We start from the raw sequence: 115,343 nt of genomic DNA, 5'->3' as shown, positions 1-115,343 counted from the left end.
GATTCAGGATTGCGACGATTTCATCGGCAGACAACGCTACACCCAACACCTTGGCAACACGCGATACGCGCAGCAGCACTGGCTTGCGGGCTGGTAGTTCGGCGATCTGCTCGACCACCGGGCCAGCTTCGCCGCCACAAATTTCCAGTACCAATTGCGTAGCGCGCTCAAGTGCATCACGGCACGCGCCGAAATCAACACCGCGCTCGAAGCGATGACTGGAATCGGACGAGAACCCCAAACGACGCGCCTTGCCGGCAATCACATTGGGGGCAAAGAACGCGGACTCGAGGAAGATATCGCGGGTCGCTTCGGTCACGCCGGTATCGCCGCCGCCCATGATGCCAGCCAAAGCCACCGGCTTTTTATCATCGGCAATCACCAGCATGTCGGCTTCGAGCGCGAGTTCTTTGTCGTTCAGCAGCTTGATCGTCTCGCCGGCCTTGGCATAGCGGGCCGTGATGCCGCCATCCAGTTTGGCCAGATCGAAGGCGTGCATCGGCTGGCCCTGTTCGAGCAGCACGTAGTTGGTCACATCGACGGTCGCGGAAATCGAACGGATACCGCTGCGCGCCAGACGTTGCTTCATCCAATCTGGCGTTGTGGCAGCTTGATTGATATTGCGGATCACGCGGCCGGCATAACGCGGGCAAGCATCAGTGGAACCAAGCGTTACCGAGCGTACGTCGTCGTTCTTTGGCTGCACGGCGGCAATGGCGACCGGGCTTTGCACCGTACCAGTCAAGGCAGCGACTTCACGCGCAATACCTTTGATTGATAGGCAGTCCGTGCGGTTCGGCGTGAGCTTGAGCATGAGCAGGCGATCGTCGAGCTGCAGGTAGTCACGAATCGGCGCGCCGACCGGCGCATCTGTCGGCAATACCAGCAGACCATCGACGCCATCAGGGATACCCAACTCGTCACCGGAGCAAAGCATGCCAAACGACTCAACGCCGCGCACCTTGGCTTGCTTGATCTTGAAGTCCCCCGGCAACACAGCGCCAATGCGCGCGCACGGAATGCGGATGCCCGGCTTGACGTTGGGCGCGCCGCAGACAATCTGCACCGCCTCGGCTTCGCCCACGTTCACCGAGCAAACGTTAAGGCGATCCGCATCCGGGTGCTTGGTCACGCTCAGCACTTCGGCAACAAAGACATTGGTAAAAGCAGGGGCAGCTGCTTCGTTTTCTTCGACTTCCAGCCCGGCCATCGTCAACAGATGGGCGAGTTCATCAGACGACAGCGCCGGGTTGACCCAGGCGCGCAGCCACTGTTCAGAGAATTTCATGCGATGCGCTCCGGGTTATTTGAATTGGCCGAGGAAGGACAGGTCGTTTTCGAAGAACAACCGCAAATCGTTCACGCCGTAATACAACATGGCGAAACGGTCCAAACCAATCCCGAAAGCGAAGCCCGTGTATTTTTCCGGATCGATGCCGACATTCTTGAGCACATTCGGGTGCACCATGCCGCAACCGCCGACTTCCAGCCAGCCACGAGCACCAAGCACATCGATCTCGGCAGAAGGTTCTGTGAACGGGAAGAAGGACGGGCGGAAACGGACTTGCAGATCGTCCCGCTCGAAGAAGTTGCGCAGGAAGTCCACCACCACGCTTTTCAGGTCGGCGAAGGACACGCCCTCTTCCACCCACAGACCTTCCATCTGATGGAACATCGGCGAATGGGTGGCATCGGAATCAACACGGAAAACACGCCCCGGCGCGACGATCTTGATCGGCGGTGGGTTTCCCAGCATGTAGCGCACCTGGATCGGGCTGGTGTGCGTGCGGAGTACTAACGGCTCATCACCGCCTTCAACATAGAAGGTATCCTGCATCGCCCGTGCCGGGTGATCTTGTGGAATGTTTAGTGCGGCGAAGTTGTGGAAGTCATTTTCGATTTCCGGGCCGTCGGCCACGTCGAAACCGATTGAGCGAAACAGATTCTCGATTCGCTGCTGCACCAACGTGACTGGGTGCAAACCACCAGTTGGGCGGCCACGACCGGGCAAGGTGATATCGAGCGCTTCGGCGGCAAGTTGCTTGGCGAGCTTTTCAGCTGCGAGCGCTTCGCGGCGCGCGGTGAGCGCAGCTTCAAACGCTTGCTTGGCCTGATTAACCGTGGCACCGAAGGTCTTTTTTTCCTCCGGCGGCAAGGTCCCAAGTTGTTTCAACAGCGCGGTAATTGCGCCCTCTTTGCCGGTGTAACGCGCCTTGGCGTTCTCCAGCTCTTGCGGATCGTTCGTCGCGTTCAGCGCCGCGATCCCCTCGTCGAGAATGGCTTGTACGTTGGCAACCATGTGATGGCCCGAATGGATCAAAAAGGAAAACTGCGTCGCAAACAGGCTTGAAACCAGCTTGGGGCGCACTTCTCAGCAAATAAAATCAATGAATAAAAAAGGGAGGCTGATCGCCTCCCTCTTCAAGCACATTGCCGATCAGGCAGCGAGGCTTACCTTGGCTTGCTCAACAAACTTGGCAAAAGCCGGCTTGTCGAACACGGCCAGGTCGGCCAGCACCTTGCGGTCAACTTCAATACCAGCCTTCTTCAGGCCGTTCATGAAGCGGCTGTATGCCAGGCCACACTCACGGGATGCTGCGTTGATACGAGCAATCCACAGAGTACGGAACTGACGCTTCCTTTGACGACGGTCACGATATGCATATTGACCAGCCTTCATCACCGCTTGCTTGGCTATGCGGTATACGTTCTTACGACGACCGCGGTAGCCCTTGGCAAGGGCGAGAACTTTCTTATGACGAGCGCGGGCGGTTACACCACGTTTAACGCGAGGCATGTTTCTTCTCCTTTAGTTACGCGTAGGGCAACATCGCACGTACGTGGCCCATATTGGTCGGATCGACCATGCTGGTGCCGCGCAGTTGGCGCTTGTTCTTGGTGGTTTTCTTGGTCAGGATGTGACGCTTGAACGCGTGACCGCGCTTAACGCCACCAGAGCCGAGCACCTTGAAACGCTTGGCGGCGCCGCTCTTGGTTTTCATCTTGGGCATTTAAATGCTCCTATCGATGTTAGCTTCGGCGACAGGCGCCCCTTGGGGTTTCCTCAGGGACTTAGGGGCCTGGCACCACGTATTGCGACAACCGGCACCAGAAAATTCTCTGGCACCTTGGCGGAGGCTGTCGCCACTCCACTATTCTTGACTGCTACCGCCGATTACTTCTTTTTCGGCGCCAGCATCATGATCATCTGCCGGCCTTCCAGCTTCGGGAACTGCTCAACGATCGCGACCTCGGCCAAATCAGCCTCGACACGCTTCAATTGGGCCATGCCGATTTCCTGGTGGGCCATTTCACGACCGCGGAAGCGCAGCGTGATCTTGGCCTTGTCGCCTTCCTCAAGAAAGCGGGTCAGGTTACGCAGCTTGACCTGATAGTCGTTTTCGTCGGTACCCGGACGGAATTTGACTTCCTTGACCTGGATCTGCTTCTGCTTGAGCTTGGCGGCATGTTCTTTTTTCGATTTCTCGTATTTGAACTTGCCGTAGTCCATCAGGCGGCATACCGGCGGCTGGGCCGTCGGGGCGATTTCAACCAGATCGACGTCGGCCTCTTCGGCCTTCGCAATCGCGTCATACAGGCTGACAATACCCAGTTGTTCGCCGTCTACACCTTGCAGACGCACTTCGCGCGCGGTGATTTCACCATTGATGCGCGGCTCTTTATCCAAAGCAGCTATTGTTTTTCTCCAAGTCGTTAAAACAAAAACCGTGCGTCGGTCGGGGTTCAGATCACCGGAAATTCGCTTTGCAGACGTTCAATGAACGCTGCAATGCTGACTTGTCCGAGATCTTCACCACTGCGGCTACGCACGGCCACCAAGCCTGCTTCCTTTTCCTTGTCGCCCACGATGAGCTGAAAGGGAACGCGTTGCAAGCTATGTTCGCGGATTTTATAGGTTATTTTCTCGTTTCTCAAGTCGGACTCGACTCTGAAGCCAGTCGCCTTGAGTTCACGCGTGACCGATTCAGCATATTCGCGCTGCGCTTCGGAGATATTCAGCACCACCGCTTGCGTTGGCGCGAGCCAAGCCGGGAACGCACCGGAGAAGTTTTCGATCAGGATGCCAAGAAAGCGCTCCATCGACCCCACGATCGCACGATGCAACATCACGGGGCGCTGGCGCGTATTGTCTTCCGCCACATATTCGGGGCCGAGGCGCTCCGGCAGCACGAAGTCGAGCTGCAGCGTACCGCACTGCCAGGAACGACCAATTGCATCCTTGATGTGGTACTCGATCTTGGGGCCATAGAAAGCGCCTTCGCCTGGCAGCTCTTCCCATTCAACCCCGCAAGCGCGCAACGCTTCACGCAGGCCTGCCTCGGCACGATCCCACACTTCATCGCTACCAGCACGCTTATCAGGGCGCAGTGCCAACTTGATCGCGACGTGCTCGAAGCCAAAGTCGTCATACACGCTCATTGCCAGCGCGTGGAAAACCTTGGCCTCTTCGATGAACTGGCCTTCGGTACAGAAAATATGCGCATCATCTTGCGTGAAGCCACGCACCCGCATCAGACCGTGCAGCGAACCACCCGGCTCGTTGCGGTGACAAGCGCCGAACTCGGCCATGCGTAGCGGCAAATCGCGATAGGAGCGCAGATCGCTATTGAAAATCTGCACATGCCCAGGGCAGTTCATCGGTTTAACTGCGTAAGTGCGCTTTTCGGACTCCGTGACGAACATATTGTCTTGATAGTTCTCCCAGTGGCCGGATTTCTCCCACAGGCTACGATCCATCATCATCGGCGTACGCACTTCCTGATAGCCCGACTTGACCAAACGGCGACGCATGTATTGCTCGACCGCCTGCCACAGCGCCCAACCCTTGGGATGCCAGAACACCATACCCGGCGCCTCTTCCTGCATATGGAAGAGATCCAAGGCGCGACCGATCTTGCGGTGATCCCGCTTTTCGGCTTCTTCAAGCCGGTGCAGATAGGCGTCGAGATCTTCCTTCTTCGTCCACGCCGTGCCGTAGATACGCGTCAGCATTTCGTTCTTCGAATCGCCGCGCCAATAGGCACCGGCCACCTTCATCAACTTGAACACTTTCAGCTTGCCCGTGGACGGCACGTGCGGGCCGCGGCACAAGTCAGTGAAATCGCCTTCGCGATACAAGCTCAGCACCTCACCCTGAGGAATGCTCTCGATGATTTCCGCCTTGTAGGCCTCGCCAATGCTCTTGAAGTAGGCAACGGCTTCATCGCGCGGCAATTCGTAACGCTCAACCGGAATATCTTTCTTCGACAGTTCGAGCATTTTCTTCTCGATGGCTGCGAGGTCTTCTGGTGTAAACGGGCGCTTGTAGCTGAAATCGTAGAAAAAGCCGTCATCGATGACCGGACCGATAGTGACTTGCGCATCCGGGAACAACTCCTTGACCGCATAGGCGAGCAAGTGGGCTGTCGAATGGCGGATGACGTCGAGACCGTCGGCATCGCGATCAGTGATGATGGCCAGCTGCACATCGCGGTCGATCAGGTAGCTGGTATCGACCAGCTGTCCGTCCACCTTGCCGGCAAGCGCGGCACGGGCAAGACCGGCACCAATGCTGGCTGCGACATCAGCGACGCGCAGCGGGGCATCAAATTGGCGTTGGGAACCATCAGGAAGCGTGATCGTGGGCATATCGTCCACCTAAGTCCGGTTGTACAGCGTTTGAGATTCGGCGCCCGCACAGGGCAAAAAAAAAGTGCGGACAAGCCGCACTTTTTTAACATCAAGCTCTGGTTGTTGACCAGCGCACGGCTACCCGGGGTTAACTTTGGGTAGTGGTGCTAGTTCGAAACATGAGCTTGATTCCTTTTACTAAATTCGCGTTGGTAGGCACGATTGGACTCGAACCAACGACCCCCACCATGTCAAGGTGGTGCTCTAACCAGCTGAGCTACGTGCCTAACGAAGAAGGCGAACTATAGCGGGATCGGTCTGGAGCTGCAAGCCCCCAATCGACAAATTCCGCACAAATTTCGCCGAATTACAGTCAAATACCCGGCTTCCGCCAAAAGTAACGCCAGACGAATCCGGGCCATGCCATGACGGCAAACAGCGCCAGCGTCGTTGCGTAGAACTGCCAATGCTGTGAATGGACTTCCGAGATACGTCCTTCCAGCAATCGGGCAACGAGGCCGAGCAGCAAGTAGTAAACCACCCATTCCAGCAATCGCCAGCCAAAGTGCTTTTCGGCCAAGTTAATGCCGAAAAGCAACCGGGATGAGATAAAAGGCATATTGGCGGCCAGCGCCGCCAATATGCAGATTAAAACGACTTCTAGCATGACCTTTACAGCGGCAGCAGCGAGTACTGCACTGCTTCGGCCAGCTTCGCCAGCAACCAGTTCGGTGCAAGCCCCATACCCAACAACAACAGGCAATTGAGCGACAACACGATACGGGCATCGGCTGCGGCGACAATCGGCGTGTTATCGGTGGGCTCGTCGAAGTACATGACCTTGACGACACGCAGGTAGTAAAACGCGCCGACCAGCGACATGGCGACCGCCACGACAGCCAGCCACACCATACCCAGATTCACGATTGCCTTGAGCACCGCCAGCTTGGCAAAGAAGCCAACGAAGACCGGGATACCGGCCATCGAGAACATCACCAGCAACATCATGCCGGCGAACCACGGGCTGCGCTTGGCCAAGCCCTTGAAGTCAGCAATCTGGTCACCCTCGAAGCCTTCACGCGACAGCAGCATCACTAAGCCGAAGCCAGCTGCTGCTGTCAGCACATAAGTGAAGGCGTAGAAGAATGCAGCGGAGTAGCCAATCGGGTTGGCGACCAGAATGCCCAGCAACAGGAAGCCCATGTGCGAGATTGTCGAGTACGCAAACATCCGCTTGATATTGGTCTGCGCAATCGCGGTCAGGTTACCGATCACCAGCGACAGCACCGCCAGCACGACCAGCATGCCACGCCAGTCGAAGGCGAAACCTTCCAGACCTTGGGCAAGGATGCGGATGATGAAGGCAAACGCAGCCAACTTCGGTGCAGAGCCGATCAATTGCGCGATCAGCGTCGGCGAGCCTTCGTAGACGTCCGGCACCCACATATGGAACGGCACAGCGCCGACCTTGAAGCCGATACCGGTCACGATAAACACGAGGCCAAATACGGTCAGCAGGCGGTTGGCTTCGCCACTAACGATCTTGTGTGCGATGACGGTCACATCCAGCGACTGCGTGGCGCCATAAACCATCGACATGCCATAGAGCAGCATCCCGGAAGCCAGCGCACCCAGCACGAAGTACTTCATCGCCGCTTCAGTGGCCTGCACCGACTCGCGGCGCAATGCAACCAGCGCGTAGAGCGACAGCGACAGCAATTCCAGCCCGACATATAGCGACAGGAAATTGACTGCTGAACTCATCACCATCATGCCGAGCAGCGCAAACAGCGTGAGCGTGAACAGCTCGCCACGGAATAGACCACGCGCCGCCGCGTAACCACGGCCGTAGATCAACACCAGCGCGACACCAAGAACGATGCCCAGCTTGGAGATGCTCGCAATCGGGTCCGCAACGAACATCTTGTTGAAGGCGAGTTGCGGCTGAGTAGCGTAATTGGTCACCAGCAGGTAAGCGGTAACGGCCAGCGCGGCCAAGGTCAGCACATAGGTGATGTGCCGCTTGGCGTTACTGACAAAAAGATCGATCAACAGGATTGCGCAGGCCGCACACAGCAGGAAGATTTCCGGCGTGGCGAACGAGGCATTCAGACTGGTCCAGGTCATGCTCCAAACCCTTTATTTTCAGTATTTCTTAGTGCAGTTTCGATTGCGAAACATGCCAGATCAGGTCGTTGACCGACACGTGCATCACGTCGGTAAACAGCTTCGGATACAGACCCATGCCCAGCACCGTGACGGCCAGCACAGCCAACACAAGGAACTCGCGCTTGTTCACATCCGTCAGTTCCGCCACGTGTTCGTTGGCGACATCGCCAAAGATCACGCGCTTGTACATCCACAGCGTATAGGCCGCGCCGAAAATCAGCGTGGTGGCGCCAGCAACGGCATACCAGAAATTCACTTGCACTGCGCCCAGGATGACCGAGAACTCACCCACAAAACCGGACGTGCCCGGCAAGCCAGAATTGGCCATCGCGAACAGCATGAGGAAGGAGGCGAAGATCGGCATCTTGTTGGCGACACCACCGTAATCGGCGATCTTGCGACTGTGCACACGGTCATACATCACACCGATGCAGAAGAACATCGCGGCGGAAACGAAACCGTGCGAAATCATCTGGATCAGTGCGCCTTCGACCGCGAACGAATTCATCTGTGTGCCGCCGGCGAACATGAAGAAGCCCAGCGTGACGAAACCCATGTGCGAGATCGACGAATACGCCACCAGCTTCTTCATATCGGTCTGCACCAGTGCAACCAGACCGATATAGACGACTGCGATCAGCGAGAGCAGCACGAACACCCATGCGTATTGGCGGCAGGCATCCGGCACGATCGGCAATGCAAACCGCAGGAAACCGTATGCACCGAGCTTCAGCGTAATTGCCGCCAGCACCATCGAACCACCTGTCGGCGCTTCAACGTGGGCATCCGGCAACCAGGTGTGGACCGGCCACATCGGCACCTTCACCGCAAAGGCGAAGAAGAATGCAACCAGAATCAGCGTCTGCGCCGTCATGCCCAGCGGCAAGCGGGCAAAGTCAGCAATCGCGAAGCTGCCATCGGCCTGGTAATACAGGTAGATAAAGGCAACCAGCGTGAGCAGCGAGCCCAGCAGGGTATAGAGGAAGAACTTGATCGATGCGTAGACGCGATTCGGGCCGCCCCAGATACCGATGATCAGGTACATCGGGATCAGCATGGCTTCGAAGAAGCAATAGAACAGGATCGCGTCCTGCGCGATGAACGCGCCATTGATCAGGCCGGACATGATCAGGAACGCAGCCATGTACTGGCCAACGCGCTGCTCAATCACCTGCCAGCCGGCCAGCACCACCATCAGCGTGGTGAAGCTGTTCAACAACACGAACCACATTGAGATGCCGTCGACACCCAAGTGATAGTTGATGTTGTAGCTCTCGATCCATGGCTTCAGCTCAACGAACTGCATGCCGCCGTTGAGCATATCGAAACCGGTATAGAGCGGAATCGTGACCAGAAAGCCCGCCAGCGCGCCGATCAGCGAGAGCCAGCGTGCAACATTCGCCCGCTTGTCCCCACCGGTAGCGAGCACCACGAGGCCAGCCAGAATCGGCAGCCAGATCGCGAGGCTCAGAAGTTTACCCGTCATAGTCTTACCTACTTGTTATTTCATCAATCCGATTACGAGCGCGGAGCGGATTACAGCGAATGCAGAATCCGGAACACCCACCACGACACCAGCACCAGCGCGCCGATGATCATCGCGAATGCATAGTGATAGATGTAGCCAGTCTGCAAACGACGCACGACGCTGGAGAAGAAGCCCACCACCTTGGCCGAACCGTTGACCAGCAGACCGTCAATCATCAACACATCGCCCACCTTCCACAACACGGTGCCAAGCGCACGGCCAAAGGCGGCGAAACCGTTGATGTAGATGTGATCCATGTAGTACTTGTTTTCGAGCAGCGTGTTGATCGGGCCGGTCTTGGCCTGAATCGCAGCCGGAATATCCGGGCGCTTCATATAGAAGAACCATGCGACAACCACACCGGCCAACGCCAGCCAGAACGGCGCATGGGTAAACGAACCCACACCCATTGCTGCGGCGTTGCGGAATTCTTCCTTCAGATGCTCCATGCCGGGGTGCAACTCGGCATTGACGAAGATCACGCCATCGAAGAAGTGGCCGTACAGCATCGAGGCAATACCAAACGCACCGATGAAGACGGACGGAATGGCCAGCAGCACCAGCGGCAAGGTCACCACCCACGGGCTTTCATGCGGCTTGTCGTTCGGGCCGAGGCCATGGTGGTGATCGGCAGAGACCTCTTCGTCTGCATGATCATCGTGATGCTGATGCGCATCGTGATTCAGCATCCATTGTTCCTTGCCGTGGAACACACGGAAGTACAGGCGGAATGAGTAGAACGCAGTGACGAATACGCCAGCCAAAACCGCGAAGTAGGCAAATCCGGCACCCGGCAGGTGCGACTCATGCACAGCTTCGATGATCGAATCTTTCGAATAGAAGCCCGACAGGAACGGTGTGCCGATCAGCGCCAAGGAGCCAATCAACGACGTGATCCAGGTAATCGGCATGTATTTGCGCAGGCCGCCCATGTTGCGGATGTCCTGATCATGGTGCATGCCAATGATCACGGAACCAGCAGCAAGGAACAGCAGTGCCTTGAAGAATGCGTGCGTCATCAAATGGAACACGGCCACGGAGTAAGCCGATGCGCCCAGTGCCACTGTCATGTAGCCCAGCTGCGACAACGTCGAGTACGCCACGATGCGCTTGATATCATTCTGGATCACGCCAAGGAAACCCATGAACAATGCGGTGATCGCGCCAATCACCATTACAAAGTTCAGTGCGGTATCGGACAGCTCGAACAGCGGGCTCATGCGAGCAACCATGAAGATACCGGCGGTCACCATTGTTGCGGCGTGAATCAGCGCGGAAATTGGGGTCGGGCCTTCCATCGAGTCCGGCAGCCACACGTGCAGCGGGAACTGTGCCGACTTACCCATCGCGCCGATGAACAGCAGAATGCAAGTCACGGACATCAACGACCAGGTGGCACTCGGGAACAGGTTGATGGTGGCATCTTTCAGCGCCGGCGCCTTGGCGAACACTTCGGCGTAATCGAGCGTGCCGAAATAAGCGAGTACCAAACCGATGCCAAGCAGAAAGCCGAAGTCGCCCACGCGGTTGACCAGGAACGCCTTCAGGTTGGCGAAGGTCGCCGTCGGGCGCTTGAACCAGAAGCCGATCAGCAGGTAGGAAACCAGACCGACCGCTTCCCAGCCGAAGAACAGCTGGACGAAGTTATTGGCCATCACCAACATCAGCATCGAGAAGGTGAACAGCGAGATATAGCTGAAGAACCGCTGATAGCCTGGGTCTTCCTGCATGTAGCCGATGGTGTAGATGTGCACCATCAGCGACACGAAGGTCACCACGCACATCATCATCGCGGTCAGCTTGTCGACCAGGAAGCCGACGTTCAGATCAACGCCGTTGATGGTCATCCACGTGTAGACAGTGCCGTTGAAGTTCGCGCCGCCGTCAACCAGCGTCTTGAGCACGTAGGCCGACAAGGCGAATGCAACCGCCACACCGGCAATCGTCACCGTATGCGCGGCACGACGACCGATCGCCCAGCCAAACAGGCCGGCCACCAGCGCGCCAAACAAAGGCGCAAGCGGAATCAGCAAGTAAATTGTTTTCATATCCATGGGTAAGCCCTGTTTTTAATCTTGCCGGCGGCCCGGTCAGCCCTTGAGAGAGTCAAGGTCTTCGACGTTGATCGAGCGCAGGTTGCGGAACAGCACCACCAGAATCGCCAAGCCAATGGCGGATTCAGCGGCCGCCACGGTCAGGATGAAGAACACGAAGATCTGGCCGGATGCGTCACCCAGGAACTGCGAAAACGCGATGAAGTTGATGTTGACCGCCAAGAGCATCAATTCGATTGCCATCAGCAACACGATGAGATTCTTGCGGTTCATGAAGATGCCGAATACGGAGATCGCAAACAGGATCGCCGCCAGCACCAGGTAATGAGTCAGTGTGAGCATTGTCTCCCCTGCCCCTTATGCTTGTTGTTCGCCGTCATCCGCTTTGGGCGGCTCGACGGAGGGACGGGCTTCGACCGGAACAGAGACGATGCGCAGACGGTCGTCGCGCTTCACCTTGATCTGGACAGCCGGGTTGATGTACTTGGTGTTCTTGCGCTTGCGCAAGGTGAGCGCAATCGCGGCGATCATACCAACCAGCAAGATCACGGCCGCCAACTGGAACGGCAGGAAGTACTGGGTGTAAATCAACTCACCCAACACCTTGGCGTTGTTGTAGCCCGGTGCCGGATCAGGCAGTTTCGCGCCATCGATCGCAGCAGCACGGTGCATCAGCACCATCACCATTTCCACTGCCATGATCGCAGCGACCGTGCCGGCCACTGGCACGTACTGCCAGAAGCCCTTGCGCAGCTCTTCGAAATTGATGTCGAGCATCATCACTACGAAGATGAACAGCACCATGACTGCGCCGACGTAGATGACCACCAGCGACACGGCCAGGAACTCGGCCTTGATCAGCATCCACAGCACTGCACCGGTAAAGAACGACAGCACAAGGTACAAGGCAGCGTGCACCGGGTTCTTGGACGCGATCACGCCAAACGCGGCAGCAATCAGGACGATCGAAAAGATAAAGAAAATAGCTTCGGTCATGACTGATCCCTGTTAGCGGTACTTGGCGTCCGCAGCCTTGTTGGCTGCGATTTCGCTTTCGTACTTGTCGCCGATCGCGAGCAGCATCGGCTTGGTGTAATACAGATCGCCGCGCTTTTCGCCGTGGTATTCGAGGATATGCGTTTCAACGATCGCATCCACCGGACAGGCTTCTTCGCAGAAACCGCAGAAAATGCACTTGGTCAGGTCGATGTCGTAACGCGAAGTGCGGCGGGTACCGTCATCACGCGTTTCAGATTCGATCGTGATCGCCAGCGCCGGACAAACCGCCTCGCACAGCTTGCAGGCGATGCAGCGTTCTTCGCCGTTGGCGTAGCGACGCTGTGCATGCAGACCACGGAAACGCGGGCTGTACGGGGTTTTCTCTTCCGGGAACTGGACGGTGATCTTGCGCTGGAAGAAGTGTCGCCCAGTGAGCATCAGCCCCTTGACGAGCTCGACCAGCAGGAAGGTCTTGAAGAAATGATTGATTTTTTCCATGTCTATTCTCCTCGCCCTACTTCCACAGCGTCAGCGGGGTTTGCATCCAGGCACCAACCAATACGATCCACACCAAGGTGACCGGGATAAAGATTTTCCAACCCAGGCGCATCAGCTGGTCATAACGGTAACGCGGGAATGTTGCGCGGAACCACAAGAAGCAGAACAACAGGAAGGCGACTTTCAGCACCCACCACAGGAAGCTCGCGTGGCCGAGGAACGGCACGCTGGCCGGGAACGGGCTGAGCCAGCCGCCAAGGAACATGACCGACGCCATGGCGGAGATCAGGATCATGTTGGCGTATTCAGCCAGGAAGAACAGCGCGAAGCCCATGCCCGAGTATTCGATCATGTGGCCGGCGACGATTTCCGACTCGCCTTCAGTCACATCGAACGGGGCGCGGTTGGTTTCGGCGATACCCGAGATGAAATAGACCACGAACAGCGGCAGCAGCGGCAACCAGTTCCAGGAGAAGACCGAACCGCCGGCCATGCCATGACCCTGCTGGTTGACGATGTCGGTGAGGTTCAGCGAACCGGACACCATGATCACGCCAATCAGCGCGAAACCCATCGCCAGTTCGTATGAGATCACCTGTGCCGCAGCGCGCATTGCACCGAGAAACGCGTACTTCGAGTTGGACGCCCAACCGGCGAGAATCACGCCGTAAACGCCCATCGAAGTAATCGCCATCACGTACAGCAGACCGACGTTCACATCTGCCAGCACGAAGCCCGGATAGAACGGCACAACCGCCCAAGCGGCCAATGCTGGCATCAGCACCATGACCGGGGCCAGGAAGAACAAACCCTTGCTGGCAGCAGTCGGCGCGATGATTTCCTTCAGCAGCAACTTCACGCCGTCGGCGATCGGTTGCAGCAGACCGAACGGGCCGACCCGGTTCGGGCCGATCCGGATCTGCATGTAGCCGATTACCTTGCGCTCAGCGAGCGTGAGGTAAGCCACGGCGCCAAAGATCGGCGCAACGATGCAAACGATCTTGAGCAGGGTCCAGATAAAGAAGGCCAAGGTTTCGTTGAGGCCAAGCGTGGTGTGAAAGAATTCCATGCTTTTCCCCTTATGCCTTGGTAACCGTGATCACACCGGCACCCAGATTGCGGGTAGCAGGCGATGCCAGCGGCACACGCAGGACCTGATCGGCGAGCTTCTTGTCTTCCACCGCAACCAGTAGCGCCTCGCCACCTTGGCTCACACGCACTTGATCACCAGCGGCAACGCCCAGCGATGCCAGGGTGGCTGCATTTGCACGCAATTGACCAGCGACTTGCGCATCGGCAGTTGCTTGCAAGCTGGTAGCACGGCGGGTGATGGCATCCACCTGATACGCCGGCACTTCGGCCAGACGAACCAGACCGGAAGCAGCTTGCGCCTTGACGGTGACAGCCGCAGCGGGTGCGTTATCCAGCTTGCCATCGATACCGGCAGCCAGGATTTCATCGCGGATTTCTTCCGAACTGTTGTAGTGGAAGTTTTCCAGACCCAGCAGGTTGCCGAGCACACGGAACACCTTCCACGCCGGACGGGTTTCGCCGAGCGGGCGCACCACGCCATTGAAGCTTTGCGGCAGGCCTTCCATGTTGACGAAGGTGCCGGAGGTTTCGGAGAACGGCGAAACCGGCAGGATCACGTCGGCGTAATCAAATGCGCACGACTGGAACGGCGACATCACCACGACCATTTCGGCCTTTTCCAGCGCGGCGACTGCTTCGGCACCGTTAGCGGTATCGAAATCAGCTTCAGCATTGAGCAGCACGTAGGCTTTCTTCGGCTGGGCAAACACGTTGCCGGCACCTTGGAAGCCCAGCAGTTGCGCGCCAACGCTATTGGCCGCGTCCGACAGCACACCCAGCTTCGCACCAACAACTTCAGCCAGCGCAGCAGTAGCTGCGTAAAGCTCGGAAGCACGGGCGTTTTGCATAGCGAGGTTGCCGAGCAACACTGAAGTGCTTTCCTTGCCGATCAACGATTCAGCAACTTGCTTCGCGGCGGCCGTCACTTCAACGCCAACCAGATCGATATTCGCGGGAGCAGTGGCACCCTTCAACTCGACGGCAGCCTTCAGTACAGCCAGCACGCCTTCCACCAGTTGATCCGGGCGAGTAACGACTTCTCCAGCCAGCTTGGTGAGCAGATCGTCACCGTGCGAATTGACGATGGAGAGCGCAAGACCACGTTTGACGCCCTGACGCAGACGTTGTGCGATCAGTGGCTGATCCTTGCGCAGCGTAGAACCAACAACCAGCACGGCATTGTTTTGCGCGAGATCGGCAATCGACTGCCCCAGCCACTGCACACCCTTGGTGGCAACCGGATCGGTTACACGCAGGCGGGACTCGACGTTGTGCACGCCAACACCGGCGAGCAGCTTCTTGAACAGGAACAGCTCTTCCAGGGTAGCAGCTTGATTCGCCACGCCAGCGACGCTATCCGCGCCGTGATCAGCGACAACCGACTTCAGGCCATTGGCGACATATTCGAGCGCGGTTTGCCAGTCAGCTTCTTGCCACACGCCGCCCTGCTTGATCAGCGGCTTGGTCAGACGCTCATCCGAGTTCAGCGCTTCGTAGCTGAAGCGATCGCGATCGGACAGCCAGCATTCGTTGATGGCTTCGTTTTCCAGCGGCAGCACGCGCTTGATCTTGTGATCCTTCACTTGCACGACGAGGTTGGAACCCAAGCCATCGTGTGCAGCGACGCTCTTGCGACGGGACAGCTCCCACGTGCGGGCGCTGTAGCGGAACGGCTTGCTGGTAAGCGCGCCGACCGGGCACAAATCGATGATGTTGCCGGAAATTTCTGAGTTCACCGTTTTGCCAATGAAAGGCAATACTTCGGTGAATTCGCCACGGCCACCCATGCCCAGCTCCTGGAAGCCGGCGATTTCTTCGGTGAAGCGCACGCAGCGGCTGCAGTGGATGCAGCGCGTCATGTCAGTGGAGACGAGCGGGCCCAAGTCCTTGTTCACGACCACGCGCTTTTCTTCCTGATAGCGCGAGCCGGATTGACCATAGCCAACCGCCAAGTCCTGCAGGTTGCACTCGCCGCCCTGATCGCAAATCGGGCAATCGAGCGGGTGATTAATGAGCAGAAACTCCATCACGCCCTTCTGGGCCTTCACGGCCATATCAGAGTGCGTGTAGACCTTCATGCCGTCGGTCACGGGCGTGGCACAGGCGGGCAGCGGCTTGGGCGCTTTCTCGACCTGGACCAGGCACATGCGGCAGTTGGCGGCGATCGACAGTTTCTTGTGGTAGCAGAAATGCGGGATGTGCACGCCGACGGAGTTCGCCGCGTCCATCACCGTGCTACCGCCCGGCACTGTCAAAGTCTTACCGTCGATTTCAATTTCCAGCATGATCGACTCGATTCAATGGCAAATTTTTAAACCGACCCAAATCAGAAGCCCGGAACCAGGCAGGATTTGTGTTGGATGTGGTGTTCGAATTCAGCGCGGAAGTGCTTGAGCATCCCTTGCACCGGCATCACGGCAGCGTCGCCCAGCGCACAAATGGTGCGACCTGCGATGTTGCCGCCAACGGACAGCAGGAGGTCCAGATCTTCCGGACGGCCCAGACCGTGTTCGATGCGGTGCACCACGCGATACAGCCAGCCAGTGCCTTCGCGGCACGGCGTACATTGGCCGCAGGATTCTTCGTGGTAGAAGTAGCTCAGACGCTCAAGCGCTTTGACCATGCAGACGGATTCGTCCATGACGATCACCGCGCCAGAACCGAGCATCGAGCCGGCCTTGGCGATGGAGTCATAGTCCATCGTGCATTGCATCATGATATCGGCCGGCAAAACCGGGGCAGACGAGCCCCCCGGAATGACGGCTTTCAGCTTCTTGCCATCACGCATGCCGCCGCACATTTCCAGCAACTCGCTGAACGGCAGGCCGAGCGGAACCTCGTAGTTGCCCGGGCGGTTCACATGGCCGGATACCGAGAACAGCTTGGTGCCACCGTTGTTCGGCTTGCCCAGTTCCAGAAACTTCTGGCCGCCCTCACGAATGATGTACGGCACCGATGCGAATGTTTCGGTGTTGTTGATGGTGGTCGGCTTGCCATACAGGCCATAGCTCGCCGGGAACGGCGGCTTGAAGCGCGGCTGGCCTTTCTTGCCTTCCAGCGATTCGAGCAACGCGGTTTCTTCGCCGCAGATATAAGCGCCGTAACCGTGATGACCGTGCAACTGGAAGCAGAAATCGGAACCGAGAATCTTGTCGCCAAGGAAACCGGCCGCACGCGCTTCTTCCAGTGCTTCTTCAAAGCGTTCATAGGCTTCGAACACTTCACCGTGGATGTAGTTGTAACCAACGGTGATGCCCATGGCGTAGCCGCCGATGATCATGCCTTCGATCAGCGCGTGCGGGTTGTTGACCATGATATCGAGGTCTTTGAAGGTGCCCGGCTCGCCTTCGTCCGTGTTGCAGACGAGGTATTTCTGCCCCGGAAAACTACGCGGCATGAAGGACCACTTCAGGCCGGTCGGGAAACCCGCACCACCGCGACCACGCAGGCTGGACGCCTTCATCTCGGCGATGATTTCGTCTTGGGTGATCTTGTTTTCAATGATTTTCTTGAGCGCCGCATAACCGCCGCGCTTCACATATGCATCGAGTTTCCAGCTGTTCGGATCGTCAAAATCAACGCCTTCGAACACGACGCCTTTTACATACACGGTCATCTTATTCGAGCTCCGCCAGTTTCTTGTCGAGCGCCTCAGGCGTCATGTGATTGCACATGGTGTGGTTGTTCACCAGCATCACCGGCGCATAACCGCAAGCGCCCATGCACTCGCCCTCCTTCAGCGTGAACTTGCCATCAGCTGTGGTTTCGCCGATGTCGATGCCGAGCTTTTGCTTCAGATAATCAGCCGCCTGATAACCGCCGGACAAAGCACAGGGCAAGTTGGTGCAGACGGTCAGCTTGTATTTGCCGACCGGCTTCATGTCATACATGTTGTAGAAGCTGGCGACTTCATAAGCGGCGACCGGCGGAATACGAACATAGTCAGCGACGTATTCGATCAACTCGTTGGTCAGGTGACGCTTTTCAGTCTGCGCGATACGCAGCGCGCCCATGATGGCGGAACGGCGTTGATCTGCCGGGTACTTCGCCAGTTCGCGGTCAATTTGCGCCAGCGACTCTGGCGTCAACAGATTGTTCGCACTCATCAGCGGTCAATCTCCCCAAATACAATATCTTGCGTGCCGATGATCGCGACCACGTCGGAGATCATGTGACCACGCGCCATTTCGTCCAGCGATGCGAGGTGCGCAAAGCCAGGGGCGCGAATCTTCAGGCGGTATGGTTTGTTGGCGCCGTCGGATACCATGTAAATGCCGAACTCGCCCTTCGGATGCTCAACGGCCGCGTAGGCCTCGCCTTCCGGCACGTGCATGCCTTCGGTGAAGAGCTTGAAGTGGTGAATCAGCTCTTCCATGTTCGACTTCATGTCGACACGCGATGGCGGTGCCACCTTGTGGTTGTCGACGATGACCGGGCCCCGGTTTGCTTTCAGCCACTGCACACACTGCTTGATGATGCGGTTGGACTGGCGCATTTCTTCCACGCGGACCAAGTAACGGTCATAGCAGTCCCCGTTCTTGCCCACCGGAATGTCGAAATCCATTTTTTCGTAGACTTCGTACGGCTGCTTCTTGCGCAGATCCCAAGCGATGCCGGAGCCACGCAGCATCGCGCCGGTCAGGCCAAGATTCATGGCGCGTTCCGGCGTCAGTACGCCGATGCCGACGGTACGCTGCTTCCAGATCCGGTTGTCGGTGAGCAAGGTTTCATACTCGTCGACATAGGTCGGGAAGCGGTTGGTGAAGTCTTCGATGAAGTCGAGCAGCGAACCTTCGCGGTTCGAATTCATCTTCTTGATCGCGGCGGCGTTGTGTACCTTGGACGCCTTGTATTGCGGCATCACATCCGGCAGATCGCGGTAGACGCCACCCGGCCGATAGTAAGCCGCATGCATACGCGCGCCCGAAACCGCTTCATAGCAGTCCATCAGGTCTTCGCGCTCGCGGAAGGCGTACAGGAAGATGGTCATGGCGCCGCAATCGAGGCCGTGCGCACCGATCCACATCAAGTGGTTCAGGATGCGGGTGATCTCGTCGAACATCACGCGGATGTATTGGGCACGGACCGGGACCTCGATGCCGACCAGCTTCTCTATCGCCATGCAGTACGCGTGCTCGTTGGACATCATCGACACGTAGTCGAGACGATCCATATATGGCAGCGACTGGATATAGGTCTTGGATTCAGCCAGCTTTTCGGTGGCGCGATGCAGCAGGCCGATGTGCGGGTCGGCGCGTTCGACGACTTCGCCGTCGAGTTCGAGCACGAGGCGCAATACGCCGTGCGCAGCCGGGTGCTGCGGACCGAAGTTAAGCGTGTAGTTACGGATTTCAGACGCCACCGTAATTCTCCTCGCGAATGATGCGCGGGGTGATTTCGCGCGGTTCGATGGTGACGGGCTGGTAGATCACGCGCCCTTGCTCGGCGTCGTAACGCATTTCGACGTAGCCGGAGAGCGGGAAATCCTTGCGGAACGGATGACCGACAAAACCGTAGTCGGTGAGGATGCGACGCAGATCCGGATGACCTTCATAGACGAGACCATAGAGGTCGAACGCTTCGCGCTCGAACCAGTTCACGCCAGACCAGACATCAACCACAGAGGCGATGACCGGGAAATCATCATCCAGCGCGAACACGCGCACGCGAACACGCCAGTTATGCGCGTACGACAGCAAATGGTAGACCGACGCAAAGCGTTGGCCTTCCCAGATGCCGTCTTTGTAGGTGCTGTAATCGACGCCAGCGACATCTACACAGGCTTCGAAACGAAGTTCAGCATGATCACGCAGCGTCTTGGCCGCTTCCAGCCAGTTTGCAGCGCCAATCTCGATGGTGACTTCATCCAGATCAGTCTTGAGGCTAACGAGCTTGTCGCCAAATACGGCGTTCAAACTGTCGATCAGAGTATTGAGCTTAGCCATACCGTCCTCACGCCTGACGAGCCAAGAAACCGGCCCGTGCAATGGTGTTGGTACGCTTGATCTTGTTTTGCAGCTGGATCAGACCGTAGAGCAGCGCCTCAGCTGTCGGCGGGCAACCCGGCACATAAACATCGACCGGCACGATGCGATCACAACCGCGCACAACAGAATATGAATAGTGGTAATAGCCGCCACCGTTGGCACAGGAGCCCATCGAGAGCACCCAGCGTGGCTCGGGCATCTGGTCATAGACCTTGCGCAAGGCTGGTGCCATCTTGTTGCACAGGGTGCCAGCAACAATCATCAAGTCAGACTGACGGGGGGACGGGCGAAATACGATGCCGAAACGGTCGAGGTCATAGCGCGCCGCGCCGGCGTGCATCATCTCGACCGCACAACAGGCGAGACCGAAGGTCATCGGCCACAGCGAGCCGGTACGGGTCCAGTTGACGACCGTATCGACGGTAGTCGTAATGAAACCCTTGTTTTCCAGAGTTTGTGCATTCATCTCGTTTACTCCCACTCCAACGCGCCCTTCATCCACTCGTAGATGAAGCCAACAACCAGGACGGCCAGGAAAATCATCATGGAGAAGAAACCGAAAGAACCGATTTCCTTGAGCACCAAGGCCCATGGCACGAGGAAGGCGACTTCGAGATCGAACAGAATGAAGAGAATGGCGACGAGGTAATAGCGCACGTCGAACTGCATGCGCGCATCTTCGAACGCCTCAAAGCCGCACTCATAGGGCGAGAGCTTGGCCGGATCCGGCTTGTTGGTTCCCAGCACCATGCTGACCGCCTTACCAAGCGCCATCGGCAAAACACCGACCACCGAGGCAATGACGATAAACAGCAAGATGGGGAAATAGTTCTGCAACATCGTGAATCCCCGGTAACAATCAAAAAGAAAATAGTTCTGTTTTTTATTATTTTTGCACGCCGGTGACGCACACCGGCCGCTACAGAGATGGTGCCGACAGTGAGACTCGAACTCACACAGCCGCAGCCACTACCCCCTCAAGATAGCGTGTCTACCAATTTCACCATGTCGGCTTGTTCTGGACTGCCCGAGAAATTATTCGGGGATCTTGTTCTGCACCGGAGAGGCCGGCTGCTGCTGGACAGCGCTTGCTACAGGCGCCTTGACACCGCTCATCACGCCGAGCGAGCTGCCCTTGGAGGGCACGATCATCAAGGTCAGCCCAAGGCAGGACACAAAGAATACGGAGGCGGCAACTGCCGTGCTGCGGCTCAGAAAGTTAGCCGAGCCAGAGGATCCGAAGAGACTACCTGCGGAGCCGCTACCGAAAGCAGCGCCCATGTCAGCACCTTTACCGTGCTGCATCAGGACCAGAATGATCACCGACAGCGCGGAAAGCACGTTAATGACAAGAATAAGGGTTTTCAGGAATTCCATTTTTTTCTCTATAAATTCGGCGCGAATTCTAGCGCCGTAACACTGGTTTTGGCAATGTCAGCGGGCATGCCGACAGATATTCAGGAACTCGGTTGCAGAGAGCGCAGCACCACCGACCAATACGCCGTCGACCCCATCGGTCGCCAGCACTGTCGCGGCATTATCGGCCTTCACGCTACCGCCATACAGCACCCTTGTACGCGCATCGAGTGTCTGCTTGATGAAATCATGCATTTCAGCAATTTGATCCGGTGTCGCCACGATACCGGTTCCAACCGCCCAAGCCGGCTCATAGGCAACCGTATACAGGCTCGTCGGCACGCCGGCGAGCACTTGCAATTCTTCGGAAATGATTTCGCGTGCGACGCCCTTCTGACGCTGTTCGAGCGTCTCGCCGACGCAATAGACCGGCAATAAACCGCCATCCAATGCAGCATTGACCTTGCGCGCAGCCATTTCGCTGGTTTCGTTGAAATAACGTCGCCGCTCGGAATGGCCGATGATCACCATTTCACAACCCACATCGGCCAGCATGGCTGGCGAGACTTCACCGGTGTACGCACCAATATGGAACTCGCAAACATCTTGAGCGCCAAGCTGCACAGGCGTATCCGCCAGTAGTGACTTCGCCAAGGCAAGGTATGGGAACGGGACGCACACGCCGACGTTGGCCCCCAGCTCGGCGCGAACCAGCTCTGGCAACACAGTGCGAATCTGCCCGACGCTGCCGTGCATCTTCCAGTTGCCGATCACGAGTTGTCGTGCCATTCCATTCCGCCCGCTTTGGAAAACACAAAATTCTATTCCCGCACCGCAGCAGCGTCAAACCAGCTTACATCTTTGTCGCCGCACTGCGACGCTCTCTCAGCCGATCCCGCACCGCTGATCACTCCTAATACGGACTTGCGATGGACTTGTAATATTTCAGAAACATGAAGTCGCTAGCATCCGTCCCCATACCGTATCTACCAACGCTCGCACCGGCCACTACGGTGCTGATCTACCTAGGAGCTTCACCATGTCGTATGGACGCAAATTGCTCGTTTCCCTCGGCGTTGCCGCGGGCTTGTTTACCGCAAACGTGTTCGCAGCCGACATCACCGGCGCTGGCGCAACCTTCCCGTATCCGCTGTATGCCAAGTGGGCCGAACAATACAAGGCCAAGACCCAGACCGGTCTGAACTACCAATCGATCGGCTCCGGCGGCGGCATCAAGCAAATCCAGGCCAAGACGGTTGATTTCGGCGCTTCCGACAAGCCGTTGTCCGCAGCTGAACTGGATAAATCCGGTCTGGCGCAGTTCCCGACCGTGATGGGCGGCGTGGTTCCGGTCGCCAATCTGGATGTCGTCAAGGGTGGTGAGCTGAAGCTGTCCCCTGCTGTCCTGGCTGAAATCTTCCTGGGCAAGATCAAGAAGTGGAATGAAGAACCGCTGCAAAAGCTGAACCCTGGCATCAAGCTGCCGGATCAGGCGATCACCGTTGTGCACCGCGCCGACGGCTCTGGCACCACCTGGATTTTCACCAACTACCTCTCCAAGGTCTCCGGCGAATGGAAGGAAAAGGTTGGTAACGACGCATCCGTGTCCTGGCCGGTTGGCGTAGGCGGCAAGGGTAACGAAGGCGTGGCCCAATACGTTCAGCGCATCAAGGGCTCCATCGGCTATGTCGAATACGCATATGCCAAGCAAAACAAGATGGATTACACCCAACTGCAGAACAAGGCCGGCAATTTCGTAGAGCCGACTGAAAACACCTTCAAGGCCGCTGCTGCCAATGCTGACTGGAAGGGCACACCGGGCTTCGCCGTGGTGCTGACCGACCAAGCCGGCAAGGATGCATGGCCAATCACTGGCGCGACTTTCATCCTCGTCTACAAGAAGCAAGACAAGCCGGAAACCGGCCGCGAAGTGCTGAAGTACTTCGACTGGGCGTACAAGGATGGCGACAAGACCGCGCTGGATCTGGACTACGTGCCGCTGCCGGATGCCGTGAAGAACGAAGTGCGTGCTTCGTGGAAGCAAATCACTGGCGCAGACAACGCACCGGTTCTGAAGTAATCGCGGTCCGGCATCCAGCTGTCATACAATCGGATGTCTAAACCGGAACAACCAACAGGAGCCCTCGTGGCTCCTGTTGGTTTGCAAATCAGCCCCAGCAATAATAAGCGGCGCAATTCGGCGTCCTCGTCTCCCGGTCTTTCGGCGGAGCATTTAATGGCATCCCATGCAGCGCGACTCAAACAACAACAGCGACAAGATTGGCTGTTCCGCGGCGCAACCCGTTTCTTTGCATTCCTGGTGTTGGCGATCCTCGTCGGCATCATCATTTCCCTGATCATCGGCGCATGGCCGTCAATCAAGCAGTTCGGCTTCGGCTTCGTGCTTGGCGACCAGTGGAACCCGGTGACACACGTGTTCGGTGGGCGCAACTCCATCATCGGCACGCTGCTGTCGTCTTTCATTGCCTTGCTGATCGCCGTGCCGGTCAGCTTCGGCATTGCCATCTTCCTCACCGAACTCGCCCCGGTCTGGCTACGCCGTCCCTTCGGCATTGCCATCGAGCTACTGGCTGGTGTGCCGTCGATCATTTACGGCATGTGGGGCCTCTTCGTCTTCGCCCCGTGGTTTGCCGATAACGTCCAGCCGTGGTTGCAAAATCACACCCAGGGCATCCCGCTGCTCGGGCCGATGTTCGATGGCCCGCCGATGGGCATCGGCATGCTGACCTCCGGCCTGATCCTGTCGATCATGATCATTCCGTACATCTCTTCGGTGATGCGCGACGTGTTTGAAGTCGTGCCGGCCATGCTGAAGGAATCGGCCTACGGCCTCGGCTGCACGACTTGGGAAGTGGTGTGGAACGTGGTGCTGCCCTTCACCAAGAACGGCGTCGTTGGCGGTGTGATGCTCGGCTTGGGCCGTGCGCTTGGTGAAACCATGGCAATCACCTTCGTCATCGGTAACTCGCACAGCACCATTCACTCGCTGTTCGATCCGGGCACGTCGATCGCCGCCACGCTGGCCAACGAGTTCACCGAGGCCAGCGACGACCTGCACGTGGCCTCGCTGATCTATCTGGGCCTGCTGCTGTTCGTCATCACCTTCATCGTGCTCGTGCTCTCGAAAATCCTGCTGCTGCGCCTGCAAAAAGGCGAAGGCGCGAATTCCTGACCCGGCCTGACCACGGAGAACCAATAACAATGAACCGTTACGCGCGCCGCCGCTTCATCAATGTACTCAGCATCGGCCTCTCCATCGCTGCCATGCTGTTCGGCTTGGTCTGGCTGATGTGGATCCTCTTTACCCTGTTCAAGAACGGCTTTGGCGGCCTCACGCTGAGCCTGTTTACCGAAACCACACCGGCTCCGGGCAGCAAGGGCGGCTTGTCGAACGCCATCATCGGCAGCATCCAGATGGCTGCCGTCGGCACCGCCATCGGCACACCGATCGGCATTCTGGCCGGCACCTATTTGGCTGAATTCGGCCAGCGCGGCTGGCTGGCACCGGCAACCCGTTTCATCAACGATATCCAGCTCGCCGCGCCCTCCATCGTGATCGGTCTGTTCATTTACGAGTTGTATGTCACGCGCACCAACCACTTCTCCGGGATTGCCGGGTCGCTGGCACTCGCGCTGCTGGTCATCCCGGTGGTCGTGCGCACGACGGAGAACATGCTGAAACTGGTGCCGAACAGCATGCGCGAAGCCGCGTATGCACTCGGCGCACCGCAATGGAAGATGACGCTGTTCATCACCTTGCGCTCAGCCCAGGCCGGCGTACTCACCGGCATCTTGCTGGCCGTCGCGCGCATTGCCGGCGAAACCGCCCCGCTGCTGTTCACCGCGCTCAACAACCAGTTCTACTCGAACATGAATCAGCCGATGGCCAACCTGCCAGTGGTGATCTTCCAGTTCGCGATGGCACCGTACGAAGACTGGCACACGCTGGCTTGGGCCGGCTCCTTGCTGATCGGCCTGTTCGTACTTGGCTTGAACGTCGTTGCCCGCATCCTGGTTCGCCCTTCGAGCCAACACTGACCCGAATAAACAGGACTCTGCCCCCCCATGAGCCAACCCGTGAACCAAAACGCCAAGCTGGTCGTCAAGAACCTTAATTTCTATTACGGCAATTTCCACGCGCTGAAGAACATCAACCTCGACATCCTCGAAGGCAAGGTCACCGCCTTCATCGGGCCGTCCGGCTGCGGCAAATCGACACTGTTGCGCACCTTCAACCGCATGTATGACCTCTACCCCAAGCTGCGCGCCGAGGGCGAGATCATCCTCAACGGCAAGAACATCCTCAATGCCGGCATCGACCTGAACATGCTGCGCGCCAAAGTCGGCATGGTGTTTCAGAAGCCGACGCCGTTCCCGATGTCGATCTACGACAACATCGCCTTTGGCGTGAATCTGTACGAAACGCTGCCGAAGTCCGAAATGGACGACCGCGTGGAATGGGCACTGCAAAAAGCTGCGCTGTGGAACGAAGTGAAGGACAAGCTCAAGCAATCGGGCTTGGGCCTCTCTGGCGGTCAGCAACAACGGTTGTGTATTGCCCGTGCCGTCTCGGTCAAGCCGGAAATCCTGCTGCTGGATGAACCGACCTCCGCGCTCGACCCGATCTCGACCGCCCACGTCGAAGAACTGGTGCACGAGTTGAAGCGTGACTACACCATCGCCATCGTCACCCACAACATGCAGCAGGCTGCGCGGGTGTCCGACTTCACCGCCTACATGTATCTGGGCGAGCTGATCGAAGTGGGCGAGACCGACAGCATCTTCACCACGCCGAAGCAAAAAGCGACGGAAGACTACATCACCGGCAAGTTCGGCTGATCCAGACTCCTCGCAATCACGGCTTGCCGAGCTAATCTACTCGGCAAGCCTGCCCCCTCCCCTCTCCAGACCCCATCGGCGCCAACCTCGGCGTTGCTTGATCCCCCTCCCCGCACAAGCCCGGCCTCAAGCGCTCTCGCACTCGGCCAGCAGCAGCCTTCCTACATGAGCCGCAAGCCGCTTCCGCGCCATCCGGCTGCAAAAATGACGCGTACATAACCTTACATTTCATTGTTTGATGATGAGAACCAATCCCAATAGCATTTGCGAAAAATTCTCATTCATATCAAAACAAAACCACAGAAGCAGTCGAATCAAACCTGAGAGAGCAAACAATGAAAACACAACGTACTTCGCGTGCCTTGCTGGCGGCAATGGCGCTTTCCAGCAGCAGCCTGGCGCTGGCCGATACCTCGCAGCAATTGCTGGAACAAAAAATCGACAATATGGCGCAAGAGCTGCAACTGCTGAAATCGCAATTACAGGAACTCAAAGCGCAGAATACGACACTGGTCAATCAGCAAGCAGAGCAAAAACAGCAGGTCGCGCAACAACAAACGCAACTGCAAGCAGTACAAGATACCCAAACCCAAATCGCAGCCAAACCCAGTGCACTGGCAAATCTGGATATCTGGGGCTATGGCGAGCTGTACTACAACCATCCGACCAAGCATTCCGATAAAACGCAGGCCGATCTGGCACGCGCCGTCTTTGGTTTCGGCTATCAATTCAATGACCGTACCCGCTTCAATTCGGAATTCGAAATCGAACATGCCGTCACCTCATCAAGCGATGTGGGCGAATTCGAAGTCGAGCAGTTTTACGTCGATCACAAGTTGACCGATTGGGCTTCGCTGCAAGCCGGCCTGTTCCTGATTCCATCCGGCCTGTTGAACGAGTCGCACGAACCGACGCATTATTACGGCGTACAACGCAATTTCGTTGAAACACTGATCATCCCAAGCACATGGCGTGAAGGTGGCCTGGCGCTGCATGGCAATACCGACAACGGTTTCAACTGGAATGCCGGCCTTACGACCGGGCTGGATCTGTCCAAGTGGAATTTCACGCCGCAAAAAGCGCCATACACCACGGCGCTTGAATTACAGACCAGCGCGATTGCACCGATGCAAGCCACCCACCAGGAAATGGCTTTCGCCAACGCGCAGCATCTGTCTCAATACGTTTCGGTGAATTACTCAGGTATCCCCAGCCTGTTGATCGGCGGCTCGATCTTTACTGGCGGCGTGGTGCGCAATCAAACCAATATCCCGGATAACGAACGCGTTCTGCTATGGGAAGCGCACGGCCGTTGGAATCCGGGGAAATGGGATATCTCGGCCCTTTATGCGCATGGTTCGTTCTCACACACCGCAGATGCCAATGCACAATTCCCCGGCTCGCCCAACCCCTTGCCAGCTGAGTTTTATGGCTATTACCTGCAAGCCGCCTACAACGCCTGGCAAAATGGCGATTATCGTCTGAGCCCATTTGTGCGGGCAGAGCACTACGATATGGGCGCCAAGTACGAAGGCATTCCGGCCGGAACCAGCACTACGCCGGCACAACCCTTGCCGGGTCTGGATTTCTTGCCGCAAACGCATGACACGGTTTACACCATCGGGGCCAACTTCTATTTGAATCCGAATGTGGTGCTGAAGGCGGATTACCAGAACTTCCGCATCAACAAAGACTTCTCGCGCTTTGATTTGGGCTTGGGCGTGGAATTCTGATTACGCAGTCATTGCATCGTGGACGGGTGGCGAAGTAAGCCGCCCTTTCTGCTTTCCTGAATTGATTGAATACGGATTGAATACGGACACTCACCCATGCGTTACCACTCGATTCCTGCAGTCGTGATTTGTGCAGCTGCTGCTGCATCGGCCGGTTTGGTCGTCACGCAGGTATACGCGGCAGATTACCTATCCATCGCCGATGCGAAAAAACTGATGTTCGCCGATGCCACCGAATTCGCCCCCTATCCGCTGCACATGAGCGCCGATCAGCAAAAAGCCATTGAAGCCAAGGCCGGTGGGCCGCTGCGGCCGGCCGGCTGGGTGGTGTGGCAGGCAAAGAAGGGTGATACGGTGCTCGGCTACGTAGTAACCGATGCGGTACTGGGCAAGTTCGAATTGATCAGCTACGCCGTCGCCTTGAATACCGATGCCACCATCCGCAGCGTCGAGATCCTCGCCTATCGCGAAAGCCACGGCTTTGAAGTACGCAATCAGGCTTGGCGCAACCAGTTTGTCGGCAAGAGCGCCAAAGCGCCGCTACGTATCGGCGACGACATCGCCAACATCAGCGGCGCCACTTTGTCCTGCACCCATCTCACCGACGGTGTGCGACGCATCGCCACGTGGGCACAGCTGGCCTTGGTGCACGCTTGAGTCCTCGGGCCATCGAATGACCTCGCACTTCCGACGCGCGCAGCCCTGGCTTGGCACGCTGGTCGAAATCAGCATGCATTGCGCCGACGCACAACTCGCCCAGCAAGCCAGCGAGGCCGCATTTGCATGCATCGCCGATGTGCATCGGCTGATGAGCTTTCACGACCCGGCCAGCGATTTGAGCCGGCTCAATCAAGCTGCGCCTAACCAAACCGTGCTGCTCGATCCGCGTACCTGCCACGTACTGCAAGCCGCCCAGACCCTGGCGATTGAATCGGCTGCGGCTTTCAACCCGGCGCTGGCGCACCGATTGGTTGCCAGTGGCCAACTGCCACATCCGACGCTTAACCCGCCACCTCACGTTGGCAAGCGAACGGTGGAACAGCATGTCGTTTGGCCGTTGCTGGATTTTTTCGGGAACCACGTCAGCAAGCGCCAGTTCGCGTGGCTCGATCTGGGCGGTATTGCCAAGGGCTACGCGGTAGATCTCGCCATTGAAGCGCTTGGCCAATACCCGCTGGAACAAGCTTGCGTGAACGCCGGTGGGGATTTGCGCCACATCGGCCAAGGGCCGCTGCCGATCCATTTGCGCCACCCGGGTAATCCGGCCCGGCTGACCGAGACCTACCCGTTGGATAACGCCGCCTTGGCGTCATCGGCCAGCAACGGCTTGACCCCAGCAGACCAGCAGCACGCCCCGACGCTGTTGCAAGGTCAGAGCGGTATGCCATTGCGGCGCAATTGCGGTGTCACCATCGTCGCGCCGAGCTGCATGCATGCGGATGCCCTCACCAAGATCGTGTTGTCATCAGAAAATCCTGAGCATCCGATGCTGGCTCGCTATCATGCGCGGGTCGCCGCTTTTCACGCCCCCTCCCCGTCATGAACAAAGCTCCGAAACGTCCATCCCATCTATTGCCGACCATCCGCATCGGCGACAAGCGCAGACGCCTGATTTACGCATTGTTTGCCATCTTGTTGATCAGTGGCTCGGTCTGGCTTTATCTGCATTTCTTTGCGGGTGCCGAGATGGCGTTCACGCCCAGCCCGCTCCTCCCCTGGAGCATGAAAGTCCACGGAGCAGCAGCATTGTTGCTGACCTATTTCGCCGGCTCGCTGTTGTACAGCCATATTCTGCATGCGTGGCATATCCGGCGAAATCGCTGGAGCGGCAGCGTGATCGCTGTCAGCTGTTCACTGCTGGCGCTAACGGGCTATGGCCTTTATTACTTCGATGGCGAGCAATTACGGCAATCAACCGAATGGCTGCATTGGATGGTGGGCGGTATCGCACTACCGGTTTTGTATTGGCACATCCGCATGGGCCGGCGGCGCAAATCGCAAAACGGCAGCATTTAGGCATTACGCGTAAGCTGAATCGAGAGCCACCAGTCCGGATGCCCCATGCTTTCTTTGCTGCGCCACCTGAAACAACTACTTGCTTGGCTCGACCTGACCGCCTTCACGCTGGCCATGATGCTGCTGGCGCGGTTGCCAATGGCGTGGCTCGGGGGCTGGTATCCGCACCTGTTTCACGTCTGGTGCCGCTGTTTCGTGCGGGCACTTGGCGTCGATCTGCATCTGCATCAGCACAACACCAAACCGCTGCCCGAACATTACATCCTGATCGCCAATCACCCCTCGGCCTTTGAAGACGTCGGCATCCCGGCCTTGTTTCCGGTATCGAGCCTTGCGAAAGAAGAAGTGCGCGATTGGTGGTTCGTCGGCCGCATCGCTGTCGCCGCCGGCACCTTGTTCGTGCAACGAGCCAGCAAAGGCTCTCGCCAAGAGGCCTTGCACGCCATGATCGATAGCGTGCAGGCCGGCAAGAATATCGCCCTGTACCCGGAAGGCGGCTGCAAAGGTCGACGACTGTGGGAGAAGTTTCTCTATGGCGCTTTCACGGTCTCGCTGGAAACCGGCGTGCCCATCGTGCCGGTGTTTCTGCATTACGAAGCGCAAGAGGCATTCGAATGGGGGCAGGGCGAGACGTTATTGCAGAAAATCCGCACCATCATGACCGCCCCGAATCACACCGCGAATTACCACGTGTTCGATCCGCTGAACCCGGCAGACTTCGCGGATCGCGAAAGTTATTCGGCGCATGCGTACCAGTTGTTCTTGGGCTGGCAGGCGCGGTTTCTTGAGTAACCGCACCCTCCCCCCAATCAAATCACCTGATCAAACCACCCGCGTCAGCACCGGCTCACCCGCAAACCACGCCTTTAGATTGGCAAAGGTCAAATCCCCCATGGCCTTGCGGGTTTCGTGCGTTGCGCTGCCGATATGGGGCAACAGCACGACGTTGTCCATGCTGAACAAGGCTTCCGGCACTTTGGGTTCGTCTTCGAACACATCCAGACCAGCACCGCCCAATTCACCGGTTTGCAAGGCAGCGACCAGCGCCGCTTCGTCCATCACCGAGCCACGTGCGATGTTGATCACGAAACCGGTCGGGCCGAGCGCCTTCAGGATGCGCGCATCGACGGTGTGGCGGGTTTCATCACCACCGGGCAGCGCGAGCACAAGGTAATCGGCATCGCGGGCCAGCGCCTCCAGATCGGCATAGAACGGATAAGCAAGATCGTCCTTCTGGCGCGGGCCGTGGTAAGCAATGCGCATGCCGAATGCTTCAGCCCGTTTCGCGACGGCACGGCCGATGCCGCCCATGCCCACGATGCCGCACAGCTTGCCGGCCGGCGATACGCCGAGGGGAAACGTCCCTTTCGTCCAGCGCCCGGCACGCACGTAGCGATCGGCTTCACAGATACGGTGTGATACCGCCAGCAGCAGCGCCATCGCACAGTCGGCCACGCCTTCGCACAGCACGTCCGGCGTGTTGGTCACGACGACGCCTTGTGCCTTGGCAGCAGCGATATCGATAGCGTCATAACCGACACCGAAATTCGTGATGATTTCGAGCTTGGGTAAAGCGGCCATCAGTGCCGCGTCCACCCCCATGAAGCTGGTTGTGACAATGCCACGCGCTGTTGCCGCATGCTCACGCAAGAAGGCGGCCCGATCCGGTGCGAGCCAGAGTTTGAGCGCGTTGAAGTCTCGCTCCACCGCATCCATCAGTGAGGGCAACAATGGGCTGGTGACGATCACATCAGGTTTGGACACGGGGAGCCTCCTTGCAAATCAGGCGATTGTCGCATCGGCACGACGGTGATTGGAACGGGCCAGCACCACCGTCAGCACCACGCCACCAGCGGCAGCAAGCGAAGCCACAAGGAAAATCGCCGGATAGCCGTAACCGCCAATGATCACGCCCGCCACCGGACCGGTGATGCCAAGTGCCACATCGAGGAACAAGCCATACGCCCCGAGCGCGGAGCCACGGCTTGAGGCCGGCACCAAGCCGACTGCTTCGACACCCAGCGCCGGGAATACCAGCGAAAAACCGCAGCCAGTCAGTGCCGCGCCCAGCAATGCCAACGACGGTGATACCGCGAACCATAGCAGCAGCAAACCGATGCATTCGATGGCGAATGAAATCAGCGCCACGCGGAAGCCACCATAGCTGCTGATCGAGTGGGCGAAGAGCAGCCGTACGCCGACGAAACATGCGCCAAACAGCGTGAGCGTCAGCGCGGCATTCGGCCAATGGCGGCTGGCGTAAAAGAGCGTGATGAAGGTGGCGAGCACACCGAAGCCGATCGACCCCAGCGCCAAACCTGCGCCGTAGGGGAGCACCCGGCCCAGCACGTTGCGGAATGGCAGGCGCTCGCCGTGGATAATTTCCGTCGCGGGTTTAGACGATGCCAGCACGAAACCCAGAACCCCCAGCGCAACCACGCTGGCGCCAATCGCGCCGAAACCGAAAGCGCCCGCCAAGCCGACACCCAGCGGTGCTCCAAGCCCCAGCGCGCCATAAGTCGCAACGCCATTCCACGAAATCACCTTGGCCGTGTGCTGCGCACCAACGCGGCCGATGCCCCAAGTAATGGCGCCGGTGCCCACGCAGCTTTCACCAAAGCCGAGCACGGCGCGGCTGGCAAGCACGGCGACAAGGCTTAGCCAGGGTTTAGCGGTAAACAAAGCCGCCAGTAGCAGGAACGCCCCGCTCACACCACAGGCAATCAGCCCATACACCACCGTGCGCTTGGGGCCGATGGTATCCGCCATCCGGCCGGCATGCGGGCGGCTCAACAGTGTGGCGACGTATTGCAGACTGATCGCCAGACCGGCGACCACCGAGCCGTAGCCCAGGTCGGTATGCACGTAGGGCGGCAGTACGGCGAGCGGAATGCCGATGCTGAGATAACACAGGAAAGTGAAGAGAACGACCGAGACGATCTGCAAAGTGGGGGCGTGTTGCGACCCAACGGTTGTGTCAGCATTGCTGGCAAGGGGATCAGACATGGAAGGACACCTTAGTGCGCAGGCAGAATGGCGAATGCCATGGCCCACGCTAACCGGCGAGTTTGCGCCGATTTAAACGGCAACGTCATCGGGCATAAAAACAATTCCATTTGAAATCAAATTACGCTAATGCACTGACTTTGATAGGGATCTGGCTGCAAACCATCGCATGCGTCATCACCGGTTCAAGCGGTACGGATATAATCTGCTGTCCCCGCTTTCACCCAGGCAGTCATGGCTTTATTCCGCAAGAAGAACGTCGCCAACGCGTCGACCCGCAATGCGCTGCCCGCACCGATCGCCAATGTGCTGCGTGAATCGTGGTGGTTGCTGCTGGTCGCGGTGGTGCTTTATCTGGTGCTGGCGCTCGCCACTTACCATCAGGCCGATCCGGGCTGGTCGCATAGCGCCACACAGGCCGAGATCAAGAATCGCGGCGGCTGGCTTGGCGCTTGGGTCGCCGATATTTTCCTGTCGCTGTTCGGACTATCCGCCTGGTGGTGGGTGCCTTTCTGCTTTGGCGCCATCTTGTGGGGCTACCGGCGTATCGACCGGGTGAACACGGAATCGAGCCGGCCGGTGATCTTTCTCGCCTGCCTGGGTTTCACGCTGATTCTGCTATCGAGCTGCAGCCTGGAAATGCTGCGCATGCACTCGATGAAATTCGATCTGCCCGGACTGCCCGGCGGTTATCTGGGTGCGGCGCTAGGCGGTTGGTTGTTCCGCACGCTTGGCTTTGCCGGTGCGACACTCACGCTGATTGCCGCATTCGCCATCGGTTTTTCCCTGTTCACGACCATTTCGTGGCTGGACGTGATGGAAAAGCTCGGCACCTTCCTCGAATGGATCTACACCACCGTCAGCGAGCGCTGGCAAGCATCGCAAGATCGCAAGATCGGTCGACAAGCGGCCGTGGCACGCGAAGAGCGTGTGACGGAGGAAAAGAAGCGTCAGGAAGACAAAGCCCCGATCAAGATCGAAGCGCAGCAGCTCGAAGTACCAGTGGCTGCCGCAGTCGAGCGCAAGCTGGAAAAAGAAAAGAAGGCGCAGGAAAAACTGCAGATCGAGGCCGAACGCCAAGCGGCTCAGCCGATGCTGTTCGAACTGGATGATTTGCCGCCCGTCCGCCCGCAGCCCGTTGCACACAAGGGCGGTAATGATGCGCTGCCGCCAATCTCCTTGCTGGCGCCAGCACCGGTCTCACAAGAGACCATCAGCCACGAAACGCTGGAATTCACCTCTCGCCTGATCGAACGCAAGCTGGCGGATTTCAACGTCGAAGTGAAGGTGATCGCCGCCTACCCAGGCCCGGTGATCACGCGCTACGAGATCGAACCTGCGGTTGGGGTCAAGGGTAGTCAGATCGTCAACCTGATGAAGGATCTGGCGCGCGCACTGGGTCTGATCTCGATCCGCGTGGTCGAGACGATTCCCGGCAAGACCTGCATGGGCCTTGAACTGCCCAATCCGAGCCGGCAAACGATTCGCCTCTCCGAGATCATCTCCTCTGAACCCTATCACCATATGAGTTCGAAGCTGACGATGGCGCTGGGCAAGGACATTACCGGCAAGCCCATCGTCACCGATCTTGCCAAAGCGCCACACCTGCTGGTGGCCGGCACGACCGGCTCGGGTAAATCGGTTGGCGTGAACGCGATGATCCTGTCACTGCTCTATAAAGCGACGCCGGATGAAGTGCGCTTCATCATGGTCGACCCGAAGATGCTGGAGTTGTCCGTCTACGACGGCATTCCACATCTACTGGCTCCGGTCGTCACCGACATGAAGCTTGCCGCCAATGCACTCAACTGGTGCGTGGCGGAGATGGAAAAACGCTATCGGCTGATGAGCGCCATGGGCGTGCGTAACCTTGCTGGCTACAACCAGAAAGTGAAAGACGCTGAGAAGGCCGGCCAGAAGCTCACTAATCCGTTCACGCTCACGCCGGATAATCCCGAGCCGCTGGAGCACCTGCCCTTTATTGTCGTCGTGGTGGATGAATTCGCTGACCTGATGATGGTGGCGGGCAAGAAGATCGAAGAGTTGATCGCCCGCTTGGCACAGAAGGCCCGTGCGGCCGGCATTCACTTGATCCTCGCCACGCAACGACCATCGGTGGATGTGATCACCGGCTTGATCAAAGCCAACATCCCGACCCGTATCGCCTTCCAGGTCTCGTCGAAAGTCGATAGCCGCACCATCCTCGACCAGATGGGCGCAGAAGCGCTGCTGGGCCAGGGCGATATGCTGTATCTGCCGCCAGGCACGGGCTACCCGCAACGTGTGCACGGTGCGTTCTGCGCAGATGATGAAGTGCACAAAGTGGTCGAATACCTGAAGCAGACCGGCGAGCCGGATTACATCGACGGCATCCTCAATGGCGGCTTCGAGGCCGAGGCTGCAGGCGGCGGTGGCGCACCGTGGGAAGGTGGCGGTAGCGAAGGCAGTGAGTCAGATCCGCTGTACGATGAGGCGGTCTCCTTCGTGGTCAAGACCCGCAAGGCATCGATTTCGTCGGTACAGCGGCAACTGCGGATCGGCTACAATCGCGCCGCCCGGCTGATCGAGCAAATGGAACAAGCCGGGCTGGTGAGCCCGATGGAAACCAACGGCAACCGGACGGTGCTGGCACCGGCCGGGGAATAGGCTCTGAACAGCGCCTCGATCAGCACCCGTTTTCGTGTGTGATTTACAACGACACAATGCAAACACACTTGAAATCGGGCGGGTTAACGTGATATAAATCGCCTTTTTCCGAAGTCAGGATTTTTTATCATGGCACGAGTATGTAAGGTCACCGGCAAGCGTCCGATGTCCGGGAACAATGTTTCCCACGCCAACAACAAGACCAAGCGTCGTTTCCTCCCGAATCTGCAATCCCGCCGTTTCTGGGTTGAAAGCGAAAACCGTTGGGTGCGCCTGCGCGTTTCCAACGCTGCACTGCGTACCATCGACAAGGTCGGCATCGAAGTCGTCCTGGCCGATCTGCGCGCCCGCGGCGAACTGTAATAGGTACATGAATCATGCGTGAAAAGATCAAACTCGAATCATCCGCTGGTACTGGTCACTTCTACACCACGACCAAGAACAAGCGCACCATGCCGGAAAAACTGGAGATCAAGAAATTTGATCCGGTTGTCCGCAAGCACGTGATGTACAAAGAAACCAAGCTCAAGTAAGCCGTTTCCTGCCGGTACCGCATACTCGAGAACCCCGCTCAACCGAGCGGGGTTTTTGGTTTTTGGGCCTTGCCTTCGGTGTGAGGTGTGAGGTGTGAGGTGTGAGGTGTGAGGTGTGAGGTGTGAGGTGTGAGGTGTGAGCAGTAGCATGCCCTACCGGCCAGCAATCAGTCTTGCGGCAGCTGCCAGACCTCAACCAGCGTTTCGCGCAGCATCGCAATCAACGGGTCTTCTTCGCGATCAGCCGAGTAGATGAATTGCAGCGGCGCGGAATCCACCGTTTCGCCATTACGCCACAATGCAATCGAGCCATCCGCAGCAAAGCGTTGCGCGGTACGTTCAGCCAGCAACGCCACACCGACCCCCGCCTTCACCAGTTCCACCAATACCGCTTCCTCATCGAACTCCCCCACTCTGCGCGGGGCGATGTTCTGCATGCGCCAGACTTCCTGCGTGATGCCGGAGAGGCTGGTGAATTGCGATAAGCCCAACCAAGGCGTTCTACCTAATTCGCGCCAATCCGCATCGACCAATTCCTGGCGATTGGCGGGCAAAGCGACGCAAAAACGGATTTCCGCCAGCGGCAGCGAATTGACGTTCTGGTAGGGGTTGCGGCCGAGATAGAAACCGCCATCCAGCGTCTTCTTGCGGACTTCATTCAGCACATGCCCGGAAATATGATGCGCGGTCTGCACCGTCAGCAGCGGATAGCGGCTACGCAAACAGGCCAGCCACGGCCCGATCTTCAGCCGCGCCGGCACACCAATCGTGCCGATCCGTACCTTGCCCTTGGGCTGATCCGCCAGCGCCTTGGCCCGATGCAACATGCCGCGCGATAGCCCCAGCATTTGCTCGGCATCCGGCAGCAGCGTCTTGCCGGCTTCGGTCAGCTGCACACCACCGGGATAACGCTCGAACAACGGCGTACCCAGTTCCTCTTCCAGCGCCTTGATCTGCGCCGTGACCGCCGGTTGCGACAAATGTAGCAACTCGGCCGCCTGCGTCAGATGGCCCTGCTGGGCGACCGCGACAAAAGTACGTAATTGATAAAGTTCCATGGAAAAACCCTAAAGCCGTCTAAGGATTATCCCTTAAAGCACCGTGATAGTGCAGCCAAGTCCGTATGGGGCATGTAGTCGGAAAATACAGATTTCATATGGACCGGTAAGCGCGGTGCAACGCAGCATCAAAAATGCTGATTCGTCGCATCAATAATTCCAATTGGATAGAAGAAAGCAAGCGCTCATACAGTGGGCAGCAATTCGGTCTACAAACCGGATATTCACACTGGGCGGATGATCCGATTCGTAACTCGGCTTGGCATCGCAAGCACCAGAAACGGGCACGCTGCACTGGCGTCGCCTATATACCGGTAGCACCGTTTAATCGCTGAGGAGCAAAGCATGGATGAAGCACTGATCCAGCGTGTACAAAACAATCCGAAATTCGCGGAACTGGTACACAAGAAAACAACGCTGTCGTGGTGGCTGTCGATCGTCATGCTCGTGATTTACTACGGGTTCATTCTGATGATCGCCTTCTCGCCCAAGACACTGGGCATTCCGCTGTCGGCCGGCAGCGTCACTACCATCGGCATCCCCATTGGCATTCTCGTGATCTTGTCCGCCTTCGTGCTGACCGGCATTTACGTGCGCCGCGCCAACACCGAGTTCGACCAGCTGACGAAGGAACTCGTCGAGGAGTCCCGCCAATGATCCGTACCCTCCACACCCGCCTCGGCCTGACCGCCGCCGGCCTCCTCGCCAGCATGCCAACCTGGGCATCCGGCGCAATCGAAGGCGCAGTCCAGAAGCAAGCCGTCAACTGGCACGCCATCGTCATGTTCATCATCTTCGTCGCCTTCACGCTTGGCATCACTTACTGGGCGGCGCAGCGTACCCGCTCGGCCAAGGACTTCTACGCGGCCGGCGGCGGCATTACCGGCTTTCAGAACGGGCTGGCCATCGCCGGCGACTATATGTCCGCCGCATCGTTCCTCGGCATTTCCGCGCTGGTATTCGATAAGGGCTACGACGGCCTGATCTACTCGATCGGCTTTCTGGTCGGCTGGCCGATCATCACCTTCCTGGTGGCAGAACGCCTGCGCAACCTAGGCAAGTTCACCTTTGCCGACGTGGCCTCGTATCGTTTGGCCCAAACCCCGCTGCGCACTTTTGCCGCCACCGGCACGCTGTTCACCGTGGCGCTCTACCTGATTGCGCAGATGGTCGGTGCCGGCAAACTGATCCAGTTGCTGTTCGGACTGAACTACACCACCGCAGTCGTGCTGGTCGGCGTATTGATGGTGATCTACGTGACCTTCGGCGGCATGCTGGCGACCACGTGGGTGCAGATCATCAAAGCCGTCTTGCTGCTGTGTGGCGCGACCTTCATGGCGATCATGGTGCTGGCTCACGTCGGCTTCAACGTTGAAAGCATGTTCGCCAGCGCGGTTGAAGTGAAACAAGCCGGTGCGCATGCCCTGGCCGCCAAGGCCGCTGTTGCATCCGAAGCCGCCGCCAAGGCCGTCGCTGCGAATGCGGCCGATGCCTCCGAGATCGTCGCCAAAGCCAAGACGCTGGGCGAGGATGCAGTCAAGGCCGGCAAAGCCAATATCATGGCGCCGGGTGGCTTGGTGTCGAACCCGATTGATGCGATCTCGCTCGGCTTGGCGCTGATGTTCGGCACCGCTGGCCTGCCGCACATCCTGATGCGCTTCTTCACCGTGAAGGACGCCAAGGAAGCGCGTAAATCGGTGTTCTTTGCCACCGGCTTCATCGGCTACTTCTACATCCTGACTTTCATCATCGGCTTCGGCGCGATCATGCTGGTATCGACCAATCCAGAGTTCAAGGATGCAACCGGCAAGCTGATTGGCGGCTCGAACATGGCGGCGGTTCACCTCGCCAATGCGGTTGGCGGCGAGTATTTCTTCGGCTTCATCTCGGCCGTTGCCTTCGCCACCATTCTGGCTGTGGTATCCGGTCTGACCCTGTCTGGCGCATCGGCGGTCTCGCACGATCTGTATGCCAACGTGTTTGCCCGCGGCCGTGCTGATGAAGCGCATGAAATCCGCGTATCGAAGTACGCCACGGTGGGCCTTGGCATCGTTGCCATCCTCTTGGGCATCCTGTTCGAGAAGCAGAACATCGCCTTCATGGTCGGTCTGGCGTTCTCGATTGCTGCGTCGGCCAACTTCCCGGTGCTGTTCCTGTCGATGTTCTGGAAAGGCCTGACCACACGCGGCGCAGTCATCGGCGGCACGATCGGCCTGATCTCTGCTGTCGGCCTGATCATCATCGGCCCGCCGGTATGGGAAGCCACGCTGGGCCACCCGAAGGGCAGCGCGCCGTTTGCCTACAGCAACCCGGCCATCTTCTCGATGACGCTGGCGTTTGTCTTCACTTGGCTGTTTTCGGTGCTGGACAAGAGCCCGCGCGCTGAGCAAGAAAAGGCGTTGTTCCTGCCACAGTTCATTCGTTCGATGACGGGGATTGGTGCAGAAGGCGCAAGCAAGCACTAATTCATCTCTGCACTAAGTGACCAGTAGCTTGTCCATCAACGCCCCGCTCCACAGCGGGGCGTTGTGTTTTACGCCAGACTAAAACCGTTGCCGCCACGAGTTCGCTATGTCCCACTTGTTCGACTTCAAACACCCGCCCTTCGATAACCTCACCGAGACCGAATGCGCCCGCGTCGAAGCGGCCATCGATCTGGTCTACTTCCCGGCTGGCAGCGTCATCCTGGCCCAAAGCCATCCGGTGGATTCGCTCTATGTGGTGATGAAGGGCAAGGTCGGTGAATACGAAGGGCAAGATTGCTCGGCCGTTTACGCCGCCAACGACAGCTTTGATGCCCGCGCCCTCGTCACCGGCCTCATCCAGGTGGAAAACCGCGCCATTGAAGACACGCTGGCGTGGCAGATTCCCCGCGAGCTGGTGCTCGAACTCACCCAAAGCAATCTGCTGTTCGCCGCCTTCTTTTATCAAAACGTGGCACAAAAATTGTCGGTACTGGCGCATCGGCCAATGCAGCGCGAGCTGCGGCCGGCGCTCATGTCCAAGGTCAGCCAAACCTATCTCACCCCGCCGCTCTGGCTCACCGACCAAAGCACCGTGCTCGATGCCGCCCGCCTGATGCGCGAACACCATGCCAATACCGTGTTGCTCCGCGGCCCGCACGGCCCGGGCATCTTTACCCAGAGCAATCTGCGCGATGTCGTCATCGACGGCCGCAATCCAGCCGACACGCCACTGGCCGATTACGCACAGCACGCGTTGATTACCGTTGACGAGGACGATTACGTCTTCGAGGCCATGCTGGTGATGGCCCGCCACACCATCCAGCGCGTGCTGGTGAAACGTGGCGATGAAATCATCGGCCTGCTGGAGCAGGTCAACCTGCTGTCCTACCTCTCCAACAACTCGCAGATCGTCGCCGCGCAAATCGAACGCGCCTGCAGTATCGACGAACTCAAAGGCGCATCGGATAGCATGCGGCGGCTGGTGGATTTGCTCAGCGGCAGTGGTGTGAAGGTCACGCTGATCGCCGGGCTGGTCAGCGAACTACACCGCCAATTGCTGGCCCGGCTGTTTGCGCTATTGGCACCCGCTGACATGCTCAACCACGTCTGCCTGCTGGCGCTGGGTTCGGAAGGCCGCGGCGAGCAAATCCAGCCCACCGATCAAGACAACGCGCTGATCATCGCCGATGGTTATTCCCACCCCGATCTCGCTGATGTCTGCCAGCGCTTCAATGATGCCTTGGTGGAACTCGGCTACCCACGCTGCCCCGGCGGCATCATGGTGCAAAACCTGTTCTGGCGTCGCAGCGAAACCGGCTTCAAACAAGCGATCAACGATTGGATCGATACAGCCAACGGCGCGAACGTGATGCACCTCGCCATCTGGCTCGATGCCCGCCCGGTTGCCGGCCAAACTGCCCTGCTGGAAAACCTGCGCAGCCATCTGAACCGCTATCTGTCTGGCAATGCTGCCTACTGCAGCCGCTTCGCCTTCCCGATTGAACAGTTCGAGATCCAGCCCAGCCTGTTCTCGCAACTGCTTGGCAGCGGCGATAGCAACATCGACCTGAAGAAAGCGGGCATCTTCCCCATCGTGCATGGGGTGCGCAGCCTGGCCTTGGAGCACCACGTCAGCGAAACCAACACCTATCGCCGAATCGAAGTCCTCGCGCAACGCACACACTTGTCAGCCACCGTGGCACAAGACCTGGCCGAATCGCTGGCCTTTCTGCAGGGTTTGTATCTCCGGTTCGGCCTGCAGGCACGGCAACGCGGCGAGGCGGTCGTCTACCTGATCGCCCCGGAGCAACTCACCACGCTGGAGCGGGATTTGCTCAAGGACACGCTCAAGGTGGTCAAGCAATTCCGGGCACTGATCCGCCAGCGTTACCACTTACAGGTGCTGTGACCATGCTCGGCGCATTTTTTCGCACCTTGGGGTTTGCGACGCGGCGACGCCAGCGCAGGCAACGGCAACTCGCCGATCCGGCCTACGCTTTCCTGCTTGAGCCGTACGATGGCGATGAGGCTGTCTGCATCGATTGCGAAACCACCAGCCTTGACCCGACGCGGGCCGAGATCCTGTCCATCGCCGCCATCCCGCTCAAAGGCCACCGGTTGTGCACCAGCGAACGCCTGCAGATCACCGTGCGCCCGCAAGGCGACATCGACCCGGCCACAGTGCCGATTCATGGCTTGCGGGCGCAGGATGTGGCGAATGGCTTGCCAATCGACGTGGCACTGGAACAGCTACTGCACTTCATCGGCAACCGGCCGCTGGTCGGCTATTACCTGGAGTTCGATCTCGCGGTACTCAACCGATACCTGCGACCCATGCTGGGCATCGGGCTGCCCAATCGGCGCATCGAGGTCTCGGCGTTGTATTACGACCGCTATGTTTCCGCCTACCGACCGGATGTCGATCTCTCGCTCTCAGCCATCTGCGCCACGCTCGGCCTGCCGGAATTACCCCGTCATGACCCGCTGTGCGATGCGCTGATGGCAGGGCTGATTTACCTGAAATTGCAGCGCCGCCACGCGCCCCACCCAGCAACATTTTGAAACATCAGCGTAACTGATCCCCGGCATCAAAAATCGCGATTAGATTTTGCTTTCTGCCGGCGTTAGATTGGCGCACGACTTTGCGCTGCCGCCGCTTCACCGATGCGGCAGTCGATACCCATCGGGCCCTCTCGGCCCTGCCATCGCAAGAAGGAACTCCCATGAGCTCAATCGATTCCGTCCTGAAGGAAAACCGCCTGTTTCCGCCGTCCGACGACTTCCGTACCAAGGCCAATGTCTCCGGTCTGGAAGGCTACAACGCGCTGTGCGACAAGGCGAACAGCGATTACGAAGGCTTCTGGGCCGAACTCGCCCGCGAGCTGGTCAGCTGGAAAAAACCGTTCACCAAGACGCTGAACGACAGCAACGCGCCGTCCTACAAGTGGTTCGAAGATGGCGAGCTGAACGTCTCCTACAACTGTCTGGATCGTCACCTCGAAGCGCGCGGCAACAAGGTTGCGATCATTTTCGAAGCCGACGATGGCGCCGTCACCAAAGTCACCTATCGCGATCTGTACCAGCGTGTCTGCCAGTTCGCCAACGGCCTGAAGGGCCTCGGCGTCACCAAGGGCGACCGTGTGGTCATCTACATGCCGCACGGCATCGAAGCCATCGTGGCCATGCAAGCCACTGCCCGTATCGGCGCGATCCACTCGGTGGTGTTCGGCGGTTTCTCCGCTGGCGCACTGCGCGACCGTATCTCGGATGCACAAGCCAAGATCGTCATCACCGCCAACGAATCCGTACGTGGCGGCAAGGCCGTTCCGCTCAAGTCCGTCACTGACGAAGCACTGGGTCTGGGCGGCTGCGAATCCATCGAAAAAGTCATCGTTTACCCGCGCACGCTGAACAAGTGCGAACACTGGAATGAAGAACGCAACATCTGGTGGAGCGCCCTGATCAAGGGCCAGCCGACCGATTGCGAACCGGAATGGGTCGATGCGGAACACCCGCTGTTCATCCTTTACACCTCGGGTTCCACCGGCAAGCCGAAGGGCATCCAGCACTCCACCGGCGGCTACCTGCTCGGCACGCAAGTGACCATGAAGTGGGTATTCGATTACAAGGAAAACGACGTGTTCTGGTGCACGGCCGATGTGGGCTGGATCACCGGCCACAGCTACGTGACCTACGGCCCGCTGGGCATTGGCGCGACGCAAGTCGTGTTCGAAGGCGTGCCGACCTACCCGGATGCCGGCCGTTTCTGGTCGATGATCGAAAAGCATGGCGTCACCACCTTCTACACCGCACCGACCGCGATCCGCTCCTTGATCAAGCTCGGCGGCGATCTGCCGAAGAAGTACGACCTCTCCAGCCTGCGCCTGTTGGGCACGGTGGGTGAGCCGATCAATCCTGAAGCCTGGATCTGGTATCACGAAGTGGTTGGCGGCGGCCGTTGCCCGATCGTCGATACCTGGTGGCAGACCGAAACCGGCGCCAACATGATCGCCCCGCTGCCGGGTGCCGTGGCGACCAAGCCGGGCTCTTGCACGCTGCCGATTCCGGGCATCATCGCCGACATCGTGGACGAAGCCGGCGCACCGGTCGAACCGGGCAAGGGTGGCTTCCTCGTCATCAAGAAGCCGTGGCCTGCCATGGTTCGCACCATCTGGAATGACCCGGAGCGCTTCAAGAAGACCTACTTCCCGGAAGAGTTCAACGGCAAGCTGTATCTGGCTGGCGACTCGGCCCACTTCGACGAGAACGGCTACATCTGGATCATGGGCCGCATCGACGACGTGCTGAACGTCTCCGGTCACCGCCTGGGCACGATGGAAATCGAATCCGCCCTCGTCGCCAACCCGCTGGTGGCCGAATCTGCCGTCGTCGGCAAGCCGCACGAAATCAAGGGTGAATCGGTTGTCGCGTTTGTCGTCCTGAAGGGCAACCGTCCGGAAGGCGAAGAAGCGAAGAAGATCGCCAAGGAACTGCGCGAATGGGTTGCCCACGAAATCGGCAAGATCGCCCAGCCGGATGAAATCCGCTTCGGCGACAACCTGCCCAAGACCCGCTCCGGCAAGATCATGCGCCGCCTGCTGCGCGACATCGCCAAGGGTCAGGAGATCACCCAGGACGTCTCAACGCTGGAAAATCCGGCGATCCTGGAACAACTGCGCCACAGCGCCCTGTAAAGAACCACGTTCAGTCGGCAATCCACCGCCGACGCACGCAACTGTTTCACGGCAGCACTTATGCCCCACCGTTCGCGGTGGGGCATCTTTTTGTGCAGTAATAAACAGCAACGTTGTTGGTTTACTCGCCTCGCCTTTGACGCCGGCCGGACAAAGTTATATTTTTGTATAACTTTTACTTGGAGTCGTCCGACATGCCTACGGCAACACTGCGTCGCTCGGGTGGATCGCTGATCATGGTGATCCCTCCTCTCTTCGCCGAACAGAACCACTTGACCGCCGGGGCCAGCGTGAGTGTTCAAGTGGTCGGCGACACCCTCACCGTTCAGCCACTGCGCCGCCGGCGTTATGACGTGGCTGCGTTACTGGCTGAAACGCCGGAGGAATTCATGGGCGGACCGGAATGGGATCAGGCGCCGCCGGCCGGTCAGGAGGTGTGGTAAGTGTTCGACCCCGGCGACATCATTCACCTCGACTTCGATCCTGCGGCAGGCAAGGAAATGAAAGGCCCGCATTTCGGGCTGGTTCTATCCATCCGGGCGTTCAATAACAGCGGCCTGGCGATCGTTTGTCCGATCACGCAAGGTGCGCAAGATAACGCCAGATCAGGCGGTTTCGCGGTATCGCTCATGGGCTGCGGCACCGAAACCCAAGGCATCATCCTGAGCCATCAAGCCAAGACCTTGGACTGGCGTGCACGGCGAGCGAAGAAACGCGAACAGGCACCAGACTATGTTTTGCAAGATGTGCTGGATCGATACCGTTCAATTTTTCCAGAATGACCGGATCGCTGGCATAGCTTCGTAGCACGCTGCAGTGGGTCGCTAGCGATTCACTCCACCTTGCCACTACTAAAACAATCCGCCTGCCAAGCCAGCAAACCACCCCAATCCCCGGCTGACGCGCCAACCCGTTGCCGCATCGCCTCGCTTTGCGACATCCCCGGCGCCAGCTTTTGCCGGCAACGGTCGACCACTTCTCGCGCATCCAGCTCTTTCGCGAACGGTTCCAGCTCATCCAGCAGGCTCCCTGCGGCCTCGATGAAGGTACGGCGGCTGCCGGTCCACGGATCGACCATTTCACCGACAAGGCCATAGCGGCACGCCTGAAAACGGTTGTAGGCATACGCATCGTAGACCTGTGGCTGCTCGTTGCGCCGGTACAGCATCCGTGCACATAGCAGCTGCACGAGGCCGCCCAGATCAGCCGCAATCTCGACAGTCAACGGCGTATCGAAGATGCGGAATTCGATGGTGCCGAATTCCGGCTTGGGCCGGACATCCCAATAGAAATCCTTGATGCTGCCGACCACCCCGGCATCGATCAGGCGATTGATATAGCCCTCCGCTTCCGCCCAGTCGCCAAAGGCCGGCATGCGCCCGGCATAAGGAAAGGGGGTCAGCACGTGCAGCCGCGAGCAGGCAAAGCCGGTGTCCTCGCCATCCTGATACGGCGATGCGGCCGCTAGTGCGATCAGCAGCGGCACCCAAGGGGACACGGCGCGGATCAGCTGAATGGCGGTATCACCGTCCCCAATGCCGATATGGACGTGCATGCCGAAGATGGTGAATTTCTTGCTCAGATAGCCGTATTTCTCGCCCAAAGCCAGATAGCGATCCTTGGGAAAGAAATCCTGATCCTGCCAGCGCTGGAAGGCATGCGTGCCGCCACCGGCAATGCGTACGCCGCACTCATCGGCCAGATTGCACAGATAGGTGCGCATGGCGGTCACTTCGTCGTACAGGCTGTGCCAGCGCGGGTGCACGGCGCTGTTGAACTCGATCATGCCTTGGGTGATTTCGGGGCAGAACACGTAGCGCTGATCCTGTCGCACCCGCATCGCGTCGAGCAGATTGAGCGCCGCCGGGGTCAGCAGGTGAGATTGCGGATCGAGCAGCATCAACTCCAGCTCGACCCCCATCGTTAATACGCCGCTTGAATGGAATGATGGTAAGGCCATGGTGCAACTCCCACGCTTTCATCATTTGGGTAAACAACTTAACGCCGAGCTCAGTCTCATGACGAGGTAAAATTGCCCTTTCGCCGATCACCGGTCAGAGGCCTTTATGTTCGTCGAGTTTCCCGATTCCCCGTACAAGCTGTTCCAGCCCTTCCCGCCCGCCGGCGATCAGCCAACCGCCATCAATTCGCTGGTGGACGGTCTGGAAGACGGTCTGCGATATCAGACGCTGCTGGGCGTAACCGGCTCGGGCAAGACCTTCACCATGGCCAACGTGATCGCCCGCACCGGCCGGCCCGCCATCGTGCTGGCGCCGAACAAGACGCTGGCGGCGCAGTTGTATTCCGAATTCCGCGAGTTCTTCCCGCAAAACGCGGTCGAGTATTTCGTCTCCTACTACGACTACTACCAACCCGAAGCGTATGTGCCGAGCCGCGATCTCTTCATCGAGAAGGATTCGAACATCAACGAGCACATCGAGCAGATGCGCTTGTCGGCCACCAAGGCGATGCTGGAGCGGCCCGATTGCATCATCGTGGCGACCGTCTCGGCGATCTACGGTATCGGTGATCCGTCCGAGTACCACAAGATGATCCTGCATCTGCGGGAAGGCGAAAAACATGGCCAGCGCGAGATCATCAAGCGCCTGACCACGATGCAATACGACCGCAACGAGCTGGATTTCGCCCGCGGCACCTTCCGCGTGCGCGGCGACGTCATCGACGTGTTCCCGGCAGAAAGCGCCGAGCTGGCGTTGCGCATCGACATGTTCGATGACGAAGTCGAAAAACTCAGCCTGTTCGATCCGCTCACCGGCCACGTCAAGAACCGCGTCGGCCGCTTTACCGTGTTCCCGTCCAGCCACTATGTAACGCCACGCGAAACCGTGCTGCGGGCGGTCGAGACCATCAAGGAAGAGCTGCGCGACCGGCTGGCGTTCTACTACAAGGAACAGAAACTGGTAGAAGCACAGCGGCTGGAACAGCGCACACGCTTCGATCTGGAAATGCTCAACGAGCTGGGTTTCTGCAAAGGCATCGAAAACTACTCGCGCCACTTCTCCGGCAAAAAAGCCGGCGAAGCACCACCGACATTGATCGACTACTTGCCGCAAGGCAGCCTGATGTTCCTGGACGAATCACACGTGATGATCGGTCAGGTCGGCGCGATGTATAAGGGCGACCGCTCGCGCAAAGAAAACCTGGTCGATTACGGCTTCCGCCTGCCGTCGGCGCTGGATAACCGCCCGCTCAAGTTCGAGGAATTCGAGCGGATGATGCCGCAGACGGTGTTCGTTTCTGCCACCCCGGCCGAATACGAATCCACGCATCAAGGGCAAGTCGTCGAGCAAGTAGTCCGCCCGACCGGCCTCGTTGATCCGGTGGTGATCATTCGCCCGGTCGGCACGCAGGTGGACGACCTGCTGTCCGAAATCAACAAACGCGTCGCGGTCGGCGAGCGGGTGCTGGTCACCACATTGACCAAACGCATGTCCGAACAGCTGACCGAATATCTGGCCGAGCACGGCGTGAAAGTGCGTTATCTGCACTCGGATATCGATACGGTCGAGCGCGTGGAAATCCTGCGCGATCTGCGGCTAGGTGTGTTCGACGTGCTGATCGGCATCAACTTGCTGCGTGAGGGGCTGGATATCCCGGAGGTCTCGCTGGTGGCCATTCTGGATGCGGACAAAGAAGGCTTCCTGCGCTCATCCCGCTCCCTGATCCAGACCATCGGCCGCGCGGCGCGGAACCTGAACGGCACAGCGATCCTGTACGCAGACCGGATCACCAACTCGATGGAAATCGCCATCTCTGAAACCGAACGCCGGCGCAAGAAGCAGACCACCTTCAACGCCGAACACGGCATCGAACCCAAGTCGGTGGTGAAACGGATCAAGGACATCATCGATGGCGTCTACAGCGCCGAAGATGCCGCTGCCGCCCGCATCGAAGCCAAGCGCCAGCGCATCGTGGAAGACATGGACGAGAAGACGCTGGCGAAGGAACTGAAGCGGATCGAGAAGGAAATGATGGACGCCGCCAAGAACCTGGAATTCGAGCACGCTGCCAACCTGCGTGATGAACTCAAGACGTTACGGGAGCGGGCGTTCGGGCATCAGTAATTGCGGCGCTTCATGGATGCGGGATGGGTTAGGCATCGCTCAGCGGCACAACCTAACCCAGCCGCGCATCGCCAGGTTATTTTTTATCCACGATGTAATAGGTAATTCCGTCCCGGACGACCTTGGTGGCCGCTGGGCCACCAGTCGACGACGCCCCCACTGGTGCAGCTAGTGGAGCGGCAAAAGCACCGCCAGGTACACCAATGACATTTCCCTGCAGTTGGGCTGGGGCAACAACGGGCGCTGCATAGGCAACGACGCCTTCCGGGATGGAAGGTGCAGCGACCTTGGATGGGTCTACGACAACCCGGGTGCCGAATTCGTCGGTAATCACCGTCACGCCTGGAGCAGTCCCCACCGGTCCAGTTTCAACAATGGGGGCTGCAACGGCCACGGGTAAAGGCTTTGATTCGCTCATTTCGATAACTCCAGATGAAGTGAAAAAGCCAAACAACTTTGTTCTTTGTATATTTTGAAGTCAACATATAGACAGCATCTGCAGACGAGCGGCATGATCACGTTCGCTGTAACAATTCATTCGCCCATCGCCCGACGACCGGCAAATCCGAATCAGACAAAGCAGGAAACGGTGATGAAGAACCAACCGTGTTCCTTCAGTCCGAACACGTGCAAACCACAGGTTCGATTCGGACAAAAATAAGCTGCTTTCCAACAAAAATCGCCTCGGCCTTGGCATTGACATTTCATCCCCGGACCCCGTAAATCGCGCTCAGTCAGTCACCCGCATCCACAAGACGGACCCCTGATTGCGCCCGGCCAAGGTCTGGCGCGCCGCATATCCAATACCCATTACAGCGGCACTCAATCCAACCTTAGAAGGAAGATGAAATGTCTATGCTCCATCGCTACAGCATGGCGGCGTTGCCCATGGCGCTGTCCGCCGTGTTCGCATACGCGGCCTATCCGGCCTGGCAGGCCGATACGTATTACACCGCCGGCACGATCGTGTCCTATCAAGGCCACGACTACAAAGCCCTGGTCAATCAGACCGACTACGCCAGCTCCGGCTGGAACCCGACCACGGCTAGCCTGTGGGCCGATCTGGGTGTGAGCGCTGGTGGCGCCACCCCGACACCGACCCCGACACCAGTCCCGGTGACCGCTACCCCGGCCCCGACGCCGAAGCCAGTCACCCCGACACCGACCCCGGTTCCGGTCACTGCAACGCCGACCCCGGTTACTGCCACCCCGACCCCGTCCGGCACCTGCTATGCAGCTTGGGATTCGACCAAGGCTAACTACAACGGCGGCGACAAAGTCACCCTGAACGGCGTCAACTACGTCGCCAACTGGTGGACCAACGCCAACCCGGCCACCAACAGCGGCCCGAGCGGCTCCGGCAAAGACTGGACCGTGCTGGGTAACTGTGGCGCGACCCCGACTCCGGTACCTGTCACTGCAACGCCGGCCCCGACACCGAAGCCCGTCACCCCGACACCGACACCAGTCCCGGTGACTGCCACCCCGGTTCCAGTGACGGCGACGCCAGTACCTGTTACCGCCACACCGACGCCGAAGCCAGTCACCCCGACGCCGACGCCGGCCACACCGACCCCGACACCCATTCCGGTGACTGCCACTCCGGTTCCGGCTACGCCGACTCCGACGCCAGCCACCCCGACACCGACGCCCTCCACCGGTAGCAAGCAAGTCGGCTCGTACTTCGCACAGTGGGGCATCTATGACCGCGCCTACTTCGTGAAGAACATCGAGACCAGTGGTGCAGCTGCCAACCTGACCTACTTGAACTACGCGTTCGGTAACGTCTACAAGCAAGCCGATGGCACCTACAAGTGCCAGGAAGGCATCACCAAGCTGGAACCGGGTTCGACCAACCCGAACGATCCGGCTGCCGGCACCGGCGGTGATGCCTGGGCTGACTATCAAATGGGCTTCACCGCCGATCAATCGGTCGACGGCGTAGCCGATGACTGGGGCACCGATGGTCAGAAAACGTATCTGAAGGGCAGCTTCAACCAGCTCAAGAAGCTGAAAGCCAAGCACCCGAACCTGAAGGTCGTCATCTCGCTGGGCGGCTGGACCTGGTCGAAGTACTTCTCGGCCGGCACCGCCACCGATGCACTGCGCAAGGCGCTGGTTGCTTCCTGCGTTGACGTCTACATCAAGGGCAACGTGCCGTTCGATGCAGGTTCCAACTCGGGTGGTCCGGGTGTACTGGCCGGCGTGTTCGACGGTATCGATATCGACTGGGAATACCCGGGCATCCAGGGTAACGGCTACAACACCGTGTCGGCTGCCGATAAGCAGAACTACACGCTGTTCATGCAGGAACTGCGCAGCCAGCTTGACGCCTATGGGGCCACCAACGGCAAGCATTACCTGCTGACCGCTGCCATCGGCTCCGGTGTCGACAAGATCGACATGACCGAACCGGGCAAGTACGCGCAGTACATGGACTGGGTCAACCTGATGTCGTACGACTTCCACGGCGCGTGGGAAACCGGCACGACCATCGGCGCAGGCACGGTGACGGACTTCCAGTCCAACCTGTACAAAGACCCGGCCAGCCCGAACGTCTCTGGCGGCGGTGTGAGCGCCAGCTACAACATCAGCGATGCCGTAAGCCATCTGACCTCGCTGGGCATGCCCGCCAGCAAGATCACCGTGGGTATTCCGTTCTACGGTCGCGGTTGGAGTGGCGTTGCCGCCGGCCCGAACGGTGATGGCCTGTATCAGGCCGCACCGCAGGCTGGTCCTTGCACCGGCACCGGTTGCGAAGCGGGTTACGAGGACTACCGCAATCTGGTGACTCGAGCTGGCAACACGTACTACCACCCGGTCACCAAGCAACTGTGGAAGTTCGGCGGCGGCGTGTTCTATAGCTACGACGATCCGACCGTGATCCAGACCAAGATCGACTACACCAAGGCACAAGGCCTGAACGGCTTGTTCAGCTGGTCGCTCGATGGTGACGACGTGAACGCCACGTTGACCAAGGCCTTGGCCAAGGTGAACCAGTAATCCGTCAGGCGTTGATGGAAGTGGTGTGCGGCGACTAAGTTGCCGCACACGAAAAAGCCCCGGCCATCAACCGGGGCTTTTTCATGCCTTGCTTCATTCGTCGCTATCGTGGCCCATGACTGCGTCGAGGATAAGGTCGACGTCCGCAATGCTGACCTCGCTCCACAGATCGCCCCCGACCTCCTTCACATTCGGCCCCACTTCGCACAAACCCATGCAGGGCAAGCGCATCAGCTGAATATCCAGCCCGCGCTCGGCAATCGCAGCTTCGAACGCATCCGCCAAGGCTTCGCTGCCACGCACGGCACAGGAAGGTTTGCCGGATTCAAAGCGACGGTTGATGCAGATGGCGAGGCGTTTCATGTTGCCAGCGCTCGCCGTCTGGCCTGATTGACGACGCCATGCTTGGCCAAGGCCCAGCGAATCGGCGGGGTGATGGCCTTGACGCTCTTGGCAATGAGCATCTGCTCCAGAAATCTGGGCGCCGGTCGGCCCAGCATGGTTTGGGCCCAGTCAGGCAACAGACCGAAACCGGACTGAATGAATAACTGGTTGAGCGGAACGGGCGGCATGTCGGCCAATATCCGGATGACCTCTTGCGTGCGATCCGACGACGACAAATGCGCGCGCTGCGTATTCAGGTACTCATCAATCGCTTGCCGACTTCTCGGTACATCCGTCGCACCCAGCTTGAGCGCGATCAGGGCGATTTCATCGAAATATTGATCTTGTTCGCGGATCGAGAGTTGCGGGTCGACGTACTTCATATAAGCGTTCAAAAAACTGCTGGCCTCCGTTACATGCACCCAGGTCAGCAAATCCGGATCATCGGCGGAATAAGCCTGGCCATCCGGCGCAATGCCCTTGACCCGCTCATGCACACGCCGGACATGCGCGATCGCCTCTTCAGCCAGCTGCGTGCTGCCATAGGTGGTACAGGCAATGAAGAACGACGTTCTACCCAGCCGGCCTTTCAAATCCTGCCGGAAATTCGAGTGATCCCACACGCCAGCCAACGCGCGTTGATGCAAAGTCTGCAGCATGAGCGCGGAGACGCCGCCGATCATCATTGCAGTGAAATCCTGATGCACCCGCCAGCACATTGAATCCGGCCCAAACAAGCCGGGATCGCCGGCAGGCGTGGAGAAATCGACCGGCGGCGTGCCATTGCGGGTGATGCTGCGAACGCGATTGAAGATGAAGCGGCTTAACACGATGGCGCTGACCTTATGCGGGAAGAAGTAACGCTGGAAATCATGCGAAGCGACAGCGGCATGAATGCCCTGCCACAGTTCGATTTTGCGACCTTTTGGGGTGGCAGTGTGAGCGTTGCGCTGAATTGAGCCGGGTGGATCGCAAAACAAAACAGCCGCTCAATGAGCGGCTGTTTTGTTTGAACCAATTGAACCCAGAAGCAGATCAGGCGCGCTTCTTGAATTCCATGGTGCGGGTGTCGATTTCGATCTTGTCGCCGATTTCGATGAAGGCAGCAACCGGCAGCTCGAAGGTGGAACCCTTCAGCTTGCCCGGCTTCATGACCTTGCCCGAGGTATCGCCACGGACGGCCGGCTCGGTATATTCGATTTCGCGAACGATGGTGTTCGGCAGTTCAACCGAGATCGCCTTGCCTTCGTAGAAGGTGACTTCACAGATATCTTCCATGCCGTCGACGATGAAGTTGACTGCGTCGCCGACGTTCTCGGCTTCAACTTCGTACTGGTTGAATTCGACATCCATGAACACGAACATCGGATCGGCGAAGTAGGAGTAGGTGCACTCCTTCTTGTCGAGAACGACCACGTCGAACTTTTCATCGGCCTTGAAGACGGATTCGGAAGCGGAGCCGGACAGCAGGCTCTTCATCTTCATCTTGACCACGGCCGAGTTACGGCCGGACTTGTTGTATTCAGCTTTCTGAACGACGAGCGGTTGGCCGTCGACCAGAATCACGTTGCCGGAGCGGACTTCTTGTGCGGTTTTCATTCGAAAAAATTCCTGATGCAGCAGGGCTTGGAAAAAATAACTCGCTATTTTAACAGGCTATTTACGAAACTGACCAGATTGCCGGCCAGATTGCCGAGCGAGTCAAGATAGTCGGCCCAGGTTTCGGCGTGATGTCGCCAGCGTGGCAGGTCGGCAGCGAAGGCTTGCCAGGCATCGCCAACGGGCTGTTCGCGATTCCAGGCGTGCATCAAATCCCGGCAAGCATGCCCATCAGCAGCCCCGAGCAGATAGCGATCGAGGAAGGCATCGAGCTTGGCGAGGTGCGCGTCTTCCTCTTGCCGGTAGATGTGCCAGACCAACGGTTTGCCTGCCCACTGCGCCCGCACGAAGCTGTCTTCGCCGCGCACGAAATTGACATCGCAACTCCACAGCAGGCGGTCGTACTCCTCTTGCGAAATGAACGGCAGCACCTGCAGCGTCAATGCGCCACGCGTGGCGGTTTGGCCCGCTGTGAGCGTTACGCCAAACCACGCAGAAACCTGTGGCAAGACACGGCCTTCCGGCAGATAGCAGATGACGGGGGCACGACTGGCGGCCCAGGCATCGAACAGGCTGGCAACCGCAGCGTTTTCGTAGGCAAACAACGAGATGCGAATCGCGTTGTCAGGGAGAGCCTTAAGCGATGGGCTTAAACGCGCCAGCCATCGCCGGGCGTCATCCGCCGACCATGCAGCGCGTGCCTCACGCATCGACCGCTCCGCCAGCACGCCCCCGGTTTTGGCGCTGAACCCGGGGAAATAGAAATACTTGGTCAAGCCACCGGCTTGCGGGCTGGCGAGGCTGTGGCAACCTTCCACCCAAGATTCGGCGGATAGATATTCCAGATTGATCCACGCCGGGGCGATTGCTCGCGCCCGCATGGCGGTCAGCGCAGCCGGTGGCAGCTCACAGGCAAATGCTTCGATCACCACGTCGCCAATGGCATCGATCGCCGGCTCGGCCGACCAATGTCGTATTTCCACCCCGGCCACGGTTTGGCGATCCAGCGCGGGATCAAGCGCTGGACAGATATGGGCAAAGCTCGCCAGATCGTCCACCCACAAGCGCATGTGCTGCCCGTATTCGGCGACCAACTGTCGCGCCAGCCGCCAGCACACGCCGATGTCGCCGTAGTTGTCGACCACCCGGCAGAAGAGATCCCAATCGCGGCCTTGCTTCACAGCGCCCACAGCCGCTTTACTCACGACGCCTTGTACTTGTTCATCAAGCGCACGTAATGCGCCGCCGAGTAATTGAAATGCGCCAGTTCTTCTTCGGTCAGTGCGCGGACCTCCTTCACCGGGCGGCCTAGATAGAGGTGGCCGGATTTAAGCACCTTGCCCGGCGGCACCAGCGAACCGGCCCCGATCATCACACGGTCTTCGATCACCGCCCGATCCAGCACGATGGTGCCCATGCCCACCAGCACTTCATTGCCAATGGTGCAGCCATGCAACATCACGCCGTGGCCGATGGTGACACGCTCGCCAATAATCAATGGCGCGCCATGCGGGTCTTCCGGCCGCTTATGGCTCACATGCAGCACACTCAAATCCTGAATATTGGAATCGCGGCCGATATGGATATGGTTGACGTCACCACGCGCCACCGCGCCTGGCCAGAACGACACGTTCTCACCCAAAACCACTTCACCAATCACCTGCGCGGATTCGTGCACCCACGCGCCTTCTCCGAGTTGCGGCACAATGCCGTCAAACTTACCGATTGCCATGTTGTTCGTTCCTTGATTGCTTGAAATTGCCGAGCTTGCGCGCATCTTTCCAGATTGGAACCTGCTTACGCTCTGTCGCGAGCGGCCCTTGGCGGGGTGAAGAGCAGCGCAGAAACCGGAATGTATATGCGATACATGAGGATTTCGAGCAGCGCATGAGCCCCGCCAAGGGCTGCGCAGCAAGCGCGTAAGCAGGTTTATCGCCCCGATTCTACCCGAGACCCATCATGACCCAGACCAACCAAACCCCGAACCCACTGCTCGATCTAGCTACCCTGCCCCGCTACGACGCCATCCGCCCCGAGCACGTGAACCCGGCGCTGGATGTGTTGCTGGAAGAGGCCCGCAAGGCTGTCGCAGCGGCAGAAGTGATTGAAAACCCGACCTGGGACACTTTCGTCGCCCCATCCGAAGATGTCATGGAGCGCCTGGGCCGCGCCTGGGGTGCAGTCGCGCATCTGGAATCGGTCGTCAACACGCCGGAATTGCGCGAGGTGTACAACGCCAATATCGCGCGCATTTCCAATTTCTATTCCGAGCTGGGCCAGAACGAAAACCTCTACGCCCGCTGGAAGCTGCTCGCTGCCAGCCCCGATTTCGCCAGCTACAACCAGACACGCAAGACCATCGTCGAACACGCGATCCGCGACTTCAAACTCTCCGGCGCTGAATTGCCGGATGACCAGAAAGAACGCTTCATGCAGATCGAAGAGCGTTCGTCCGAACTGACCACCAAATTTGCCCAGAACGTGCTCGACGCCACCGACGCCTTCGCGCTCTACGTGGCAGACGAAAACGAGCTGCGAGGCCTGCCAGCCGACTGGAAATCCGCCGCACGCTCTGCAGCCCAAGCGGACCAGCAAACTGGCTGGAAAGTCACGCTCAAGATGCCGAGCTATCTGCCGGTGATGCAGTTCGCCCTCAGCCGCTCGCTGCGCGAAGAGCTGTACCGCAACTACGTGACCCGCGCCTCCGAATTCGGCCCGACCGAGCGTGACAACACCCCGCTGATCGCTGAAATCCACGCGCTACGCCAGGAAGGCGCGCAGCTACTGGGCTTCGGCAACTTCAGCGAAGAATCGCTCGCCACCAAGATGGCGGAAAGCACCACCCAGGTGCTGGGCTTCCTGCGCGATCTGGCCCAACGCGCCAAACCGTATATGCAAGCCGACCGTGCCGAAATGGAAATCTGGGCCAAGGCCAATCTGGGTTACGAGACGTTGGAAGCATGGGACTTGGCCTTCGTCTCCGAGCGCATCCGCGAAGAAAAGTACTCGTTCAGCGAGCAAGAAGTGAAGCAATACTTCACCGAGCCGACCGTGCTGTCTGGCCTGTTCCACGTGGTCGAAACGTTGTACGGCCTGCAATTCGTACCGGCCGAAGCCCCGGTCTGGCACAAGGACGTGCGCTTCTACCGCCTGCAGAACAAGAATGGCAGCGAAGTCGGCGGCCTCTATCTCGACCTGCACGCACGGGAAGGCAAGCAAGGCGGCGCGTGGATGAACGACGTGCGCGGCCGCCGCAAGCTGGCCGATGGCCGTGTCCAGACGCCCGTCGCATTGATCGTCTGCAACTTCGCCCAAGGTGTCGATGGCAAGCCGGCGCTGCTGTCGCACGATGACGTGATCACGACCTTCCACGAAATGGGCCATGCGCTGCATCACCTGCTGACCGAAGTGGACGAGCTGTCCGTCTCGGGTATTTCCGGTGTGGAGTGGGATGCGGTCGAGCTGCCAAGCCAGTTCATGGAGAACTTCTGCTGGGAATGGCAAGTGCTCCCCAAGCTCACGCACCATGTCGACAGCGGCAAGCCGTTGCCGCGTGAACTATTCGACAAGATGCTCGCCGCCAAGAACTTCCAATCCGGCTCCATCATGCAACGCCAGCTTTACTTCTCGATCTTCGATATGGAGCTGCACGGCAAGACTGCTGCCACTGATCCCAAGGCGCAAGCCGAAGCGATCCAGCGCGAGCTCGGCATTCCGCTGCCGCCGGCCTATAACCGCTTCCCGCAAAGCTTTAGCCACATCTTCGCAGGTGGTTATGCTGCCGGGTATTACAGCTACAAGTGGGCCGAAGTGCTCAGCGCGGATGCTTATGCTGCCTTCGAGGAAGAAGCCGAGGAAACCGGCAACGTGGTCGACCCGGCCGTCGGTGCGCGCTTCCGCGCCGAAATCCTCGCCCGTGGCGGCAGCCGGCCAGCGCTGGAATCGTTCAAGGCCTTCCGTGGTCGTGCACCGGAGATCGATGCCTTGCTGCGGCATAACGGCCTGGCTGGCTAAACGGCACTCAAGGCAAACGGCAACGCAAAACGGGCGCATCAAGCGCCCGTTTTTCTTGTAGGAGCGAGCTTGCTCGCGATGACAAAGGTGAATTAGTCGCCGGTGCTATCGCGAGCAAGCTCGCTCCTACAAAAGGAATACCGCTTCACCAAACGATACCTACCCTTTGACGTACCGCGCCACCCACAACCGATGCACCAGCAGCGCCGCAATACCGAACGCCGCCATCACCAGCGCAAGCGGCCTGGCGCTGCCATCCTGCCATGCGCCCATGATCACGCCGGCAACCGATGCCAAGGTGAATTGCAGGCACCCCATCATTGCCGATGCCGTCCCCGCCTTGGCGGACTGATGCACCAAAGCACCCGCCGACGCATTCGGGCTGATGAAGCCCAGACTGGCCAGATAGGCAAAGAACCCCAGCAGCAGGAAAGCCAGCGGCGGCTGGCCGAGCATGGTCACGGCAACCAGCCACAGTCCCGCCAGCATCGGCACCCAGACCGCGCGATGCAGCAAGCCGGCCAGCGAGCTGTTCCCGCGCAGCAAGCGTGCATTGATTTGCGCAGCAGCGATCAGCCCGAAGGCATTCGTGGCAAACACCCAGCCATAATGCTGCGGCGCAACGCCATAGAGCTCGATCAACACGAACGGCGAGCCAGCGATATAGGTAAACATGCCGCCTTGGACCAGCCCGGCCGTCAGCGTGTTGGCGATAAACTGCCGGTCATATAGCAGCGCAACATAGTCCCGTAACACCGAACCGATCCGCAGCGGCGGACTGAGCGCCGCATCACGCGTTTCATCCAGCCCACGCCAAATGCCAAGCAGGCAAGCGACGCCGAACACCGCGTGCACAGCGAAAATCATCCGCCAGCTCGCTACCTGCAGCAGCCAGCCCCCCAACTGCGGCGCCAGAATCGGCGCCAGGCCCATCACCAGCATCAGCATCGAAAACATCCGCGCCGCTTGCTGCGGCTCATAGCGATCCCGCACCACTGCGCGCGCAATCACCATCCCGGCGCAGCCACCCAGGCCCTGGATGAAGCGCCAGATCGTCAACGCCTCGACGGTCCCGGCCGTCGCGCAACCAATGGCAGCGGCGACAAATAACGCCAAACCGAAATACATCGGCGGCTTGCGGCCAAAGCGATCCGAGAGCGGCCCATAAAACAACTGGCCGATGGTGATGCCGAGGAAAAACGCAGCGAGCGTCAATTGCACCGCACCGTGCCCCGCTGCCAATTCCCGTGCGATGGCAGGGAAGCTAGGCAAGTACATGTCGATGGAAAGCGGGGCGATGGCGGTAAGGGCGCCGAGGATGAAGACCCAGCCGACGGAGGGGCTGGGGCGAGCGGCAGAAGAAATATTCATCGCCGTATCTTACATCAGTCAATCAAGCGGATATGCCCCGGCCCAATGTCTGAAACGATCGCGAACAGCACTACGCATGTATGCCAGACGACTCACTGCGCAAGCATTTGCGGCAGCTCACCACGAGAAAGCCATTTACATGGGAATCGCATGGCAAACGTGTTTATCCTGACTTCATGCGATATTTAAGGCATTTCTTATTTTAATTTGCTTACAACAATGACAGCTGGCAGACTGCCGCCAGCGCATGATCCATGCCAGACAAATACAAATCGGCTGATGACCTCAACCGACGATGACCCATAGCAAGGTGAGCAAATGAACGAAAGGCTTCAACAACTACGCAATCTGGTTCTGGCTGGAAGCATGGCAGTCACCGTGTTGTTATCTGCATGCGGTGGCGGCGGTGGTGGTGGCGATACAACGACGGCTACGCAGGTTACGGCGCTCCCCACGACCAAGCTCTACATCACCGAAGTTGCCAATAACTACTACACCAACTCGGTGTCCTGGTTTGAGGTCTGGAACAACACGGGTGCAGACATCGACTTGGCCAACTATTCGGTGCGCAGCCATTACGTTACCGTGGGCACCACTTCGACCGGCACGACCACGTTCAGCCTGCCGCACGTTACCGTCCACAGTGGCGGCTATATGGTGATCGGCGGCAAGGCCAACAGCGACTTGCAGAACTCTGCTTCCATCATCTATCTGGTCGATGGCAGCAATAACATTCCGTACTGGACCAACGCGCAGGGCTTCGTCGAGTTGCTGAACAGCAGCGGGCAAACTGTCGACTTTGTGCGCTTCGGTAGCGATACCACAGCGCCTACGACTGCGGGCGGCTGGACCGGTGCGAACGTGGCAGGCTTCCCCTCCCCGGCGACCAATGCCGATCCAACAGGCAATACTTTCTACAACTACAACACCTCCATCGTGCGGCTGGCATCCAGCTTCCAGCAAACGCACACTGCTGCCGATTGGTCGCAATCCAACTTCGCCACACCGGGCGGCCCGAACGATGTAGCACCGGGTGCGGTCGACAGTGACGGTGATGGCATTCCGGATTCGGCAAAGGTATCGGGCGGTACGTTCGGCGGCCTGGATCTGTATTCGATGGGTGCACGTAAAGGCCAGAAAGACCTGTTCATTCAGGTGGATTACCTGAACAGCGCCGATCCGGGCGTCAATCCGCGCAGCGAGGCGCTCGCCAACGTGGTGCAGGCATTCAAGGCGCATAACATTGCGGTGCACTTCGATGCCGGCAATCTGTTCTCGTCCAGCCTCAACCCCGCTCTGTACAACCTGAGCGGTAACGTGAGTAATCAACGCACGTTCCAGCAGTGCACCCAATTGGATAGCAGCAGCGCGTTGACGACCGGTTGCAGCAGCGTTTATGCCGTAAAGACGCCGACATTCGATGTACGCCGCAAACCGATCTTCCGTTACATGCTGATGGCGTACAGCCAGCAAGCTAATGGCTCGGCAGGCTCGTCCGGCATTGCGGAAATCGCCGGTAACGACTTCCAGGTCACGCTGGGCAACTGGGGTTTGAATACCGCCAACAGCAACGCCACCAACCAGCTGATCAACTATCAGGCGGCCACCATCATGCATGAGCTGGGGCACACCCTCGGCCTGTTGCACGGCGGGGATGAAAACACCAACTACAAGCCGAACTACTACAGCATCATGAATTACCTGTATCAGCTGCGCGGCTTGCCCAACCCGACCAGTACCGAGGTCAACGAACGCTACTACCTGTGGCAGAACGATTACCTCGGCAAAGCGGTTCCCGGCTATCCGGCGGCCAACACCTATCCGAACTGCGCCGTGACCAACGGCCCATGCACCAGTACGTTCAAGCTGGACTATTCGAACGGGAGCGGCAGCACGCTGGACGAAAACAACGTCAACGAGAACCTGATCATCGGCCGCGGTACGGCGACCGGGGTATTTGGCGACTGGAATCTGAACGGTGTTGCCACCACGAGCTTTGCGTGGGACATCAACAACGACGGGGTCAAATCGGTACTCCACGACTACAACGACTGGGCCAATCTGGCCGTGAACACCAGCCGTTACTTCTGGAGCAACAATACCGGCGAGACCCAGACTGCCAAGGTTGCCAATCAGCCCCACGACCTGATCGTCAACTTCCGTCGTCAGACGATTCAGGAAGATGCCCCGCCAGCCAGCTTCTTCCAGCATATTCGCCGGGTGAACAACGAGCGTTAATGTCGATCTCAACAAGGGATCACGGAAAGGAGCAACACATGGTTCGCGCTTTGACTGGTTTGCTGGCACCGTTTCTGGTGGCTTCGATGACGGCCGCTGCCGCATCGGCGGACACCCCGCTACGAATCGAGGGTGTCGGGCAGACGCCGCTCAATGGACGGGTCAAGCAGCTCAAGGTGGATCGCGATCATGTATTGCGCTTTCAGCTGGGCGAGCAAGCCGTTCAGGTCGCACCTTGGCCGGCCGGCTTGCCGGATCGGCTGAGCAAGCAGCAAGTGACCGTGTCGGCCAGTTTCAATCCGGCCGGCCCGGTCACGCGGCTTTCGCTGCAAGGCGCGAAAGAGACGCAGCCTTGGCTGTACCTGGTCGCCAGCGGCCCGTTCGGCAGCCAACTTGTGCCGGGTTGGCAACTGCGTCGCTCGGGCGATGCCGGCTTTAGCGTGGTTGATCAAGACGAGCGTGCAACGCCAGTCGCTGCAGGTGAAAAGCGATCGTTACGGGATTCGTCGGGCGCATGCTGGCAATTCAACTTGCTGCATGTCGACATCCCTGCTGACCAGAGCAGTGCCAGCGAACGCGAACCGCGTGCGGACTGGTATCTGCGCAAAGTGCCGCGCTGCTGATTCAGCTGATTGAGCAACGCCCCACGTGAAAACACCCGCTGCAAGGCGGGTGTTTTTTTATGTGCGGGCCGATGACTGCGGCGATTTCACAGCGCTCGCCATTGCCCATCGATCAAGCCCTCGATCGGCTTGTATTGCGTCTTGTAGGCCATCTTGCGGCACTCGCCGATCCAATAACCGAGATACAGATACGGCAAGCCAAGCTGCTTGGCCAAACCGATTTGCCACAGGATATTGAATACCCCAAAGCTCGCACCTTCGACTTCCGGCTCGTAAAAGGTGTAGACCGACGACAAGCCATCGTCGAGCTGGTCGATCAGGCTGACCATGCGCACGATGCCGTTCTCGCGGAACTCGGCCATGAAACTGGCGACGTTGCTCTTGAGGATGAAGCTCTCGTATTGCTCGCGCCCGTCCTGATCCATGCCGCCGCCGGAGTGACGCACCGCTTGGTAGCGTTGATAGAGCTGGAAATGCGCGTCGTCGTAATTGAGCGCCAGCAAACGCGTTTTCAGCACCCCATGGCGCTTTTGCACCCGACGCTGCGTGCGGTTGGGCTCAAAGGCATCCACAGGGATGCGCACCGGCACGCAGGCCTGGCAGGCATCGCAATGCGGCCGGTACACAAACTGGCCGCTGCGCCGAAAGCCAAGCTGCACCAGTTGGCTGTAGGTGCGCGTATCGATCAGTTCGGACGGTACGGCAACTTGCGAGCGGGCCAGTTCGTCGGGCAGATAGCTGCACGGGTAAGGCGCCGTAGCGTAGAACTGCAAAGGGATTGCATGGCCACGCGGATTCATCGTCTGTGTCACCTGTTTCGATAATCATATCGCCACGGGCCGGGCAGATGCGGTTCAGCCGCCAGCTGGTCCAGTCGCGCCATGAAGCTATCTCGCGGAATTTCCACCGCGCCGAATCGGGCCAGATGGTCGGTATGCATCTGGCAGTCGATCAGCCCGAAACCCTGTGCCTGCAGCCAGCGCACCAAGTGCACGAAAGCAATCTTGGAGGCATCGGCCACACGGGCGAACATGGATTCACCGTAGAACATTTTGCCAATGGCTACGCCATACAAACCGCCTGCGAGTTGACCATCGATCCAGCATTCGATCGAGTGGGCGTAACCAGCGCGGTGCAAGGCCGCGTAACCGGCAATCATCTCATCCGAAATCCACGTCGCCGCCACATCGCCACGCGGCGCAGCGCAGCCGTGCATCACCGCTTCGAAGGCGGTATCGAACTTCACTTCGTAAGGACGGTTGCGGATCACTTTCGCTAGTGAACGGGGTATGCGTAGATCGGCGGGGGTCAGTGTCATGCGTGGATTCGGGCTCCACCACAGGATGGGCTCGCCCGGCATGAACCAGGGGAAGATGCCGCGGCGATAAGCGGCGAGCAGCCGCTCAGGCGACAAATCACCGCCGGCGGCCAGCAGGCCGTTCGGCTCCGCCAGCGCGTGCGACAACGGCGGAAACGCCGCTGTGCCTTCAAGCCACGCAATCATGCTTGGCGCGATTTACTTTTTGGTGAGTTTGCAGTCGGCACACAGACCATACAGATACATTTCGTGATCCTGGATCTCGAAACCGTGTTCCGCGGCAATCGCGTCTTGGCGCTGTTCGATTTCCGGATCGTAAAACTCTTCAACCTTGCCGCATTTCACGCACACGAGGTGATCGTGATGGCTGCCCTGGTTCAGTTCGAACACGGCCTTGCCGGATTCAAAATGGTGGCGCGACAGCAACCCGGCTTGCTCGAACTGCGTCAGCACGCGGTAGACGGTAGCCAGGCCGACATCGGTATGTTCAGCCAGCAACAGCCGGTAAACATCCTCGGCGGTCATGTGCCTTTGGGTGCTGGTTTCGAACAGATTCAGGATTCTCAGGCGGGGACCGGTGGCTTTCAGGCCAATGTCCTTGAGGTCGGATGCTTTGCTCATGTCGCGTCTCTCGTGTGGTGCCGGTATGATAGCGGCTCCCGTCGCCGACACCAAACGAACAACCGCATGTATATCCGACTGATCGCCCCCCTCCTCGCCGCGATTGCGCTTTCCGCATGCAGCTGGCTGACCCCCTACAAACTCGATATTCCACAGGGCAACGAGGTAACGGCCGATCAGGTCGAACAACTCAAAGCCGGCATGAGCCGCTCGCAAGTGCGCTTCGTGCTGGGCACGCCGCTGCTGGAAGACCCGTTTCACGCCAACCGCTGGGATTACATCTATTCCGATGCCCGCAGCGGCAAGCTGAAAGAGAAGAAAACCTTCACGGTCTTCTTTGAGGGCGATAAGGCGGTTCGCTGGCAAGGCGAAACACTGCCGGCCCGCAAGAAGATCGATGCAGCAGAATTCGATCTGAACGCCAGCGCGCCGGCCGCCGCACCGACAGCCGTCCCGACCGCAGCCCAGCCAGCCGCATCAAGCCCAGCTGCGGTAGAAACCCGCCCGCTGACCGAATAACCCGACCGAAGCCGTAGCCATGACTATCAAGATTGCCATCGCCGGCAGTAACGGCCGCATGGGCCGCATGCTGATCGAAGCGACGTTGAACTCGCCGGATTGCCAGCTGCATGCTGCGCTCGATCGCTCAAGCAGCGAAGTGCTCGGCCACGATGCGGGCGCCTTCTTGGGCAGATCCAGCGGCGTGGATGTCACCGATCGCCTCGATGCCTTGGCCGGCGCCGACGTACTGATCGACTTCACCCGCCCCGAGGGCACGCTGGCACACGTCGCCAAGTGCCGCGAACTAGGTGTGAACATGATCATCGGCACCACCGGTTTCGACGAAGCCGGCAGCGCCGCGATTGAAGCCGCCAGCCGCGACATCGCCATCGTCCACGCCTACAACATGAGCGTGGGCGTGAATCTGCTGGTGAAATTGCTCGAAGTCGCCGCGAAAACACTTGCCACTGGTTACGACATCGAAATCCTGGAAATGCATCACCGGATGAAGGTCGACGCACCATCCGGCACCGCGCTGATGCTGGGCAAGGTGGTGGCCGATGCGATCGGGCGTGATCTGAAAGACTGCGCCGTCTATGCCCGTGAAGGCATCACCGGTGAGCGAGACCCATCGTCGATTGGTTTTGCCGCATTGCGTGGTGGTGACGTGATTGGCGATCACACCGTCATGTTCGCCGGCATGGGTGAACGGATCGAGATCAGCCACAAGGCCAGCAACCGCAACATCTACGCATCCGGTTCGCTGCGTGCCGCCGCTTTCCTGGCCGGCCGCAAAAATGGCTTCTTCGATATGCAGGATGTGCTCGGGCTCCGTTAACCCCGGCCACTGTCCCCCCAAGACAAAAGCACCGTGATGGTGCTTTTTGTCTTGTGGCCGCCGTCATTCCCTTGTAAAAATCCGCATTTCCGCTTTCCAAGGGCAGCCTCATGTCACGTCGAGACCGTTATCACCCGCTATCCATTGGCCTGCACTGGCTGATCTTCATCTTGTTCGCCGTTGCGTTGATCGCGATCGAGCTGAAGGGCAACTTCCCCAAGGGCACGCCACAACGCAGCCAGCTCATGCAACTGCATATGCTGGCTGGCCAACTGGTGCTCATTTTTGCGCTGGTGCGGGTCGCGGCACGCTGGCGCCTTGCAGCGCCCAAGATGTTTGGCAGTGGCTGGCAAATCGGCGCCGCCCATCTCGTGCATTTTCTGCTGTATGTGCTGATGTTTGCCTTGCCGCTGACCGCCATCGGTTTCATTCAGGCTGGTGGCGGTAGCGTGAGCTTCTTTGGCGCGGCGCTGCCGCAGTTGCTGTCGCCGGACCCGGCGCTCAAACCCACGCTCAAAGCCATCCATGAGTTCCTGGGCAACGCGGTGTATTTCGTGGTTGGTCTGCATGTTTTGGCGGCACTGTTCCACCACTTCATCATGAAGGACGACACGCTGCGCCGCATGCGCTGATACCGCACACGAATCGTCACTGCAATCCGTCACTACAAATAGAAAGGGGCGCCCGATATGGGCGCCCCTTTTGTCTTCGAGCAGGTTCAAACATTTGCGAACCACTTGCCGGAGCCCTTAACGGACCCATGATGCGGGTATTGATAATCCCGTCCGGAATGCACAGCGATACTGCCTAGGAGAAAAGAACGATCACCTTCATTCAACAATGTCGGCCGGTCCGCAACTCGTCGACACTTCAACGCTAGCACCAGCAGCAGCGCCGCGCTAGGCGTTACTGCCTGACACAAAACCTGACGACCAGGCCCACTGGAAGTTATATCCCCCCAGCCAGCCGGTCACGTCGACCACCTCCCCGATGAAATACAGTCCTGGCGCGGCTTTGGCCATCATCGTCTTCGAATCCAGCGCTTGCGTATCGACACCGCCCTTGGTCACCTCGGCTTTTTTATAGCCTGCTGAACCCGACGGGCGGAGCGGCCAGCGGTGCATTCTTTCCGCCAATTGCTGCACCTGCTTGGGCGAAAGTTGCTTGAGCGGCTTGGCGGTGATATCCGGCGCGAGCCAGGCATCGATGAATCGCCGTGGCAACAACTCAACCAATACATTGCCGACGTGCGCATCGCGGTTGGCACTGGCAAAGAACTCATCCAGATCAACATCCGGCGCCAGATCTAGCACGATCTCACCACCCGGCTGCCAGAAGCTGGAAATCTGCAAAATCGCCGGGCCGGACAAACCACGATGGGTCACCAGACTCGCCTCACGGAATGCCGTCTTACCCATGCGGGCCACGGTGTCTTCCAGAGCGACACCGGAAATTTCCGCCAACAGGCTCTCCGGCGGCAATTGCAACGGCACCAATGCCGGCACGGTTTCCACGATATCGAGGCCGAATTGGCGAGCAATGTCATAACCGATACCCGTTGCGCCAATTTGCGGAATCGACAGCCCACCGGTCGCCACGATCAGCGCCTCGGCCCGCCAGTTTTCTTCCGGCGTGATGACTTCGAATTGCTCACCGCGCCGCACTTCGGTGATCTTTGTGCTCATCCGCCACGTCACGCCGCCGCGGTCGCACTCGGCCTTGAGCATCTCGATGATTGCGCCTGAATGCTGATCACAGAACAACTGGCCGAGCGTTTTTTCATGCCAGGTCAGCCCGTAGGATTCGACCAGCTGGATGAAGTCATGCTGGGTATATTGCCGCAGCGCCGATTTGCAAAAGTGCGGATTCTGCGAGAGATAACACTCCGGCCGCACGTTCAAATTGGTGAAGTTGCAACGCCCACCGCCCGAGATGCGGATTTTCTCGGCCAGCTTGTCAGCATGATCGATCAGTACCACGCGCCTGCCGCGCAATCCGGCCGTTGCCGCCGCCATCATTCCGGCAGCGCCCGCGCCCAGCACGATTACATCGCACGTTTTCCAGTCCACCGCTGCCTCCTACAAAGCGCAACATTGTACTGGCATACACCTGCCGTACACTGCAGGTTTCATCCGCACATCATTGATCATGCGCTTGATTCTGCTCTGCTTCGGCTTTGTCGCCACGCTCGCCTATGCCGACGGCATCGTGCTCGCCAGCAACGGCGACACTTCCCCGTCATTCACGGCTCTGCAAACGGTCAGCGAAGGCCAAAGCATGCAATTGACGGCTGGCAGCTGTCTGGCCATTGCCGATCTGCGGCGCGGCAAGTTCTATCGCTGGACCGGGCCATGCGAGACCACACTCGCCGCACTAACTTGCAGCACCCGCCTGCTGCCACTCCCCGATCCGCTGCGCACCGCCTTGCAACACCTGCCGAAAACGTTCGCGACCATCACCAGCTTCGACGACACCCTGCCCAGCCGAACGATCTCGCCGCAACTGGCCAAAGCAAGCCAGCAAGCCAGCCAGTTCCGCAAACAGTACGGCAACGACAGCATCCTGCCGCTGCTGTATCTGCTCGATGCACAAGTCAGCGCCAAGGATGGCCTGGGCCTGCAAGACACGCTCAATGCACTGGCGCTAGCCATGCCGGACAACAAGCAAATCGGCGCTTTGCTGGCGCACGTGCGCCGGCTCGGATTGGTCGTTGGCACGCCAGCCTCCGGCCCACAGGTTGAAGTCCACCCGCTGGAGATGCGATGACCCGCCTGATCCGCCGCGCCAGCCCGGAAGGCCGGGTGAAATCAGGTCGTACCGCCGTGGTAAATCCGGAAGACGTATTGACATTCTGGTTCGGCCCGCCGCCGCTCGCCACACGGCCAGTCTGGTTTCAGCGTGACGACGCCTTCGATGCCACGATCCGCCGCCGCTTTCTCACCACGCTAGAGGCCGCCGGGCGTGGCGAATGTGCGCACTGGGCACAATCCGCGCATGGCGCACTGGCGTTGGTCATCGTGCTCGACCAGTTCCCGCGCAATCTGTATCGCGGCGAGGCAAATGCATTCGCCTTTGATGCACAAGCACGCGAAGTCGCCAACACAGCCATCGCCGCCAACCACCCCACCAAACTCACTCCGCTGGAACAACTGTTCCTTTACTTGCCGTTCGAGCATTCGGAGCAGCTGGCGGACCAAGAACGCGCCGTGGCGCTGATGGCCCACTGGCAGGATAACGCCGACTTGGCGGGCTTTTATCACTATGCCGTCATGCACCGTGCCGTGATCAGCCGGTTTGGCCGCTTCCCGCATCGCAACGCCGCACTCGGGCGAGCCAGCACGGACGAAGAGCGCGCTTATCTGGCAGAACCCGGCGCTGGCTTTTAAGTCACGATTTTCAAGTCGGTTTCATTACTACACCCGTACTCCATATCCCCGATTCAGGGTCATCCGCGCCAGGAATACAATTCCACATCCCCACACGCGCAGGCTTAGCCATGATCCAAGTGATTGCTTCCGACCTTGACGGCACGCTGCTCGACGCCAACCACACCGTCGATGCCTTTACCGCCCAAACGCTGCAGCAACTCGAGGCCAACGGGCAGCGCTTCGTCATCGCTACCGGTCGCCACTATCAAGATGTGCGCGGCATCCGGGATGTACTTGGCATTCGCGCCTACCTCATCACCTCGAACGGGGCCCGCGTGCATGACCCCGACAACAATCCGATCCATGCTGAAAACGTCGAGCCCGAATTCGTGCGCGCCCTGTGCCAGCCTGAATTCTCGTCCGGCACACGCCTGAATCTGTATCTCGACGACGACTGGCTGATCGATGCCGAAGACGAACGCCTGGCCAGCCTGCATCAGGATTCCGGCTTCATGTATCACGTGGCCGACCTGACCCGGCACTCCGGCGAAGGGGTTGCCAAGGTGCTGTACGTTGGCGACCACGAACACCTCCTCCTCCTGGAAGACAAAATCCGCGAGCGCTTCGGCGACGAGCTGTATGTGACTTTCTCGATGCCGGATTGCCTGGAAATCATGGCGCCGACCGTCTCCAAAGGCCACGCGCTGACGGTCGTGCTGGGTGAGCTGCGCGTGCCACACGAAGACTGCGTCGCATTCGGCGACGGCCTCAACGACAAGGAGCTGCTGCAAACCGCCGGCCAGCCCTTCCTGATGGGTAACGCCAACCCGAAACTGGTGGCGCAATTGCCGGGGGTGCCGCAAATCGGCACCAATGACGAAGCGGCCGTCGCCCACCACCTGCGCCAGCTGCTGCTATAACGACCCACTGCGACCCACTGCCAGCGGCCGTTTATCGCATCACGCGGAAATTCCCGCTGGCAACGCGTCTAACGAGAACCAGAATCGAAGCTGCATTTTTGTGGGAGAAACAACCATGAGCATGACCTGGAACAGCTTGCTGCTTGGCTCGGTGCTGATTGCCGCCATGGCGGGCGCATCGGCATCCGGTGGTGGCGCTGGCGGCATCAAGGTGCAAGGAAGCGACAACACCTCGCAAAGCGTTCAACGCAAGATCGATGCCAAGCAATGGGATGACGCGCTCGAGATCCTGGCCAAGGCGCGCGCCAAAGAACCGAACAATGCCGACTGGTGGAACTGGACTGGCTACGCCGAACGCCAACGCGGCCATCTGCCCGAAGCGTTCGACGCCTATCGCGAAGCCCTAAGGCTCAACCCCAGAAGCTTGGGCGCACACGAATATCTGGGCGAAGCCTATCTGCAGAACAACCAGCCCGACGAGGCGAACAAACAATTGGCCGAGCTGCAGCGCCTATGCGGCAGTTGCGAGCAATTCAACGAGTTGTCCGAAGCCATCCTGCTGTACAAGACCAAACATCCTTGATCGGACCTTGCGGTGATTGGATGTGCACATAAAAAAACGGCGGGATAACCCGCCGTTTTTTTTATGTCGACCGACGACCGAACAACCAGACCAAACGCAGCGTCAAACGCGATAACGCCGGATCGCATCCTGCAACTGCTGTGCAATCTGGCGCAGTTGCTCGGCTGAATTCGCCGTGCGCGATGCGTTGGCATTGCTCTCTTCACTCATTTGCGCCACGCGCTCGATCTGCTGGGCAATGCTGTTGCTGGCCCCGCTTTGCTCACGCATGGCCCCGGAAATCTCGCTGACCTGTTGCACCACGCTATCCGTGCCGCTGCGAATCTGTGCGATTGCGCTGCTGGCCTGTTGCGCCTGCGTCACCCCGTCGTTCACCAGATCGACCGCCTGTTGCATTGCGGCGACCGTCTCGTTCGCGCCGGACTGGATCGCGCCGATCGTGCCGGCGATTTCCTGCGTCGAAAGCGACGTCCGCTCTGCCAGCTTGCGCACTTCATCCGCCACCACCGCAAAACCACGGCCGGATTCGCCGGCGCGGGCCGCTTCAATGGCGGCATTCAATGCCAGCAGATTGGTCTGATCGGCAATCTCCTTGATCACACCCATCACGGTGTTGATGCTGACCGTGCGCTCTTTCAGGCTTTCGATCTGCGTGGCGGCTTGCTGCACCGTCTGCGCGATGCCGGTGATCTTGCCGATGGTGCCCTCGATCACCGTGCCACCGCTGACCGCTTGCTTGCCGGCATGGCGGGCCGATTCATCGGCTTCGCTGGAACGATCCGCCACGTGGGTCACGCTCACCGTCATTTCTTCTACGGCGGCGGCCATGCTGGCGGTCGATTCGCTTACCTTGCGCGATGCGGAAGACATATGCGATGACGCATCCGCCAAGTCATGCGCCGAGCGGCCAAGGCCATCGCCAACCTGATGCAATTGACGGAAGCTCTGCTGCATCGTATCGAGCAAGCGGTTGAACGCCGTCAACGTCTGGTTGACTTCATCCTCGCCACGGGCCGGCAGCCGGCGGGTGAAATCGTAATCGTTGGAGAGATTCACGACGAAATCGCGCAATTGGCCAAGCGGGCCAATGGCGCTCCTGACGATCAGGGTGCCGATCAGGAACAAACCAATCGCGGCGACCAGCGAGATCACAATGCCTACGGTCTGGCCGGTGTTGATCGCAGAAAATACCGTGTTACGCGCCGTCTCACCCAATTTGAGGTTGTATTCATCCATCTTGATGAGCGCCGCAATGGCCGCATCCGCTTGCGGAGCAACCTTGGCAGCAATCGCCGCTTGCGCATCGCCGTAATTGCCATCCTTGGAAAACTTGATGATCTCCGGCAGCAATGCGATGTATTTGCCGACTTCTTCGCGCGCCAGCTTCAAATCAGCCTGATCGGTCGCATCGGCAACATACTTGCTTTGATAAAGGTCGAATAACTGGTTGATTTCAGAGTGCAATTGATTCAAATGCGCTTCGGTTTTGTCCTTCTCGGCCATATCGCTTTGCAACATGTGCTGATACACCAGCACACGCGATTGCATGAACCGGACTTGCACCTTATCAACCGTTTGCACCGAGGGCACCGCACCGTCGAGCATATCGCTCGAATTCACCCGGATTTTCGCCAGCAACAACCCGGATACCAAGGCGATCAGCACGACGGCGCCTACACCCAGCCCACACAACAAATACAAACGCGTTGCTATCTTCACGACCTGCATTCCTCGTTATTGTTTGAATCAAAACCAATTCATGCCACTGTAACAGAGCAGGTGAGACCATCCCATTTCAACCGGGCGTGCCAGACAAATTTCCAACACTATGGTTGGGAAAGTGCCACTGCATATGGACTATGCATCTGAATACAACACATTGGCGCAATAAGCATCAGATATTGGATGGGACGATACGAATCAGCCCACAAAACAAAACGGCGAGGAATCCCGCCGTTTTGTTTACTTCTCGTCACCGGAAATCCATTTGCCAATCTCAAGGATTGGCAGACTCGGGGGCGCCCACCAGGGATACAAAACCATTGCGCGTCTGGTCGAAGTCGTACAATGCGCCTTGTTGAATATCGAAATACCAGCCAATCAATGCGAGACTGCCGGCATCGACCCGCTCGGCAATAAAGGGAAAGGTCATCAGATTGTCGAGGGAAACTATGATTGATGCCATTTCACAGGCACGGACCTGATGATCCAGCGATTTGTGCGCCAATTCGCGCAACACATGCTCGCGAGCCGGCTGGGCGATACGCACCCAATTGCCAACGAAATTGGCTTCCGTCTTGGGCTCGTAGCCACGCATCAACCCGCGGATACCGCCGCATCCGGAATGGCCCAGCACGATGATCTGCTGCACCTCCAGATCGCACACCGCGTATTCGATCGCCGCCGATACGCCGTGATGGGAGCCATCACGCTCGAACGGCGGCACGAGGTTCGCCACGTTACGCACCACGAACAGATCACCCGGATCGCAATCAGTCAGCAAGGCCGGATCGACACGCGAATCCGAACAGCCGATCACCAGCGTGGTGGGGTTCTGACCCGCTTTGAGCGAGTTGAACAGCGCGTTGTGTGCGCCAAAGTATTTATGCTGAAAGCGGCGAAAGCCGCCAATGAATTTCTCGACATCGTGCACTCTGTATTCCTCTTCCTTAGTGCAAACCGCCATGCAACCTATCCCGGCCGGGCTTATGAGCCCGTCATTGTACCCGGTTTACCGCCTCGTCCGCTGCTGGGAAAATCGAGCAGCCAGATTGACCAAAGATCTGCCGAATCGTACTGATTGAACTATTTTCAAGCCAAAACCATCAACAACCGAAAGCAACAACAAAAAATCCAGGGGAAGCAACCACATGAGCAAGGAACGTTTTTTACCACTGCTACGCGAGCTGGCACGTTGCTATCAGTCGTTTGAAACCGCATCTGGCCGGCATATCCGCGCACTGGGCCTGACGCCACCGCAATTTGACATCATCGCCACGCTGGGCAATACCCCCGGCATGAGCTGCGGCGAACTGGGAGAGAAAACGCTGATCACCAAAGGAACGTTGACCGGGGTGCTCGATCGGCTGGAGGCACGCAAACTGCTGGTGCGCGAAGTCAACAACGCTGATCGTCGCAGCATGATCGTCCGCCTCACGCCGGCTGGTGAAGCCTTGTTCGATGAGGTGTTCCCGGCGCATCTGGCCTATATGCGAGCGCATTTCGCACCGCTGGACGACGCCGCACTGCTCGCCATGCAGACCCAGTTGCAACACCTGCGCAAAGCGTTTGAAACCGTCCCCAACCTCTGATTCATTTTTTTTGAACCTTTTGAACGGATTATTTCGCTTTCTGCACACACAAGAGCCTTTTAATATCGCATCAATCATTCAGTTAGCCTGAACAGGCACACCTGAAAACCGGAGTTCTCATGCAACGCTACAGTTCTGCCCAGATCGCCCTGCATTGGCTGATTGCCCTGTTGATCTTCTCCGCCTTCGGTCTTGCCTGGTACTTCGGCAGCGTCGAAATCACCTCGCCGGCCACCTTCAAACTGAAAGGCTCGCTGATCGTGTGGCACAAGTGGGTCGGCATTACCGTACTGGCGCTGGTCCTCATTCGCCTCGTCCTGCGAGTGGTCCGCGGTGCACCGGCGGCGCTGCCGAACCAACCGGCATGGCAGGTGAAAGCCGCCGAAGCCACGCACTACCTGCTGTACGCGCTGATGGTTGCCCTGCCCGTCATCGGCTGGCTGCTGACCTCCGCCAAAGGCTACCCGGTGGTGCTGTTCAAACTGGTGCAACTGCCGGATCTGGTTGGCAAAGACGAGGCCCTGGGCAAGACGCTGCAAGACGTGCACGAGTTTGCCGCCTACACGTTGCTCGCCTTGGTGGCCCTGCATGCTGCGGCTGCGATCAAACACCATTTCATCGACCGCGATGACACGCTCAAACGGATGCTGCCATCGAGTTCCAGCCGCAAAAACGGGCTGTAAAAAGGAGAACCACAAGCATGAAACGCTTCAGCTTCAACTCATTGGCACTGGCGAGCCTGATCGCCGCCGCCAGCCTCTCGGCCAACGCAGCGACCCTGAACGCCGGCAAGAGCCAGCTGGGTTTCTCGTTCAAGCAGATGGGCGTCCCGACCGAAGGCCGCTTCAAGGCATTTACCGCCAACGTCGATTTCGACGCCGCCAAGCCCGATGCCACCAAGGCTGAATTCACGGTCGATCTGGCCAGTATCGATGTCGGCAGCAGCGATGGCAACAACGCGGTCAAGGGCAAGGACTTCTTCAATACCGCCAGCGGCCCGAAAGCCACGTTCACCGCCAAATCGGTGAAGGCGCTGGGCGGCGGCAAGTTTGAAGCCCGCGGCCCCTTGACGATGAAGGGGGTCACCCGCGACATCGTCTCGACATTCACCGCCAAGACCGCTGGCGCGGAAACCACGCTGGAAGGCACCTTCCCGCTGCAGCGCCTGCAATTCAAGATCGGTGAAGGCGCGTGGGATGACACCGACGCGATCGCTGATCTGGTTACCGTGAAATACAAGTTCGTTCTCAACGGCAAGTAATTGCCGACTACCCCTCGTCGACTGCAACACCATCTGCATCTGGAGAAAACTGACATGAAGAAACTGCTTGCTGCTGCGCTTGTCGCGGCTTTCGCTTCCGCCGCCTACGCCGCCCCGGTGACCTACGCGGTTGATCCGTCCCACACTTACTCGACATTCGCCGTCAATCACTTCGGTTTCTCGACCGTGACTGGCCGTTTCGACAAGACCAGCGGCACCGTGACGCTGGATCTGGAAAAGAAGACCGGCGCAGCCGACATCGCCATCGAAACCGCCAGCCTCGACAGCGGCTGGCCGGCACGCGACAAACACTTGAAGTCCGCCGACTTCCTCGATGTCGAGAAATTCCCGGCCATGACTTTCAAGTCGGACAAGTTCAAGTTCGACGGCGACAAGCTGGTGTCGGTCGATGGCAACCTAACCCTGCATGGCATCACCAAGCCGGTGACGCTGACCGTGACCAACTTCAAGTGCGTTGATTCGCACCCGATGATGAAGAAGCCGTGGTGCGGCGCTGATGCTACCGCCACCATCAAGCGTAGCGACTTCGGCGTTGCGGCTTTCGTACCGGCCGTTGGCGACGATCTGAAGCTGACGCTCGAAATCGAAGCCGGCAAGCAATAAGCCTGTTTCACCGCAGCGCTGCTGCAACAAAAAGCCCGCATCTCGATGCGGGCTTTTTGTTGCCATTCGTTTGGCCGGGTTCTGATTGGCGAGGTTCACGCCGGATACTTGGCAGCGATTTTCCGCACCGTGGTTGAGTTGCGCACCGTCAGCGGCATGCCGATGGTTTTCTCCAGCAACGGCCCGGAAAACATCGAATCGCTAAAACGATCTCGGCACAGCCAATAAATTTCGGTCCCCTCGAACTGAAACTCGTCCACCGGCGAACCGAACGCCGCCAGCTTCTGCTGTGCCTGTGCGCTCACCGGCGCAGCAGCGAAGCCGATATACAGCCCCGCCTGCTCCGGCAATTCACCGAAGGCGGACTGGCGGGCAACGATCGCGGCCAGCGCCGCCGCCGAGCGCACGAATGTCGCCACCTCGAAACCCAATGCCTGCTTCAACCCGGCTTCGATTTGCAGCGCCAGCCCGTCGTTCGGTTCGGCATCGAAGATCACGTTGCCGCTGGCGATGAACGTCTCCACATTCGCGAAGCCCATCGCTTCGAAAATCTGCCGCAAGCGTTCCATCTTGACCGTGCGCCCGCCCACGTTGATGGCGCGGAGAAATGCAATCTGTCGTGACATGACTACCCCTGAAAGTACTCAAGACATGCAACACCAAGTATCAGCGGGCGGAAGCCGCCATCCAATCCCCGATGCTGCGATCAGCAGCGAGCTTGTCCAGCCACCATTTGAGCGCCCGGCCGCTGCCGCTGGTGCGCCAGGCGGCATACATGTGCGGAGCGGGGCGGGTTTCCTGTACCACCTTCTGTACCAGTCGACCATCCGCCAGATACGGCGCAGCAGCTGCACGGGGCAAATAGCCGCAGCCAAGTCCGGCCAGTTGCGCGGACAGCTTGGCCTCCAGACTGGGCACGGTCAGCGTCGATTGGCCCGCCAGAATGCCCACAGTCCGCGGCAACAGCGCACGGGCCGAATCGGCGATGGCAATCGAGCGATGCTCCCGAATCAGCGTCGGAGACAAAGGTTCCGGCTGCGTGGCGAGCGGATGATGCGGCGCCATCGCAAAAACGAAAGCCGCTTCCCCCAGCAACAAGGTGGCGTAGCCGCCCCCCGCCGGCCCATCCATCGCCGCGCCGATCACCAGATCCGCCCGGTTCTCGGTCAGGGCATCCCACACGCCTGCCAGCGCCTCGCGTGAGAAGCGCAAGCGTGTACCGGAATCGAGCGCATCGAACTCGGCCACCATCGGCCACAGCAAATCGAACGGCAGCAGCACGTCCAGCACGATGCGCAACTCGGTTTCCCAACCGGTGGCGACGCGCTTCACGCGGCATTCAATGTCGTTCGCCGCACGCAGCAATACCCTGCCCTCCTCCAGCAAAGCTTCGCCGGCTTCGGTCAATTTGGCGCGATGGCCGCTGCGATCAAATAGCTGCACATCGAGGTCGTCCTCCAGTTTCTTGACGGTGTAGGTAACAGCCGACGGTACGCGATGCGTCTCCTCCGCCGCGGCGGCGAAGCTGCCTTTGCGGGCAATGGCATCGATGATCTGCAAGGCTTCCAGGCTCAAACGCAGCATGGCAACTCCCCCTATGGAACAAGCCAGGAACAAGCTAGAAACAATCAAAGAAACGATCAGGAAATATGAACGATTAGCGCGAATTTCTCCGCTATCCATGCCTTGAAGTCAAGCCTAGTATCGCTCTCATCCATCAACGAATTCGAAAGGAGCCACGTTATGCTAACCCTTCGCAAAGCCCAAGAACGCGGCCATGCCAACCACGGCTGGCTGGACTCCTGGCACAGCTTCTCGTTTGCCGGCTATTACGACCCGGCACACGTCCATTTCGGTGCGCTGCGCGTGATCAACGAAGATCGCGTCGCCCCCGGCATGGGCTTTGGCACGCATCCGCACCGCGACATGGAAATCATCAGCTACATCCTTGAAGGCGCGGTACAGCATCGGGACAACATGGGCAATGGCTCGGTGATCCGGCCGGGCAGTGTGCAACGGATGAGCGCCGGCACGGGCGTGCAGCACTCCGAATTCAACCCGTCGAACACGGAAGAGGCGCACTTCCTGCAAATCTGGCTGATGCCGAATGTAGAAGGCGTGCCGCCCTCGTATGAGGAAAAAGAGTTTTCCGACGCCGAAAAACGCGGCGCCTTGCGGCTGGTGGTCTCGCCCGATGGCGCGGCTGGATCGGTGAAAATCCATCAGGATGCGCGGCTGCATGCTGGCCTGTTCGATGGCGAAGAAGCACTCACCTGGCCGATCCCGGCCGGCCGCAAGGTCTATCTGCATGTGGCACGTGGCACCATCCAGGCCAATGGCCTCGCACTGACCACCGGCGATGCGCTGATGCTGGACAAAGAAAGCGCGCTGCAACTGGCACAGGGCCGTAACGCCGAAGTGCTGGTGTTTGATTTGGCATAAACGCAGCGCACAGGATGCCGGGCTGGTGCCTGGCATCCTGTCCCCGCTGTGCTCCTGCACGTAAAAAAGCCGCTTATCAGCCGAATTATTTTTTTACATTCAAGCACTTGACGTAACAGGTGATTTTCCGGGTAAATCACTCCTCGGTGACAGCTCGCTGACACCGGATAAAAACATATATATCTGGAGGAGTACCCAATGAAGATGCCGATGTTCCGTCGCGGACACGGGAAGCTGGCGCTCGCCGTCATTCCTGCCGCACTCGCCGCCCAATTCGCCCTCGCATCAAGCTACCCGACCTGGCAAGCCGACACCTACTACACCACTGGCACCATCGTTTATTACAACGGCCACGACTACAAAGCGCTGGTCAATCAGACTGACTACGCCAGCTCCGGCTGGAACCCGACGACGGCCAGCTTGTGGGCCGATCTGGGTGCCGATACCAGCGCCACCCCGGCACCGACCGCCGCACCGACTCCCAAGCCGACCGCTACGCCGACGCCGGTTCCCGTCACGGCGACCCCGACGCCCAAGCCAGTCACCCCGACACCTGTTGCTGCAACGCCTACCCCGGTGCCGGTCACCGCAACGCCGACGCCATCCGGCACCTGCTATGCCGCTTGGGATTCGACCAAGGCTAACTACAACCAGGGCGACAAGGTCACCCTGAATGGCGTCAACTACGTCGCCAACTGGTGGACCAGCGCCAACCCGGCCACCAACAGCGGCCCGTCCGGCTCCGGCAAGGACTGGACCGTGATCGGCACATGTGGCGGCACCACGGCAACGCCAGTGCCAACAGCAACCCCGACACCGAAGCCGACCGCAACACCCACACCGGCCCCGACTACCGTACCGACCGCAACCCCGGTGCCGACGGCCACACCAGTCCCGACCGCTACACCGACCCCGTCACCGTCGTCGGTCACCACCACCGGCACCATCAACTTCCACCTGCTGCTGGGCGCTGGCGCTGCGCAAGATAGCCTGACGCTGGATGGCGACAATTACACCGATCTGATCATGTCCAACATGGTGGCCGGCGTGATGTATGGCCATCTGATCCAGGAATACTATCCGGGCATGCAATTCAACAAGGATTATCTGTATGGATCGATCCTGGGCCAATTGCTGCAGGAAAACATTGCCACTGGCGACTATAAGTCCAGCACCAATCTGATCGACCCTTCCACGGATCAGCAAGCGGTCATGGGCGCCGGGCAAGGCGGCCCGTATCAAATCAACAATTACGCCGCGGATATGGTGTCCGGCAGCTATACGCCGGGCGGGCATTCGCTGATCAACTATATCGCGCTGCAAAAGAATATCGGCTACACCATGGCCGATGCCGGATCGCAATATACGAAGGTCACGCCGCCATCGTTCAACAATAAATACTACGGGCCGATGTTGACCGGGTATTTCCATTACAACGACTTTGTAGCGCTGATCGTGACCGGTAAAGGCACCGGCGGCTGGACCACACCGTGGCAACCGGCTTATGACAACGCCTTGGTCAACTTCAAGGGTCTGCCGAACAACTTCCTGGATGTGCTGCTGAACGTGGCATACAACCAGGGGTACTACGGCACGTTGATGTCGAGCTACAGCACGCTCGCCTCGACGGCAACAGCCTCGACAGTGGCAACGGTCAACGCCTATAGCTCGGTGTGGGGCAAGACCGATACCTATGCCCAATATCCGTACCAGGTGCACTACTACCTGGATCAGATCTACGGCAATCCGATCCCGACCACGAGCGCGACCACCTTTGTCACGCCGCCGAATCACGTGGCATTCAGCATGGTGACCTTGGCGAATGTGTTCCAGAACGTGTTCGGCACGCTGTCCTACGTCAATAGCAGCACGACTTCCGCGACGTATATTTCCGCAGCGCAATCCCAGGCGGCATTTAGTGCAGCCTTGGCGACGCATGGCGTATCGGCCACTGCCACGCTGGATTTGAGCAATGCGGCAAATCGTGCGCAAATCTTCGGTATTCTGGAGACGGCAATCGGCAATCTGGAAACGAATCTGGGCATGCAATTCAACGCAACAACCAATTCGCAGCTTTAATTCGCATTGATATCACACGTAACACGTTAAAAAGCGCTGACCTCGGTCAGCGCTTTTTTTCGCCTGCATGGTGTCATGATGACCTCAACGATGCGGGCCCAGTTCCTCCTGCCAATCCTGCGACACCCAATCGGACCAACGCGCCAGATCGGATTTGGCCGCTTGCTGATCGCTCAACGGATAGACCGGCCACTGCACCATCGGCAAAGGATGGGCGGACCATTGCGCAATCGGCGCTTCGCGCCAGACGGTGGATTTACGCATGGATGCCAGGGCGGACAGGGTGGCCAACATCGGGCCGAGCCGGGAAAGGATGCCGATCATGATTCACCTCGCTTGTAGTCGTGAAAGTACAGGCCATCGACACTCGTGATGCCGGGGTCCTGTTGTCACTGCAGCAAGAGGCATGCCATCAACCAGAAAGGCAAATAAATCAATAAAAACAATGCATTGAGTGAAAATCAGCGCCATACAGGCGCTGATGACTTGTCGCGATCTTGATCCGGCAGCGTGCATCCCCAGCAAATGATGCACTGCAACAGCGCAATCAAAGCGTCTTGACCACCCACTTCAAGCCTTCGTCCTCGGGATGGGTCTGGATGGTAAAACCAAGGTATTTCATGAACGCCAACATGGTCTTGTTGCTGGCCAGCACCTCGCCTTCAACCGTGGTGAGGTGCTTGTCGCGAGCGGCATTGAACAACGCCTCCATCAGCCGCGCCCCCAAGCCTTTGCCCTGCCACTGATCACTGATCACGATGGCGAATTCGCAGCTGGAGTAATCCGGATTCACCACGAAGCGCGCCACAGCCACGATGATCTCGCCGCCGCCCGACTCCACCGTCGCCACCAACGCGATTTCGCGGGCGTAATCGATCTGGGTGAAGCGTGCCAGCATCACCTGTGGCAGCGTCTTGAGCGTGTTCATGTAGCGGTTGTAGCGCGTCTCTTCCGACAAGCCATTCACGAACTTGACGATCAGTTCGGCGTCTTCCGGGCGGATCGGCCGCACGGTCATCGGCATGCCGTTCTTGAGCTGCGTGACCTGCACCAGATGCGAGGGATACGGGTGGATCGCCATGTGCTGATAACGGCGTTGCCCTTCTGGCGGTTGCGCCAGCAGCACGCGCGCATCGACGGCAACCACGCCGGTATCGCTGGCAATCAACGGGTTGATGTCGAGCTGCTGGATTTGCGGCAGCTCGCACACCATTTCGGATACGCGCAGCAACACGGCCTTGATCGCCTCCACATCAACGGCCGGCTGGTTGCGGAAATTACCCAGCATCTTCTTGACCCGCGTGCGGCGGATCAAGTGTTCGGCCAGCACCTCGTTCAGCGGCGGCAGGGCAACGGCGATGTCGTTGAACACTTCGACCGCGATGCCGCCCGCGCCGAAAGTGATCGCCGGGCCAAAGGCGCGGTCGGTCGCCACGCCCACCATCAATTCGCGGCCGAATTTGCGGTTGTGCATCGGTTGCACCGTCAGCCCGCGCATCTTGTCGCCGAAGCGGTCATGCGCACGCGCCAGCATCTTGCTGGCTTCAGAGGCAACCTGCACGATGCTGGTGAGATTGAGCGCCACGCCATCGACGTCGGTCTTGTGGGTGAGCCCTTCGACATCGAGCTTGAGCACCACCGGCAAGCCCATGCCCATGGCGATATTGACTGCGTCGTCGGCGCTGGCAGCACGCATGGTCAACGTGACGGGGATATGGAAGGCACGCAGCAGCGCCTTGGATTCGATTTCATCCAGCACCATGCGCCCGCTTGAAAGGGCGGTATCGATGACCATCCGCGCCGTGTCCAGGTCCGGCGCTTCCCATTCGCCCAGCGGCCCCGGCGTCTGCAGTAGCAACTGTTGGTTGTATTGCCATGCGGCAAGCGCATAAAACACTTCGACGCCATGCTCTGGCGCTGAGAAAACCGCGCAGGCGTCCTTGGAGAGCAGACGGCGCGACGCATCGACCTTCTTGCCGCCAATCCACGCCAGCAACACTGGCTTATCGCTGGTCTTGCGCAGCGCGATCATTGCCTCGGCCGTTGCCATGTGGTCGGTGCCGGCTTGCGGAGTGAAAACGACCAGGACGCCATCGATGTTCGGATCGGCGAGAGCAGCTTCGGTCGCGGCGCGGAAGCGCTCCGGCGGCGCATTGCCGAGAATATCGATCGGATTGCAGTGGCTGGATTGGGGCGGCAGAACAGCGTCGAGTTTCGCGACGGTTTCCGGGGCGAGCTTGGGCAACTCGATATGCAAGTCACGCGCTCGGTCCACCGCCATCAAACCCGCGCCGATGCCGTTGGTGATCACCGCAAGCCGGCGGCCCTTGGTGCGATAACTGCCATTGAGCACGCGTGCAGCGGTAAAGAGCTGATTGATCGAGTCGAGCCGCAGCACGCCAGCGCGGCGCAATGCGGAATCGAATACGTCGTCACGGCCGATCAGACGTTCCGAGTGGGTGCGGCCCAGCTTCACATCTTCATCGTAACGGCCAACCTTGAGCACCATCACCGGCTTGGAGCGCGCAGCCGCCCGCAGCGCAGACATCAGTGTGCGGGCGTCGTGCACGTCTTCGATGTAGAGCAGGATGCTGCGGGTTTTCGGGTCTTCGACGAGGTAATCGAGCGTTTCGCCGACGTCGACATCGGTCGCACTGCCCAGCGAGATGACGGAGGAAAAACCGACATCGTGCGATTCGGCCCAATCCAGAATCGCCGAGGTCACGGCGGAGGACTGAGAGAGCAGCGCCAGGCTGCCCGGCTTGATCTTGCCCTGGTAATTGCCGGCGGAGAACTTGCTCGCCGCACGCGCCATGCCAAAAACGCTCGGGCCGAGAATACGCACGCCATACTGGCGGGCGCGGGCGTGAATCTTGTCGAGCAAGCGTTTGGATGCGGCATCCGTGCCAACGAAATCGCACGACATGATGACCGCAGCACGGATGCCCGCCTTGCCGCACTCATCGATCAAACCCGGCAAGGTGCGAGCCGGCGTGGTGATGATGGCCAGATCAACCGGCGCCTTGATCTTGGCGACCGTCTTGAACGCCGGCACGCCTAGTACCGCGCTGCGCTTGAGGTTCACCGGATAGAGCTTGCTGGTGCCGCCGCCAAAGCCGGCCTCAACCAGATTGGCAAACACCGTCGTGCCCACTGTGCCCGGCGTTTCGGACGCGCCGATCACGGCCACGGTCTTCGGGTCGAACAAGGGGGTGAGATAGTGTTTTTTCATCGCCGGCGAATATCAGAATTTGCTGTTTATGATAACGGGCAAGTATCGCAATCATTTAACGATAATGCACTGCACAATGTCACTGGGATGAGTATTGACGGGCGATGCCGTGGCCGCAATGGCACAATCCCGACGATTCACAATCCGCAGGATGCGATCCGTGCCCTATCTGGCATTCATTACCGTAGTCTGGGCGTTGTCGTTCAGCCTGATCGGCAACTATCTGGCCGGTCACGTCGATAGCGATTTCGCCGTGCTGGCCCGCGTGGCATTGGCTGGGCTGGTATTTCTGCCGCTGACCCGTTTGCGTGGCATCGCGCCGCAACGCATCGTCGGCACCATGACGGCCGGCGCCCTGCAGTTCGGCATCACCTACTTGCTGCTCTACCGCTCGTTCGCCTTCCTGACCGTGCCGGAAGTGCTGCTGTTCACCATTTTCACGCCGATCTATATCACCCTGATCGACGATGCCTTCAATCGCCGCTTCACCCCCAGCGCGTTTGCCGCCGCCTTGCTGGCTGTCGTCGGTTCGCTGGTGATCCGTTACGACAACCTGAGCGCGCATTACCTCACCGGCTTTTTGATGTTGCAGCTTGCCAACCTCACCTTTGCCGCCGGCCAGATCGGCTACAAGTATTTGCTCCGCCGCTATCCAACCGACTTGCCCGCACGAGCGAGCTTTGGCTGGTTCTTTGCCGGCGCCTTGCTGGTCGCCCTGCCCTCGTATTTGATCTTCGGCAACCCGGCCAAACTGCCCGCCACCGATGTGCAATGGGCCGTGCTGGCCTTTCTCGGCCTGATCTCGTCGGCGCTGGGTTTCTTCTGGTGGAACAAGGGCGCGACGTTGGTGGATGCCGGCACGCTGGGGGCGATGAACAATATGCATATCCCGGTCGGCATTGCGCTCAACCTCCTGATCTGGAACCGGCATGCCGACATCCCGCGCTTATTGATCGGTGGTGCGATCATCGCCACTGCGGTATGGCTGAACCGGCGCTGGCGGCGCGCAACCGTAGAACTCTAAGAACCTGCTCACGATCTTTTGAAAAGTCGGTTCAGCCAATGCGGCGCAATACCCTTTCGCGTGCGAATCTTTGATTCGCCCAGCTATAGGGATTGCACCCTACGAAATCATGGGCGGTAGCGCACAACTGCTGCGGTTTTATCTCGCGATGGTTGCGCCGCGGGTTTTCGTCCCCTTTCGCTAAGCGCCGAGGGAGTGTCGCGAGACCTTAGGCTCGCGACCGACCGAGGGTAGCCTGGAGGGCCGCCCAGCGGGGGTCGCCTTTGGAGTGGAGAGGGCTTTGGCGAGACAAAGTCCTTTCCCCGGCCGCGGGACGGATTCCCGCTGTAATGCCTTTACTCGCGCCGCAGGCGCATAACTGAAAGATCGTGAACGGCTTTCTAAGCAATCATCCTTGCGCTTTCATCTTGCCTCCGTACACTGACCATGCCAAATGCATGATCAACCGCTTGGGAAATGCGTCGATGAAACTCGCAACCGTCTGCAGCGCCATCCTGTTCTACCCCTTGTGCTTGTCCGCTGCCTGGGCGCAGGAGCCCCCCAGCGAAGCCGAGCTGCAAACCGAATACCGGCATTTCGCCATCACTTACCCGGCGCAGCAACGCCAGTACAAGATCAGCCATATCCTGCTGGCCAACGGCCGGGACAGCTTCAAAGCGCTGGAAAAACTGCGCAGTGGCCGCTCGTTCGCCAGCGTGGCACAAGAAATGTCACGCGATGAAAAGACCAAATCCCAAGGCGGTGATGTGGGCTGGCTCTATCCGCGTCAGATGACGTGGGAACTATCCACGGCGCTGCCGCTGATTCCCAAGGGCCAAGTCAGCGAACGGGCCGTGAAAGCACCAGATGGCTGGCATGTGATCCGGGTCGACGACGTGGCCGATGGCGTACCGCCGCCGTATGAAAAAGCCCGCCCAGGCTTGTTGCGAATCTTCAACGACACGCTGGCCACCATCGATGCCAAGCACAGCCAGCCGGACGCACTCGGCAATACCTTGGCCGCCCTGGTGATCGGTCCAGCGCAGGCCAAACGGCTGCTCGATGCCGGCGCCAACCCCAATGCCATGAATAGCGACGGCGTCTCCCCCTTGGTCATCGCCTGCATGAGCGGCGACTTCGAATTGATCGATATGCTCTTGAAAGCCGGTGCCAATCCGACGCTCAGAAAAGAAAAGGGCCTGAACGCCTGGTACGAATGCCTGCGCACCCGGCCGGATACCGACAAGATCGTGGCGGCACTGATCAAGGCCGGCAAATTCGACGAGCCGGATGGCTTCGGCCTCTACCCGATCCATATCGCAGCACTACACGACAATGTGGTCGCCGTGCGGGCCTTGGTGCGCGCCGGCGTCAACTTCGAACAGCGCGACCCCAATCACAAGACCCCGCTGATGTCCGCGGCCAGTGCCAACGCCCCCGCAACCGCCAAGCTCCTGCTCCAGCTGGGCGCCGATCCGCTCGCGACGAATGACGATCCGAAAATCCCACGCACCGCTTTTTCCTATGCGCAGCTCGGCACGCCCAACAGCCCGGTCTACAGCACGGCGACCGAAGAATTGCTGCACGCCGCAACGTTCGAAGCGGCCCGCAAGAAGACCAAGAAACAGCTCGATGTCTTCGTGGTGCAGGACGACAAACGCATCCATGTTGATGGCAGCCCGATCGTTCTCAAGCGCAAGCCGTTCAGCTTTGAATTCACGCTGACCAACACGGACTCGGTGCTCGTCCATGCCACGCTCGACGATGCATTCATCCGCGCACTGAGCACAGACCCGATACATAGCTCTCTGGGTTCGGGCGGCACCTTCGAGGCTGAGCCCAATGATCACTCGACGCACGATCTGTTTCTGCAGCCCGACGATCGCGGCAACCAGGTCTGGTGGGCCAACAAGGACGGTACGCGCTTCGATAGCTCGCGGCGCAAGGATGGCAAGCTGATCGCCACCCGCCAGATCGCTACCTTCACCGACCTCGGCCCCACGCCGCATACCATGACCCCGGTCGCGCAAAGCACCCTGCCCTCGCTGTATCTCGCCTTCGGCATCGGCGAATCGATCGGCTTTCCGGAAGAAGCCATCGTGCAAGCAACGACCACCGAGCTGCGGTTTTCTGAATGACGGCAGCGTTTGATTTATAATTCCGCCCGTTTCGACCCACCTGTTCCGAATTCATAATTTACAGCCAAGGAAGACGCGTCATGGACGTCAGCAAGATCCCCGCCGGCAAGAACCTGCCGCAAGATTTCAACGTGATCATCGAAATCCCGGCCAATGCCCCGCCGGTGAAATACGAATTCGACAAGGAAGCCGGCTGCATCATCGTCGACCGCTTCGTTGGCACCTCGATGTCCTACCCGATGAACTACGGCTTCGTGCCGCACACCCTGTCGCTGGATGGCGATCCGGTGGATGTGCTGGTGCACACCCCCTTCCCGCTCGGCCCCGGCATGGTCATCAAGTGCCGCGCCATCGGCGTGCTGGGCATGGAAGACGAAGCTGGCCAGGATGCCAAAGTGATCGCCGTACCGGTCGAGAAAGTGTGTGCGATGTACGCCCACATCCAGAAGCTGGAAGACCTGCCGGAACTGCTGCTCGCGCAAGTGAAGCACTACTTCGAGCACTACAAGGATCTGGAAAAGGGCAAGTGGGTGAAGGTCACCGGCTGGGGCGACAAAGCCGCTGCCGAAGCCGAGATCGTTGCCAGCTACGAGCGCGCGCAGCAGAAGTAAGCGCGTGGTTCATGCGGTAAGAAAAGCCAGCCTTTGGGCTGGCTTTTTTATGCGCGATCGCATGGGGAGAGCGAGACTAACCCGTAGCCCGGACGGCTTGCCGGCCGGGGCTTGCGTTGATCCTTGCCACCCCGGCCGGCACCCAGCCAAAGCGACGTTGGCGATAGAACACAACCCCTGTGAGGAACATTGACGCACCACAATGCCACGGGCATTATCCGTCGGTTTGCTTTCAATAAAATTTCAAAATCAGGTACCAGCCTGCCAGATGTCGCCATCCGAGCTGGAGCCAAGACCTGATACACCTGTGGCGCCAGGCGCAGCCGTAACGGCAGGCTCGCTGCGATCAACTGAAATGGAATACGCACTGACAATGAAAACGCGACAACTCGGCCGAACCACGCTTGCAGCGCTTGGCGCAAGCGTCCTTCTAAGCAGCGGGGCTTATCTGGTCTTGGGCAATGTAGCACCGGAGGCGATGGCCGCCGGAACGCCCACACCGACCCCCACGCCAGCGCCAGCCCCCCTGTCAGGTGCGGCCTTGATGTCGATTCTCAGCATCGTGCTTGATGATCAACCGACTCCGGCCCCTACGCCGGCTCCAGCGCCTACGTCGACACCGGCTCCAACGCCGACTCCTACACTGACTCCTACACCGACTCCTACACCGACTCCTACACCGACTCCTACACCGACTCCTACACCGACTCCTACACCTACGCCAACACCGACTCCTGCGCCAACGCCAGCCCCAACGTCGACACCCGCACCAACTCCGACACCGACACCGACACCGACACCAATTCCGGCTCCATCGGGCGTTTTCATCAGTGAAGTTGCCAATAACTATTACGTCCAATCGGCATCCTGGTTTGAGATCTGGAACAACTCCGGCGCGGCGATTGACCTGGCCAACTACTCGGTACGCAGTCACTACTTCAACACGGTTTCCAAGTTGACTGGCGTTACGACCTTTAGCCTGCCGCACACTACCGTCCCGAGTGGCGGCTATATGGTGATCGGCGGCAAAGCCAACAGCGACCTGCTGAATTCCGCCTCCACCCTCTACCTGATCGATGGCAGCAGTAACATTCCGTTCTGGACCAACACACAAGGCTTTGTCGAATTGCTGAGTAGCGGACAAACCGTTGATTTCGTACGTTTTGGCTCCGACACCGTCGCGCCGATCACTGCCGGCGCATGGACGGGCGCGAACGTCGCCGGCTTCCCTGTTGTCACGACCAAACCCGATCCGACCAGCAGCATCACCTTCTACAACTACAACACCTCCATCGTGCGGCTGGCGTCCAGCTTCCAGCAAACGCACACGGCCGCCGATTGGTCGCCATCCAGCTTCACCACGCCGGGCGGCCCGAACGATGTGGCGCCGGGCGCGGTCGATAGCGATGGCGACGGCATTCCCGATTCGGCCAAGGCAGCAGGTGGCACGTTCGCTGGTCTGGACCTGTATTCGATGGGTGCCCGCCAGGGGCAGAAAGACCTGTTCATTCAGGTCGATTACATGAACAGCACCGATCCGGGCATCACCCCCCGTAGCGAAGCGCTCGCCAACGTGGTGCAGGCCTTCAAGTCGCACAACATCGCCGTGCACTTCGATACTGGCAATCTGTTCTCGGGCAGCTTTAACCCGGCGCTGTACAACCTGAGCGGTAGCGTGAGCAATCAGCGACCATTCACCGCCTGCTCCCAACTGCTTAACAGCTCCTCCCCGTATTTCGGGCCCGGCTGCATCAGTGTTTACGCGGTGAAGACCCCGACGTTTGATGTGCGTCGCAAACCGTTCTTCCGCTACATGCTGATGGCGAGCAGCCAGCAGGCAAACGGCTTGGCCGGGTCTTCCGGCATTGCGGAAATCGCCGGCAACGACTTTGAGGTCTCGCTGGGGAAATGGGGCTTGAGCACCAACAACAGCAACGCCACCAACCAGCTGATCAATTATCAGGCAGCCACCATCATGCACGAGCTAGGACACACGCTCGGCCTGCGGCATGGCGGCGATGAAGACGCCAACTACAAGCCGAACTACTACAGCATCATGAACTACCTGTATCAGCTGGATGGGCTGCCCAATCCGGTCAGCGGCGAGGTCAACGAACGCTACTACCTGTGGCAAAACGATTACCTTGGCAAGGCGGTACCAGGCTACCCGACGGCTGGCACGTTCCCAAGCTGCGCCGTAACCAACGGCCCATGCTCGAATACATTCAAACTCGATTACTCGAATGGCAGTGGCAGCACGCTGGACGAAAACAACCTCGACGAGAACCAGATCATCGGTCGCGGCACAGCAGCCGGGGTATTTGGGGACTGGAATCTGAACAGCAGCGCGAACTATGGATACGCTTACGACGTTATCAATGGCGCGAATCAGTCCCCGTCGATCCCGTTAGGCGTGCTGCACGACTACAACGACTGGGCAAACCTGATCCTGAACACCAGCCGCTATTACTACAGCAACAATACTGGTGCTAGCCAAACCCCAACACAGGTCAGTCAGCCCTATGATCCAATCGTCAATTTCAGCCGTCCGACGATTCAGGAAGATGCACCGCCGGCCAGCTTCTTCAACCGCATTCTGCGTGTGAATAGCGGAAGCTGATTCCCCCTGTACGCGGGGGTCAGATGAAACGAAGCCCAATGCTTACCACGAACCATTCGTGGCAGTCGTTGGGCTTTGTTGCGATTAGCGCCGAGACTGCCTATTCCCGATCGGGCGTTGCTTGCTCTTCCAGCCTTTTGGTAGGGTTTAGCCGCTGCCCCCCTCTGCATCGTAACCGCATCGCCTACGCGCCAATCCAACGGCGCCCAACCACTCATCCTCCACCGTAAGCCCTGTCTTATTCCGGCAATGCGCGATTGCTACGCTTCGCCCCAAGCTTTCAGGAGAATCGTGCGATGAGCTTGCCGCTGGAGCTGAGCAATACCGTTTTCGCCAAAACAGCCAAGGGCCAGGAAGAAGTGGATTTGCGCAACCACGGCTTGTCGCCGCGGCTGCGCCGCGTTTTGATCCTGATCGATGGCGCTCGCACGATTTATATGCTGACCACCATGCTGGCCGGGCTGGAACTCGCGCCCATGCTGCGCGAGTTATCACTTGGCGGTTTCATCACGGCCAATGGCCCCGACCTGGCGGCGGCCTTTGCCATCAGCGCCAAGCCGATGCAGCCCCCGGTGCCGCAAGCAACACGCGACCCCATCATCGTCGAGCCCGCCCTTGCTCCGCAGGCAATCGATCCGGTACGGCTTGAACAGGTGAAACGCCTGATGAGCGACAGCGCACGGGAATTCCTTGGCTTGATGGCCAGCAGCCTGGTGGCGGATATCGATGCCGCAGCCGATTCAGTCCGCCTGAAGGCCGTGGTCGGCCGCTGGAACATGGCGCTACGTGAGTCGCGCAAGGCCGCGCCGTACGCCGATGAATACATGACGGCGGTCAAGACTTTGATCCATCTTTGAAGCAACGCGGCAATACGGGTTACCGCTATACTTGGCGGTCTTACAATAAGGAGACCGCCTGATGCTTGCCCGCTTTCGACCGCTATTCATCTCCCTCTGTGCTGTCACGTTGCTCGCGCCGGCAACGGTGTTCGCCGCCAAAGCCAAGACAGTTACGGCAGATGCGTTTCCGCCAGCAGTGCTGTGGAAAGTCGAAAAGCCAGGCGTGAAGCCGTCCTACCTGTTTGGCACCGCCCATGTCACCGATCCCGCCGTCACGGCACTGAGCGAGCCGGTACAGACCGTCTTCGACAACGCGGACCATATCGCCACCGAGATTCGCATCGACTTCAACATGATGATGACGATGGCGAAGAACATGCTGATGCCGGAAGGGCAGAATCTGGCCGATCTGATCGGTGCCGAGCATTACCAGAAACTGCTGCCGGAACTGGATGCGCGGGGCTATCCGGAAACCGCCGCCAAACGTCTTAAGCCTTGGGCAGCCTCTATGCAATTGATGGTGCCCAAGCACCAGGGCGGCGAGCTGCCGCTCGACATGCTGCTGGCCAAGATGTCCATCGAAAATGAAAAAGACTATGTCGGGCTGGAAACGATCGAGGAGCAAATCGCCGTCTTTGCAGACATCCCGCAGGACAAGCAGATCGTACTGCTGAACAGCCTGATCGACGGGCAGGACAAGCTGGAGGGCTATTACAAGAAGCTGATCGCCCTCTATATCAAGCGCGATCTGGACGGCATGATGCAATTCGCCGATCAACAGGAAGAAGTCGATTTCCCCAAGGCCGACCGCGCTTACTTTGACAACTGGAGCAAGACCACGCTGATTGGCAATCGCAATGTGCGCATGGCGGAACGCATGCAAACGCTGCTCTCCCAAGGCAATAGCTTTATCGCCGTCGGCGCAGCGCACTTGCCCGGCAAGAACGGGCTGGTGGCCTTGCTGAAAGCGCAGGGATACACGCTCACCCCGATTTACGATCACAAGAAATAAGTGGATGTTGGCAGGTCATTGATGACCCGCCCCATCCAATTCGTAAAACGAGCCGGCGTTGCCGGCTCGTTTGCATGGTTCAGGAGAATATTCATGCAGCACCGCCTTTTACCCGGCACCGATCTCACCGTCTCGTCGATCTGCCTTGGCACGATGACCTTCGGCGAACAGAACAGCGAAAGCGACGCCCACCAGCAACTGGATGCCGCCACCGCAGCCGGCATCAATTTCATTGATAGCGCCGAGATGTATCCCGTGCCGGGCAAGGGCGAAACGCAGGGCCGCACGGAGGAGTTCGTCGGGTCGTGGCTGGCGAAGCAGGCGCGCGATAAAGTGGTGCTCGCCACCAAGGTGGCCGGGCCGAATCGCGGCATGGCGTGGATACGCGGCGGCCCGCAATTCACCGCGGAGCAGATCGTCGCCGCCTGCGATGCCAGCCTGGCCCGCCTGAAAACCGACTACATCGACTTGTACCAAGTGCATTGGCCAGCCCGCGCAGTGCCAATGTTCGGCCAGAGCCTATACAACCCGGCCGACGAAAAACCCGACACCCCGAGCATCCACGAGCAACTCGAAGCGCTGACTCGCCTCGTGACGGCCGGCAAGGTGCGCTACCTCGGCATCAGCAATGAAACTGCCTGGGGCGTGGCCGAATGGGGCCATGCGGCCGATGCGAATGGCCTGCCACGCGTGAAGACGATTCAGAACGTCTACAACCTGATCAACCGCAGTTTCGAATCCGGCTTGGTGGAAGCCTGCCACCGCGAGCAAGTCTCGCTGCTGGTTTACAGCCCCCTCGCCTTCGGCCTGCTCTCGGCCAAATATGCCGACAACCCGGCTGCCGATGGCCGCATGACGCGCTTCCCGCAGTTCGGTGTGCGTTATCGCAAACCATTCGTGGATGAGGCCATCGCCGCCTACGCCAAGCTCGCCCGTGAACATGGTCTGACTCCGACCCAGCTGGCGCTGGCCTTTGTGCGTAGCCGCTGGTTCGTCGCCAGTACGATCATCGGCGCGACCACGCTAGCGCAACTGACGGAGAACATCGGCAGCAGTGAAGTGAACATTACACCCGAGCTGGAAGCGGGCATTGAGACGCTGTATCGGCAATACCAGAGCCCCGCGCTGTAATTCTTCGGTCATCCCCTGCGCTACCCAGCGGCAACGCATTGAGTTGCCATTTTTTTATCCCATTGTCTTGCCGCAAAACAATATTTCCATAATTATGGAAATATGGAAAACAAAACCGCCACCACTTTGCTTGCCGCACTCGCCCAGGAAACAAGGCTTGCCGTTTACCGCCTGCTGGTCACCGCCGGGCCGGAAGGCATGCAAACCGGCAAGATCGGCGAGGCGCTCGAACTTGCACCGGCCACGCTCTCCTTCCACCTGAAGGAACTGACCCGCGCCGGGCTGATCGTGGATCGCAAGGAAAGCCGCTACATCTACTACGCCGCCCGCTACGACACGATGAATGCGCTGATCGATTTCCTGACCGAGAACTGCTGCGGTGGTGAGCCATGCATGCCCGTAAAAATCGGCAGTGATACTTGCTGCTGAACCTAATCCCTTCAGGAATCCACGATGAGCAAAACCTACAACGTTCTTTTCCTCTGCACCGCCAATTCCGCCCGGAGCGTGATGTCCGAAGGCCTGCTGAATGTGCTCGGCAACGAGCGCTTTCATGCCTATAGCGCCGGCAGCCACCCTAGTGGTCGCGTCAATCCATTCGCCATCGAGTTGCTCGACAAGATCGGCTATGACACCAGCAAGCTGTATTCAAAATCCTGGGACGAGTTCGAAACGCCAGATGCGCCCAAGATGGATCTGGTGATTACCGTATGTGACAACGCCAAGGGCGAAACCTGCCCGATCTGGCCAGGCCATCCAATCACCGCGCATTGGGGCTACGAAGACCCGCATGGCAACACTGATGAAGAAAAGCGTGCCTCGTTCGGCAAAATTTTCTTGCAGATCAAGCGGCGCGTGGAACTGTTGGTAAGCCTGCCGGACGACAAGATCGAACATCTGACCAGCATCCGAGCCATTGGCGAGAGCAAGGTCGACTGATGCCGCCGCGTCTTATTGTTCGGCAGCTGCTTGCCGAGGCGCTTGGCACACTGCTGCTGCTCGCCATCGTGGTCGGCTCCGGCATCATGGCGGAGCGGCTGGCCAACGGGAACGTGGCGGTGGCATTGCTCGCCAACGCACTGGCTACCGGTGGCGGCTTGATCGTGCTGATCCAGATCTTCGGGCCGGTTTCCGGCGCGCACTTCAATCCGGCGGTATCGCTGGTGATGCGGCTGGCGGGCAAGCTCGGCAATGCCTCGTTCTTCGCTTATATCGTCGCGCAGGTAATCGGTGCGATTGCGGGGGTGTGGCTGGCCCACGCCATGTTCGGCGAGCCGATCTGGCAACTATCGACCAAGCTGCGTGCCGGGCCGGCTCAGGACTTGTCTGAGTTTGTCGCCACCTTCGGGCTGGTGCTGACGATCTTTGGCGGCGTGCGTTTTGTGCCAGAGAAAGTCGCTCAGCTGGTCGCGGCTTATATTGTCGCGGCTTACTGGTTTACCGCTTCGACCTCGTTCGCCAACCCGGCGGTGACGCTGGCGCGCAGTCTGTCGAACACCTTCGCCGGCATCGCACCACAGAACGTCGCTCCTTTTGTGCTGGCGCAATTGGCGGGTGCACTGGCGGCATGGTGGACAGCGAAGCTGTTGTTCCCCAAGCCGGAAACTGTCTGAGAGACAGTGGTTCTTGGCCGTAAAAAAGCCCGCGTCTGAAAACGCGGGCTTTTTCATATGCGTGCGACTTAGCTTATTCAGTGGCCGCCTCAGCAGTAACCACCTGAGCAATCGCCGCCGCCCATTCGCTGGCAATGTTGGCATCGACATGCTCGACCATCACTCGCACGACCGGCTCGGTGCCGGACGGGCGCAACAACACGCGGCCGTTGCTGCCCATGGCTTTCTCCGCCTCAGTCACCTTGGCTTTAATGGTCGGCGAACCGTTGCAGTCGAACCCCTTGCTGATGCGCACGTTCTTGAGCACTTGCGTAGACAGCGCCAGATCCTCACACAAACCAGTGAGCGACTTGCCCTGCTCGATCACCGCTTCCAGCACTTGCAGTGCGGAAATGATGCCATCGCCAGTCGAATGCCGATCCAGGCACAGCAAGTGGCCAGAGCCCTCACCGCCCAGCAGCCAGCCGTTGTCGATCAGCTTTTCCAATACATAGCGGTCGCCGACTTTGGCGCGCAGGAAGTCGATACCACGTGCTTTCAGGCCGTTCTCGACCCCAAGATTGGTCATCAGCGTACCGACGACACCACCGCCCAAGGTGCCGCGCTCGGCACGGAAGCAGGCAACCACGTAAAGCAGCATGTCGCCATCGATCACGCTGCCGTCGCTATCGACCATGATCAGACGGTCGCCATCGCCATCCAGCGCGATGCCGTAGTCCGCGCCTTCGGCCAGCACGGCCTTGCGGATCGTCTCGACATGAGTCGCGCCGACCTCTTCGTTGATGTTGAAGCCGTTCGGCTTGTCGCCAATGGTGATGACCTCGGCCCCCAGCTCATGAAACACGTGTGGGGCCACTTGATAGGTTGCACCATGCGCGCAATCGATCACCAGCTTGAGGCCTCGCAGGTCGAAATCATTCGGGAAAGTGGATTTGCAGAATTCGATGTAACGGCCGGGGGCATCGTTGATACGCCAAGCTTTGCCGAGCTGCTTGGAACCGACACAAGGCTGGGCTTCGTCGATGGCGGCTTCGATCGCCAGCTCGACGTCGTCCGGCAGCTTCTTGCCACCGGCACCGAAGAATTTGATGCCGTTGTCGTAGTACGGGTTGTGCGATGCGGAGATCACCACCCCGGCAGACAGGCGCAGCGCACGGGTCAGATACGCCACGCCCGGCGTAGGCAGCGGGCCGGTGAGATGGACATCGACACCGGCGGCATTGAAACCCGCCTGCAGCGCAGCTTCGAGCAGATAGCCAGAAACGCGAGTGTCTTTGCCGATCAACACGGCGGCATGTTCACCATTCTGGCGTTTGGCAGCAGCCAGCACGCGACCGGCGGCATAACCGAGTTTCATCGCGAAATCGGGAGTAATCGGGTATTCGCCAACGAGGCCACGCACGCCATCCGTGCCGAAGTACTTGCGAGTCATGATTGCCTTGGAAAAGTTTGGAAAAATGAGGGGCAGAACGTGCCAATGAATGGGGCACCAGCCGATTGCGGCTATTGTAAGGCGCTTAACACCTTAAAGGCATCCACGGTTTCCTTTACATCATGTACACGGACAATCGCGGCCCCCGCCTGCGCCGCCAGCATGGCCGCGGCAATGCTGGCGGAGAGGCGTTCGTCGACCGGCCGGCCCGTGATGTCGCCCAGCATGCGCTTTCTGGAAACCCCGATCAGCTGCGGGCATTCCAGATCACGGATCATTTGCGGCAAAGCCTTGAACAGCGCGGCATTGTGCGCGAGATTCTTGCCGAAGCCAAAGCCCGGATCGAGCACGATGCGATCACGCGAAATGCCTGCCGCAAGGGCTGCGTCGCGCCGGGCAGCAAGATAGGCTCCGACCTCAGTCACCACATCGTCGTAATGCGGATCGGCCTGCATCGTTTGCGGCTGCCCTTGCATATGCATCAGGCAGACGGCGGCATCGTATCCGGCCAGCAATTTGAGTGCGCCCTCGCCTTCCAGCGCGGCAATATCGTTGACGAGATCAACGCCCGCATCCAGTGCAGCGCGCATCACGGCAGGTTTGCGGGTATCGATCGACAGCGGCACCTGCAAGGTATGCAACGCATGCAACACGGGAATCACGCGGCGGATTTCTTCGTCTTCCGGCACATAGGCCGCGCCAGGGCGGGTGGACTCGCCACCAATATCGAGCAGATCAGCCCCGTCGGCAACCAGCTGTCTGGCGTGTTCAATCGCACGCTCGGTCGAGTCATAACGCCCGCCATCGGAGAATGAATCGGGCGTGACATTGACAATACCCATCACGAGCGGACGCTCAAGCGCGAGCTGAAAGCGGCCACATTGCAAGATCGGCATGAGAACTCCGGGCGAGAAAAAGGCGGCCGAAGCCGCCTTTGGGGACAGATGAAACGATCAGCCTTCGGTAGCCGGCTTCGTCGTCGGGGTGATGGCATCGCCGCTCGACTTGTCGCCGGAAGCAGTCGGCGCCTTCGGTGCCGGCGGATACTTGGGCGGACGTGGTTCACGGCCTTCCATGATATCCAGCACTTGCTCACGATCGACGGTTTCCCACTCCATCAGCGCAGCCGTCATCACCTCAACCTTGCTGCGGTTCTCTTCGAGCAACTTCACGGCAACTGCGTACTGCTCGTCGAGAATGCGGCGGATTTCGGCATCAACCTGCTGCATGGTCGCTTCGGACAAATTCTTGTGTGTGGTGACCGAGCGACCAAGGAAGACCTCGCCTTCGTTCTCGCCGTAAACCATCGGGCCAAGCTTCTCGCTCATGCCATAACGCGTGACCATATCGCGCGCCATGCTGGTTGCACGTTCGAAGTCGTTCGATGCGCCAGTGGAAATGCGATTGACGAACAAGTCTTCCGCTACACGACCGCCAAACATGATGGCGATGTTGTTCAGCATCTGATCCTTGTAGAGCGAAATCTTGTCGCGTTCCGGCAATTGCCAAGTCAGGCCCAGCGCACGACCGCGCGGCATGATGGTGACCTTGTGAACCGGGTCAGTACCCTTGAGCAACTCGGCGACGACTGCGTGACCCGACTCGTGATAAGCCGTGGCTCTGCGCTCATCTTCGGTCATGACCATGCTCCGGCGTTCCGGGCCCATGTAAATCTTGTCTTTCGCCGACTCGAAGTCATCCATGTCGACCAGACGCTTGTTGCGGCGGGCAGCGAACAACGCAGCTTCGTTCACGAGGTTGGCGAGATCGGCGCCAGACATGCCAGGCGTGCCGCGCGCAAGAATTGCCGGCTCCACATCATTGGCAATCGGCACTTTCTTCATGTGCACACCAAGAATCTGCTCACGGCCACGGATATCCGGCAGCGGTACGACCACTTGGCGGTCGAAACGGCCCGGGCGCAGCAACGCTGGGTCGAGTACGTCCGGACGGTTGGTCGCGGCAATGACGATGATGCCCGAATTGCCTTCGAAGCCATCCATCTCGACCAGCATCTGGTTGAGAGTCTGTTCGCGCTCGTCGTTACCACCACCAAGACCGGCGCCACGTTGACGGCCGACTGCGTCGATTTCATCGATGAAGATGATGCATGGCGCGTTCTTCTTGGCGTTCTCGAACATATCGCGAACACGCGCAGCGCCAACGCCGACGAACATTTCCACAAAATCGGAACCGGAGATCGAGAAGAACGGTACTTTGGCTTCGCCGGCAATGGCCTTAGCCAGCAGCGTCTTACCAGTACCCGGCGAGCCGACCATCAAGATGCCGCGTGGCATGCGGCCACCCAGGCTCTGGTATTTGGAGGGGTCACGCAGGTAATCGACGATCTCGGTGACTTCATCCTTGGCTTCGTCACAACCTGCGACGTCGGCGAAGGTGACCACGTTGTTGCTGTCATCCAGCATCTTGGCGCGCGATTTGCCGAACGAGAATGCCCCGCCCTTGCCACCGCCTTGCATCTGCCGCATGAAGAAAATCCATACGCCGATCAGGAGCAGCATCGGGAACCAGCTGATCAGGATTTCCTTGAGGTACGACGGCGATTCCGGCGGTTTGACCGTGAAATTGACGTTGTGCTTGATCAGCGTATCGACCATGCGGAAGTCGAACGGCGCGAGCGTGGTGAATTCGCTCTTGTCGGTCCGCTTGCCGCGAATCATCTGGCCGGAGAACAGATTGCCTTCCATCTCGATGGACGCGATCTTGTCCGCTTCCACATCGGCCATGAATTGCGAATAGGCGACGCGGTTAGTGGTTTCGGTGGGTTGACTGAACTGGCGGAAAACCGTCATCAGCACCAGACCGATGATGAGCCAAATCGCGATATTCTTGCCGAGATTGTTCACGGCCTACTCCTTGCGGCGCATTGCTGCGCACGGACACAAACGTGCGGAAGATTTTACTCCGCTCAAGACTTCTTATGCTTACCCAATAAGTACATTTCGGTACTGCGGTCTCGCGATGCCTTGGGCTTGCGGGAAAGAACCTGGGTGAAGTTCTCGCGCATCGCGGCCATATATTCGTTATAACCGGAACCCTGAAACACCTTGACCAGAAAATCCCCGCCCGGTTTCAAATGTTCGCGGGCAAATTCAAGCGCCAACTCACACAAATAGAAACTGCGGGCCTGATCAGTCACGGCATTACCGCTGATGTTGGGGGCCATATCGCAAATCACAAGGTCTACTTTTCGACCATTCAGCAAACTCGTGTATTGGGCGAGCACTTCGTCTTCGCGAAAATCGCCTTGAATGAAGTCGACTCCGGGAATAAACGGCATTTCGAGGATATCGAGCGCAAACACACGTCCGCTGCCACCAACGATCTGCGCCGCGACCTGCGACCAACTGCCCGGCGCAGCGCCCAGATCGGCGACCCACATGCCGGGCTTGATCAGCCGGTCTTTTTCGTTGATTTCGAGCAATTTGTACGCAGCGCGAGCGCGAAAACCATCTTTTTGCGCCTGGTGAACATAGTGATCGTTCACATGTTCCTGCAGCCATGCGTTGCTGCTCTTCGTACGGGCCATGTAAAATGCCTGTTTATTCAAGGGATTTTGAAAAATGGAACTCACGCCAGACCAGCGCCGCCACCTGAAAAGCTTGGCACATCACCTGAATCCGGTGGTGATGATCGGCAACAACGGCCTGACTGACGCGGTGATCCGTGAAATCGCGGTTAATCTGGACGCGCACGAACTGATCAAGATTCGCGTATTGGGCGACGACCGAGCCCTGCGCGAGGAATACCTGCAAAAAATCTGCTCGGAACTGGGCGCCCTGCCGGTACAACACATCGGCAAACTGCTGCTGATCTACCGCGCCACCAATGGCGACAAACCAAAGATCGTATTGCCGAAGGCCAAGAAGCCCAAGGCTGCATAAACACCGCTCAGTCCATCAAACCGAGCGAAGCACAAAGGGGCGATTCATCGCCCCTTTTGTTTGGCCGCTCATTTTGAACGGCCTGCTTACACAGCTACTTGCCTTCACCACGCCAGATATAGATCACGGCCATTACGCTCTGCACCAGATAAATCAGTGCCGAAATCGTGCGCCATTGCTCCAGTCCACCGCCAAATAATCCAGTCGCTGCATTCGAGATACCGGGCTTGATGCCGGAAATGATCGGGAACACGGCAAACTGATTGATCAGCGTACACGTCAGCATCCCGATCAGCAGCCAGAGCTTCGCACCCTGAAAAGCGCGCAGGCCATCGACATAGAGCCAGTACACAAACAGATAAACCCCGGCGACGATGCCGACCCAACCGATGGCGTGAAACAGCTTGCCCACCACCATGCCCGCCGCGCCGTTATCCAGCGACTTGAACAGCACTGGCGCGACCAGCAAGCCGATGATCCACATGCCGCCGATCCACAGCGCAGTCAGGATGTTTTTGAATCCCACGCCCATCTATCGGTTTCCGTAATCTGGTCTGCGTTGATCAGAGGTATTTCACGTCGAGCACTTCGTACTCGCGCACGCCACCAGGGGCTTGTACCTCGGCCACTTCACCGGCGTACTTGCCGATCAAGGCACGGGCAATCGGGCTCGATACCGAAATCTTGCCATCCTTGAGGTTGGCTTCATCGTCGCCGACGATCTGATAGGTCACCTGGCTACCCGCTTCGAGGTCTTCCAGATCGATGGTCGCGCCAAACACGATGCGGCCTTCGGCAGTGGACTCGAGATCCTTCGGATCAATGATCTGGGCGTTGGAAAGCTTGCCTTCGAGATCGGCGATGCGGCCTTCGACAAAGCCTTGCTTTTCCTTGGCGGCGTCATACTCGGCGTTTTCCGACAGATCGCCATGCGAGCGCGCTTCGGCGATCGCGGCAATCACGGCCGGGCGGTCAACGCTTTTCAAGCGTTGCAGCTCGGCCTTCAGTTTTTCCGCACCGACAGCGGTCAGCGGGATCTTCATCATGCTCTTCTCCATCAGGCCGCTCGCTGCGACCCTGCAAAGGGCCAAGACACGCTTGACCCAACTCATCAGTTTCTCGTTGCACAAAAGCACAGCCGCCGTCCCAAAGGACGGCGGCTGACTGGTTGCTAACTTATCAGGCTTTCAACAGCTGGTGCAAGCCCTGCACATCGTAAACGCGCATTTCGCCCAACTCACGGATACCGATGCAAGCCGCGCGAGCACCTGCAATCGTCGTGTAGATCGGCAAACGGGCCTTGAGCGCTTCATGGCGGATCGAGTAGCTATCCTGAATCGCCTGGCGACGCTCGTCGACGGTGTTGAAGATCATGGCGATTTCGCCGTTCTTGACCATGTCGACGATATGCGGACGACCTTCCGTCACCTTATTCACCGGTGTGACTGCGACGCCAGCTGCAGCAATCGCTGCGGCCGTGCCCTTGGTGGCGATCAGCTTGAAGCCCAGACCCGCCAGGATGCGTGCGCATTCGATCGCAGCCGGCTTATCGCCCTCACGCACCGAGATGAACACGTTGCCGTGCTGCGGCAGCACGATGCTGGCGGCCAGCTGCGACTTCACGAACGCTTCGGCGAAGGTATCGCCCACACCCATGACTTCACCGGTGGACTTCATTTCCGGCCCAAGGATGGTGTCAACGCCCGGGAACTTGGCGAACGGGAATACCGCTTCTTTCACCGAGTAGTACGGCGGGATGATTTCCTTGGTCGCGCCCTGGCTTTGCAACGATTGGCCCGCCATGCAACGGGCAGCAATCTTGGCAAGCGAGTGACCGGTCGCCTTGGAGACATACGGCACCGTGCGCGATGCACGCGGGTTCACTTCCAGCACGAACACCGTGGCCTTTTCGCCTTGACCTTGAATCGCGAACTGCACGTTCATCAAACCGATCACGTTCAGCGCCTTGGCCATCGCGACGGTCTGGCGGCGCAGCTCGTCCTGCAATTCCTTGCTCAGGCTATATGGTGGCAGCGAGCAGGCCGAATCGCCCGAGTGCACGCCGGCTTGTTCGATGTGCTCCATGATGCCGCCGATCAGCACGTCTTCGCCGTCGGAAATCGCATCGACGTCGACTTCGATCGCGTCGTTCAGGAAGCGATCGAGCAGCACCGGGCTGTCATTCGACACTTTCACCGCTTCACGCATGTAGCGGGTCAGGTCATCTTCGGAATGCACGATCTGCATCGCACGTCCGCCCAACACGTAGGACGGGCGGACGACCAGCGGATAACCCAGATTGGCCGCCAATGCGATGGCATCCTTCTCGGTGCGCGCGGTCGCGTTCGGCGGCTGACGCAGGCCGAGGTCTTGCAGCAGCTTCTGGAAGCGCTCGCGATCTTCGGCCGCATCGATCATGTCCGGCGAGGTACCGATGATCGGCACGCCATTGGCCTCGAGCGCACGCGCCAGCTTCAGCGGCGTCTGGCCGCCGTACTGCACGATCACGCCATGCGGTTTCTCGACGGCGACGATTTCCAGCACGTCTTCCAGCGTCAGCGGTTCGAAGTAGAGGCGGTCGGATGTGTCGTAATCGGTCGAGACGGTTTCCGGGTTGCAGTTGACCATGATGGTCTCGTACCCGTCTTCGCTCAGTGCCAGCGCTGCGTGTACGCAGCAGTAGTCGAACTCGATGCCTTGGCCGATCCGGTTCGGGCCACCACCCAACACCATGATCTTCTTCTTGTCGGTCGGCTGCGCTTCGCACTCTTCCTCATAGGTCGAGTACATGTAAGCGGTGTCGGTCGAGAACTCGGCCGCGCAGGTATCGACGCGCTTGTAGACCGGGCGGACACCGAAAGCGTGACGGGCCTTGCGTACCGCATTTTGATCGGTCCCCAACAGCGTACCCAGGCGACGGTCGGAGAAGCCCTTGCGCTTGAGGCGACGGAACTCGGCCTTGTCGAGGCTTTCAACGCCGCGGCCGCGCAGGCCATTTTCCAGTTGCACGATCTCTTCGATCTGCGCCAGGAACCACGGGTCGATCTTGGAGAGATTGAACACTTCGTCCAGCGACAGCCCGATACGGAAGGCATCCGCCACGAACCAGAGGCGATCCGGACCCGGCGCGGCCAGCTCGGATTCGATGGCTTGGCGGTCGGTGGTCATTTCGTCGAAACCGGACATGCCGGTTTCCAGACCACGCAGCGCTTTTTGCAGCGATTCTTGCAGCGTGCGACCAATCGCCATCACCTCACCGACCGACTTCATCTGTGTGGTGAGCTTGTTGTTGGCTTGAGGGAATTTCTCGAAGGCGAAACGCGGCACCTTGGTGACGACGTAATCGATGGACGGCTCGAACGACGCCGGGGTCTTGCCGCCGGTGATTTCGTTCTTGAGTTCGTCCAGCGTGAAGCCGACGGCCAGCTTGGCGGCGATCTTGGCGATCGGGAAACCGGTTGCCTTGGAGGCCAGCGCGGACGAACGCGATACACGCGGGTTCATCTCGATGACGATCATGCGGCCGTCATCCGGATTGACCGAGAACTGGACGTTGGAGCCACCGGTATCGACACCGATCTCACGCAGCACCGCCAGACTGGCGTTACGCATGATCTGGTATTCCTTGTCGGTAAGCGTCTGCGCCGGCGCAACGGTGATCGAATCGCCAGTATGCACGCCCATCGGATCAAGGTTTTCGATCGAGCAGACGATGATGCAGTTGTCGGCGCGGTCGCGCACGACTTCCATTTCATACTCTTTCCAGCCGAGCAGCGATTCTTCGATCAGCAGCTCTTTGGTTGGCGAGAGATCGAGACCACGGGTACAGATCTCGATGAATTCCTGGATGTTGTAGGCGATACCGCCGCCCGAACCACCCATGGTGAAGGACGGGCGGATGATGGCCGGGAAGCCGACATTGGTTTGCGCCGCAATCGCTTCTTCCAGCGAATGGGCGATGACCGAACGGGCGGAGCCGAGGCCGATCTTGTCCATCGCAGCTTTGAACTTCTGGCGATCTTCCGCTTTGTCGATCGCCTCCGGCGTAGCGCCGATCAGCTCGACCTTGTATTTGTCGAGCACGCCGTTGCGCCACAGATCGAGCGCGCAATTGAGCGCGGTCTGGCCGCCCATGGTTGGCAGGATCGCATCAGGGCGTTCCTTGTCGATGATCTTCTCGACCACTTGCCAGGTAATCGGCTCGATGTAGGTCACATCGGCCATGTTCGGGTCGGTCATGATCGTGGCCGGATTGCTGTTGACCAGGATGACCTTGTAACCCTCTTCACGCAGCGCCTTGCAGGCCTGAGCGCCGGAGTAATCGAATTCGCACGCCTGGCCGATGACGATCGGGCCGGCGCCGATGATGAGGATGCTCTTGATGTCTGTACGTTTTGGCATTTGTGTACCTGTGAGGGGTGAGGTGAGAGGGGTGAGGCGTAACCCCGTCACCACATCCACATCGCCCTTCGTTGATTCAATCTGAAAACCCGGCAAGGCACCGCTATCGCGGTTTTACACCTCACCCCTACCTCCTCACACTTCACCGCGCAGAGCGCTCGGCCATCATGGCGATGAACTTGTCGAAGAGATACGCCACGTCGTGCGGGCCGGGGCTGGCTTCGGGGTGCCCTTGGAAGCTGTAGGCCGGCTTGTCAGTCAGCGCGATGCCTTGCACGGTGCCATCGAACAGGCTGCGGTGCGTGATACGCACATTGGCCGGCAGGCTGGATTCATCGACCTGGAAGCCGTGGTTCTGGCTGGTGATCATCACGTGCTTGCTGTCGAGGTCTTGCACCGGATGGTTGGCGCCGTGGTGGCCGAACTTCATCTTGCTGGTCTTGCCACCGACCGCGAGGCCAAGCAGCTGGTGACCCAGACAGATGCCGAACAGCGGGATGTCGGTCTTGAGGAAGTCGCGGATCGCGTCGATGGCGTAATCGCACGGTTCCGGATCGCCAGGGCCGTTGGAGAGGAAGATGCCATCCGGCTTCATGGCCAGCACTTCTGCGGCGGAGGTTTGTGCCGGCACGACCGTCAATTGGCAGCCACGCTCAGCCAGCATGCGCAGGATGTTCTGCTTCACACCAAAGTCGTAGGCAACCACGTGATAGTGCGGATCGGACTGCACGGTGTAGCCGACGCCGAGCTTCCACTCAGCAGTCGTCCACTCGTACTTCTCCTTGGCGGTCACGACCTTGGCGAGGTCTTGGCCGGCCATCGAACCGAAGGACTTGGCTTTCTCCACGGCCGCCGCCGCATCGATATTGTCGCCGCTGACGATGCAGCCGGGCTGGGCGCCCTTCTCGCGCAGGATGCGGGTGAGCTTGCGGGTATCGATATCGGCAATCGCCACCACGCCATGGCTCTTGAGGTAATCACCCAGGCTCATGTTGGCGCGGAAGTTGGAATGCAGGAGTGGCAGATCGCGGATGATCAGGCCAGAGGCGAAGACTGCGCGGGATTCTGCGTCTTCCGGGTTGACCCCGTAATTGCCGATGTGCGGATAGGTGAGGGTAACGATCTGTTTGTTGTACGAGGGATCGGTGAGGATTTCCTGGTAACCGGTGATCGAAGTATTGAAAACGACTTCGCCGATGGTTTCACCATCAGCACCGATGGAAATACCATGGAACAACGTGCCGTCGGCGAGTGCGAGCAAGGCAGGGGTAGACACTGGGCGGCTCCTGGAATGAGGATTTTTGGGGCCGCACACGTAGAAAAACGGGACAGGTGGCCCCATCCCGTTTCGTGTGCAAAATTTGCGGAATACTACCGGAAAAGCCCTTTTCTTTCAAGGCTGAACACGTAGACCGCACGCATTGACTGTCAATGAAACAGCCTATTTCGCCTGCCAATCCAGTAACTTACGCTCGATTGCGGCCCCTACCGACAATTGTGGGTGTGACGGTTCGATGTGTTCGCGTTTTTCCCGCGCCGACACATTGCGCTGTGCCATTTCAATGGCAGCCACCCAGTTTTTCTCACGCTGCAAGGCGTGGTAAAGCGCTTCACCGTAATAGGTAAAATCGTTCTCGTCAGCACATCCGAACGAGGTGTGCTTGGCATCCGCGGCCGTGGCAATCAGCACATTCGGCCCGGCCAGCGGCGCAACATAGCCGCCGGAATAGCAGGCCGAAACGATGATGATCTGCCAGCGAATCCCGGCATCCTGCAAAGCCTGCTTCAACCATTGCGGTGTGATCGGATCGAGTTCGAGCGGCGCGTCGTCCAGCAGGAAGTCATGGTTCTTGCCGCCATGCGAGGTGAGATACAACACCAGCACGTCTTCTTCCCGATTCATCTGCTGCCCCATGCGCAGCAGCGCTGCGTTGAGACTGGTGCGCGAGGCAATCGGGATTTCACCGGTCACGCTATCGTGATTGGCCAGCACGATGGAATGACCACTGGTGCCAAAGCGCTGGTGGAACAAGGCATCGAACGAGCGCGCCTCGCGCAGAAACACTTCCTGCTCGGCATCGCCCGCCAGCGTGATCGAAAACACCTCCGGCTTGCCACGCTTGCCCGGCAGGATCGCATCGAGCGCATCGTTCAGCACACCGGGCTCGCCATAGATGGATTCCTCGTAGGCCAGCTTGGGCGGCGGCGGCGGTGGATCTTGCAAAGTGGAAAAATCAGGTCGCCACAGGTGATTCGCATAGGGGAAGAGCGCCCGCTCGGCAAACAGCAAGCAGACGACCAGCAGCGCCAAGGCCACGATCCGCCAGCGCGGCCACCCAATCCCCCGCCCGGCTGCGGCGCCTAGAGCAAGACCAAACCAGACCGGAACGGCAAACCACACCGCAACACCAAATCGATGCGCCCACTTGGCGGACGCCCACTCTTGCACAGCCAGCCACGCCCCGTAGTACAACAATGACAGCAGCGCGCCAGCAGCAAAGTACAACCCGCACAGCAGCCAGCCGCAGTCGCTATCCGGGCGACGATCCCCCCACTGCCCGATCACGAACAGCAGCATGCCGACAAATCCCCAGCCAGGGATATTCTGCGGCATGAAGATCTCACCCTCGCCAAAGGCAAAGCCGACGGCGATATCGGTCAGCAACGCGATCAGGACAACGACGAGCAGCGGCCAGCGTGGGGGTACGCCCCCGCGCGGTACGCGGCGGAAAACCAGCGCCTGGAACGCAGATGTGAACGGGTTGACGAGCGCGTGGGTGGGCATGGTTCGTCGGGCGGTATGTGTGGGGTTGCGCTCAAAGAAGACGTTCGATATCGGCGCCGATATCCGCCGGCGTCGCGGTCGGCGCAAAACGCTTCACGACCTGGCCATTGCGATCGATCAGGAACTTGGTGAAGTTCCACTTGATCGCCTCGGTGCCCAGAATCCCCGGCTCTTCTTTTTTCAGGAAACGATACAGCGGCGCGGCATTGCCGCCATTGACATCGATCTTGGCGAACAAGGGGAAATCCACGTTGAACTTGCTCTGGCAAAAGGTTTCGATCTCCGCCTCGCTGCCCGGCTCTTGCGAGCCGAACTGGTTGCACGGAAAACCCAACACCGCAAAACCCCGCCCGCGCAAACGCGCATACAGGGATTGCAACCCTTCATATTGCGGCGTGAAACCGCACTGGCTCGCAACATTGACGACCAGCAAAACCTGCCCTTCAAAATCCTTGAGCGGTTTTTGCGCGCCGTGGATATCGGTGACAGTGAAGTCGTAGAGGTTAGCCATGGGTTGTGCTCCAGATAGATGGTGTGAAACGCGGGATAGGCGGAAAATACCCGGTTCATGCCACAAGTAGTAGCTTTCAGAGTAGACCTTGGGCTCTGTTGACGTAGGTTTTGCGGTCGCGCGATGCCGAATTTTGCGGTCAATCAAGGCGTAAGGCGCGCCGCATAACCGGCTATGTCAGCGACTTACAACACAGAGTGACCGCAAAAGTCGGCTTCGCCCAAAGGGTTTGCCCGGCTTTGGGCCTCTTGCGGTGTTGAAAGCCACTTGCGTAATTCATTACGCTGCGTGTCTTTCGCCTGGCAATAGGCCCAAAGCCGGGCAAACGCGATCCACAAAACCTACGTCAACAGAGCCTAAACATGCTGTTCAACCCCTCCCGCGATCAAGCACGACACTTTTTCATCGGCAGTTGGCGCAAATACCAAGCGGGTGCGCCGCTGGAAGACATCGAGAAAATGACCGTCGGCGTGCTCGCCCGCCACCCGGAATACCACGGGTATTTATCCGAGGACTACCTCGATCGCGACTGGCCGCCGGAGCATGGCGAGACCAACCCCTTCCTGCACATCAGCATGCATCTGGCTATCGAGGAACAACTCTCTATCGATCAGCCGGCAGGCGTAAAAGCGCTATTCGGCCAGCTGTGCGCCGCAACCGGCGACGAACACAAGGCGCTGCATGAAATGATGGAAGGACTGGGGGAGATGATCTGGCAGGCGCAACGCCACGGCCATGCGCCCAGCCCGGCGACGTATCTGGATGTGCTGCGGGAGCGGTTGAAGAAACTGGGCGGGTAAATACCGCTTTGCCAGTCAAGCGCGGTGCACGCCATTGGGCTGATGGGGCTTGTATATGCAAAGCAGCACTAGCCTGCGCACGACAACCCCAACCCTGATTCGCCAGATTCGATCAGGCAGCCCTATGGGCCATCACCATTTGACATCCGCAAATTTGAGAACAAAGTACGCAAGTAACGTAATTGTCGAAATACCACCGGAAAATTTGCCAACCATTGAAATTTGCAGCCTCTCCTTGGACAAGAAGGCAAAACCTTTGCGCAGCGGTATTTTTCTGTCCCAATCTATTGGCATCTCCAGCATGGCGAGCAAACCCAAGGCAGACGACAGCAACAGAAGAAACACAATATTGCGATCAATCATATACGCCACAGACGCAAAGAGCAGCACCAGAGCCAGGATATACAAACCCTTTCTCATTTCAATGACCCCAAAAATCCAGACAATTCAACAATGGCAGTATCAAATCGATCCGCCATCAACAAGCCCATATTACGTCGATCATCAAATAGCCGTGCATTTTACTGCACGGCTACCAATTACCCAACCATTAACTTAAGAGCTGAAGTAATTGTAAGCGAGTGTACCAATGCCGTAACCAATGCCAAAGGCCCAAACCAGCGGACCTAAAGAGCCAGTGTCTGCCAGGGCGACAAGAGCCGGGGTCGTCCAAGGAATACCGCCAGAGACATCATTCACTTCTTCCATTGTCAAATCTTTCAAAGCACACCTCCAGTTAGTGAATATGGTTTGACGCACCATAAAAAGCGTACATCGGCTCACCCAATGTTCGTACGAAACAATCCTGCGTGAATTGTCGAGCTGCATTTGCACTGCAACGCCAATCCTGATGGACGGATTCCCCAAGCCCAGCGCTTTAACCAGTTCGAGTTTGCACACACCTTCCAGCCGAAGCCTGGCTCACTCGTCTTCATGGATAAAACGTGTTATTTCATCGGCAACTTCTTTCGGCCCTACCCCTGCAGGGATAAACAAAACATAAACCGAAGCAATTTGAACCAACCGGGAAAGCAAAAACATACTATTCTGCGCATTGATGGTAGAGCCGATATTTGGCGCATAGATATGTGGCATCAGCGCTCTAATTGCCACTTCACCCACACACCTCCCCCACTCCAGCGCGGCGGTTCCCGATGGCCGATGAAGCAGGATCAGCCGTTTCGGCGCGTATTCCGGGCCACCAATATGTGGGGCTTCCCAAAAGTATTTATCTACAAAGCTGCTGACGCGCGGCAGAATGCTGCTATCAAACCCCAATCTGCCACATGCATCGTCAGTCAGTTTTATTCTCGTATAACCACGATGCACGACCAATTCACCTGTCTCGTCCTGTTGGGGCGATGGCGAGATTCGGCATATATCATCTGCAATCAGGTGCCACCCCTGATTGGCCAGCGCAGCACTTGTTGTTGATTTTCCAGCACCACAATTGCCGACGATGACAGTCACACCATCGTTCTTTGGGGATACCAAACCTGCACCATGAATCGGCAACTCTCCACGCTGATGAATCAATGCCCCCATAGGAGCGCTCATCAACATGCACTGCAGATCTTGCTCGCTGATATCCGGCGCAATCTCAAAATCAATTTGGCGCCCGCCACTGACCAGGAATTTTGCAATACCGCCCGCGTGATTCAGATAGACATTCCCGTTTTCAATCGCCATCCAATGGACATCCCCGGTAACGCTTTCCGGTGTTTGGCACATAGCCAGTCGCGCCGACGGAACAAGAGCAATATCGTCAATCGGCACATGCAGATTAGAAATGCAGATATTCATTCAATACCCCAGTCGTTCAATACCAGTCAAATAATTGCAACGCAGCATGAGTGGGGATTATTACATCGTCATGACCCATTCTTGGCAAAAACAAGACAGAGACAAATCAAGCACCTGGAAATTGTTGGATATCACGGCAGCATTAATGATTGCTGATATATGATTGCCGATATCCCCATTGACGGACAGAAGGCGCGTGTGCAATGCGTTATTTGGCATTACATCTACGGAGAGAACATCTAGACATATTTCTTTCAAATGCCGGTTAGCGTCAACATCACCATATCCTGATATTCAGGAGACTCATGCAATGAGTGAGGTACAACGCCATGTATTGACAATACAATCCAGCAACAAGGAATTGCTTGTGCAATCAAGCTGTCATGATTCATCGATAGAGTGCCGTCCTTACAAATTAATTTCACATGACAAGTTCGCGCAACCAGCGGTTTCTTGCGGCAAATTGCGGCACATTTCGATTTAAAACAGCCCAATCAATTTTGATGCAGCCTGTTTTGGCACTTCCTGGCATCCAGGCTAGAAGTCCAGATAATCAGAGACAACCGAGTGAAGCATAACCTGTACCGTCGTACCGCCCTTGAAGCGCGTCAAACGCCGTGGCTTGGCAAGATCGTTCTGGTTCGGCCGGTTTCATTTACGTTTCTTACCGCATTTGGAACTGCTGTAGGACTGGTGGTAATTGCTTTTCTTTTTTGGGGCACTTACACATCACGAGCAACGGTGAATGGCCAACTGATTCCAGATGCAGGGGTAATCAAGGTCTATGCCCCACAACCCGGCATTGTGCTGGAGAAACATATCCAGGAAGGACAGCCGGTCAAGCAAGGGGAATTACTTTATGTGCTATCGAGCGAGCGTCAAAGCAGCACACAAGGCAACACCCAAGCTGCCATTAGCGGTCAAGTCGAGAAGCGGCAGCAATCTTTGCGTGAAGAACTGGAAAAAACCGCATCCATTCAACAAGAAGACCACAACGCCCTGGTAAAGAAAATAACAGCGCTTGAATCGGAATTACTTAAGCTCGAAAGCCAGATCGAAGTTCAAAACAGCAGAATGAAACTTGCTGAAGATGCGGTCGCCCGCTACAAAGATCTGCTTACTCACGACTATATTTCGAAAGATCAATTACAACAAAAGCAGGAAGACTTTCTGGATCAACGCAATCGGCTTCAAGGCCTTGAGCGAGATCACATCAATGTGGGCCGTGATCTGGCGGCCGCACAAAATGATTTACTTAGCCTCCCCCTCAAGCAGCAAAACCAGCTGGCACAAATCAAGCGGAATCTGGCGAGTGCCGGTCAGGAGTTGACAGAGAGCGAGGCCAAGCGAGGCTTGTTGATTACCGCTCCCGGCCCCGGAATCGCTACGGCAGTGGTCGCAGAACCTGGTCAGGCGGTCGACACGACAAAACCGCTAGTCAGCGTCGTCCCGAAGGGCGCCAAACTACTGGCAAATCTATATGCACCGAGCAGAACGATTGGTTTCATCAAAGCGGGGGACCGCGTCCTGTTGCGCTTTCAAGCCTATCCGTACCAGAAATTTGGGCATGCGCTTGGCACCGTTGTATCTGTTTCCAGGACGGCCGTCCCTGCGAAGGAATTAAACGATGCCGCGACGCTAACCATGAACGGAACAACCGGAAGCAACGAACCGCTGTATTCCATCACGGTTAATCTGGCGCACCAATTCATCAATGCGTACGGAAAACCGCAGCCGCTTCAGGCCGGCATGCTACTGGATGCAGATGTTTTGCTTGATACAAGACGCCTTTACGAGTGGGTTTTGGAACCGCTGTACAGTCTGTCTGGAAAAGTTTGATCAAATAAAGAATATGCTAAATGTCATATCTCGAACGGATTTCTTTTGGCCTTAACAGAAAGCTCCCCATCATTCTTCAGACCGAATCCGCCGAGTGTGGTCTTTCATGCTTGGGAATGATTTCCGGATTTCATGGCCATCATAGCGATCTGGCCTCCCTTCGACGGAAATTCACGATCTCCCTCAAAGGCGCGACATTAGCCCACCTGATTACCATCGCCGATCAGATGGGACTTGGCGCACGACCAGTCAAGCTGGAACTGGAAGAGCTGGACCAGTTAAGACTCCCTTGTATTTTACATTGGAACTTCAACCACTTTGTCGTATTGAAAAAAGTCAGCGCGGAATCCATCACGGTCCATGACCCGGCGTTTGGATTGCGAAAACTTCAATTGCATGAAGTATCTACCGCATTTACCGGAGTGGCATTGGAGCTATGGCCTAATTCCGGATTCCAGTCACAGGAAAAAAAATCGCCCGTCAAGCTGCGGGATATGACCGGAAAGATAAGCGGCATCTGGAAATCATTTTCCCAGATCATGTTGCTTGCCATCTCTCTGGAAGTATTTTCGCTGGTCAGCCCCTTCTTCATGCAATGGGTCATTGATAATGTCATCGTATCGGCAGATATCGACTTGCTTACCACCTTGGCACTCGGGTTTGGCATTCTGATGTTGTTGCAACAGGCAATCAGCGCAATTCGCTCATGGGTTTTGATGTACATGGGAACCACGCTGAACATTCAATGGCGTGCCAATGTGTTCACGCACTTGATGCGGCTGCCCGTGCAACACTTCGAGAAGCGGCATCTGGGGGATATCGTGTCCCGCTTTGGCTCGATCGATGAAATTCAACGGACCCTGACCACCTCTTTTCTCGCGGCCATCATCGACGGCCTTATGACGCTAGTTACGCTCGTCATGATGTTCATTTATAGCCCATTACTGGCATGGATCGTATCTGGCGCAATGGTTTTATATGCTTTCGGACGTTGGGCATGGTATCGCCCGTTGCGTAATGCGACAGGAGAGCAAATCATCCATGCCGCAAAACAGCAAAGCCATTTCATGGAAACGGTACGCGGCATAAAGGCAATCAAGTTATTTCAACGCCAGGATGAACGGCGCTCAACCTGGCTCACGCTGGTTATCGACCAGATCAATGCAGACTTGCGCATGCAAAAGCTGACGATACTTTACTCAATCATGAATGGCGTGATTTTTGGCCTGGAGAACATCGTTATCGTTTGGCTAGGCGCAAAAATGGTGATGGACGGCAATTTCACCGTTGGCATATTGATGGCGTTCAATTCGTACAAAGGCCAGTTCGAAAATCGCGTCAGCTCGCTGATTGATAAATTTTTCGAGGTCAGGATGCTCCAGCTGCATGGTGAGCGGCTGGCCGATATTGTACTGACTGATCCAGAAGAATCGCTGGGCTATCGGCTGGTATCAGATGACGCGAAGCTCGATCCATCCATTGAAGCAATCGGTCTGCGTTTTCAATATGCTGAAAATGAGCCCTATATACTTAATCGGGTCAATTTCAAGATTGCTGCAGGTGAATCGGTGGCCATCGTAGGGCCGTCCGGTTGCGGCAAAACCACGTTGATCAATGTCATGCTTGGAATCCTCCCCCCCACCAAGGGCGATATATTGATCGGAGGGGTGAGCATCAAGAAACTGGGGCTGGCGAGCTTTCGGAGCATGGTCGGCACCGTCATGCAAGATGACGTGCTATTTGCCGGTTCGATCTCGGACAATATCAGTTTCTTTGACCCGAAGGCGGACCAGCAATGGATTGAAGAATGCGCGCAAATGGCCTCTATTGCAGCCGATATTTCCAGCATGCCCATGGGATACAACTCATTGGTGGGCGATATGGGCACCGTATTGTCGGGCGGGCAGAAACAACGGGTTCTTCTGGCCAGAGCATTATATAAACGCCCTAAAATACTCTTTCTGGACGAGGCCACCAGTCATCTGGATATTTCTTGTGAACATCAGGTGAATTCTGCGGTGAAATCCCTCAATATGACCAGAGTGATTATCGCCCATCGTCCGGAAACCATCGCCTCGGCAAATCGGGTTATTACGCTGTTTGGCGGGAGAATCATATCCGACGTGATGCTGCCGAACGCCTTGACCGCAGCGGATGACAAGCCGGAAGTTGTGCTGGAATGAATCTACTCCTGCAATGTCTATTCGTGTTTTCAATGACCTCCGTACTGTCGTCGGCGAACGCAGCCAGAATTGACGATCCGTTGTCCACTGAAGATCTGACCCTTCCCCCACGGGAAAAAGTAATCGCATTACTGGATTCCATTCAGGACCCGTGCGCCAGCAAATCAGTCGCATTGCAATTGAATCTGCTGGACGCCATCGAAGGCGCACTTTGTCACAATCACGCCACCAAACAGGCCTGGGCAAATGTGAAGTATGAAGCTGCACAACTCGGGATTAAGGAAGCCGCTTACCTGCCCACGATTAATGCCACCTATGCGGTAACCAGGGAAAACATCAACACGCAATACGAAGGATTTCCGCAATTTGGCACGATCGCCCCCATGACAACACGTAATGCCAGTATGGATCTAAGCTGGCTGATTTTTGATTTTGGCTCCCGGCATAATGATCTGGTGAAGCATCAGCAACTATTGGCAGCGGCGAATGCCCTGCAGAATGCCTCGCTCCAGACAGTATTTATGGACACCGCCCAGGATTATTTCGATTTGATATCGGCGCAAGGCGCGTTGGACGCCAGTCGACAATCAGAAAAATCTGCTCGCGAAAACTACATGGCCGCCGAAGCAAAATATACTGCCGGGGCTGGGGCATTAGCCGACAAACTGCTCGCCCAAACTACATTTGCGCAAGCATCACTGGATCGGGTCAAGGCAGAGGGGGGGCTAAGAACCGCTCAAGGAAAGCTTGCAATTGCAATGGGATTGGCAGTCAACACCGAGTTCACATTGCAGCCGATGAACCCGGCGCTCCCCGATACGGAATTCGTCCAATCACTAGATAACTTGATTGCCTATGCCAATAAAAATCATCCGAAGATGGTTGCGGCGCGCGCACAGCTACTCGCGGCAAACGCCGAATTAAGAGTCAACCAGGCGGCAGCTTATCCAACCGTCTCTTTGGTCGGCAACATCACTCATACCGATCAAGTCGGGCAGCTGCCGACGAATACCTTTATTCTCAACAAGAAAATCGGCATTCAAATCAGCATCCCGCTGTTTGACGGATTTAATCGTGCCTACCTGATTCAGACCGCTCGTGCCAAGCTTGCACAGCAAGAGGCAATTCTCGAAGATACCGAGCAGCAAGTTGCACTGGAAGTCTGGACAAGCTATCAGTCTTTAACCACGGAAACCGAGAACCTCAAATCGACGAGCTATTTATTAGCGAGTTCTTCGCAGTCCTATCAGGTTGCGCAAGGGCGCTACAAGGCCGGGGTAGGCAATATCCTGGAACTGCTCAAAGCGCAAAGCGATCTTGCTGGCGCCAAGCAGCAGCGTGTTCAGGCATTGTCAAACTGGCAAACAGCGCGATTAAAACTGGCGGGCAGTCTTGGCAAATTAGGACTTTGGGCGATCAAATGAACCTATCCTGCGCACCGCAACAAGCCGACTTATAACTTCGGCTTGTTCTCGTTATCCAGCTTGTTTTGCGCTTCCAGCTCGCGCAGCCGCGCCTCGATGCCGGACATCAAGTAGAAATCCCCGCCCGGCTGACTCTTGGCCAATTGCAGCTGTTCGATCGCAGCGCCATTTTCATTGAGCCGCGCATAGTACTCGGCCTGCGCCTTGTGCTTTTCCGCCTGCTTGCCGAGCTTTTCCTGAATACGCGATTCACGCTGGTAAAACAGTGCGTCGGATGGATAGCTCACCTCGTATTCCTGCACCAGCTTGAGTGCCTCGGGCGCTTGGCCGGCGGATAGCATCGCATCGAGCTGACCGTAGCGCAGCGACGTCTTGTCCGGGAACTGGCGAACCGCCTTGGCGTAAGTGGCCACGGCATCTTGCGACTTCCCTTCGGCCAACTGGATGTCGCCGGTCAGTGATTCAAGCGCCGGGTGCGAGTGCTTCGCGCCAAATGCCTGCTTCGCCGACGCGAGCGATTTTTCGGCTTCTGCCAATTGATGCGCCTGCAGCT

General features: G+C 58.4%; 109 protein-coding genes, 2 tRNA genes and 1 pseudogene (2 of these 112 cut by a window edge). 52 read left to right on the top strand and 60 right to left on the bottom strand.

Annotated elements, in window-relative coordinates; translation table 11 throughout:
* The 25 genes from pheT to tpiA all read right to left on the bottom strand — a co-directional run.
* Window positions 1-1,288: the 5' portion of a phenylalanine--tRNA ligase subunit beta gene (gene pheT / locus BR41_RS05140; RefSeq protein WP_035053499.1), read on the bottom strand. It extends 1,067 nt beyond the left edge of the window; only the first 1,288 of its 2,355 coding nucleotides appear in the window; it begins with the start codon at window positions 1,286-1,288; its stop codon lies off the left edge, out of view.
* A gap of 15 nt (window positions 1,289-1,303) precedes the next feature.
* Window positions 1,304-2,299 carry a phenylalanine--tRNA ligase subunit alpha gene (gene pheS / locus BR41_RS05135; RefSeq protein ID WP_035053813.1) on the bottom strand — a complete coding sequence of 332 codons (996 nt, stop codon included), beginning with the start codon at window positions 2,297-2,299 and terminating at the stop codon, window positions 1,304-1,306.
* A 138-nt stretch (window positions 2,300-2,437) separates the two neighbouring features.
* A complete protein-coding gene (rplT, locus tag BR41_RS05130) occupies window positions 2,438-2,797 on the bottom strand; it encodes a 50S ribosomal protein L20 (protein ID WP_035053497.1) in 360 nt (119 codons plus the stop codon).
* Window positions 2,798-2,813: 16 nt separating this feature from the next.
* Window positions 2,814-3,011: a 50S ribosomal protein L35 gene (gene rpmI, locus BR41_RS05125; protein WP_035053495.1), complete on the bottom strand. Its 198-nt coding sequence runs from the start codon at window positions 3,009-3,011 to the stop codon at window positions 2,814-2,816.
* A gap of 164 nt (window positions 3,012-3,175) precedes the next feature.
* Window positions 3,176-3,688, bottom strand: a complete 513-nt coding sequence (gene infC, locus BR41_RS05120) for a translation initiation factor IF-3 (protein WP_444541684.1) — start codon at window positions 3,686-3,688, stop codon at window positions 3,176-3,178.
* Window positions 3,689-3,744: 56 nt separating this feature from the next.
* A complete protein-coding gene (gene thrS, locus BR41_RS05115) occupies window positions 3,745-5,649 on the bottom strand; it encodes a threonine--tRNA ligase (protein WP_035053491.1) in 1,905 nt (634 codons plus the stop codon).
* Between the two features lie 192 nt (window positions 5,650-5,841).
* Window positions 5,842-5,918 (bottom strand) — tRNA-Val (locus BR41_RS05110).
* An 86-nt stretch (window positions 5,919-6,004) separates the two neighbouring features.
* The gene (locus tag BR41_RS05105) at window positions 6,005-6,298 is read right to left on the bottom strand and encodes a DUF2818 family protein (protein WP_035053488.1); all 294 of its coding nucleotides are present in this window, start codon (window positions 6,296-6,298) and stop codon (window positions 6,005-6,007) included.
* 5 nt (window positions 6,299-6,303) lie between these two features.
* A complete protein-coding gene (nuoN, locus tag BR41_RS05100) occupies window positions 6,304-7,758 on the bottom strand; it encodes an NADH-quinone oxidoreductase subunit NuoN (RefSeq protein ID WP_035053486.1) in 1,455 nt (484 codons plus the stop codon).
* Between the two features lie 28 nt (window positions 7,759-7,786).
* A complete protein-coding gene (locus BR41_RS05095; protein WP_035053482.1) occupies window positions 7,787-9,286 on the bottom strand; it encodes an NADH-quinone oxidoreductase subunit M in 1,500 nt (499 codons plus the stop codon).
* 50 nt (window positions 9,287-9,336) lie between these two features.
* Window positions 9,337-11,382 (bottom strand): NADH-quinone oxidoreductase subunit L, encoded by a 2,046-nt coding sequence (nuoL, locus tag BR41_RS05090; RefSeq protein WP_035053480.1) that lies wholly within the window; start codon window positions 11,380-11,382, stop codon window positions 9,337-9,339.
* 36 nt (window positions 11,383-11,418) lie between these two features.
* Window positions 11,419-11,724: an NADH-quinone oxidoreductase subunit NuoK gene (gene nuoK / locus BR41_RS05085; RefSeq protein ID WP_035053478.1), complete on the bottom strand. Its 306-nt coding sequence runs from the start codon at window positions 11,722-11,724 to the stop codon at window positions 11,419-11,421.
* 15 nt (window positions 11,725-11,739) lie between these two features.
* Complete coding sequence (locus BR41_RS05080) at window positions 11,740-12,378, bottom strand: NADH-quinone oxidoreductase subunit J (RefSeq protein ID WP_035053475.1); 639 nt, start codon at window positions 12,376-12,378, stop codon at window positions 11,740-11,742.
* A 12-nt stretch (window positions 12,379-12,390) separates the two neighbouring features.
* Window positions 12,391-12,879 (bottom strand): NADH-quinone oxidoreductase subunit NuoI, encoded by a 489-nt coding sequence (gene nuoI / locus BR41_RS05075; protein WP_035053473.1) that lies wholly within the window; start codon window positions 12,877-12,879, stop codon window positions 12,391-12,393.
* Window positions 12,880-12,895: 16 nt separating this feature from the next.
* Window positions 12,896-13,948 (bottom strand): NADH-quinone oxidoreductase subunit NuoH, encoded by a 1,053-nt coding sequence (gene nuoH / locus BR41_RS05070; RefSeq protein WP_035053471.1) that lies wholly within the window; start codon window positions 13,946-13,948, stop codon window positions 12,896-12,898.
* A gap of 10 nt (window positions 13,949-13,958) precedes the next feature.
* Window positions 13,959-16,256, bottom strand: coding sequence for an NADH-quinone oxidoreductase subunit NuoG (gene nuoG / locus BR41_RS05065; protein WP_035053468.1), 2,298 nt, complete (start codon window positions 16,254-16,256; stop codon window positions 13,959-13,961).
* 41 nt (window positions 16,257-16,297) lie between these two features.
* Complete coding sequence (nuoF, locus tag BR41_RS05060) at window positions 16,298-17,587, bottom strand: NADH-quinone oxidoreductase subunit NuoF (protein ID WP_035053466.1); 1,290 nt, start codon at window positions 17,585-17,587, stop codon at window positions 16,298-16,300.
* A 1-nt stretch (window position 17,588) separates the two neighbouring features.
* On the bottom strand, window positions 17,589-18,062 hold the full coding sequence (nuoE, locus tag BR41_RS05055) for an NADH-quinone oxidoreductase subunit NuoE (RefSeq protein ID WP_035053807.1): 474 nt from the start codon (window positions 18,060-18,062) through the stop codon (window positions 17,589-17,591).
* Window positions 18,063-18,076: 14 nt separating this feature from the next.
* Window positions 18,077-19,333 carry an NADH-quinone oxidoreductase subunit D gene (locus BR41_RS05050; protein WP_035053464.1) on the bottom strand — a complete coding sequence of 419 codons (1,257 nt, stop codon included), beginning with the start codon at window positions 19,331-19,333 and terminating at the stop codon, window positions 18,077-18,079.
* Window positions 19,323-19,916 (bottom strand): NADH-quinone oxidoreductase subunit C, encoded by a 594-nt coding sequence (locus tag BR41_RS05045; protein WP_035053463.1) that lies wholly within the window; start codon window positions 19,914-19,916, stop codon window positions 19,323-19,325. The genes BR41_RS05050 and BR41_RS05045 overlap by 11 nt, the downstream gene beginning before the upstream one ends.
* A gap of 7 nt (window positions 19,917-19,923) precedes the next feature.
* On the bottom strand, window positions 19,924-20,424 hold the full coding sequence (locus BR41_RS05040; protein ID WP_035053461.1) for a NuoB/complex I 20 kDa subunit family protein: 501 nt from the start codon (window positions 20,422-20,424) through the stop codon (window positions 19,924-19,926).
* A gap of 5 nt (window positions 20,425-20,429) precedes the next feature.
* Entirely contained in the window at window positions 20,430-20,798 is a 369-nt protein-coding gene (locus BR41_RS05035; RefSeq protein WP_035053460.1) for an NADH-quinone oxidoreductase subunit A, read from the bottom strand.
* 88 nt (window positions 20,799-20,886) lie between these two features.
* Window positions 20,887-20,971 (bottom strand) — tRNA-Leu (locus tag BR41_RS05030).
* A gap of 22 nt (window positions 20,972-20,993) precedes the next feature.
* A complete protein-coding gene (gene secG / locus BR41_RS05025) occupies window positions 20,994-21,335 on the bottom strand; it encodes a preprotein translocase subunit SecG (protein WP_035053458.1) in 342 nt (113 codons plus the stop codon).
* A gap of 57 nt (window positions 21,336-21,392) precedes the next feature.
* Entirely contained in the window at window positions 21,393-22,103 is a 711-nt protein-coding gene (gene tpiA / locus BR41_RS05020) for a triose-phosphate isomerase (RefSeq protein WP_035053456.1), read from the bottom strand.
* Window positions 22,104-22,353: 250 nt separating this feature from the next.
* On the opposite strand from tpiA, the gene pstS reads away from it, so the two are divergent.
* From pstS to BR41_RS04975, 9 genes are all read left to right on the top strand, one after another.
* Window positions 22,354-23,394, top strand: coding sequence for a phosphate ABC transporter substrate-binding protein PstS (pstS, locus tag BR41_RS05015; RefSeq protein ID WP_035053455.1), 1,041 nt, complete (start codon window positions 22,354-22,356; stop codon window positions 23,392-23,394).
* A 156-nt stretch (window positions 23,395-23,550) separates the two neighbouring features.
* Entirely contained in the window at window positions 23,551-24,507 is a 957-nt protein-coding gene (gene pstC, locus BR41_RS05010) for a phosphate ABC transporter permease subunit PstC (protein WP_035053453.1), read from the top strand.
* A gap of 29 nt (window positions 24,508-24,536) precedes the next feature.
* The gene (pstA, locus tag BR41_RS05005) at window positions 24,537-25,373 is read left to right on the top strand and encodes a phosphate ABC transporter permease PstA (protein ID WP_051710170.1); all 837 of its coding nucleotides are present in this window, start codon (window positions 24,537-24,539) and stop codon (window positions 25,371-25,373) included.
* 39 nt (window positions 25,374-25,412) lie between these two features.
* Window positions 25,413-26,174: a phosphate ABC transporter ATP-binding protein PstB gene (gene pstB, locus BR41_RS05000; RefSeq protein ID WP_245615802.1), complete on the top strand. Its 762-nt coding sequence runs from the start codon at window positions 25,413-25,415 to the stop codon at window positions 26,172-26,174.
* 335 nt (window positions 26,175-26,509) lie between these two features.
* The gene (locus BR41_RS04995) at window positions 26,510-27,907 is read left to right on the top strand and encodes a cell division protein ZapB (RefSeq protein ID WP_035053450.1); all 1,398 of its coding nucleotides are present in this window, start codon (window positions 26,510-26,512) and stop codon (window positions 27,905-27,907) included.
* 96 nt (window positions 27,908-28,003) lie between these two features.
* Window positions 28,004-28,564, top strand: coding sequence for an FMN-binding protein (locus tag BR41_RS04990; RefSeq protein ID WP_035053448.1), 561 nt, complete (start codon window positions 28,004-28,006; stop codon window positions 28,562-28,564).
* Window positions 28,565-28,580: 16 nt separating this feature from the next.
* The gene (locus tag BR41_RS04985) at window positions 28,581-29,450 is read left to right on the top strand and encodes an FAD:protein FMN transferase (RefSeq protein WP_035053445.1); all 870 of its coding nucleotides are present in this window, start codon (window positions 28,581-28,583) and stop codon (window positions 29,448-29,450) included.
* Entirely contained in the window at window positions 29,447-29,923 is a 477-nt protein-coding gene (locus tag BR41_RS04980; RefSeq protein WP_035053442.1) for a hypothetical protein, read from the top strand. The genes BR41_RS04985 and BR41_RS04980 overlap by 4 nt, the downstream gene beginning before the upstream one ends.
* A gap of 45 nt (window positions 29,924-29,968) precedes the next feature.
* Window positions 29,969-30,715, top strand: a complete 747-nt coding sequence (locus tag BR41_RS04975; RefSeq protein WP_035053439.1) for a lysophospholipid acyltransferase family protein — start codon at window positions 29,969-29,971, stop codon at window positions 30,713-30,715.
* A gap of 30 nt (window positions 30,716-30,745) precedes the next feature.
* On the opposite strand, the gene BR41_RS04970 is transcribed toward BR41_RS04975, so the two are convergent.
* Together BR41_RS04970 and BR41_RS04965 are read right to left on the bottom strand one after the other, a co-directional pair.
* Window positions 30,746-31,687 carry a 2-hydroxyacid dehydrogenase gene (locus BR41_RS04970; protein WP_035053438.1) on the bottom strand — a complete coding sequence of 314 codons (942 nt, stop codon included), beginning with the start codon at window positions 31,685-31,687 and terminating at the stop codon, window positions 30,746-30,748.
* A gap of 18 nt (window positions 31,688-31,705) precedes the next feature.
* The gene (locus BR41_RS04965; RefSeq protein ID WP_035053436.1) at window positions 31,706-32,929 is read right to left on the bottom strand and encodes an MFS transporter; all 1,224 of its coding nucleotides are present in this window, start codon (window positions 32,927-32,929) and stop codon (window positions 31,706-31,708) included.
* Window positions 32,930-33,163: 234 nt separating this feature from the next.
* On the opposite strand from BR41_RS04965, the gene BR41_RS04960 reads away from it, so the two are divergent.
* The 3 genes from BR41_RS04960 to rpmG all read left to right on the top strand — a co-directional run bounded on the left by BR41_RS04960 (window position 33,164) and on the right by rpmG (window position 36,108).
* On the top strand, window positions 33,164-35,575 hold the full coding sequence (locus tag BR41_RS04960) for a DNA translocase FtsK (protein WP_035053433.1): 2,412 nt from the start codon (window positions 33,164-33,166) through the stop codon (window positions 35,573-35,575).
* A gap of 129 nt (window positions 35,576-35,704) precedes the next feature.
* Window positions 35,705-35,938, top strand: coding sequence for a 50S ribosomal protein L28 (rpmB, locus tag BR41_RS04955; protein WP_035053430.1), 234 nt, complete (start codon window positions 35,705-35,707; stop codon window positions 35,936-35,938).
* A gap of 14 nt (window positions 35,939-35,952) precedes the next feature.
* On the top strand, window positions 35,953-36,108 hold the full coding sequence (gene rpmG / locus BR41_RS04950; protein ID WP_035053427.1) for a 50S ribosomal protein L33: 156 nt from the start codon (window positions 35,953-35,955) through the stop codon (window positions 36,106-36,108).
* A 167-nt stretch (window positions 36,109-36,275) separates the two neighbouring features.
* On the opposite strand, the gene BR41_RS04945 is transcribed toward rpmG, so the two are convergent.
* A complete protein-coding gene (locus BR41_RS04945) occupies window positions 36,276-37,166 on the bottom strand; it encodes a LysR family transcriptional regulator (RefSeq protein ID WP_035053425.1) in 891 nt (296 codons plus the stop codon).
* Window positions 37,167-37,511: 345 nt separating this feature from the next.
* Here BR41_RS04945 and BR41_RS04940 point away from each other — a divergent pair, with 345 nt between their 5' ends.
* The 7 genes from BR41_RS04940 to BR41_RS04910 all read left to right on the top strand — a co-directional run bounded on the left by BR41_RS04940 (window position 37,512) and on the right by BR41_RS04910 (window position 45,107).
* Entirely contained in the window at window positions 37,512-37,823 is a 312-nt protein-coding gene (locus BR41_RS04940; protein WP_035053422.1) for a DUF485 domain-containing protein, read from the top strand.
* Window positions 37,820-39,631 carry a cation acetate symporter gene (locus BR41_RS04935; RefSeq protein WP_035053420.1) on the top strand — a complete coding sequence of 604 codons (1,812 nt, stop codon included), beginning with the start codon at window positions 37,820-37,822 and terminating at the stop codon, window positions 39,629-39,631. The genes BR41_RS04940 and BR41_RS04935 overlap by 4 nt, the downstream gene beginning before the upstream one ends.
* Window positions 39,632-39,737: 106 nt before the next feature.
* Entirely contained in the window at window positions 39,738-41,540 is a 1,803-nt protein-coding gene (locus BR41_RS04930) for a DUF294 nucleotidyltransferase-like domain-containing protein (protein ID WP_035053418.1), read from the top strand.
* Window positions 41,541-41,542: 2 nt separating this feature from the next.
* On the top strand, window positions 41,543-42,193 hold the full coding sequence (locus tag BR41_RS04925) for a 3'-5' exonuclease (protein ID WP_051710168.1): 651 nt from the start codon (window positions 41,543-41,545) through the stop codon (window positions 42,191-42,193).
* Between the two features lie 161 nt (window positions 42,194-42,354).
* Window positions 42,355-44,325 (top strand): acetate--CoA ligase, encoded by a 1,971-nt coding sequence (gene acs, locus BR41_RS04920; RefSeq protein WP_035053415.1) that lies wholly within the window; start codon window positions 42,355-42,357, stop codon window positions 44,323-44,325.
* Between the two features lie 194 nt (window positions 44,326-44,519).
* Window positions 44,520-44,768, top strand: a complete 249-nt coding sequence (locus BR41_RS04915) for an AbrB/MazE/SpoVT family DNA-binding domain-containing protein (RefSeq protein WP_035053413.1) — start codon at window positions 44,520-44,522, stop codon at window positions 44,766-44,768.
* Window positions 44,769-45,107 (top strand): type II toxin-antitoxin system PemK/MazF family toxin, encoded by a 339-nt coding sequence (locus BR41_RS04910; RefSeq protein ID WP_035053411.1) that lies wholly within the window; start codon window positions 44,769-44,771, stop codon window positions 45,105-45,107. It abuts the gene before it with no gap.
* A gap of 50 nt (window positions 45,108-45,157) precedes the next feature.
* On the opposite strand, the gene BR41_RS04905 is transcribed toward BR41_RS04910, so the two are convergent.
* Entirely contained in the window at window positions 45,158-46,285 is a 1,128-nt protein-coding gene (locus BR41_RS04905; protein ID WP_035053409.1) for a YbdK family carboxylate-amine ligase, read from the bottom strand.
* A gap of 106 nt (window positions 46,286-46,391) precedes the next feature.
* Between BR41_RS04905 and uvrB the strand changes: the two genes are divergently transcribed.
* Entirely contained in the window at window positions 46,392-48,410 is a 2,019-nt protein-coding gene (gene uvrB / locus BR41_RS04900; protein ID WP_035053407.1) for an excinuclease ABC subunit UvrB, read from the top strand.
* Between the two features lie 76 nt (window positions 48,411-48,486).
* Here the strand turns inward: uvrB and BR41_RS24010 are convergent, their stop codons facing one another.
* The gene (locus BR41_RS24010) at window positions 48,487-48,828 is read right to left on the bottom strand and encodes a hypothetical protein (protein ID WP_156970566.1); all 342 of its coding nucleotides are present in this window, start codon (window positions 48,826-48,828) and stop codon (window positions 48,487-48,489) included.
* 431 nt (window positions 48,829-49,259) lie between these two features.
* Between BR41_RS24010 and BR41_RS04895 the strand changes: the two genes are divergently transcribed.
* Window positions 49,260-51,413, top strand: a complete 2,154-nt coding sequence (locus tag BR41_RS04895; RefSeq protein ID WP_245615801.1) for a glycosyl hydrolase family 18 protein — start codon at window positions 49,260-49,262, stop codon at window positions 51,411-51,413.
* Window positions 51,414-51,506: 93 nt separating this feature from the next.
* Here the strand turns inward: BR41_RS04895 and BR41_RS04890 are convergent, their stop codons facing one another.
* The 5 genes from BR41_RS04890 to BR41_RS04870 are packed head-to-tail and all read right to left on the bottom strand — an operon-like array spanning window position 51,507 to window position 55,128.
* On the bottom strand, window positions 51,507-51,776 hold the full coding sequence (locus BR41_RS04890; RefSeq protein ID WP_035053405.1) for a (2Fe-2S) ferredoxin domain-containing protein: 270 nt from the start codon (window positions 51,774-51,776) through the stop codon (window positions 51,507-51,509).
* The gene (locus BR41_RS04885; RefSeq protein WP_211251664.1) at window positions 51,773-52,777 is read right to left on the bottom strand and encodes an oxygenase MpaB family protein; all 1,005 of its coding nucleotides are present in this window, start codon (window positions 52,775-52,777) and stop codon (window positions 51,773-51,775) included. The genes BR41_RS04890 and BR41_RS04885 overlap by 4 nt, the downstream gene beginning before the upstream one ends.
* A 55-nt stretch (window positions 52,778-52,832) precedes the next feature.
* Entirely contained in the window at window positions 52,833-53,396 is a 564-nt protein-coding gene (efp, locus tag BR41_RS04880; RefSeq protein ID WP_035053403.1) for an elongation factor P, read from the bottom strand.
* A 44-nt stretch (window positions 53,397-53,440) separates the two neighbouring features.
* On the bottom strand, window positions 53,441-54,601 hold the full coding sequence (gene earP, locus BR41_RS04875) for an elongation factor P maturation arginine rhamnosyltransferase EarP (RefSeq protein ID WP_245615800.1): 1,161 nt from the start codon (window positions 54,599-54,601) through the stop codon (window positions 53,441-53,443).
* Window positions 54,598-55,128: a gamma carbonic anhydrase family protein gene (locus BR41_RS04870; RefSeq protein ID WP_035053399.1), complete on the bottom strand. Its 531-nt coding sequence runs from the start codon at window positions 55,126-55,128 to the stop codon at window positions 54,598-54,600. The genes earP and BR41_RS04870 overlap by 4 nt, the downstream gene beginning before the upstream one ends.
* A 227-nt stretch (window positions 55,129-55,355) precedes the next feature.
* Here BR41_RS04870 and BR41_RS04865 point away from each other — a divergent pair, with 227 nt between their 5' ends.
* On the top strand, window positions 55,356-57,410 hold the full coding sequence (locus BR41_RS04865; RefSeq protein WP_035053392.1) for a M3 family metallopeptidase: 2,055 nt from the start codon (window positions 55,356-55,358) through the stop codon (window positions 57,408-57,410).
* 159 nt (window positions 57,411-57,569) lie between these two features.
* Here BR41_RS04865 and BR41_RS04860 read toward each other — a convergent pair whose 3' ends face one another.
* Entirely contained in the window at window positions 57,570-58,781 is a 1,212-nt protein-coding gene (locus BR41_RS04860) for a Bcr/CflA family multidrug efflux MFS transporter (protein WP_035053388.1), read from the bottom strand.
* Between the two features lie 318 nt (window positions 58,782-59,099).
* Here BR41_RS04860 and BR41_RS04855 point away from each other — a divergent pair, with 318 nt between their 5' ends.
* Window positions 59,100-61,019, top strand: a complete 1,920-nt coding sequence (locus tag BR41_RS04855; RefSeq protein ID WP_156970565.1) for a hypothetical protein — start codon at window positions 59,100-59,102, stop codon at window positions 61,017-61,019.
* Window positions 61,020-61,057: 38 nt separating this feature from the next.
* On the top strand, window positions 61,058-61,642 hold the full coding sequence (locus tag BR41_RS04850) for a hypothetical protein (protein ID WP_035053386.1): 585 nt from the start codon (window positions 61,058-61,060) through the stop codon (window positions 61,640-61,642).
* An 86-nt stretch (window positions 61,643-61,728) separates the two neighbouring features.
* On the opposite strand, the gene BR41_RS04845 is transcribed toward BR41_RS04850, so the two are convergent.
* From BR41_RS04845 to fur, 3 genes are read right to left on the bottom strand one after another with little or no spacing between them, the layout of a single operon-like run.
* Entirely contained in the window at window positions 61,729-62,442 is a 714-nt protein-coding gene (locus BR41_RS04845) for an arginyltransferase (RefSeq protein WP_035053384.1), read from the bottom strand.
* Window positions 62,443-62,450: 8 nt separating this feature from the next.
* Window positions 62,451-63,146 (bottom strand): leucyl/phenylalanyl-tRNA--protein transferase, encoded by a 696-nt coding sequence (gene aat / locus BR41_RS04840; protein ID WP_035053382.1) that lies wholly within the window; start codon window positions 63,144-63,146, stop codon window positions 62,451-62,453.
* A gap of 12 nt (window positions 63,147-63,158) precedes the next feature.
* Window positions 63,159-63,581: a ferric iron uptake transcriptional regulator gene (gene fur, locus BR41_RS04835; protein WP_035053379.1), complete on the bottom strand. Its 423-nt coding sequence runs from the start codon at window positions 63,579-63,581 to the stop codon at window positions 63,159-63,161.
* 66 nt (window positions 63,582-63,647) lie between these two features.
* Between fur and BR41_RS04830 the strand changes: the two genes are divergently transcribed.
* From BR41_RS04830 to BR41_RS04820, 3 genes are all read left to right on the top strand, one after another.
* Window positions 63,648-64,100, top strand: coding sequence for an outer membrane protein assembly factor BamE (locus BR41_RS04830; RefSeq protein WP_051710161.1), 453 nt, complete (start codon window positions 63,648-63,650; stop codon window positions 64,098-64,100).
* 19 nt (window positions 64,101-64,119) lie between these two features.
* Window positions 64,120-64,920, top strand: coding sequence for a 4-hydroxy-tetrahydrodipicolinate reductase (dapB, locus tag BR41_RS04825; protein WP_211251663.1), 801 nt, complete (start codon window positions 64,120-64,122; stop codon window positions 64,918-64,920).
* Window positions 64,921-65,030: 110 nt separating this feature from the next.
* A complete protein-coding gene (locus BR41_RS04820) occupies window positions 65,031-65,552 on the top strand; it encodes a cytochrome b (RefSeq protein ID WP_035053377.1) in 522 nt (173 codons plus the stop codon).
* Window positions 65,553-65,819: 267 nt separating this feature from the next.
* Here BR41_RS04820 and BR41_RS04815 read toward each other — a convergent pair whose 3' ends face one another.
* Window positions 65,820-66,989: a BaiN/RdsA family NAD(P)/FAD-dependent oxidoreductase gene (locus BR41_RS04815; RefSeq protein WP_035053375.1), complete on the bottom strand. Its 1,170-nt coding sequence runs from the start codon at window positions 66,987-66,989 to the stop codon at window positions 65,820-65,822.
* 79 nt (window positions 66,990-67,068) lie between these two features.
* Here BR41_RS04815 and BR41_RS04810 point away from each other — a divergent pair, with 79 nt between their 5' ends.
* The 4 genes from BR41_RS04810 (at window position 67,069) to BR41_RS22710 (ending at window position 69,791) form a co-directional block, all read left to right on the top strand.
* Entirely contained in the window at window positions 67,069-67,686 is a 618-nt protein-coding gene (locus BR41_RS04810) for a hypothetical protein (RefSeq protein WP_035053373.1), read from the top strand.
* A complete protein-coding gene (locus BR41_RS04805) occupies window positions 67,683-68,306 on the top strand; it encodes a DUF924 family protein (RefSeq protein ID WP_245615799.1) in 624 nt (207 codons plus the stop codon). Before BR41_RS04810 ends, BR41_RS04805 begins: the two co-directional genes overlap by 4 nt.
* A 110-nt stretch (window positions 68,307-68,416) precedes the next feature.
* The gene (locus BR41_RS04800; RefSeq protein WP_035053371.1) at window positions 68,417-69,208 is read left to right on the top strand and encodes a Cof-type HAD-IIB family hydrolase; all 792 of its coding nucleotides are present in this window, start codon (window positions 68,417-68,419) and stop codon (window positions 69,206-69,208) included.
* 115 nt (window positions 69,209-69,323) lie between these two features.
* Entirely contained in the window at window positions 69,324-69,791 is a 468-nt protein-coding gene (locus BR41_RS22710; RefSeq protein ID WP_051710159.1) for a tetratricopeptide repeat protein, read from the top strand.
* A gap of 102 nt (window positions 69,792-69,893) precedes the next feature.
* On the opposite strand, the gene BR41_RS22705 is transcribed toward BR41_RS22710, so the two are convergent.
* A complete protein-coding gene (locus BR41_RS22705; RefSeq protein WP_169741250.1) occupies window positions 69,894-71,510 on the bottom strand; it encodes a methyl-accepting chemotaxis protein in 1,617 nt (538 codons plus the stop codon).
* A 277-nt stretch (window positions 71,511-71,787) separates the two neighbouring features.
* Window positions 71,788-72,477, bottom strand: a complete 690-nt coding sequence (locus BR41_RS04785) for a carbonic anhydrase (protein WP_084186840.1) — start codon at window positions 72,475-72,477, stop codon at window positions 71,788-71,790.
* Between the two features lie 184 nt (window positions 72,478-72,661).
* Between BR41_RS04785 and BR41_RS04780 the strand changes: the two genes are divergently transcribed.
* The 4 genes from BR41_RS04780 to BR41_RS04765 all read left to right on the top strand — a co-directional run bounded on the left by BR41_RS04780 (window position 72,662) and on the right by BR41_RS04765 (window position 74,987).
* Window positions 72,662-73,102, top strand: a complete 441-nt coding sequence (locus BR41_RS04780) for a MarR family winged helix-turn-helix transcriptional regulator (RefSeq protein WP_035053367.1) — start codon at window positions 72,662-72,664, stop codon at window positions 73,100-73,102.
* A 119-nt stretch (window positions 73,103-73,221) separates the two neighbouring features.
* Window positions 73,222-73,785, top strand: coding sequence for a cytochrome b (locus BR41_RS04775; RefSeq protein WP_035053365.1), 564 nt, complete (start codon window positions 73,222-73,224; stop codon window positions 73,783-73,785).
* Between the two features lie 17 nt (window positions 73,786-73,802).
* Window positions 73,803-74,363, top strand: a complete 561-nt coding sequence (locus BR41_RS04770) for a YceI family protein (RefSeq protein WP_035053363.1) — start codon at window positions 73,803-73,805, stop codon at window positions 74,361-74,363.
* 54 nt (window positions 74,364-74,417) lie between these two features.
* Window positions 74,418-74,987, top strand: coding sequence for a YceI family protein (locus tag BR41_RS04765; RefSeq protein ID WP_035053361.1), 570 nt, complete (start codon window positions 74,418-74,420; stop codon window positions 74,985-74,987).
* 95 nt (window positions 74,988-75,082) lie between these two features.
* Here the strand turns inward: BR41_RS04765 and BR41_RS04760 are convergent, their stop codons facing one another.
* Together BR41_RS04760 and BR41_RS04755 are read right to left on the bottom strand one after the other, a co-directional pair.
* Complete coding sequence (locus BR41_RS04760) at window positions 75,083-75,613, bottom strand: DUF1697 domain-containing protein (RefSeq protein WP_035053359.1); 531 nt, start codon at window positions 75,611-75,613, stop codon at window positions 75,083-75,085.
* Between the two features lie 40 nt (window positions 75,614-75,653).
* Window positions 75,654-76,571, bottom strand: a complete 918-nt coding sequence (locus BR41_RS04755; protein ID WP_211251662.1) for a LysR family transcriptional regulator — start codon at window positions 76,569-76,571, stop codon at window positions 75,654-75,656.
* A 159-nt stretch (window positions 76,572-76,730) separates the two neighbouring features.
* On the opposite strand from BR41_RS04755, the gene BR41_RS04750 reads away from it, so the two are divergent.
* Window positions 76,731-77,429, top strand: a complete 699-nt coding sequence (locus BR41_RS04750) for a pirin family protein (RefSeq protein ID WP_035053357.1) — start codon at window positions 76,731-76,733, stop codon at window positions 77,427-77,429.
* A gap of 198 nt (window positions 77,430-77,627) precedes the next feature.
* A complete protein-coding gene (locus BR41_RS23475; protein ID WP_211251661.1) occupies window positions 77,628-79,508 on the top strand; it encodes a carbohydrate-binding protein in 1,881 nt (626 codons plus the stop codon).
* A gap of 84 nt (window positions 79,509-79,592) precedes the next feature.
* On the opposite strand, the gene BR41_RS04740 is transcribed toward BR41_RS23475, so the two are convergent.
* Both BR41_RS04740 and BR41_RS04735 read right to left on the bottom strand, forming a co-directional pair.
* A complete protein-coding gene (locus BR41_RS04740; RefSeq protein ID WP_035053354.1) occupies window positions 79,593-79,832 on the bottom strand; it encodes a hypothetical protein in 240 nt (79 codons plus the stop codon).
* Window positions 79,833-80,055: 223 nt separating this feature from the next.
* Window positions 80,056-82,740 carry a bifunctional acetate--CoA ligase family protein/GNAT family N-acetyltransferase gene (locus BR41_RS04735; RefSeq protein WP_035053352.1) on the bottom strand — a complete coding sequence of 895 codons (2,685 nt, stop codon included), beginning with the start codon at window positions 82,738-82,740 and terminating at the stop codon, window positions 80,056-80,058.
* 160 nt (window positions 82,741-82,900) lie between these two features.
* Between BR41_RS04735 and BR41_RS04730 the strand changes: the two genes are divergently transcribed.
* The 10 genes from BR41_RS04730 to BR41_RS04685 all read left to right on the top strand — a co-directional run bounded on the left by BR41_RS04730 (window position 82,901) and on the right by BR41_RS04685 (window position 93,707).
* On the top strand, window positions 82,901-83,764 hold the full coding sequence (locus BR41_RS04730; protein ID WP_035053774.1) for a carboxylate/amino acid/amine transporter: 864 nt from the start codon (window positions 82,901-82,903) through the stop codon (window positions 83,762-83,764).
* Window positions 83,765-84,228: 464 nt separating this feature from the next.
* Window positions 84,229-85,881, top strand: a complete 1,653-nt coding sequence (locus tag BR41_RS04725) for an ankyrin repeat domain-containing protein (protein ID WP_169741249.1) — start codon at window positions 84,229-84,231, stop codon at window positions 85,879-85,881.
* An 80-nt stretch (window positions 85,882-85,961) separates the two neighbouring features.
* Window positions 85,962-86,492, top strand: coding sequence for an inorganic diphosphatase (ppa, locus tag BR41_RS04720; protein WP_035053347.1), 531 nt, complete (start codon window positions 85,962-85,964; stop codon window positions 86,490-86,492).
* Window positions 86,493-86,865: 373 nt separating this feature from the next.
* Window positions 86,866-89,112, top strand: a complete 2,247-nt coding sequence (locus BR41_RS24815; RefSeq protein ID WP_156970564.1) for a lamin tail domain-containing protein — start codon at window positions 86,866-86,868, stop codon at window positions 89,110-89,112.
* A gap of 296 nt (window positions 89,113-89,408) precedes the next feature.
* Window positions 89,409-89,969, top strand: a complete 561-nt coding sequence (locus BR41_RS22700; protein ID WP_051710151.1) for a hypothetical protein — start codon at window positions 89,409-89,411, stop codon at window positions 89,967-89,969.
* Window positions 89,970-90,030: 61 nt separating this feature from the next.
* Window positions 90,031-90,963, top strand: a complete 933-nt coding sequence (locus BR41_RS04705) for a TraB/GumN family protein (protein WP_035053342.1) — start codon at window positions 90,031-90,033, stop codon at window positions 90,961-90,963.
* A gap of 93 nt (window positions 90,964-91,056) precedes the next feature.
* The gene (locus tag BR41_RS04700) at window positions 91,057-92,094 is read left to right on the top strand and encodes an aldo/keto reductase (RefSeq protein WP_035053340.1); all 1,038 of its coding nucleotides are present in this window, start codon (window positions 91,057-91,059) and stop codon (window positions 92,092-92,094) included.
* A gap of 102 nt (window positions 92,095-92,196) precedes the next feature.
* Window positions 92,197-92,523, top strand: a complete 327-nt coding sequence (locus tag BR41_RS04695; protein WP_035053338.1) for an ArsR/SmtB family transcription factor — start codon at window positions 92,197-92,199, stop codon at window positions 92,521-92,523.
* A 24-nt stretch (window positions 92,524-92,547) separates the two neighbouring features.
* Window positions 92,548-93,033, top strand: coding sequence for an arsenate reductase ArsC (locus BR41_RS04690; protein ID WP_035053336.1), 486 nt, complete (start codon window positions 92,548-92,550; stop codon window positions 93,031-93,033).
* Window positions 93,033-93,707: an aquaporin gene (locus tag BR41_RS04685; protein ID WP_035053334.1), complete on the top strand. Its 675-nt coding sequence runs from the start codon at window positions 93,033-93,035 to the stop codon at window positions 93,705-93,707. Before BR41_RS04690 ends, BR41_RS04685 begins: the two co-directional genes overlap by 1 nt.
* 73 nt (window positions 93,708-93,780) lie before the next feature.
* Here the strand turns inward: BR41_RS04685 and glmM are convergent, their stop codons facing one another.
* The 4 genes from glmM to rlmE all read right to left on the bottom strand — a co-directional run bounded on the left by glmM (window position 93,781) and on the right by rlmE (window position 98,689).
* Window positions 93,781-95,139, bottom strand: a complete 1,359-nt coding sequence (glmM, locus tag BR41_RS04680) for a phosphoglucosamine mutase (RefSeq protein WP_035053331.1) — start codon at window positions 95,137-95,139, stop codon at window positions 93,781-93,783.
* Between the two features lie 71 nt (window positions 95,140-95,210).
* Window positions 95,211-96,035, bottom strand: a complete 825-nt coding sequence (gene folP / locus BR41_RS04675) for a dihydropteroate synthase (protein WP_035053330.1) — start codon at window positions 96,033-96,035, stop codon at window positions 95,211-95,213.
* A 57-nt stretch (window positions 96,036-96,092) separates the two neighbouring features.
* A complete protein-coding gene (gene ftsH / locus BR41_RS04670) occupies window positions 96,093-98,006 on the bottom strand; it encodes an ATP-dependent zinc metalloprotease FtsH (protein WP_035053328.1) in 1,914 nt (637 codons plus the stop codon).
* 62 nt (window positions 98,007-98,068) lie between these two features.
* On the bottom strand, window positions 98,069-98,689 hold the full coding sequence (rlmE, locus tag BR41_RS04665; RefSeq protein ID WP_035053319.1) for a 23S rRNA (uridine(2552)-2'-O)-methyltransferase RlmE: 621 nt from the start codon (window positions 98,687-98,689) through the stop codon (window positions 98,069-98,071).
* 34 nt (window positions 98,690-98,723) lie between these two features.
* On the opposite strand from rlmE, the gene yhbY reads away from it, so the two are divergent.
* On the top strand, window positions 98,724-99,044 hold the full coding sequence (gene yhbY, locus BR41_RS04660) for a ribosome assembly RNA-binding protein YhbY (protein WP_035053318.1): 321 nt from the start codon (window positions 98,724-98,726) through the stop codon (window positions 99,042-99,044).
* Between the two features lie 94 nt (window positions 99,045-99,138).
* Here yhbY and BR41_RS04655 read toward each other — a convergent pair whose 3' ends face one another.
* From BR41_RS04655 to BR41_RS04630, 6 genes are all read right to left on the bottom strand, one after another.
* Window positions 99,139-99,576 (bottom strand): DUF4149 domain-containing protein, encoded by a 438-nt coding sequence (locus BR41_RS04655; RefSeq protein ID WP_051710148.1) that lies wholly within the window; start codon window positions 99,574-99,576, stop codon window positions 99,139-99,141.
* Between the two features lie 31 nt (window positions 99,577-99,607).
* Complete coding sequence (gene greA / locus BR41_RS04650; RefSeq protein WP_035053316.1) at window positions 99,608-100,090, bottom strand: transcription elongation factor GreA; 483 nt, start codon at window positions 100,088-100,090, stop codon at window positions 99,608-99,610.
* A gap of 133 nt (window positions 100,091-100,223) precedes the next feature.
* Entirely contained in the window at window positions 100,224-103,445 is a 3,222-nt protein-coding gene (carB, locus tag BR41_RS04645) for a carbamoyl-phosphate synthase large subunit (RefSeq protein ID WP_035053314.1), read from the bottom strand.
* 142 nt (window positions 103,446-103,587) lie between these two features.
* Window positions 103,588-104,721, bottom strand: coding sequence for a glutamine-hydrolyzing carbamoyl-phosphate synthase small subunit (gene carA, locus BR41_RS04640; RefSeq protein WP_035053311.1), 1,134 nt, complete (start codon window positions 104,719-104,721; stop codon window positions 103,588-103,590).
* Window positions 104,722-104,886: 165 nt separating this feature from the next.
* On the bottom strand, window positions 104,887-106,230 hold the full coding sequence (locus tag BR41_RS22695; RefSeq protein ID WP_051710146.1) for a C13 family peptidase: 1,344 nt from the start codon (window positions 106,228-106,230) through the stop codon (window positions 104,887-104,889).
* Between the two features lie 31 nt (window positions 106,231-106,261).
* Complete coding sequence (locus BR41_RS04630; RefSeq protein ID WP_035053308.1) at window positions 106,262-106,741, bottom strand: glutathione peroxidase; 480 nt, start codon at window positions 106,739-106,741, stop codon at window positions 106,262-106,264.
* A 362-nt stretch (window positions 106,742-107,103) separates the two neighbouring features.
* Between BR41_RS04630 and BR41_RS04625 the strand changes: the two genes are divergently transcribed.
* The gene (locus BR41_RS04625; protein ID WP_211251660.1) at window positions 107,104-107,541 is read left to right on the top strand and encodes a DUF1841 family protein; all 438 of its coding nucleotides are present in this window, start codon (window positions 107,104-107,106) and stop codon (window positions 107,539-107,541) included.
* A gap of 132 nt (window positions 107,542-107,673) precedes the next feature.
* Here BR41_RS04625 and BR41_RS04620 read toward each other — a convergent pair whose 3' ends face one another.
* The 3 genes from BR41_RS04620 to BR41_RS04615 all read right to left on the bottom strand — a co-directional run bounded on the left by BR41_RS04620 (window position 107,674) and on the right by BR41_RS04615 (window position 109,344).
* Window positions 107,674-107,949 carry a hypothetical protein gene (locus BR41_RS04620; RefSeq protein WP_211251659.1) on the bottom strand — a complete coding sequence of 92 codons (276 nt, stop codon included), beginning with the start codon at window positions 107,947-107,949 and terminating at the stop codon, window positions 107,674-107,676.
* 147 nt (window positions 107,950-108,096) lie between these two features.
* Window positions 108,097-108,264: a hypothetical protein gene (locus BR41_RS25655; protein ID WP_156970563.1), complete on the bottom strand. Its 168-nt coding sequence runs from the start codon at window positions 108,262-108,264 to the stop codon at window positions 108,097-108,099.
* Between the two features lie 198 nt (window positions 108,265-108,462).
* A complete protein-coding gene (locus BR41_RS04615; protein WP_035053305.1) occupies window positions 108,463-109,344 on the bottom strand; it encodes a hypothetical protein in 882 nt (293 codons plus the stop codon).
* A gap of 567 nt (window positions 109,345-109,911) precedes the next feature.
* Here BR41_RS04615 and BR41_RS04610 point away from each other — a divergent pair.
* From BR41_RS04610 to BR41_RS04600, 3 genes and pseudogenes are all read left to right on the top strand, one after another.
* Entirely contained in the window at window positions 109,912-111,183 is a 1,272-nt protein-coding gene (locus BR41_RS04610) for an HlyD family secretion protein (RefSeq protein ID WP_211251658.1), read from the top strand.
* A gap of 20 nt (window positions 111,184-111,203) precedes the next feature.
* Window positions 111,204-113,282, top strand: a pseudogene (locus BR41_RS04605) (peptidase domain-containing ABC transporter); the annotation flags it as partial.
* Window positions 113,283-113,362: 80 nt separating this feature from the next.
* A complete protein-coding gene (locus BR41_RS04600; protein WP_084186838.1) occupies window positions 113,363-114,790 on the top strand; it encodes a TolC family protein in 1,428 nt (475 codons plus the stop codon).
* A gap of 29 nt (window positions 114,791-114,819) precedes the next feature.
* Here the strand turns inward: BR41_RS04600 and BR41_RS04595 are convergent, their stop codons facing one another.
* On the bottom strand, window positions 114,820-115,343 hold the 3' portion of the coding sequence (locus BR41_RS04595; RefSeq protein WP_035053297.1) for a M48 family metalloprotease. Its footprint extends 952 nt past the window's final position; the window shows 524 of its 1,476 coding nt (coding positions 953-1,476); its start codon lies off the right edge, out of view — the gene reads right to left on this strand; it ends in the stop codon at window positions 114,820-114,822.

Origin of the sequence: Andreprevotia chitinilytica DSM 18519 (assembly GCF_000711875.1) — a bacterium.
Classification (GTDB): Bacteria; Pseudomonadota; Gammaproteobacteria; order Burkholderiales; family Chitinibacteraceae; genus Andreprevotia; species Andreprevotia chitinilytica.
The sequence above is the reverse complement of the archived record's forward strand: the minus strand, read 5'-3'. Positions and strand labels throughout refer to the sequence as shown.

Excerpts from the sequence above, each read along its gene's own strand:
- pheS (WP_035053813.1), bottom strand. The coding sequence starts at position 2,299 with ATGGTTGCCAACGTACAAGCCATTCTCGACGAGGGGATCGCGGCGCTG.
- rplT (WP_035053497.1), bottom strand. The coding sequence starts at position 2,797 with ATGCCTCGCGTTAAACGTGGTGTAACCGCCCGCGCTCGTCATAAGAAA.
- rpmI (WP_035053495.1), bottom strand. The coding sequence starts at position 3,011 with ATGCCCAAGATGAAAACCAAGAGCGGCGCCGCCAAGCGTTTCAAGGTG.
- thrS (WP_035053491.1), bottom strand. The coding sequence starts at position 5,649 with ATGCCCACGATCACGCTTCCTGATGGTTCCCAACGCCAATTTGATGCC.
- BR41_RS05105 (WP_035053488.1), bottom strand. The coding sequence starts at position 6,298 with ATGCTAGAAGTCGTTTTAATCTGCATATTGGCGGCGCTGGCCGCCAAT.
- nuoN (WP_035053486.1), bottom strand. The coding sequence starts at position 7,758 with ATGACCTGGACCAGTCTGAATGCCTCGTTCGCCACGCCGGAAATCTTC.
- BR41_RS05095 (WP_035053482.1), bottom strand. The coding sequence starts at position 9,286 with ATGACGGGTAAACTTCTGAGCCTCGCGATCTGGCTGCCGATTCTGGCT.
- nuoL (WP_035053480.1), bottom strand. The coding sequence starts at position 11,382 with ATGGATATGAAAACAATTTACTTGCTGATTCCGCTTGCGCCTTTGTTT.
- nuoK (WP_035053478.1), bottom strand. The coding sequence starts at position 11,724 with ATGCTCACACTGACTCATTACCTGGTGCTGGCGGCGATCCTGTTTGCG.
- BR41_RS05080 (WP_035053475.1), bottom strand. The coding sequence starts at position 12,378 with ATGACCGAAGCTATTTTCTTTATCTTTTCGATCGTCCTGATTGCTGCC.
- nuoI (WP_035053473.1), bottom strand. The coding sequence starts at position 12,879 with ATGGAAAAAATCAATCATTTCTTCAAGACCTTCCTGCTGGTCGAGCTC.
- nuoH (WP_035053471.1), bottom strand. The coding sequence starts at position 13,948 with ATGGAATTCTTTCACACCACGCTTGGCCTCAACGAAACCTTGGCCTTC.
- nuoG (WP_035053468.1), bottom strand. The coding sequence starts at position 16,256 with ATGCTGGAAATTGAAATCGACGGTAAGACTTTGACAGTGCCGGGCGGT.
- nuoF (WP_035053466.1), bottom strand. The coding sequence starts at position 17,587 with ATGACCGTGTATGTAAAAGGCGTCGTGTTCGAAGGCGTTGATTTTGAC.
- BR41_RS05045 (WP_035053463.1), bottom strand. The coding sequence starts at position 19,916 with ATGGCTAAGCTCAATACTCTGATCGACAGTTTGAACGCCGTATTTGGC.
- BR41_RS05040 (WP_035053461.1), bottom strand. The coding sequence starts at position 20,424 with ATGAATGCACAAACTCTGGAAAACAAGGGTTTCATTACGACTACCGTC.
- BR41_RS05035 (WP_035053460.1), bottom strand. The coding sequence starts at position 20,798 with ATGTTGCAGAACTATTTCCCCATCTTGCTGTTTATCGTCATTGCCTCG.
- secG (WP_035053458.1), bottom strand. The coding sequence starts at position 21,335 with ATGGAATTCCTGAAAACCCTTATTCTTGTCATTAACGTGCTTTCCGCG.
- tpiA (WP_035053456.1), bottom strand. The coding sequence starts at position 22,103 with ATGGCACGACAACTCGTGATCGGCAACTGGAAGATGCACGGCAGCGTC.
- pstS (WP_035053455.1), top strand. The coding sequence starts at position 22,354 with ATGTCGTATGGACGCAAATTGCTCGTTTCCCTCGGCGTTGCCGCGGGC.
- pstC (WP_035053453.1), top strand. The coding sequence starts at position 23,551 with ATGGCATCCCATGCAGCGCGACTCAAACAACAACAGCGACAAGATTGG.
- pstA (WP_051710170.1), top strand. The coding sequence starts at position 24,537 with ATGAACCGTTACGCGCGCCGCCGCTTCATCAATGTACTCAGCATCGGC.
- BR41_RS04995 (WP_035053450.1), top strand. The coding sequence starts at position 26,510 with ATGAAAACACAACGTACTTCGCGTGCCTTGCTGGCGGCAATGGCGCTT.
- BR41_RS04990 (WP_035053448.1), top strand. The coding sequence starts at position 28,004 with ATGCGTTACCACTCGATTCCTGCAGTCGTGATTTGTGCAGCTGCTGCT.
- BR41_RS04985 (WP_035053445.1), top strand. The coding sequence starts at position 28,581 with ATGACCTCGCACTTCCGACGCGCGCAGCCCTGGCTTGGCACGCTGGTC.
- BR41_RS04980 (WP_035053442.1), top strand. The coding sequence starts at position 29,447 with ATGAACAAAGCTCCGAAACGTCCATCCCATCTATTGCCGACCATCCGC.
- BR41_RS04975 (WP_035053439.1), top strand. The coding sequence starts at position 29,969 with ATGCTTTCTTTGCTGCGCCACCTGAAACAACTACTTGCTTGGCTCGAC.
- BR41_RS04965 (WP_035053436.1), bottom strand. The coding sequence starts at position 32,929 with ATGTCTGATCCCCTTGCCAGCAATGCTGACACAACCGTTGGGTCGCAA.
- BR41_RS04960 (WP_035053433.1), top strand. The coding sequence starts at position 33,164 with ATGGCTTTATTCCGCAAGAAGAACGTCGCCAACGCGTCGACCCGCAAT.
- rpmB (WP_035053430.1), top strand. The coding sequence starts at position 35,705 with ATGGCACGAGTATGTAAGGTCACCGGCAAGCGTCCGATGTCCGGGAAC.
- rpmG (WP_035053427.1), top strand. The coding sequence starts at position 35,953 with ATGCGTGAAAAGATCAAACTCGAATCATCCGCTGGTACTGGTCACTTC.
- BR41_RS04945 (WP_035053425.1), bottom strand. The coding sequence starts at position 37,166 with ATGGAACTTTATCAATTACGTACTTTTGTCGCGGTCGCCCAGCAGGGC.
- BR41_RS04940 (WP_035053422.1), top strand. The coding sequence starts at position 37,512 with ATGGATGAAGCACTGATCCAGCGTGTACAAAACAATCCGAAATTCGCG.
- BR41_RS04935 (WP_035053420.1), top strand. The coding sequence starts at position 37,820 with ATGATCCGTACCCTCCACACCCGCCTCGGCCTGACCGCCGCCGGCCTC.
- BR41_RS04930 (WP_035053418.1), top strand. The coding sequence starts at position 39,738 with ATGTCCCACTTGTTCGACTTCAAACACCCGCCCTTCGATAACCTCACC.
- BR41_RS04925 (WP_051710168.1), top strand. The coding sequence starts at position 41,543 with ATGCTCGGCGCATTTTTTCGCACCTTGGGGTTTGCGACGCGGCGACGC.
- acs (WP_035053415.1), top strand. The coding sequence starts at position 42,355 with ATGAGCTCAATCGATTCCGTCCTGAAGGAAAACCGCCTGTTTCCGCCG.
- BR41_RS04915 (WP_035053413.1), top strand. The coding sequence starts at position 44,520 with ATGCCTACGGCAACACTGCGTCGCTCGGGTGGATCGCTGATCATGGTG.
- BR41_RS04905 (WP_035053409.1), bottom strand. The coding sequence starts at position 46,285 with ATGGCCTTACCATCATTCCATTCAAGCGGCGTATTAACGATGGGGGTC.
- uvrB (WP_035053407.1), top strand. The coding sequence starts at position 46,392 with ATGTTCGTCGAGTTTCCCGATTCCCCGTACAAGCTGTTCCAGCCCTTC.
- BR41_RS24010 (WP_156970566.1), bottom strand. The coding sequence starts at position 48,828 with ATGAGCGAATCAAAGCCTTTACCCGTGGCCGTTGCAGCCCCCATTGTT.
- BR41_RS04895 (WP_245615801.1), top strand. The coding sequence starts at position 49,260 with ATGTCTATGCTCCATCGCTACAGCATGGCGGCGTTGCCCATGGCGCTG.
- BR41_RS04890 (WP_035053405.1), bottom strand. The coding sequence starts at position 51,776 with ATGAAACGCCTCGCCATCTGCATCAACCGTCGCTTTGAATCCGGCAAA.
- efp (WP_035053403.1), bottom strand. The coding sequence starts at position 53,396 with ATGAAAACCGCACAAGAAGTCCGCTCCGGCAACGTGATTCTGGTCGAC.
- BR41_RS04870 (WP_035053399.1), bottom strand. The coding sequence starts at position 55,128 with ATGGCAATCGGTAAGTTTGACGGCATTGTGCCGCAACTCGGAGAAGGC.
- BR41_RS04865 (WP_035053392.1), top strand. The coding sequence starts at position 55,356 with ATGACCCAGACCAACCAAACCCCGAACCCACTGCTCGATCTAGCTACC.
- BR41_RS04860 (WP_035053388.1), bottom strand. The coding sequence starts at position 58,781 with ATGAATATTTCTTCTGCCGCTCGCCCCAGCCCCTCCGTCGGCTGGGTC.
- BR41_RS04855 (WP_156970565.1), top strand. The coding sequence starts at position 59,100 with ATGAACGAAAGGCTTCAACAACTACGCAATCTGGTTCTGGCTGGAAGC.
- BR41_RS04850 (WP_035053386.1), top strand. The coding sequence starts at position 61,058 with ATGGTTCGCGCTTTGACTGGTTTGCTGGCACCGTTTCTGGTGGCTTCG.
- BR41_RS04845 (WP_035053384.1), bottom strand. The coding sequence starts at position 62,442 with ATGAATCCGCGTGGCCATGCAATCCCTTTGCAGTTCTACGCTACGGCG.
- aat (WP_035053382.1), bottom strand. The coding sequence starts at position 63,146 with ATGATTGCGTGGCTTGAAGGCACAGCGGCGTTTCCGCCGTTGTCGCAC.
- fur (WP_035053379.1), bottom strand. The coding sequence starts at position 63,581 with ATGAGCAAAGCATCCGACCTCAAGGACATTGGCCTGAAAGCCACCGGT.
- BR41_RS04830 (WP_051710161.1), top strand. The coding sequence starts at position 63,648 with ATGTATATCCGACTGATCGCCCCCCTCCTCGCCGCGATTGCGCTTTCC.
- dapB (WP_211251663.1), top strand. The coding sequence starts at position 64,120 with ATGACTATCAAGATTGCCATCGCCGGCAGTAACGGCCGCATGGGCCGC.
- BR41_RS04820 (WP_035053377.1), top strand. The coding sequence starts at position 65,031 with ATGTCACGTCGAGACCGTTATCACCCGCTATCCATTGGCCTGCACTGG.
- BR41_RS04810 (WP_035053373.1), top strand. The coding sequence starts at position 67,069 with ATGCGCTTGATTCTGCTCTGCTTCGGCTTTGTCGCCACGCTCGCCTAT.
- BR41_RS04805 (WP_245615799.1), top strand. The coding sequence starts at position 67,683 with ATGACCCGCCTGATCCGCCGCGCCAGCCCGGAAGGCCGGGTGAAATCA.
- BR41_RS04800 (WP_035053371.1), top strand. The coding sequence starts at position 68,417 with ATGATCCAAGTGATTGCTTCCGACCTTGACGGCACGCTGCTCGACGCC.
- BR41_RS22710 (WP_051710159.1), top strand. The coding sequence starts at position 69,324 with ATGAGCATGACCTGGAACAGCTTGCTGCTTGGCTCGGTGCTGATTGCC.
- BR41_RS04785 (WP_084186840.1), bottom strand. The coding sequence starts at position 72,477 with ATGGCGGTTTGCACTAAGGAAGAGGAATACAGAGTGCACGATGTCGAG.
- BR41_RS04780 (WP_035053367.1), top strand. The coding sequence starts at position 72,662 with ATGAGCAAGGAACGTTTTTTACCACTGCTACGCGAGCTGGCACGTTGC.
- BR41_RS04775 (WP_035053365.1), top strand. The coding sequence starts at position 73,222 with ATGCAACGCTACAGTTCTGCCCAGATCGCCCTGCATTGGCTGATTGCC.
- BR41_RS04770 (WP_035053363.1), top strand. The coding sequence starts at position 73,803 with ATGAAACGCTTCAGCTTCAACTCATTGGCACTGGCGAGCCTGATCGCC.
- BR41_RS04765 (WP_035053361.1), top strand. The coding sequence starts at position 74,418 with ATGAAGAAACTGCTTGCTGCTGCGCTTGTCGCGGCTTTCGCTTCCGCC.
- BR41_RS04760 (WP_035053359.1), bottom strand. The coding sequence starts at position 75,613 with ATGTCACGACAGATTGCATTTCTCCGCGCCATCAACGTGGGCGGGCGC.
- BR41_RS04755 (WP_211251662.1), bottom strand. The coding sequence starts at position 76,571 with ATGCTGCGTTTGAGCCTGGAAGCCTTGCAGATCATCGATGCCATTGCC.
- BR41_RS04750 (WP_035053357.1), top strand. The coding sequence starts at position 76,731 with ATGCTAACCCTTCGCAAAGCCCAAGAACGCGGCCATGCCAACCACGGC.
- BR41_RS23475 (WP_211251661.1), top strand. The coding sequence starts at position 77,628 with ATGAAGATGCCGATGTTCCGTCGCGGACACGGGAAGCTGGCGCTCGCC.
- BR41_RS04740 (WP_035053354.1), bottom strand. The coding sequence starts at position 79,832 with ATGATCGGCATCCTTTCCCGGCTCGGCCCGATGTTGGCCACCCTGTCC.
- BR41_RS04735 (WP_035053352.1), bottom strand. The coding sequence starts at position 82,740 with ATGAAAAAACACTATCTCACCCCCTTGTTCGACCCGAAGACCGTGGCC.
- BR41_RS04725 (WP_169741249.1), top strand. The coding sequence starts at position 84,229 with ATGAAACTCGCAACCGTCTGCAGCGCCATCCTGTTCTACCCCTTGTGC.
- ppa (WP_035053347.1), top strand. The coding sequence starts at position 85,962 with ATGGACGTCAGCAAGATCCCCGCCGGCAAGAACCTGCCGCAAGATTTC.
- BR41_RS24815 (WP_156970564.1), top strand. The coding sequence starts at position 86,866 with ATGAAAACGCGACAACTCGGCCGAACCACGCTTGCAGCGCTTGGCGCA.
- BR41_RS22700 (WP_051710151.1), top strand. The coding sequence starts at position 89,409 with ATGAGCTTGCCGCTGGAGCTGAGCAATACCGTTTTCGCCAAAACAGCC.
- BR41_RS04705 (WP_035053342.1), top strand. The coding sequence starts at position 90,031 with ATGCTTGCCCGCTTTCGACCGCTATTCATCTCCCTCTGTGCTGTCACG.
- BR41_RS04700 (WP_035053340.1), top strand. The coding sequence starts at position 91,057 with ATGCAGCACCGCCTTTTACCCGGCACCGATCTCACCGTCTCGTCGATC.
- BR41_RS04695 (WP_035053338.1), top strand. The coding sequence starts at position 92,197 with ATGGAAAACAAAACCGCCACCACTTTGCTTGCCGCACTCGCCCAGGAA.
- BR41_RS04690 (WP_035053336.1), top strand. The coding sequence starts at position 92,548 with ATGAGCAAAACCTACAACGTTCTTTTCCTCTGCACCGCCAATTCCGCC.
- BR41_RS04685 (WP_035053334.1), top strand. The coding sequence starts at position 93,033 with ATGCCGCCGCGTCTTATTGTTCGGCAGCTGCTTGCCGAGGCGCTTGGC.
- glmM (WP_035053331.1), bottom strand. The coding sequence starts at position 95,139 with ATGACTCGCAAGTACTTCGGCACGGATGGCGTGCGTGGCCTCGTTGGC.
- folP (WP_035053330.1), bottom strand. The coding sequence starts at position 96,035 with ATGCCGATCTTGCAATGTGGCCGCTTTCAGCTCGCGCTTGAGCGTCCG.
- rlmE (WP_035053319.1), bottom strand. The coding sequence starts at position 98,689 with ATGGCCCGTACGAAGAGCAGCAACGCATGGCTGCAGGAACATGTGAAC.
- yhbY (WP_035053318.1), top strand. The coding sequence starts at position 98,724 with ATGGAACTCACGCCAGACCAGCGCCGCCACCTGAAAAGCTTGGCACAT.
- BR41_RS04655 (WP_051710148.1), bottom strand. The coding sequence starts at position 99,576 with ATGGGCGTGGGATTCAAAAACATCCTGACTGCGCTGTGGATCGGCGGC.
- greA (WP_035053316.1), bottom strand. The coding sequence starts at position 100,090 with ATGATGAAGATCCCGCTGACCGCTGTCGGTGCGGAAAAACTGAAGGCC.
- carB (WP_035053314.1), bottom strand. The coding sequence starts at position 103,445 with ATGCCAAAACGTACAGACATCAAGAGCATCCTCATCATCGGCGCCGGC.
- BR41_RS22695 (WP_051710146.1), bottom strand. The coding sequence starts at position 106,230 with ATGCCCACCCACGCGCTCGTCAACCCGTTCACATCTGCGTTCCAGGCG.
- BR41_RS04630 (WP_035053308.1), bottom strand. The coding sequence starts at position 106,741 with ATGGCTAACCTCTACGACTTCACTGTCACCGATATCCACGGCGCGCAA.
- BR41_RS04625 (WP_211251660.1), top strand. The coding sequence starts at position 107,104 with ATGCTGTTCAACCCCTCCCGCGATCAAGCACGACACTTTTTCATCGGC.
- BR41_RS04615 (WP_035053305.1), bottom strand. The coding sequence starts at position 109,344 with ATGAATATCTGCATTTCTAATCTGCATGTGCCGATTGACGATATTGCT.
- BR41_RS04600 (WP_084186838.1), top strand. The coding sequence starts at position 113,363 with ATGAATCTACTCCTGCAATGTCTATTCGTGTTTTCAATGACCTCCGTA.